Raw genomic sequence first — 109,858 nt, 5'->3', positions numbered from 1 at the left:
TGGTGACCGGGACCGCGAAACGCCGGAAGCCACGCTCGCCGATGCGCCGGCGAATGCGCGCGTCGTTTCAGTCGGCTATCTCGGTCTGACACCGGACCCGACCAAGCCGCCAGAGGCCCTCGATGCGCGCTGGCGCGGCTGGTACAGCCTCTTTCCGTGGGAGGATCACCGCAATGGCCGCCCGGCTATCATCGATGAGGTCATTGCCCCGCGCCTGTCGACCTGGGCGGCGGGCAATGAGCCGCGCCAGCTGCGCGCCAATCTCGCCTTCGGTCTCGACGGGCAGGACTGGATCGATGACCGCGTGCTGGAACGCTATGAACTGCTGTATGAGGCTGGGCTCGTCACGGAATGCGCGCGCGATGCGGGCCTGCCGCTGCCGGATGTGAAGCTCGGCGAGCCAATGGCGTCCGACCACCGGCGCATCCTCGCAACGGCCATGGGCCGCCTGCGCGGCAAGATTCGCTACCGCCCTGTGATCTTTGAGCTGATGCCGGAGCGTTTCACCCTCTCGGCACTGCAGATGACCTGCGAGGGCATACTCGGACTGAAACTGCACAAGCAGAATTTCCGCCGGGCGCTCGACCGGACGGACCTCGTCGAAGGCACCGGCGAGATGATGGACCGCACTGGCGGCCGGCCGGCCGAACTTTACCGCTTCCGGCGCGAGAAGCTGCGCCGCAGCGCGGCCCTCGGCATCACGACACCGGCCATCCGGCGCGACAGCTAGCGCAGCCGGTCAGCCACAGCTGGATTGAAGACGCGAAGCAGGATCGGGAACAGGATAAACCCGCCCGCCAGGCCGCCAAGGTGCGCGGCCCAGGCGATGCCTATCCCGAAGATCGAGCCGATGACGGCTGTCCCTGCAAAAGCGATCACGAGGTTGATGATCAGCCAAGGAATGGAGATCCTCACCGCCTGCCTGAACCCACCCATCAGCCAGCCAACCGCCGGCAGGAAGCCTGACAGGCCCGAAGACGCGCCGATCATCATTTGCGACTGGCCGCTGGAGACGGCCCAGACCGTTTCCGCGAGCGCGCCAGCAATCGAAGCGCCTGCGAAGAAGAGGAGAAAGCCGATCGCCCCCTTGGTGCCTCGCCCGAACGCCATGGCAATCGGGGGGCCGAAGGCGATCATGGCCGTCATGTTCATTGCCAGGTGAAAGAAATTACCGTGCAGCAGGACGTGGAGGATGTATGGCGCCAGCGGCCCGAACGGCCGGGGCAGACCCTCATATTGCGGCCCGGCGACCACGGCACCCGCCCTCAGCATCCAGTCTTCCAGATAGGGCTGCGCCATGAACAGGACGGTACTGGTCCCGATGATCACGGCGCTGAGAATCAGCACCACGGCCGGGAAGCGATTGAATATTGGTTCGCGCGGACGAAGGTCCTCAGAAGGGTCGTATCGGTACACCCGGGAGATATGGGGCCACCGGGCCTGCATTAAAGCCTGTGCCTGATGCGCCATCCCCCGACGTCACGAATTGATTTCGCCGCCCGCGCCGACATTCTCGGCGCATGAGCAAATATCGTGACATCACTTTCGACAGTCTCCGCCCGCCCGCGCCCTGGATGGACGAGACCCATTCCATCTGGCGCAACTCCGTCCGCGCGTTCGTGGACAAGGAACTGGTCCCCCATATCGAGGAGTGGGAGGCCGCAGGCGAAATCCCGCGCGATGTCTATCCCAAGGCAGCCGAGGCCGGCCTCATCGGCATGGGCTATCCTGAGAAGTATGGCGGTGCCGGCACAGACTTCGACCGCTTCCACGGCACCGTCACGTCAGAGGAACTGGCGCGCATGGGCGCTGGCGGCGTGTCCTCGGCGCTGATGATCCACGGCATCGGTCTGCCGCCCGTCATGGCGCTCGGCACGGAGGAGATGAAACAGGAGATCGCGCCGCAGGTCCTCTCCGGCAAGAAGCAGATCAGCCTCGGCATTACCGAACCGGGCGGCGGGTCCGACGTCGCACAGCTCAAGACGAATGCGAAACGCTCGGGCAATGGCTGGGTGGTGAACGGCTCGAAGACCTACATCACCGGCGGCTGCACCTCGAAGTGGCTCACGACAGCTGTGCGCACGGGTGGGCCAGGCATGGGCGGAATCTCGCTGATGCTGATCGACCTGGAAGCCGAAGGCGTCTCGCGCACATCCCTGCCCAAGATGGGCTGGTGGGCCTCCGACACCGCAACCATCCACTTTGACGACGTCTTCGTGCCCCCGGAAAACCTGATCGGCGAAGTCGACAGGGGCTTCTATGGCATCATGGCCAATTTCAATGGCGAACGCCTCGGCATGGCGGCGCAAGCCACGGCCTGTGCCCGCGTCTGCATCGAGGAGGCTGCCGCATGGGCGCAGCAGCGCGAGACCTTCGGCAAGCGCCTCGCCGACCACCAGGTCATCCGTCACAAGATATCCAGCATGTGCCAGCGCGTCTGGGCATCCACCGCGATGCTCGACCAGCTGACCTGGCGCGTCCAGAATGGCGAGCAGCCCGTGGCAGAGCTCGCCATGCTGAAGGTGCAGGCCACAGAGACGATGGAGTACTGCGCGCGCGAAGCCATGCAGATCCTTGGCGGCGCCGGTTTTATCCGTGGCCACCGGGTCGAGCGCATCTACCGCGAGGTCCGCGTCATGGCGATTGGCGGCGGCTCGGAAGAAATCATGCGGGACCTGACAGCCAGGCAGCTGGGGCTTTGACGCCCTTGAATTCAGGTGCGGCGCCGACCACTACACGGCCTTCCCTTCCGCAAAAGAATAAGGCGGGGGCCCCCAGCAACAAGGGCTCCCCGCCATCTCCAGCCTGTAGGGAGTGACAGGCTAGAATCTGTATCCGAGACCAACCCCGACAATCACCGGGTTGATATCGACGTCGGCCTGGACCTTCACGGTGTCGACACCGAGCGACGAGCCAAGCGCGCTGGACAGGTTCACTGTCACATCGGGCTCGATCCAGACTTTCTTGACGTCGGCATTGATCGCCCAGCCGCCGAATTCGCCGTCAAGGTCATAGTCGAAGCCAGCCTGCAGAGCGAAGCCGACCGTCGGGTCGTATTCGATCCCGTCCGCAACCGGGCCTTCATCCTCGTTGAAGAAGAAGGTGGCGTTCACGCCAGCCCCGACATAGGGCTTGAAGGACGAGCCGGTATCGAAGTGGTATTGCAGGGTGAGCGTCGGCGGCAGAAGCCAGACATCGCCCAGGTCCACGGTCGCATCATCCAGCACACCCGGCACCGTAACGCCGGTTGCCTTCACATCGTGCGGTGTCACGCCGAGGATCAGCTCGGCAGCGATGTTCTTCGTGAAGAAGTAGGTGATATCGAGTTCCGGCACATACTGGTCGGAAATGTCGACAGTGCCCGGCAGGGCGCCACCACCAACCCTTAGCGATGCGCCTTCATCCGGCAGGACGCCGATGACCCGGCCACGGACCATCCAGTCGCCTGGCTCAGCCACGGCCGTCGATGCTCCCCAGACAGCAGATGCCGCCATCAGAGCCGCTAGCAGACCACGTTTCATAAAAAGCCTCCTCAACAAGTGCTGAGGCGAGCTAACCTGCTGGAATAAAAAACGATATTGGCCCGTTTGCCGCGCGCCGAAGCACCGCGCGACATGTGCGCTCAACTAGGGATTAGCCCTTATCGACATGCCGCACCGCAGGCGCAATTGTGAGCACATGGCCGCCTCGTTTCTGGCCCCATCCAGGCCCCTTTCAACTGAAGGGGGCTGGAAATCCCGGCGAAATCGTCCGACATTGGCCTGATGGCGCACGCTCATCCTGATACGCACGCACACGTCAACACGCCCTGCAGCCCGCAGGACGTCGAAGCGTTCCTTGAACAGGCAGAGCTGCTCGCCGAGCGAAATGGCCAGCGGCTGACAAAGATCCGGCGCAAGGTCCTGCGCCTGCTGCTGGAAAGTTCCGAACCGTCGAAAGCCTACGACCTTCTGGCCAATCTCGATGGGGAAGGTTCGGCCAAGCCGCCGACGGTCTATCGCGCGCTCGACTTCCTCCAGGAGGTCGGCCTTGCCCACAAGATCGAGAGCCTCAACGCCTATGTCGCCTGCGGGCATGCCAGCCACAAGCACTCGGCGGTCTTCCTGATCTGCGATGAATGCGGCGCGGCTGAGGAACTTCACGCCGTTGCGACGACCGAAGCGTTGCGCTCGGAGACCGAAGGCGCCGGCTTTCGCATGCATCATGCCGTGATCGAGGTTCGCGGCATCTGCCGGGCCTGCACGTCATGAAACGGCTTTTCCTCGCCGGCCTTCTCTGGCTTGGCGGGTTGTCGGCCGCAGCGAGCGAGTCGGCCTTCGATGCCGCGGTCCAGGCCGGAAGCTGGCAGGGCTGCGTCTATGAAGAGGGCTACACGCCCTATCCCATCCGCCTGACGGTGCGCGGTGAGGATTTCTTCGTGTCCTACCCAGAGCTGGACTGCATTGGCGGCCACAATGCCGGACTGAAACCCGACGGGTTCGACGCCATGGAGGTGATCGTCGTGAACACCGCCCAGCGCTGCGCGACGAACCTGCCGCTTCGCTACACGCTGCGTCCTGACGGACTTCGGATCGACTACTTTGCCGGTGCGCGGGGAACTTATGCCTTGCTGCACCCGTCCCTGCCCGGAACGCCAGCGCCGGAATGTGACGAACCGGACGCGGTCTCCTGAACCCTGCCTGCCCTGGCCAAAGCTTTCGATTCGACTTGCCGACATCATCCGCTATGACGGGCGCAAAGTGGGCGACCTCCGATTCGCCCGACAGAAATCTGGACCGAAGCAGGAAAAGCCGCGGCTGACATGATCGATCTTTGGAAGGGAATCGCCAACACCTGGGACTGTGACGAGATGGGGCACATGAATGTGCGCGTCTATGTCGAGAAGGCCTTCGAAGGGCTGGGGACGCTGGCGGGCCATTGCCATCTCTCGCATGCCTATCAGGAGAATGCGCCCTCCACCCTCGTCCCGCTGGAACAGCACATCCGGTTCATGCGCGAAGTCCACCCCGGCCGCCCGCTGTCCATGACAGGCTGCGTCCTGGACGTGGATGAGACCACGGTGACTGTCTACCAGCAACTGAACCACGGCGACGGCTCGGTCGCGGCGGCCTTCCGCACCCGGCTGCAACACGCCGCCAGCCATGACGGCAAGGCGTTCGCGTGGAGCCAGCGGACCCGTGAGACGCTGGAAGCGCTCAAGGATACGCCGCCAAAGGAGACTGCGCCGCGTGGCCTCGATATTAACGCAGAACCGCTGGCCGACAGCGAAGTCTCGAAGGCGGTGGCCGATGCCCAAGGGGTCAAGACACCCGGTCTGGGCATGGTTCCTCGGCAGCATTGCGACATCTTCGGCCGCATGATCCCGTCATGGTTCATCGGCCGGGTGTCGGATGCGGTGCCCAACCTGCTTTACGACTGGCGCCTGAAAGTGGCCGGGGGCGAAGGCGGGCAACGGATGGGCGCCGCCGTGCTGGAGTACCGGCTGATCTATCGCCGCTGGCCGAGGCCCGGCGACGGGTTCGAGATCCGCACCGCCTTTGCCAGCGCGCAGGAAAAGACCCATTCACTCGTTCACTGGATGCTTGACCCGCAGAGCGGTCGGCCATGGATGACGAGCCAGGCGGTTGCCGTCACCTTCGATCTCGACACCCGAAAGGCGATGAAGACACCCAAGGATTTGATGGACGATCTCGAACGGATCGCACCGGGAAAGATCGCGCTCTAGCCGGTCCCGTGCAGGCTGCGCCGCATCGGGCCTTCATCGCCTGCCGAAAACCCTTCAATCAGACGCGCAATCGCCGTGGAAAGCTCGTCACGCACTTCATAGGGCGCTTCCATCGGATGGAAGTGTGACGTGTTCGGGCGGTCCTTGAGGACAAGGTTCGGATACTTGTCCAGTATCATGTCGGCGACCTTGTCAGTCATGACCGGCGCGATTTCAGGCCGAAGGATAACGACCGGCATGTTGAGCTTCTTGACCTTGGACAGCGCGCCCCAGGGCTGGTTGCGCTGGGCATTGAAGGTTGCCGCTTCCCAAGCCGGATCGCAGGTCAGGCGCCAGCGCTGGTCCTCGCTGCCATAGGGGTTCTCGTCGACGCGCTTGAGGCCGTCCATCAGATAGTCATCGAGAAACGGCTCGCGCCAGGATTTGAAGGCGCCCTTGCCCTTGTAGGATTCGCGGGCCGCTTCCATGCTCGGGAACTCTGCGCGGCGTTTCTTGGCTTGGCGCGCCATCTGGTTGCCGCCCCCGATGATCGGCGTCAGGAAAGGCAGCAAGTGCTTGATGAAATAATAGCGCCGCGTGAGGATCACCGGGTCGACGAGTACCAGACCCTTGACGAGGTCTGGCCGCTTGCCAGCGACCAGCAGGGCCACGCAACCGCCCATGGAATGACCGCCGAGGACCACAGGCCGCGTCGCATTGCGCTCAAGAAAGGCGATCACATCGTCGCGATATTTGTGCCAGGACTTCAGCTTTTTTGGCTCGGCCGCAAGCGTCGTGCGGCCATGGCCGCGCATGTCCAGCGCCGTCACCTTGGTACGAAGGCCGAGCGGCGCCAGAAGCGACTGGTAGGTCATCGCATTGAAGCCCGTCGCATGCAGCCAGAGCGCCGCCATTTCGAGCGCCGGGTTTCCGAAGTCGATGGCCTGCATTTCGCCGTCGGCAAATTCTGTCCGGTATCTGCGCATCAGCGGGCCCCAAATACCTTGCGCAGGAGTTCGGTCGTCCGCGCGACGGGGTTTTCCCGGATCTTCTGCTCTTCGACGGCGAGATAGTCGAACATGCCATCAAGGCCGAGACTGACGGCGTGATCGGTCAGGGACGTCTTGTAGTCGACCGCGGCCACAGCAAGTAGCGGCACGGACGATGTCACGGAATCGAGTGTCTGATAGGCGCCCGATGCCTCCAGCGCCTGCTCGACATAGGGCTTGAAGGTTGCGCGCAGCGAGGTCTCCGTCCGCCCGCGCAGGAAGTCGGTCGCGGCCGTATCGCCACCGTTCAGGATGGAAACTGCGTCCTGGATCGTGATGGACCTCACCGCGTCGATAACAATCTTCTTGCCGGCCGGCACAGCGTCTTCGGCGGCCCGGTTCATGCGCAGCTGCAAATCATCCAGCGGCGCCGACAGGCCAACTCTGGCCAGCTCGCGCTGGGCTTCCCCAAGCCGCCCGGGAAGTGGGATGCGGATTTTCGGGTCTGCCCAGTAGCCATCGGTCACACCGATCTGGCTGGCGACGCGTTCCGTGCCGATTTCGAGGGCCTGACGCAGGCCGGCTTCGATCTCCGCCCGGGTCAGTGCGCCCTGGCTCGTGCCGCTGGTCCCCGGATAGCCGGAAATGCCACCAAGGACGTCACCCAATCCACCGACAGACCCGTCGCTTTCACAAGCCGCCGGAAGGAAACATGCGAGAATGGCTCCCAGAATGACGCGCCGCATGTTTGTCCTCTCCTACTCTACCCGCCTGTCTTGAAACGATTTTCAACGTCCCGTTAAACCGGTCGGTCCTCGCTGGGCAGAGTCTGCACAGACCCCGTGAGACTTGTAAAGCGCTGTCGGGCTCAGGCCTGTTGTCGCAGCGCAGCCTCAGGCTTTGTCGGCCAGCCGGAATATGGCCGTGGCTTTCAGCAGGACCTTGCCGCCGCAGCTCAGGCTTCCATTCATGAAGGCAAGTGTGCGGGTCTGCCGGTCGACCTCGGTCTGGATGGCAACCTCGCCGCCCTGGAAGGCCGTGCCTGTCATGTCGAGGCTGACAGAGACGGTGTGGGCGGCTCGATCCCCGGCAATGCTCTCGGCCAGGGAACGCAGGCCCTGGATTATCAGCGCCGCCAGCAACTCGTCCGAAGCGTCGGGCAATGTCGCGGTGCCGTTACCGGGCGATGCGTAATTGATGGCGGGGAAGATGGATGCGGGCGCAGCGGTGTCTGTCATGACCGGTTGCTAGATCGCCCGCCGGAAAAAGAAAAGGCCTGCCGCACGGAGAGTGCAGGACAGGCCCTTCCATTGGAGCTTGTGTGGCGAGGCCGGTCAGGCGACGGCTGTGCGGCGCTCTTCGCCTGCGGACGGATCGGTAACGATCAGGTCGCCGAGATGGCCAATGCCGCTGACACTGTAGGTCTTTTCCATATGCTCGCCGACGCACTGCAGCAGCTGGGCGATCTGTGAGTGGCCGAGCCCGATCTTGTGCAGGCTGGCAAACATGGACAGCGAAACGTGCTGGCGCCCGCCCGGTGTCTGTTCAATGAGGCGAGCGATTGTGCCGGTCGCCGCGCCGCTCTGGGCGCCTGTGGTCGCAGAAAGGGTCCGCGCGCCGGGCATGCGGGAGAAGACTTTCTCGATCAGCGGCGCGCCTTGTCGTTCGGCGGTGTTGAAGAGTACGCCGAGCGCGTCGCGCGCCTGGCTTTCGTCCAGTCCTGTTTTCTCGGACGTGGTTCTGATCAGGTCGTTCAGCATGTCAGCCTCCTCAACACTTAGCCTCGCAGGCTTAAGAGGCTAGGCGCCGTCGGTTAGCCGACCGTAAAGAGCCGCCCCTGATTCGTTCACTTTTTCAGGGCGAATCCTTAAAACGCGTTAGGGCCGGGTAAAAATTTTCAGGGGTTCCGTTAACGAATCGCCGATCTACATCCGCTCCGGCGCTTCGATTCCGAGGATACCAAGGCCGGCTTCGAGCTGTTTCAGCACCGCCTCGCAAAGCCCAAGTCGGGAGGCGCGGACAGCCGCATCTGCCTCATTCGCGATCGGCGCATCGGCATAGAGCGCGCTGAAAGCCTGGGCGAGCGTGTAGACATGTTCGCACAGGATATGCGGCTGGCGTTTGGCATGCGACTGGGCGAGCGCATTGGCAAATCCATCCATGGCGAGCACGAGCGCACGTTCTGTATCGCGTTCGATGGTGACCGGCCCCGGCTCGTGACCGGCCTCTCTGGCCCGCCGCAGCAGAGATTTGATCCGCACCGCCGCATACAGCATGTACGGCCCCGTCTTGCCTTCGAAGCTGGTGAAGCGCTCAAGGTCGAAGACGTAATTGGTCGTTCTGACATTCTGAAGATCTGCAAACCGCAGCGCGGCACGCGCGACGAGCATGGCAATCCTGCCGCGTTCCTCATCGCCAATATCGCCGGAAAGCCCCGTCTCGCCGATCTTCTTCTCAGCCTCCTCAAGCGCCATGCGGTTGAGGTCCGACAGGCGGAGCACACCACCCTCGCGGGTCTTGAAGGGCTTTCCGTCGGTCCCGTTGACCGTGCCGAAGCCGATATGCTCCATCCGCTCCTCGGCCATCAGCCCGGCCATGTCGGCCGCACGGAAGACCTGTTCGAAGTGCAGCGCCTGACGCTGATCGACGACGTACAGCATCCGGTCGGGGTGAAGCGTCTCGATCCGGTCGACGATCGTCGCAAGATCGGTGGCGTGATAGCCGGTGCCACCGCGCGAGTTGATGAGCAAGAAGGGCGGCATCTCCTTCTTGTCGCTCTCGCGCGAGACATCGATGATCCAGGCCCCGTCATCAAGCTTCGCCAGCCCTTTTGCCTTGAGGTCCTCGACCATACCGGGGATCAGGTCATCGACATCGCTCTCACCCTTCCACAGGTCGAATTCGACCCCCAGGAAGCTGTAATCCACCTTCAGCGCCTCGACAGAGACATTGATGAAATGGCGCAGCAGTGCGCGATAACCCGGATGGCCAGCCTGCATCTCCGCGACGGCCAGCTGGCTCGCCTCATTGCGCTGGGGATCTTCCTTCGCCTTGGCCGAGGCCTGCGGATAAAGCCGGCCGAGGTCCTCGATCGTGACCGGCGGCTCGTCCGGATAGGGGCCTTTGAAGTCCGGATCGAAATAGACAAGGTCCGGCTGCTCAGCGAACAGTTCGGTGATGAGATGGCCCATCTGCAGGCCCCAATCGCCGAGGTGGGCATCGCCCGTCACATCATCGCCGAGGAAACGGAACAGCCGCACCAGCGTATCGCCGATCACGGCCGAGCGCAGGTGGCCGACATGCATCGGTTTGGCGACATTCGGCCCGCCAAAGTCGATCACGACCTTTTCGGTGGCCTCCAGCTTGCCGCCGCCAGCCTGCGCATCGGTGCGGATGAATTCGGTCTGCCGCGAGAGGGCCTCGCCGGAGACGCGGATGTTTAGGAAGCCCGGCCCCGCAACATCGACGCGCTCGATCGGTCCCTTCCCGCCGATCCGTTCTGCGATCTTTGCGGCCAGGTCACGCGGAACGAGGCCCTGCGACTTTGCCGCGCCCATGCAGCCATTGCACTGGAAGTCGGCCAGCTCCGGCCGGTCGGAACGGCGCACAGCGCCCCAGCGCGCTTCAAAACCTTCGGCTTCAAAGGCAGCGGCACACGCCGCCGAGAGTTCAGTGGCGAGATCGCTCATCCTGGTCCCCGGTTTTCTTCTTTAGGATCTACTGGCCCGCATCCAGGCGGAAACGGCGGCCTTGCCGGTTGAACGCCAGCTGGTCGTCGGTCAGGTCGAAACCGACGACGACCTCGAAGTTCGCGCCGGAAATCGTCGAATCGGCCCGTGGAATGATGATGTCTTCCACGGTAACCGTCTGCCCCGTGACCTTCTCGCCTGCGAAATTCGCATCCACGGAGAAGTACTGCTTGGCGAGCACTTTCGAGCTGCGGCGCGTCACCGCGACCCAGTAACGATATTCGTGACGATTGGCGTCCGCTTTCGGCCCCTTGCCGAAGGCAAAGTCCAGTTCGAGATTGGCGCGCAGCGGCTGGTCATCGACATAGCGGCAGAACAGGCGGATGCCATTCAGCTCACCTGTATAGGTGATGTTGCTGAAATTCGGCTCCTCGCCTTCCAGCTCGACAATGCGCGATGCATCATAAAGGACCGCAGCTGGCGGACAGGGTCCGGCATTGTTTCTGGTGTCGAATGCCCGGGTGACAGCGTTGCTCGAACACGAAGCAAGCATCAGTCCGGCTGCAATTCCCGCAAATACGCGCATGTTGAATGCCTTGTCACTCTTGGCCTGAGCCTTCAGGCTGTCCATCTGGAACGGGGAGTGTTACCGGGCACCTGAAGATGGCGCAACGTCCCATCTGCCTTACGGTGCAGCAAGGAGCGATATGCAAGGCCGCAAACTCGAAATCAGGCTCGCCGCACCGCGCGGATTCTGCGCTGGCGTCGACCGTGCCATCCAGATCGTCGAAGAGGCGCTCGGAAAATGGGGCGCCCCTGTCTATGTCCGCCATGAGATCGTGCACAACCAGCATGTCGTCTCACGGCTGGAGGGCATGGGCGCCGTCTTCGTCGAGGAGCTGGACGAATGCCCGCCGGACCGGCCCGTGGTCTTTTCTGCCCATGGTGTGCCGAAAGCGGTCCCTGCAGAAGCCGAGCGCCGCGAGATGGTTTATGTCGACGCGACCTGCCCGCTGGTGTCCAAGGTGCATGTCGAGGCCGAACGCCACCACAAGGCTGGCCGCGAGATCGTGCTCATCGGCCATGCCGGCCATCCGGAAGTCATCGGCACGATGGGGCAATTGCCCGACGGCGCGATCACGCTGATCGAGACAGAAGACGATGCCCGCGCCTTCGAGCCGAAGAACGCCGCGAATGTCGCTTTCGTCACCCAGACCACGCTTTCGGTCGATGACACCGCCGATATCGTCGCCATCCTGCAGGACCGCTTTCCGGACATCAGCGCGCCGCACAAGGAAGATATCTGCTACGCCACCACCAATCGCCAGGAAGCGGTGAAAGCCATGGCCGAAGGCTGTGACCTTTTCCTCGTTATCGGGGCTGAGACCTCTTCGAATTCCAAACGCCTTGTGGAAGTCGCGAAACGCGCCGGCGCGAAAGATTCCAGGCTGGTCGCGAGCGCATCGAATGTCGACTGGGACTGGTTCCAGGGCGTGGAAACGCTCGGCCTCACGGCTGGCGCCTCAGCCCCTGAAGACCTTGTCCAGGGCCTCATCGCCGCCTGCCGCGCACGCTTCGACATCGAGGTCGTGCCCGTGACGACAGCGCGGGAAACGGTGACGTTCAAATTGCCAAGGGTGCTGGCCGCGGAAGTCTAGGACTTGCCCCTTCTGCCCATCGGCGTAGAACGCGCGGCAAGAACGGAGAGGCCCGATGATTCCACGCTATGCCCGCCCTGAGATGACCGCGATCTGGTCGCCGGAAGAAAAGTACGGCATCTGGCTGGAAATCGAGACGCTGGCCGCCGAGGCGATGGAAGAGCTGGGCCAGATCCCGGCAGGCACCTCTGCCGCCGTGCGCGAGAAGGCAAGCTTCGAGGTCAACCGCATCGACGAGATCGAGGCCGAGGTGAAGCATGACGTCATCGCCTTCCTGACCAATGTCGCCGAACATGTCGGTGAGCCCGCGCGCTTCCTGCACAAGGGCATGACGTCGTCCGACGTGCTCGACACCTGCCTCAACGTGCAGCTGGTGCGCGCCGCTGACCTGCTTCTCGTCGGCATGGACCGCGTCCTCGCCGCCCTCAAGACACGCGCCAAGGAGCACAAATACACGCCCAAGATCGGCCGCAGCCATGGCATCCATGCCGAGCCGACAACCTTCGGCGTCACGCTCGCCACCTTCTATGCTGAGTTCGCGCGGGGCCGCGAGCGGCTTGTCGCCGCCCGCAAGGAAGTTGCCACCTGCGCCATCTCCGGCGCGGTCGGCACCTTCGCAAATATCGATCCGCGCATTGAGGAATATGTCGCCGAGAAGCTCGGTTTCGAGCCGGAGCCGGTCTCCACGCAGGTCATCCCGCGCGACCGCCACGCCATGTACTTTGCCACGCTGGGCGTGATTGCCTCATCGATCGAACGCCTTGCGACCGAAGTGCGCCACCTGCAGCGCACAGAAGTGCTGGAAGCCGAGGAGTTCTTCTCGAAGGGCCAGAAGGGCAGCTCGGCCATGCCACACAAGCGCAACCCGGTGCTGACCGAAAACCTGACCGGCCTTGCGCGTCTCGTCCGCTCGGCTGTGACCCCGGCGCTGGAGAATGTCGCCCTCTGGCATGAGCGCGACATCTCGCACTCTTCGGTCGAGCGTGGCATCGGACCGGACGCGACCATTCACCTTGATTTTGCCCTTCACCGCCTCGCGGGCGTGGTCGAGAACCTGCTTATCTATCCCGACCGGATGATCGGGAACATGGAGCGCCTCGGCGGGCTGCATAACTCCCAGCGCGTGCTTCTGGCCCTCGTCGAGGCCGGCGTCAGCCGCGAGGATTCCTATCGCCTCGTCCAGCGCAATGCGATGAAGACCTGGGCCGGCGAAGGCGCTTTCCTCGATTTCCTGAAGGCCGATGACGAAGTCTCTTCCAAGCTCAGCGATGAGCAGCTCGAAGCCCTGTTCGATCTCGACTATCACTTCAAGCGCGTCGACCTGATCTTCGACCGGGTCTTCGGCTAGATCGAATTTTCCTGAAATTCAAAATCGCGCGCACACGCCGCGCCAAGACTGATCGCCTCTAATGACCCTTCCTGACAAGGAGGGCTGATCATGAGTGCATCCTGGAACATGGCCGTTGGCGAGACCTCGCGCCTGACAGCCACCCATGAGGATAATCTCCACCAGCCATCCGGCATGGGCAGCCTCGCCAATCTGGCCGACACGTTCGCGCGCCAGCTCTTCTGCGCCGCATTCGAGTGGGATGTCAGCGCGCCGCCTGCGATCACCGGCTATGATGCCGTCGATGGCGAAGGCCGGCGCTTTCGCATCAAGGGGCGCAAGCTGACGCCGTTTGACGGCTCGTGCCAGCTATCGGCCATCCGGAACCTGTCGAATGCGCCCTTCGACTATCTCGCCGCCGTCCTGTTCGATGCCAGCAGCCAGGTCCTGCGCGCGGCCATTGTGCCCGTCGACCTGCTACCCGAGTTTGCCACCTACCGGCGCAGCGTGAACGCGCATTTCGTCCATCTCGGCGACGCGGTGTGGCAGAGCCCGCGCGTGCAGGATGTTACGGCACACCTGCAGGCGGCGCTGCTGCGCCACCGCTGACACCCCTCCCTCAGGACGGGTGCCGGCTCGGCCGCTCAGTGAGCTGCCAGGCGGACTTGTCGATATCCAGGTCGTCGAACTTTTCCGGGTCGAAAACCGGGATCTTCACGCCGGCTTTTCGCTGATCATCGAAGTCCTTCATGACACGCAAGCCGATCGGGAAGAGCATGGCCACCGCAATCAGGTTGACGATGGCAAGCAGGCCCATGGTGACATCGGCAAAGCCGAACACAGAAGACAGGTCCAGCACCGCGCCAACCAGCACGAAGCCGATGACGATGAACCGGTAGGTCATGAAAGCTGTCTGGTTGTCCGGGATGTAGTAATCGACCGCCGTCTCACCGAGATAGTAGGAATACATGATCGAGGAGAAGGCGAAGAGGAACAGCGCGACGGCGATGAAATACTCCGCCCACCCCCCGATATGGTCGGAAAGGGCAACCTGCGTCATCACGACCCCGTCCACATCCGCACCGTAATAGGTCTGATGCGACAGGATGATGATCAGCGCCGTCACTGTGCACATGACGATCGTGTCGATGAAGACCGACAGCGACTGCACCATGCCCTGCTGGGCCGGGTGCTCGACATAGGCCACCGCCGCGACGTTGGGCGCCGAACCGAGACCGGCCTCGTTCGAGAACAGGCCGCGCCGTACGCCCTGCATGATGGCCGCGCCTATACCGCCGCCAATCGCTTCGTTCAGTCCGAAGGCGCTGGTCACGATCGTGGTAAGCGCGGCGGGAATCTCGGTGATATGCAGGCTGAGGACGAGGATGCCGACCAGCGCATAGAACACCGCCATGACGGGCACGATGAACTCCACGACGCTGGCGATCCGGTGCAGGCCGCCGAGGATGACCACGCCGACCATCACAGCCAGGACCACGCCCGAGCCCATGCGCGGCAGCTCGAATGCGCTCTCGACCGAGCTCGTCATCGCAAAGCTCTGGAAGCAGATGAAGGCAAAACCGAAGGTCACAAGCAGCAGCAGCGAGTAGACAAAGCCCATGATCGGGGCTGCCGGGCCAAGCTTCTTTCCAAGGCCGTGCTTGATGTAATAGGCTGGCCCGCCGCGGAAATCGCCATTCGGTTCCTTCTGCTTGTAGAGCTGGGCCAGCGAGCATTCGAAATAACTCGTCGCCATGCCGACCAGGCCGACAATCCACATCCAGAAGATCGCCCCCGGCCCGCCAAGCGCAATGGCCACCGCCACGCCTGCTATGTTGCCGCCGCCGACGCGTCCGGCAACGGACAGGGCCAGCGCCTGGAAGGAAGAGGGCTGGTCCGTCTCATGCTGGAAGCCCTGCCCCAGCACGGAAAACATGGATCCGAACAGTCTGAACTGGACGCCCCTCGACCAGAGTGTGAAGATCAGGCCGATCGGGATGAGGGTGAAGATGAGGATTTTTCCCCAGATGAGATCGTTCAGGAAAGCGAGCATGACATCCTTGTTAAGTCTGGCTTGGACCCGTCTTAGAGGCCGGGCACGCGGGAGTAAAACCGCCCGCTGTATCGGGGCTGGTCTAATCATAGGCCTGCTTGCTCCGCAGGCGAGTTTTGCCGAAGCGAAACTGAAACTGATCACACTCACGGCCGACTGGTGCGCGAAATGCCACGTTCTCGAACCGGCCCTGTCCCGGGCGTTGCAGACGATACCATCCGGAACGGTCGACTATGTCGAAATCGACCTGACGCATATGCGCGACGGACCCGAGGCGCGGCAGGGTGTCAGCGCAGCAAGCGCGGCCCGCCTCGCCATTCACAAGGCTGGCTGGATCTGGGAGGCCTATGGCGAGCGAACTGGCTTCGCCTTTCTCATCGACGCTCGTTCGGGGGAGCCTTTCGCCTGCCTGACCAGCGCCATCCCGGCCGAAACCATGGCATCGCAGCTCAAGCTTGCCTCCCGGATGGCCGAAGACACAGAAAGCATACCTTACAGCAAGAGCGGCCCTGACTGCCCCGCCCTGATCGGCTAGGCATGAATTCGGCAGGTTATCGGACTGTGCGGCAGGTTCATCTCGCCTTCAGCCTGCCTCATTTAGAGCGCATAGCGCTGCCGGAATTTCAGGAAGATCCCGACTGGAAGGACCTACGTGGCCGCTAAACCGACGCAACGGACCGCAACACACCGTGCCCGCGCATCCGGCGGCGGCTGGTTTTCGGCGATCCTGCGCGGAAAGCCGATCCTGAAATGGAGCCTGATTACCAGCCTGGTCGCCATGATGATCGCAGGCGCTGCAGGCTGGATCTACTGGCAAAGCCTCTATCGCGGCATGCCGGAGCTGCCCTCCAATGAGGCCCTCTGGGCCAGCGGTCGCGAGCAGGCCATCGAATTTGTCGATGCCAATGGCCAGACCATCGCCATCCGTGGCCCGCGCTACGGCCGCGCCATCAAGCTGGAGGACCTGCCGCCGCACGTCCCGCAGGCGTTCATCGCGGCCGAGGACAAGCGCTTCTACGAACATGACGGCGCCGACACCCGCGCCATCATCCGCGCCGTGTGGGCCAATGTCACATCTGGCGAGACCGTGTCGGGTGCCTCGACCATCACCCAGCAGCTGATCAAGAACCTGGTGCTGACGCCGGAGCAGACGCTGAAACGCAAGGCGCAGGAAATCCGCCTCGCCCGCCGGCTTGAAGAACGGCTGAGCAAGGAGCAGATTCTCGAGCTTTATCTCAACCGCGTCTATTTTGGCGCCGGGTTCTACGGCCTCGGCGCCGCTTCACGCTTCTATTTCGGCAAGCAGCCAGAGGAATTGAGCATCGCAGAGGCCTCCCTGCTGGCGACGCTTCCGCAAGCACCCTCGCGCCTCGCGCTGACCAACAACATGACCGACGCAAAGACCCGCCAGCGCTATGTGCTGAAGGAAATGGTCGATGCTGGCTTCATCACCGCGCCGCAGGCCGCAGCCGCCGAGATCGAGGAAGTTTCGCTCGCCGAAGCGCCCGAACGCGACCCGCAATTCGGGTATGCCCTCGATGTCGCGACCGAGAAGATCGACGAGATCCTGCCCACCGTACCAGGCGACCTGATCGTCCAGCTGACCATCGATGCGGACCTGCAGTCGGCCATGGACGAAGCGTTCACCGCGCGCATGGAAGAGGAAGGCACCAAGGTGAATGCGAGTCAGGCAGCCGGCATTGTGCTCGATACCAAGGGCCGGATCCTCGCCATGTATGGCGGCGTCGATTACACCGAAAACCAGTTCAACCGCGCGACGCAGGCGCTGCGCCAGCCCGGCTCCTCCTTCAAGCCTTTCGTCTATGCCGCCGCCATCCAGATGGGCCTGTCGCCCTATGAGGTGCGCCGCGACGAAGAAATCACCATCGATGACTGGACGCCGGAGAATTACAGCCGCGTCTTCCACGGGCCGATGACGCTGTCGGAAGCCCTTAAGGACTCCGTCAACACGATTGCCGCCCAGCTTGCCCAGGAAGTCGGTGAAGAGACGATCATTGCGCTTGCGCGGCGTTTCGGCATGGCGAGCGCCGACAAGATGCGGCCCCTGCCCTCCATTGCGCTCGGCTCGCAGGAAGTCACCCTGCAGGACCTCGCGCGGGGCTATGGCGTGTTCATGACCGGCGGGAAGCGGATCGACCCGTACATCGTGGAGAAGATCTCGAACTCGCGCGGGGATGTCCTTTATGAGCGCCCGCAATACGATTTCGAACAGGTCTATGAGCGCGACAATGCCGAAACCATGGTCGCCATGATGGAACGGGTCATTACGGACGGCACCGGGACCCGCGCCCGTCTCGATGGCTGGCAGGTCGCAGGCAAGACCGGCACCAGCCAGGACTTCCGCGACGCCTGGTTCGCTGGCTTCTCAGCTGCCCGCGTCGGCGCAGTCTGGGTCGGCAATGACGATGACAGCCCGATGAAGGAAGTCACCGGCGGCGGCCTGCCCGCATCGCTCTGGCATGATATGATGGTGCTCGCCCATGACGGGCTGAAGCCGCAGCCGCTGGCCGGGGCCGGCACGCTGATCACCCTCTCCCCGCAGGTTCAGGAACGCATCGCCTTCTACCGCGACCTCAGCATGGCGTTCGAAGGCGCGTTGACCAACTAGCCTGTTTTGGCCGGACCGCCTCAGCGCACGGGGGCGAAGCTGCCCGCCTGGGCCATCGACCATTCGCGCCTCAGCGATGTGCTCTCGGGGTCTTCGAGCAGGACGCCCGGCTTGAGCAGCTTGTAGGCGATGTGGCCCGGCTCGGTGATGTCCTCGGTGACCCGGTGCATGATATGGCGCGGCGTCAACTCGCTCGGGTGGCTGCACCCAGCTGCACCGACCACTTCCATCAGAGCGCGCACCGTATTGCGATGGAAATTGTAGACCCGCTCGGCCTTGTCGGAAACGACAAGCCCGCTCTGACGGGATGGATTGGTCGTCGCAATGCCGGTTGGGCAGGTATTCTTGTGGCAGTTGAGCGACTGGATGCAGCCCAGCGAAAACATGAAACCACGCGCCGTGTTGATCCAGTCGGCACCGAGCGCCATGCTTGCTGCCATGGCGAAGGCCGATATCTGCTTGCCGCTGGCGGCCAGGCGGATCTCGTCCTTGAGGCCGCAGCCGACCAGTGCATTGCGCACCAGCACCAGGCCCTGGCGCAGCGGCGCGCCGATATGGTCCATGAATTCGGCCGGCGCCGCACCGGTGCCCCCCTCGGCGCCATCGACGACGATGAAGTCAGGTTTGATCTCCGTCTCGAGAATGGCCTTGCAGATGGCAAGGACTTCCCAGCGATTACCGACGCAGAGCTTCATGCCCACCGGCTTGCCACCGGACAGCTCGCGCAGTTCGCCCACCCATTCCATCAGGCCTGTCGGGGTGGAAAAGGCGGTATGGGCGGGCGGCGAAAAACAGGTCTCGCCAATCGGAATGCCGCGTGCCTCCGCAATTTCTGCAGTGACCTTGGAGCCGGGCAGCACGCCGCCATGACCGGGTTTGGCCCCCTGGCTGAGCTTGATCTCGATCATCTTGATCTGGTCGGAAGCGGCTACATCCGCAAAGCGCTCGCGGTCGAACCCGCCATCCCTCGCCCGGCAGCCGAAATAACCCGAGCCCAGCTCCCAGACGAGATCGCCGCCACCGGCCCGGTGATACTTTGAAACACCGCCCTCGCCGGTGTCGTGATAAAAGCCGCCTTTTGCCGCGCCCCGGTTGAGGGCCTCGATGGCATGGGCGCCGAGCGAGCCGAAGCTCATCGCAGATATGTTCAGCACGCTCGCCGAATAGGGCTTGGCTGTCCCAAGCGCGCCGACCATCACACGCGGGTCTTCGTCCTCATTGTGACGCGCGGCGATCGAGTGCGAGAGCCATTCATAGGGCGGCTTGTCGATATCGAGCTGGCTGCCGAACGGCTCCACCGAGGACACATCCTTGGACCGGCGGTACACCATCGTCCGCTCTTCATGGTTGAACGGTCGGCCTTCGGTCTCGCTCTCGACGATGTAGGACCGCAGGAAGGGCCGCAACTCTTCGGCAATCCACCTTATCCGGGCGAGGATCGGATAGTTGCGCCACAGCGTGTGGCTTGTCTGCAGGAGATCATAAAGGCCAAGCAGCGAGAGCGCGGCAAAAAAGACGACACCGATCGCGAACCAGGGGCTGATGGCCATGAGCGCGGCGAAGGCGCCGGTCAGCAGGATGACAATGGCGAGCGGCAGGAAGCGGTACATGACGAATCAAACCTCGCTGGATGGCCCGCGCAACTTAGCCCGGCGCTGCGAGTCTGCAATGCGGCATGCATGTGAAGCCGGCTCGCTGGCGAGTAATCCGCAGCCCCGATGGAACTGGCGCGTTCTGCACCTGTTGTTACTGTTCCAGACGCGATCTGGTGGCCGTGCGTGCGAAACCGGACCATTCTCATGCGCACGGCTGACGGGCTGGAGCTCTCGAATAGGGCTCCAGCCCGTTTGAATTCATGCCATTGCTTCGATGCTAGAAATCGTTCAGCCGCGCGAACCGGTCGCGGTGAAAACTCGCCGACCCCAGCAGCGCTTCCTGTACCCGAGCCCGCTTCATATAGAAGCCGGCATCGTGGTCGTCGGTCATCCCGATACCACCATGCAGCTGCACCGTATCGTTCGACACCAGATGGACCGTCTCACCGGCCCGCGCCTTGGCGAGGCTGGCCAGTTCGGCAAGGTCATTGCGCTGCTCATCCACTGCCGAAAGCGCTGCTGACACGCAGGACGTCGTCAGTTCGATCTCGGTGAACATCTTCGCCGCGCGATGCTGCAGGGCCTGGAAGGACCCGATCAACTGGCCGAACTGCTTGCGCGTCTGGAGGTACTCGTGGGTCATCTCAAACGCAGCGATTGACGAGCCGAGCATTTCTGCGGCCAACGCAATCCGTCCACGATCCAGCACCGGCTCCAGCAAGTCGTGGCCCTTGTCCGGGGCGCCGAGGACATGGCTGTCATCGACGTGCACGCCATCCAGCGTCAGGTGAGCGGCGCCATGGCTGTCCACCGTCTTCAGCGTCTGGACCGTCAGCCCTTTTGCGTCGCGCGGCACCAGGAACAGCGTCAGGCCGTGCGTATCGCCGGCTTCGCCAAAGGTGCGGGCGACCACGATGAACACGTCTGCGTGATGGCCGTCCTGGACGTATTTCTTCGCTCCGTTCAGCGTGTAGCCCTGCCCGTCGCGTTCCGCTTCAGTGGCAACGCCCGTCGGGTTGTGGTGGGTGCCCTCATCGAGGGCCAGCGCTGTCGTGATCTCACCGGAGGCGATCTTCGGCAGCCATTCCTTTTTCTGCGCCTCGGTGCCACCCAGCAGGATGGCTGATGCGCCGATGCAGGCAGTCTGCAGGAGCGGCGTCGAAGCCAGGGTGCGCCCCTGGGCTTCCATGACCTGGCCAAGCGCGACCATGCCCATGCCGACGCCGTCATACTCTTCCGGGATCAGCACACCGAAAAAGCCAAGCTCGGCGAGCTGGTTGCGCGCGTCGGGGTCGACGCCATTCTTGCCGCTGTCACGCAGGGTCCGCAGGTGTTTCACCGGCAGCTCGTCACGCGTGAAATTCATCGCAGTGTCGCGCAGCATCTCCTGGTCTTCAGTCAGGACAAATGTCATCTCGTATTTCCTCTTTCCTTTGAGGGCGCGCCATCTGTAGGCGCGCGCCGGAACCTTGCTTTGGGCGTCCTACTGGTGATCGCGCAGGCCAAGGACCCGCTTGGCCACGACGTTGAGATTGATCTCGCTCGTGCCGCCCTCGATGGAGTTGCCCTTCGAGCGCAGCCATCCACGGGTCGCCATCTTCGCGCCCTTGTCGAAGCCCTCGCCTTCCCAGCCGAGGCCTTCGGTGCCGAGCGCCTCGATCATCAGCTCGAACTTGTCCTGGTTCATCTTCGCCGCGGCATATTTGATGATGGAGGCCGTGTGACCGACTTCCTGACCGGCCTTGGCCTGCTCACCGGACCGCTTGACCGTCAGATTGAACGCCTTGGCATACATCATGTGGTCGGCGATGCGCCCGCGCAGGTCGCCATCGAGCACCTTGCCATCCTTGTCGGTGCCGACATGGATCTTGGCATACTCTTCCGGGCCCAGCATGCCCGAGCCGCGCGTGGAGCCAAAGCCGCCCGCGGAAATTGAGGAGCGCTCATGCTGCAGCAGGCGTTTGGCGATCTTCCAGCCGCCATTCACCTCGCCGACAAGCTGGTCCTTGGGCACTTTCACATCGTTGAAGAAGGTCTCGCAGAAGGGCGAGGAGCCGGAGATCAGTTTGATCGGACGGGTCTCGACGCCTTCGCTTTCCATGTCGAACAGGATGAAGCTGATGCCTTCATGCTTCTTGGACGTGTCAGTGCGCACCAGGCAGAAAATCCAGTCGGCCTGATCGGCATAGGAGGTCCAGACCTTCTGGCCGTTGATCAGGTAATGGTCGCCCTTGTCCTCGCACTTGGTCTGCAGACCGGCGAGGTCGGAGCCGGCGCCCGGCTCGGAATAGCCCTGGCACCAGCGCGTCCTGCCCATCACGATATCGGGCAGGAAACGTTTCTTCTGCTCTTCATTGCCGAATTCGATGAGGGCCGGGCCAAACATCCAGAGGCCAAAGGAAAAGAGCGGCGGGCGCGCATGAATCCGCGCCATTTCCTGCTCAAGCACCTTGGCCTGGTCGCGCGTCAGGCCGCCACCGCCATATTCCTTGGGCCATGTCGGTGCGGTCCAGCCTTTTTCACCCATCCGCTCCAGCCAGACTTTCGAGTCCGGATTCTTGAACTTTTCCCGGCGCCCGCCCCAGACAACCTCGTCTTCGGTCATCGGCGTTCGCATGGATGGCGGACAGTTTTTCTCAAGCCATTCGCGCACTTCCGCACGGAACGCTTCAAGTTCAGCAGGGCTATCATAGGCCATGTCAATTCTCCTCCGGACAGTCTTGTTTTCGCTTCTGTCGAATTATTAGCGCCCGACGTGTGAAAGCGCCACGATTTCCTCGACGTCACCATGCGACCAGATGTGCAGTCGCCCTAACTGTAGGGGCGTCTACATTAGTGCCTAGCGCCCACGGCCGAGCAGGCTGTGCTCCGGCCCGGTCTCGAGACCGACGAGGTTTATGCCGTGAACCATGGCGAGGAAGCCCACGAGGACACAGCCGACCATCACGAGGCCCCAGGGCACCTGGTTGGGACGGCCATCCTTGCGCACACCGCCCATCTTCTGGCTGGCGAAAAAGACGCCGCTGCCGGCGGCGACGAAAACGAGGATGGTGACGATAAGGGCGGCCATGCGTCGAGCGTGCGCTCCAGCTCCACTATTCAGGTTGGTGAGGCGTCTTTGCCCAGAAGTACGGCCTGACCGCAAGTCCGTATAGCGCGGCAAATGCAGCAAGTGTCTGAAGCGGCCAGTAGAGCGGGCGGGACAAGGTGGCGAGCAGACGTGAAAACCGCCAGCGGCCGGGCGCCAGCACATCGCCGAGCGTGCTGCAGGCCCAGCCAAAACCGAACAGGGCAAAACTGTAGGGGTCGACGAGGTCACCCGGGAAGGCCAGCGCGACAAGAATGAATACGGTTGTCGGCCCGTATAGCAGCGCGCTCAGTATGGATGCACCGAGCGTCATCTGAAGGCTGATCCAGGCGGACAGTCCTAGTTCCCGCAACAGGCGGAAGGGGTTCCGCATGCAGACCAGCCAAGTCTGGATATAGCCCTTGATCCAACGCGTGCGCTGCTTGAACCAGACCGGCAGCGTTTCCGGCGCAGTTTCAAGCGTTGGCGGCGATATTGTCATCGTCCGCCCGCCGAGCCGCGCAGCCCTCAGGCCAAGATCGGCATCCTCGGTCACGTTCCACGCATCCCAGCCGCCAAACGCAATCAGGTCGGCGCGACGGAAATGGTTGCTTGTCCCGCCCAGCATGATCGGGTGTCCCCAGCCAGCCAGTGCCGGCAGGTAGAGATTGAAGTGAACGGCATATTCGAGCGCCCATTGCGCCGCGACCCAACCGGCTGCGCCATTGGTGGCGGTCAGCGGCGCCTGCAGGCAAAGCACGTCAGCCGGCGCGCTGAGAAAGGTGGCATAGGCAGCCTTGAGCTGGCCGGAATGCGGCCGGTCCTCGGCATCATAGATGGTGACATAGGTCCCGGTCGCGTGCGCCAGACCATAGTTCAGCGCCCTCGGCTTGGTCAGCGGCTTGCCCGGTGGAACCGTCAAAACCATTGTGCCGAGCGGAAACGGCGCCTTTAGGGCCGCGTCCCGCGTCGCATCATCATCCGCCTCGACCAGGAGGATCACCTCGAGCTTGTCAGCCGGCCAGTCCAGACCACGCAGGCAGGCGGCGAGCTGGGGCATCATCGCCGCTTCATCCCGCAAGGCGATCAGCACCGAGTAGACGGGCCGCTGTACAACCGGGACGTCGCTCGGTAGCCGGGCCGGCTTTTCGCGGAATCGGTGGAAAAGTCCGGCCACGACGAAACAAAACCGCCAGAGCACGATCAGGAAGAATCCAAACCAGAACAGGAATCCGAGCGTGTACCCGGCAAGGTCTGGCCGTTCATGGAAAGCCCAACCCGCAAGGACCAGCATCAGAACGAACGACGCGAGCTGCATTAAGCTTGGCACGCTGCGCGCGCTCAGTTTCGGGGAAAGAGCCTTCGATTGCGCCAGCGCAGACAATGGGCCGGGAACACTGTTCCATTCACCCTCATGCCCGCCCTTTTTGCCGCGCCCGCCTGCAATAGCGGGGTCCGGTTCGCCCCTCATGCCCTCACCCATGGCGGAACCTAAGCGCGTTTTTTCTTACACTTCAAGTTGTTCCGAAACGTCTGCGAAGAAAGCGGCAAAGGCCTCGCCGCTGTTCCAGGCCGCCTCGACACGCGGTCCGCTGCGCCAGTCCCCGATTGTAGCGATCCGCTTTGCATCATCCCATCCAAAGGGAGACCGCGCCGCCCGGTCGACTTTGGCGTAAAGCCAGCGATGCGCTGCCGCGAAGACGGGCGCCCCAGCTCCGGTCATCTCCCGGAATTCACCGGCCAGGATATCGATGACCGCGTCTGGCGGAAGATCGACATGCTCGCGGCTCCAGTCTGGCGACGCGTGCAGGACCCAGCTCTCGACGTCGCCGCGGCCAGGCTTGCTGGAATTCCTGGCTATCCAGGAGAGCGCGCCTCCACTCACATTGGCACCATCCCACGATACTGGGATCGCGGCATCATAGGCCAGCATAACCGTCCAGCATGGCGCCGTCACAGCCTGTCCGGCTTCAAGTGCAAGCTCCGGACTAACCTCCTGCAACAAGGCTGCGGCCTGTTCAGCCGGCAAGGCGCTGACGACTGTGTCATAGGGGCCTTCCTGCGAGCCATCTTCGAATATCAGCACTTTCTGGCGACCGGTCATGGTGATGCCGGTGACACGACGCCCCCAATGGACCTGCTGGTCAGCTGCGAGCGCCTTGATGACCGCATTCATCGATGGCGTTCCGACAAAGACGGTTTCACGGCTCGGATCGGATGGGCGCACGCCGACCGTCCAGCCTGCCGCGCGCCGGCGTATATCAGCCAGGCCGGGATGCCAGGCGGCCAGGGCGCCAGCATCGCGAAGGGCGACGATCACGGATTGGAAACCGCTCGACCGCGCGGTGAAAAACTGCGCCCCATGGTCCCAGCGTACTTCGCCGAGCGGTGTCTCTGCCCTGCGGGTCGACATCCGCCCGCCCGGTCCGCGCCCCTTGTCGAACAGGGTGACGGGTTCACCGCTTGCCGCCAATGCCCGTGCCGCGCTCAAGCCGGCGATGCCCGCCCCGATAATTGCCGTCGTCATGTGAATTCCCAGACCTAGTTCAGCGCATGGAACTAGAATTCTCATGCAGATGGCAAGCCACCCGGCGCGGCAATTCACCCCGCCGGCTGCGCAAGGAGGGCAAAAGCGATGGCACGGCGCAGACACGGCAGGCCGGCAAAAGGCGTGGGGCGGGCGGGAAAGGGACAGTTACCCGAAAAGACATGCGCCGCCTGCGGGCGCCCCTTCGAATGGCGAAAGAAGTGGGAAAAGGTCTGGAATGAGGTGAAATTCTGCTCCGATCGGTGCCGAAAGCGGGGCGATTCTACCCCAAAGACCTGAGATTATCGAAAAACAATAAAAATAGTGCCTTGATTTTATTATATTTCACCGTTTTTCGGAAAAAAGTTATTGATTTTCGATAATTCCTATCCTAACTCTTCTTCATCGGCGGCAACGAAACAACAAATCGCCGACACAAAGAAAGAAACCAAACCAACCGGCATAAAGACCGGAACATTGCAACGAAGGAGAATACTAGATGTACCCGCTCGCCTCCCAGAGCTCCGCCGCTTCGGCCCACCCCGTTGAAGCGTCGTCCATGGCCCAGACCGTCCCGACGATCTCCCCCAAGGTCGAGTTCGCGGCCAACGACAACTCGGCAGCCTGGAAACCCAGCCTGCTGGTCCAGCGCCGCCGCAGGCTCAATCGCCGCGCGGTACGCTAGTCAAAGTCGGGGACCTGGCACGGAATACTCCTTGCGCCGCTCCTGCCAGTACCCGTTTCGAACCGCCCTGCCCCGCCTGGCAGGGCGGTTTTTGATTCAGGCGAGGTTTTTCGGTTTGACGAAATCGACCAGCTTGAACAGGACCGGCACATAAGGCCCGTCATCTTCCTGTTCGAAGAAGGCGGCCGCCGAGGTTGGCAGTTTCGCCGCAAGCTTCATCGCCGCGCGGTGGTTTTCGCTGCCGGCCTGGCGAAGGATCGATCCTGACAGCTCATGCAGCCCCGGATTGTGGCCGATCACGATCAGTGTCGAAGCCTCCGGCGCATGTTTCGAAATCAGCTTTTCTATGGCCGGAATGCCCGCCAGGTAGAGGTCGTCGGAGAGGATCTTGCGGCACTGGGGAAAGGCCAGCGCCAGATGCTGCCAAGTCTCGCGCGTACGCCGGGCGCTCGACACCAGCGCAAGGTCTGGGATCCAGCCTTCCTGCTGTAACGCCACACCCATGGCTTCTGCATCCCCATGTCCACGGGGCGTCAGGATGCGGTCACGGTCTTCAACGCCTTCATTCCAGGGTTCGGTTTTTGCGTGGCGCATCAGGATAAGGCGTTTCATACGCGGGCGGCTGCCTTTCGAAGCTTAGTAAAATTAAACACCGGAATCAGCACGCAAAGCTTGTTGCCCCGCCACCTCCGGACCATCTTCCGCGGCAAGATAAAGCAATTACTGGAGAATTCCATGAGCCTGCTGCTTGGCGACATCGCCCCTGACTTTGAAGCCGAAACCACCGAAGGCAAGATAAAATTCCATGACTGGATCGGCGACGACTGGGTTATCTTCTTCTCGCACCCCGCCGACTTCACGCCTGTCTGCACGACCGAGCTGGGCTATACGGCGAAGCTCAAGGACAAGCTGGCCGCGCGCGGCGCGAAGGCCATCGTGATTTCCGCCGACAGTCTCGAAGATCACAAGGCATGGATTGGCGACATCGAGGAAACGCAAGGGTGCACCGTCGACTTCCCGATCATTGCCGATCCCGACAAGAAAGTCGCAACGCTTTACAACATGATCCACCCGAACGCCGACCCGAAGGTCACGGTCCGGGCGGTCTATGTCATTGACCCGAACAAGAAGATCCGGGCCTCGATCATCTACCCGCCGAGTGCGGGCCGGAACTTCGATGAAATCCTGCGTCTTCTCGACTCGCTGCAGCTGACCGATGGCTACAAGGTCGCGACGCCTGTGAACTGGCAGCAGGGCGAGGATGTGATCATCGTTCCGAGCGTGTCCAATGAAGACGCCGACAAGCTCTTCCCGAAGGGCTACAAGACAATCAAGCCTTACCTGCGGACCACGCCGCAGCCCAACAAATAGGCATCGGCTCTTAAAAGAAGAAAGCCGCACCGGTCTGGACCGGTGCGGCTTTTTTATTGCGTCACGCCAAAGGCGCCGGGTCAGGCGACAGGATGTTTCACCCGGCCGTTTACCAGGTCGGAATAGTCCGTCACCAGGGCCTCGGTCACCGCGCCCGGCTTGTACTCGACTTCACCGATGGAGCGGACCGGCGTGATCTCGGCGGCGCTGCCCGTGATGAAGCATTCCGAGAAGGTAGGCAGCTCTTCCGGCAGGATGGTCCGTTCGACAATCTCGATGTTGCGGGCCTCGGCCAGCTTGATCGCCGTCTGGCGGGTGATGCCGTTCAGGAAGCAGTCGGGTGTCGGCGTGTGCAGCGCGCCGTCACGCAGGAAGAAGATGTTCGCGCCGGTCGCCTCGGCCACATGGCCGCGCCAGTCGAGCATCAGCGCATCAGCAAAGCCTTCACGCTCGGCGGCGTGCTTGGACAGGGTGCAGATCATGTAGAGACCCGCGGCCTTGGCTTCGCATGGCGCGGTTTTCGGATCGGGCCGGCGCCATTTTGCGTGGGTGAGCGCGATGCCTTTCATCTTGTCGGCAAAATAGTCGCCCCAGGCCCAGACAGCGACGGCCAGGTGGATCGTATTGTTCTGCGCAGAGACGCCCATCATCTCGCTGCCGCGCCAGGAAAAGGCGCGCACATAGGCATTCTCCAGGCCGGATTTGGCCAGCGCTTCCTTCTTGACGTCTTCCAGCTCATCGACCGTTCCTGGCACCTTGAAGTCCAGGATTTCACCGGAACGGTGGAGCCGCTGCGAGTGCCGGCGCGATTCGAAGATCTTGCCGCCATAGGCGCGCTCGCCTTCGAAGACGCTGGACGCGTAGTGGAGCCCATGTGTCAGGACGTGAATGTTCGCCTCGCGCCACGGGACAAACTCACCATCCATCCAGATGTATCCGTCGCGATCATGATACGGGATGGAAGTCATTTTTTTAGTCCTTGCTTGAACTTCTACAGGAAAACCGCTCCATTCTCAGATTGTGGCATCCGAAGTCAACCAGAAGCCGGGCGAAACGGGGCGGGTAGATCCGCGGCTCTTCCTCAGGGAGGAGGAGCTCGACAATGGTATTGCGCTTTTGCTTGCAAGCGAACGCATAATATCAGCGGCCCTTCGACGCAATCAGGAGCGTATCGGGCTCAACATGCCGGCGCTCCGCCTGATGGTGACGATTCGCTTCCAGCCCGGACTGACAGTCTCTGAATTGCGCGACGCGACCGGTGCAACGACCCCGACGCTTGCGCGCCTGCTCGGCGAGCTCGACAAGCGCCAGCTGATCCACAAGAAGACGGGCGGGCGCGATGCCAGACGGCGGCGCCTGTCCCTGTCGGAAGAAGGCAACAAGCTCATCGGACCCCTCATCCTGGACCTGCGCTCGGCCATGCGTGAGGCCTATCGCGAGGCGGGCGCGAGCGCCGTCGCCGGCACACGATCGGTGCTTGAGGCGCTGACGCGATGAGTGAGCCGCCGCACATCCTGGTCGTCGATGACGATGACCGCATCCGCTCGCTGCTGAAGCAGTATCTTGAAAAGCTGGACTACCGCGTCACGACGGCGGCGCAGCCGGCCAGCGCTCGCAAGCTGCTCGCAACGCTCGATTTCGACCTCGCGGTCTTCGACATCATGATGCCGGGTGAGACCGGCCTCGACCTGCTGCGTTCGATCCGCAGCGACGGACTGAAAACGCCGGTCCTCCTGCTGACCGCGCGCGGCGATACCTCCGACCGAATCGAGGGCCTGAAGGCTGGCGCCGATGACTACCTGGCCAAGCCTTTCGAGCCTGAGGAACTGTCCCTGCGCGTCGGCGCCATCTTGCGGCGCACCCATGTCGAGCCGGCGCCGGAGGAGATCGAGATGTCGGGCATGGTGTTCAACGCCAAGCGCGGCGAGCTCACGGAAGGTGACCGGCGGATCAAGCTCACCGAAGCCGAGCTTCAGTTGCTGACCATGCTGGCCGCGCATGCCGGCGAACCGGTCAGCCGCGAGGAGCTGGCCTCACGGTCGCCCGGAAGCACCGAACGCTCCATCGATGTCCAGGTGACGCGCCTGCGCCGCAAGATCGAGCCGGACCCGAAAATGCCGCTGCACATCCAGACCGTGCGTGGTATCGGCTACCGGCTGATGCCCGACTGACGACAGGATCGATGTCCAAACGCTTTCCTCTTCGCCTGAGAGACATCACGCCGCGCGGGCTCTATCCGAGGTCGGTTCTGATGGTCGTCCTGCCGGTCATCCTGCTGCTGACGGCCGTGACCTATATCTTCTATGACAGCCACTGGCGCCACACCTCGCGCAAGCTCAGCCAGACCATATCCAGCGAGATCGAATTCATGATCGCGCTGCGCCACCAATATCCCGATGAATTCGACTCGATCCGTGAAGACGCCCGCAGGGCGATGCAGATGGACGTGACCGTCCTTGAGGATACGCAGCTGCCGACCGAGCAAAAACAGCTCTTCTTCACGGCCCTGGATGACATTCTAAGCCGTGAACTCGACGTCTCGCTGGAGCAGCCCTACTGGTTCGACATTTCCGGTTATGGTGCGACGGTGGAAATCCAGGTCCAGGACGGGCCCGACGTGCTCCGGATCATGGCCGAGCGTGACCGGACCTTCTCGACCACCGGACATATCTTCATCGTCTGGGTAATCGGCGCGACCGGCATTCTCATTGCGCTCGCCCTCGGCTTCCTGCGCAATCAGGTCCGCTCCATCCTGAAGCTCACCGAGGCGGCAAAATCCTATGGGCGCGGGCGCGACGTGGAAAACTTCCGCCCGGCTGGCGCGACCGAAATCCGCGATGCGGCCCGTGCCGTCATGGATATGCGCACCCGGCTGACCACTTTCGCCGAAGAACGCACCACCATGCTCGCCGGGATCAGCCATGACCTGCGCACGCCGCTGACGCGCCTGAAACTGCAGCTCGCCATGATGGAGGACAGCGAGGACATCCGCGCCGCCAAGGCTGACCTCACCGAGATGTCGGCCATGCTGGAGGAATATCTCGCCTTCGCCAGCGGCAAGGAGGGCGAACAGCCCGAAACGCTGCGCTTTGACACGCTCGTCAGGGATGTCGCCGGCGGGCTTGAGGGCGAGATCACGCTTCGGCGGATGGACTCTGTCGAGATCATCGCGCGGCCGGGCTCGGTCCGCCGGGCCGTGTCGAACCTGTTGTCCAATGCGCTCGGTTTCGGCACGCATGTGGAGGTCGACGTCATCGACGGCCCGCACATGGCCGAACTGGTGGTCGATGATGACGGCCCGGGCATCCCGACAGAACAGCGCGAGGAAGCCTTCAAACCCTTCCACCGGCTCGACGCGTCCCGCAGCCAGAATGTGCCCGGCACCGGCCTCGGCCTTTCCATCGCTCGCGACACGGCCCGCCAGCATGGCGGCGACATCCGGCTTGAAGACGGCCCGCTGGGCGGCTTGCGGGTAAGGCTCCGGCTGCCGCGCTAGAAACCGACGGGCGCTGGCAGATCAGGGGCGCTGAGACAGATGACCTTGAACCGGCTGCCCATTTCCGCCGGGTCGACCAGCCGGCTGACACCTGCATGGATCGCCTCGGCCTTGTCCGGATTGGCCCGGATCAGCGCCTGCATACGCGCCTCAGCGCCCAGCGACAGGAGGAACGGCCCCTGCGCGACCGGTCCGCTGACATGCAAGCCGGCCGCCCCGGCCAGCCGCGACAGGCGCGCGAAATCGACATCGACAGTCAGATCGCTCTCACCCGGCATGGCGAGCGGATCGACTTGCCGGCCATCCTTGAAGGCACGCAGCGTATCGCCTGGCGCGCCCTGCACAGTGCCGTAGTCGATGAAGAGCGCCCGTCCGGGCGCGCTGGCGAAGGCTTCGCGCAGGACATCGACCAGGGTGTCCAGTGCCGGCTGCATATCCACCTGAACATGCGCTGCGCCGGGCACGCTGTCGGCGGGGGCGGCGTCCGCGGCAAGGCCAAAGGTGAGCTCGCCCGCCTCGTCGAGGCCGACAACCTGCTCGTGCCAGCGCTCACCTTTGGCAAGGAACTGGCGGGCTGGCAGGCAGTCCAGCCATTCATTCGCGAGGAGGATAAAGGGCGCATCGCCAAGCGTGTCGAAGCCGCCGAGAAAGTCCGGGTGGAAGGCCGCCAGCGCATTTGTCTGCCGCGCAGCATGGACGGGGCTCGCCTCATTCATCGCCAGCGTGAACGCTTCGCCGCCGCCCGCGGCGCGGATGGCGCGCATCATGTCGGCCATCATCGTGCCGCGCCCGCCGCCGACTTCGACAAGCCGCGCCGGGGCCGGGCTGCCCATGGCCTGCCACTCATACAGCGCCCAGACGCCGAGCAATTCGCCGAAGACCTGGCTGATTTCAGGGGCAGTAATGAAATCCCGGCCGATACCGGGCCGGGTCGCGTAATAGCCGTGCCGCGGGTCGTGCAGGCAGGCATTCATATAAGCCGAGACAGGCAGCGGCCCGCCCGCCTGGATAAGGGCTTTCAGCTCGTCCTTGAGGCTCAAGCCGAGACCTGTACCGGCGGTTTGCGAAGCGCATTCCAGACGAGGAAGGCCCCGCCAATCCACATCGGCAGCGACAGGAGCTGGCCCATGGTCAGCCAGTCCGGCATCACGCCCCAGGTAAAGCTGTCGGGCTCACGGAACTGTTCGGAGATCGACCGCCCGACGCCGTAGAACAGCAGGAACAGGCCTGCCGCCAGGCCCGGCCGTTTCAAAAGTCCGAAGCGCCAGACCAGGATCGAGATGATGATCGCCGGGACGAGGCCCTCCAACGTGGCCTCGTAGAGCTGGCTCGGATGGCGCGCGACCTCATTGCCGGTATAGACCCACTCATGGGTCTGCCAGTTATAGGCCGACGGCGTGCCGCCCGCGCGGCCTTCGGGAAACACCATGCCGATCGGCGCATCGGTCGGCCGGCCATAGAGTTCAGCATTGATGAAGTTCGCGCACCGCCCGAGGAACAGGCCGATCGGCGTCACGACACCTGCAATGTCGGCGATCGGCATCAGCTTGATGCCGCGCTGCTTGGCGATGATCAGGATCGCGATGGTTACACCCAGCAGGCCACCATGGAAGGACATGCCGCCCTCCCAGATGCGTAACAGGCTCATCGGGTCACGCTGGACAACGTCGAACTGGAAAGGCAGCTGGTAGAACAGGATATAGCCGATCCGTCCGCCAAGGATCACGCCGAGCGTCGCATAGAACAGCAGGTCGTCGATATCGTCTTTTGTCGCCGGGCTCTTGCCGCCCCAAAGCGCCGGGCGCCGGACGAGGGCCAGCGCATAGCGCCAGCCGATGACGAGGCCGGCGATATAGGCCAGCGCATACCAGCGGATCGGGAACTTGCCGAGCCCGAGAAAGCCGAGATCGATCTCTATCAGCGCCGGGCTGAAGCCGGGAAAACTCAGAGCGGCGGTTGTCAGTTCGTGCATGCGGCGTCTTTCCCCTGTCTGCCACCCGTCCTATCTGCTAGGCATTCCGGGTAAACAGTCCCTCTCAACGCGGCAAGGAGTAACCGCATGGCGAGCTCGAATCCACTACTCGATGATCTTGCAGGCCTGATGACAGGCGCCATGGGCGCGGCCCGCGCCGCCGGTGACGAAGCGCGCACCGCCATGCAGGCGCGTGTACGCTCCATGGTCGCTGACATGGATCTTGCCGAACGCGACGAGGTCGAGGCACTGAAAGCCATTGCCGTGAAGGCACTGGAGCGGGTTGAAGAGCTCGAAAAGCGCGTCGCGGCGCTGGAGAAGAAGAAGGGCTAGGCCCGCTTCAACCTAATCAGCAAAGCTCATCGTTTTCACGAGGGCGAAAACCTCCAAACCCTCCATAAGCCCAAGCTCTGCGAGTGATGCCCGTGTGATCCGCGCCCTGAGCTGGCCTTTACCAATGGCGACGACGATATCGGCATAGGGGCGGCTGGCGTTCTTCTCGATTGCCTTGATCTGCCCCGGCAGGATATTGCGGATGCTGATCCCTTCGGGCCGCGCCGTCGCCAGGGCGACATCGCTCGCATCCACGAAAAGACGCACCGTACGCCCCCTCTCAAGACGCTCATCCAGCGGCAGGCTAAGCGGCGTGCCGGCAAGGTCGAGCTGGGTGACGCCAAGCGCGGTATCATGCCCGGTAACGGTCGCTTCGATCAGGCTGCCGGTCGTGCCGTCGGCGAGCAGAGGCCCAAGATCCAGCGTCTGAAGGACATCGCCAAGCGCCCCGTGCGCGGTAACCTTGCCGTCATCCAAAACGAGGATCCGGTTCGCCAGTGCCGTCACTTCCTCAATGTCGTGACTGACGAAAAGCGCGGGAATGCCGAACCGCGCGGGCACATCGCGAAGGTAGGGCATGATCTCGCGCTTGGCCGCCCGGTCGAGCCCGGTGAGCGGCTCGTCCAGCAGGAGGAGACGCGGACGCGCCAGCAGGGTCCGGGCCAGCGCGACCCGCTGGCGTTCACCACCCGATAGCCCGCCAATATTGCGCGATAGCAGGTCTGACAGCCCCGTCGCGGCGACCACATCCTCAAAGGCAATGGCATCGCCCTGATGCCCGCTGCGCTTGTCGGCGAAGGCGAGATTACCCGCTACGGAAAGGTGGCCGAACAGACGCGCATCCTGGAAAAGATAACCTGCCCCGCGCCGATGCGGCTTAATGGACCGGCGCGTGTCGGTGTCGAACCAGACATCGTCACCAAAGACGATCCGCCCCTGCGCTGGACGGTCCAGCCCGGCAATCGCGCGCAGGAGGCTTGTCTTGCCGCTGCCGCTGCGCCCGAAAACGGCCGTGACCCCGTCGAGCGCGATCGTCTCGTCGAGACGCAGGCGGAAATCGCCCCGCTCCAGCAGGAGGCTGAACGTCAGGGAACTAACCGGTCCGGACACGCCAGCTCCTGTTCAGGACATAGACGGCGATCAGCACCAGAAAGGCAAAGACCAGCATGCCTGCCGACAGCCAGTGCGCCTCGGCATAGCTCTGCTCCTCGACATGTTCGAAAATGGCGATGGAGACGACGCGTGTGCGCTCGGGAATGTTGCCACCAATCATCAGCACGACGCCGAACTCACCGATCGTGTGCGCGAAAGTCAGCACGCAAGCCGTGATGAGCCCGCGCATGGACTGCGGCAGCACCACGTTGAAGAAGGCATCCAGTTTCGAGGCCCGTAGCATGGCAGCCGCTTCGACGGGGCCCTTTCCGACATTCTCAAAGGCGGACTGGAGCGGCTGCACCATGAAAGGCAGCGAATAGACAATCGAGCCGACAACGAGGCCCGCGAACGAGAAAGTCAGCGTGTCACCGGTCATCGACACCCAGAAGGCCCCGATGGGCGCCTGCGGGTTGAGCGCGATAAGGAGGTAGAAGCCGATCACGGTCGGCGGCAGGACAAGCGGCAGGGCCGTCACCGCCTCGGCCACCGGCTTGAAGACAGACCGGGTCGTCGCCAGCCACCAGGCCAGCGGCAGGGCCAGCACCAGCAGAAGAACCGTGGTCACGGCGGCAAGCTGCAGGCTGAGAAGGACGGGGCCGAGATCAGGCATGGCGGTCAGTCCGTCTCATAGCCGAATTGCGCGATGGTTGCGCGCCCCTTCTCGCTCCTGAGATAGGCAAGGAAGGCGCGAGCCGCTTCATTCGAACTTGCCCGCTCCAGCAGGACCGCATCCTGACGGATCGGACTGTAGAGGTCCGATGGCACCTGCCAGAACGACCCGCCGGCATTGTCCGCGAGCTGCACCGTCTGCGACAGGGCAACCAGCCCCAGCTCGGCATTGCCGCTGGAGACCATCGCGAAAGCCTGGCCGACCGTCTGGCCGCGCACCAGCTTGCCGGCGAGCGCGTCAGACAGGCCGAGACCGGTAAGCACCTCCATGGCGGCCGTGCCATAGGGGGCCAGATCCGGGTTCGCGATGGCCAGCCTTCGGAAGGCGCCCGACCGAAGAACGGCCTCGCCCGAGACGCCGCTCAGCAAGGCCTCATCGGCGCTCCACAGGACCAGTTTGCCGGTCGCGTAGGTAAACAGGCTGTCGGCACCTGCCAGCCCATCCTCGACCAGCATTTGCGGGCGGCGCCGGTCGGCTGACAGCATGACGTCATAGGGCGCACCGTTCTGGATCTGGGCGTAGAGCTGCCCTGTCGCGCCAGCGGCCAGCGAAATTTCATAGCCCGACTCCGCTTCGAAATCGGCCTCCAGGCGCATGGCTGCTTCGCGGAAATTGGTGGCCACGGCAATGAGCGCGTCGCCGGAGGGGCGCCCGTCATGACAGGCTGCCATGCCAGCCAAAAGCAGGAGCGCAAGACTGCGCAGGATTTTCCCGGCCATGACGTCGCCTAGCACCCTGATTTTGCAACGGCAACTACGGGCCTTGCGCATTCGCGCCGATACGAAGGCTGCGGTTATGGATTGAAGACTGGCCCGATGCATGCAAAGCGGGTCTGGGGGCTTCCACAACCCATAGGAGAAGGCCGGTTGCAGCCGCACCGCCTCGTGTTACCGTCCCCTCTAATGGCGCTGTCGCCATGTTGATTCGGAAGGACCAAGCGCATGAGCCTCGACCTTCATTCCCATGATATTTCCGCCGATCCGCTCGATCTTGTTGAAGCGTGTCTCGAAAACGCAGGCTGGGAACACCAGCGCGAGGATGACACTGCCATCCAGTGCATCGCGCAAAGCCGCTGGGGTGAGATGGGCGCGCTGTTCGCGGCCCGTCAGCAACCGCCAGCCCTGCACTTTACCCTGACACTCGACCTCAAGCCGACCGCCGCCCGCCAGACCGCGATTTCAAAACTGATCCTGATGGCAAATGAACGCCTGTGGCTCGGCCACTTCGATTACTGGATCGAGGACCAGGTCGTCCTGTTCCGTCATACCCTTCCGATGCTCGACCGGGTCGAGCCTGATCCCGGTGAAATCCGCGCCGTCCTCGCGGCTGCAACCGATGCGGTGAACATGTTCGTGCCCGCGTTCAACTTTGTGATCTGGGCCGGCAAGTCGCCTGAAGAAGCGATCGACGCAGCGCTATTCGAGACCGATGGCGAAGCCTGAGCCGGGTATTACCCTTATCGGCGGCGGGCGTATGGGCTCGGCGCTGGCTGGTGGCTGGATAAAGGCCGGCCAGTCGGGTCCCATTGCGATCCACGATCCCGGCCCGTCCGACCTGCTGAAGGGCTGGCAAGCCGATGGCAAGATCGCGCTGAACCCGGCACCGGAACCCGCCTCGACCCTGGTCGTCGCGGTCAAGCCTCAGGTCTTCGGCTCCATCGCCGATGATATCCGCAAACATGTCGGACCCGACACGCTTGTCCTGTCGATCATGGCAGGCATCACGCTGGATGGCCTGTCGCGAACGCTTCAGACCAAACGGGTGGCCCGCGCCATGCCGAACACGCCCGGCCTTGTCGGCAAAGGCATGACGCTGCTTTGCCTGCCGGACGACGCCTCTTCGGAAGATGCAGCCTATCTGAAAGAGCTGCTTACGCCGCTGGGCGATGTCGAAGGCCCGATTGGCGAGGACAAGATTTCAGCAGCCACGGCCATATCCGGCTGCGGGCCGGCCTACGCCTTTCTGCTCGCAGAAGTCATGGCAGCCGCCGGCAAGGCCCACGGCCTCGACGAGGCGCTTGCCCTCCGCCTTGCCAAAAAGACGGTCGAAGGCGCTGGCGCGCTGATGATGGATGCCGCCGAGCCTCCTTCCAAGCTTCGCGAGAACGTCACCTCACCGGGCGGCGTCACGAAAGCCGCGCTCGACGTCTTGATGCGCGAGGGCGCGATGCCATCTCTCATGGAAGAAGCTGTCGGGGCGGCGATCAAACGGGATCGCGAACTCTCAGGAGACTGAGCCTTGGTCGAAGACCGCAGGAGTATTCTCGAAATGGGCGTCCGCGCGGCGCTCAAGCTGGCGGCTGAAACGCCGTGGGGCGAGCTGACCCTGGCCGAGATCGCAGACGAAGCCGGGATCCCGCTCGAACAATTCCACGGCGTTGCCGACAAGGACACCATCGCCGACTCGGTGGAGCGCTATTTCGACCGCGCGATGAGCGAAGGCTCCTTCGACGAGGAAGAAACCCCGCGCACCCGCCTGTTCGATGTGATCATGCTGCGCTTCGAGGCGATGGAAGACTATCGCACCGGCCTGCTCTCCCTGATGAAATGGCGCCAGACCCAGCCTGCGCGCCTGCTGGCGCTGGTGGCTGCGCGTCACGCCTCGGCCAGCTGGGCCCTGGTCTGCGCCGGGCTCGACAAATCCGAGACCCTGCCAAAACCGCTTCGTGCTACCGCCATCGCCTGGTGCATCGCGCAGGCCGAACTTGCCTGGCGCAAGGAAGAGTCTGCCGATCTCTCACGCACCATGGCCAAGCTCGACGGCGAACTGCGCAAGATGGAAGAGCGCGCTGGCTGGTTTACCGGCCGCCGCCGGAAGAAACAGCGGGCCGAAGACGAGGTTGAGCCCGCAGCCGATGCGTCCACGGACCAGGCTGAGTGATCGCGGCGTTTGCATTTTTAGTATTTGGCCCTAGGCCCTCTGCATGACCGTCATTCCGCACACCCTCGCCCCGCACCTTGCCAGCATGAAAGGCATACGCCACGGCTTCTTCGGCCGTCAGGGCGGCACGTCCGAGGGCATTTATGAAAGCCTCAATCTGGGTATCGGCTCGGATGACAAGCCCAAAGCGGTGATGCGCAACCGGCGGCGCGTGGCCGACACGATTGGCGTGAAGGAGGTCGACCTTCTCCTCTCCTGCCACCAGATCCATTCCGACCGCGCCATCCTTGCCACCATGCCTTGGGGAAAGGACCGCCCGCAGGCCGACGGCATGGTAACGGACCTGCCCGGCATTGCCCTCTGCATCCTCACGGCTGACTGCGTCCCCGTCCTCTTTGCCGACCGCAAGGCCGGGGTGATCGGCGCCTGCCATGCCGGCTGGAAGGGCGCGCTTGGCGGCATTTGCGAAGCGACCATCGCCAAGATGGAAGAGATCGGCGCCCACCGTAAAGATATCCACGCCGCCATCGGCCCCTGCATCGGCCAGGAAAGCTACGAAGTCGGCCCGGAATTTCGCGACGAGTTCCTCAAGCAGGCCCCGTGGAGCGGCAACCTCTTCCATGCCGGACAAGGCGACCGGTTCCACTTCAATATCGAGACCTTCGTGAAGAACCGGCTACTTCAAACCAAGATCGCCTGGGTCGACGTCATCGGCCACGACACCTGCGCCATGGACGAGATGTACTTCTCCAACCGCCGCCGCAATCACCTGGGCGAACCCGACTATGGCCGCCAGGGCTCGGTGATCATGCTGGAAGGGTGAGGCCCCTGCGCCCCACCTGCACCCTTTTCCTTGCGACTCGGCGCGCCTTGTTCCAAAAGCACCGCAAACGGACTAACGGGAAGGGCTGACCTGAGCGATGAAACTGATTTCCTGCAATGCCAACCGGCCGCTCGCAGAAGCCATCGCCGACCATCTCGACTGCCCGCTCTCGAATGCCGAGATCAAGAATTTCGCAGACAATGAGATCTTCGTGCGCATCAACGAGAATGTGCGCGGCGAGGACGTCTTCGTCATACAGTCGACCTCCAAGCCGGCCAATGACAACCTCATGGAACTGCTGATCTGCATTGATGCGCTGGTGCGGGCATCAGCCAGCCGCATCACGGCCGTCATCCCCTATTTCGGTTATGCCCGGCAGGATCGCAAAACCGACGGCCGCACGCCGATTTCAGCCAAGCTGGTCGCCAATCTTATCGCCAAGGCCGGCGCCGACCGCGTCCTGACCATGGACCTGCATGCTGGCCAGATCCAGGGCTTCTTCGACGTTCCGACGGACAACCTCGTCGCCATGCCGGTGATCGAAAAGGATATCCGCACCAGCCATGCGAGCGATGATGTCATGGTCGTCTCACCCGATGTCGGCGGCGTGGTGCGGGCGCGCAACCTCGCCAACCGGCTGGGTGTCGATCTTGCCATCGTCGACAAGCGCCGCCCGGAAGCCGGCAAGTCGGAAGTGATGAACATTATCGGCGATGTCTCGGGCCGCCACTGCATCATGGTCGACGATATCTGCGATTCCGGTGGCACGCTGGTCAACGCGGCAGCCGCGCTCAAGGACAAGGGCGCCAGCGGCGTCAGCGCCTATGTCACCCACGGCGTGCTGTCGAACAATGCGGTCAAGCGGATCGAGAAGTCCGTCATGGACGAGATCGTGATCTGCGACACGATCCGCCCGACCGAAGAGGACTTCAAGTCCAAGAGCCTGCGCGTGCTGTCGGTCGCGCCGCTGCTCGGCGAAGCGATCCGCCGCATCGCCAATAATGAGAGCGTCTCGAAACTCTTCGACTGATGTAAAGTCACCCCTGCGGCATTATCGCGGGAACAGGCCCCTCCTCCTGGTGTTGGTTTCGTAACGAACCAGCAACAAGGAAGGGCCAAGAAATGGCTGACAGTCAAAGACTGGGCGACATGCTCACCACCATCAATCCCGCAACCGGCGAAGAGCTGGAACGCTATCCGCTCATGGGCGACAGCGATGTGGAGAACACGATCCGGAAGTGCCATGAGGCATTCCTGGACTGGCGCCATGAAAGCCCGGAAAAGCGCGCCGAGATCATCAAGGCCATCGGGGACGGGCTGCGCTCGAAGAAGAAAGACCTTTCGCGCCTGATGACCAACGAGATGGGAAAGCTCGTCAAACAGGGCGAGCAGGAAGTCGATCTCTGCGCCGGCATCTGCGACTGGACGGCGGCCAACGGCCCGAAGGAACTCGCTTCCGAGGAGCGAGAGTTGCCGAATGGCGGCAAGGGCCGGATCGCCTATTCGCCGATCGGCGTGGTCTACGGCATCCAGCCCTGGAACTTCCCGACCTATCAGGTCATCCGCTATGCCATCGCAAACCTCATGGCGGGCAATGGCGTCCTGCTGAAGCATGCGGAGTCGGTGACCGGCTCCGGCCTGATGCTGGAGAAAATCTTCCGCGAGGCCGGCCTGCCGGACAACCTCTTTTCGGTCCTGCGCATCAGCCATGACCAGTCCGACGCCGTCATCGCGCACAAGCTGGTGCGCGGCGTGACGTTGACGGGCAGCGCGTCTGCGGGCCGGATCATTGCCAAACAGGCGGGCGAGAAGCTGAAGAAGACCGTCCTCGAGCTCGGCTCGAACGACGCCTACATCGTGCTCGCCGATGCCGATCTTGAGAAGGCCGTGCGCCAGTGCGTCATGGGCCGCGTCTACAATAATGGCGAGACCTGCGTGGCCGCCAAGCGCTTTATCGTCGTCGACGAGATCTTCGATGCCTTCCGCCATGAATTCGTGAAGGCGATGAAGGACGTCAAAATGGGCGACCCGCTTACCAATGAGGGTGATATCGGCCCGATGGCGCGTAAAGACCTGCGCGATGACCTGCATGAGCAGGTCGGCAAGAGCGTGGAAAAGGGCGCGCGCATCCAGTGTGGCGGCGAAGTGCCTGATGAGGATGGCTGGTGGTATCCGGCAACCGTCCTCGACAATGTCCAGCCCGGCCAGCCGGCCTATGACGATGAGCTGTTCGGGCCCGTCGCTTCGCTCATCCGCGCGAAGGATGCCGAGGAAGCCATGCGCATTGCCAATGACAGCCGGTTCGGCCTCGGCGGCGGCATCTTCACCGAAGACACCGACAGGGCGATCGAACTGGCCGAGAAGCATTTCGACACCGGCATGGTGTTCATCAACGGCTTCGGCCTCGCCCAACCCAACATGCCCTTCGGCGGCGTGAAGGATTCAGGCTATGGCCGCGAGCATGGCGGCTTCGGCCTGAAGGAGTTCGTCAACGTGAAAGCCATCAATGTGATGGGCTGAGGCATTCAAAAGGAAAGGCTCTCTTGCCATCGGGGCAAGAGAGCCTTTCACCTGATAGAAATCTAATCTAACCGTTCGTATAGAGCACGAGGCCAGCGGTCTTTCGCGGGTCGACCGGGCTCATCTTCACATCGCCTGTCTCAGGGTCGAGCGTCGGTTCCCAATGCTCGAGATGCAGGTGCGGCCCCGTCGCGCGGCCAGACATGCCGACATGACCGATGACCGATCCGGCCGTCACCTCTTCGCCATGATGCACGAAACGTTCGGACAGCTGCGCAAACCGCATCTTGCTGCCATCGCCATAAGCGACCTCGATGGTTTCGCCATAGCCATCCTTGTAGCCGGAGAAAATGACCTTGCCGCAGGCCGGCGCGTGGACCGGGGTACCCAGCGGCGCGCCGATATCGGTGCCATTGTGGAAGGCAATCTTCTTCTTGATCGGATCCTTGCGCTCGCCAAAGTCTGAGGTGACGCGCGCCTCCGGGCTGAGCAGGACAGCGAAGTCGAACGAGGCTTTCTTGCCCTTTTCAGACGATGCGATGACGTCATCCCCGCCGGCCTGGGCGAGAGCGAGCGGCGAGAGCGCCAGCGCGACCAGGCTGGCGCCGAGCGCCATGATCGGACGCGACTGCGCGGGGCTTGGCTCCAGCAGGCGGCTGAGGCGCCGGGGAAGACTCTTGCGGCGCGGCAGGATAAAGGCGGCCACTGGCAGGGCACGCAGGGGCGCGGCAATCCGTGCGGCCTGAGCCAGCGTCCGGGCATAGCCGATGCGGTCACCGCTGAGGTCTGATGCAATCTCGTCGCAGACAGCCTCGCGCCAGAAATCCAGCTGGCGGCGCATCATCCAGGAAAATGGTGAGAACCAGAACACATCCGCCACGATCCGCTCGAGCGGCCGGGTGATAAGGTCACCGCGCTTGAGGTGAACACATTCATGGATCGCGATCTGGCGCAGGTCCCGCGGCTCGGTGAGCGCTTCCGGAACGTAGATTTCCCGCCGCAGAAAGCCCGCGATGAAGGGCGAGCCGCCGGGGATGCTGCGGATAGCGGGGACCCGCTCAAGGCCCAGCTCTGTCAGGGGCAAGGCGTCGATAAGGTGCCGTTTGGGCGTCGAGCGGGATTTCAGCCGCTGCAGGTGGGCCTGCGCGAGGAGGGCTGCGCCGAACCGTACCGTCCAGCCTGCCGCCAGCACGATCATCAGGGCTGGCACGGTCCAGGACCATTCAGGGCCTGACACGGCGGTCTTCAGGCTTGTGGTGGCGCTGGTCATCAGACCAGCGGCCGGTTCGACATAGGGAATGTCCGGCAAGGCTGCCGGCAGCCTGGCGGGTATCAGCTTCGACAATCCGATCACAGCCAGCGGCGCAACCGACAGCAGGGCCGCGCCGCGCCAGACCAGCTGGGCAAACCGCGCCTGCACGCGCCCGGATGTCACCAGGCTGGCGATACCGGCCAGGAAGCCGGTCCAGAGGATAATGAAGATAACCAGCCAGGCGATGCTCATTTTTTCTCGTCCCCTTTGGCGTTTTCCTTGTCTTCGGCGGCGTTGATGATCGCGTCGAGTTCGTCGAGTTCCTCTTCCGACAGGTGCGGGCTATCGGCGAACAGCGCAGCGGGCACCGGTCCTTTCAGGTCCAGCACCTGGCGGGCAAGCTGGCGGACCAGACCGCCCAGCGTTTCGACCCGGTCCAACACGGCAACATAAAAGGCAGCCGCTTCCGGCGACTCGCCGTCGCGCTTCACCCAGCCTTTGGTTTCCATGCGATTGATAACGGTACGCGTCGTCGAGAGCTGCCAGTCGCGCGCCGGACCGACGGCATCGTGGATCTCACGTGCCGTGCGCCGTCCTGCCGACCACAGATATTTCAGGATGACGAGTTCTGATGAGTTTGGTTTGGACATTGTGTGGTGACCCTTCCACGTTACAGCTGTCACTTTACTGATTTATGTGTGACAGCTGTAACGTATTGCGTCAAGCCCGATTCAGTGGGCCGGTTGTCAGGTCCGGCTGCTTCGTGTAATGGCCCACGCTTCAGAAAGGGCGGCGCAAGGCCGTTCCTGTCAGGCTGTCACCGGCGGAAGGTTCCGCAGGCGGACTTCAGGGCGAAAGGAAAGAACATGTCCAGCAAGATCAGTCTCAATGTGACCGTGCGCGAGCGCACCGGCAAGGGCGGCGCACGCGAAGCCCGCCGCAATGGCTACGTCCCCGGCGTCCTTTATGGCGGCGGCGAAGACCCGGTCGCGATCAATCTGAAACTCAACGAAGTGATCCGCGCCGTGAATTCCGGCCAGTTCCTGACCTCGACGGCCAACCTGGTCCATGACGGCAAGAAACAGCTGGTCATCCCGCAAGCGATCCAGATGCACCCGGTCACCGACATGCCGCAGCACGTTGATCTCTATCGCGTGAAGGCGAGCCAGGTCATCTCCGTTGAAGTGCCCGTCCACTTCCACAATGAAGAGAAGTCGCCGGGCCTCAAGCGCGGCGGTGCGCTCAACATCGTTCGCCACGCGGTCGAACTGCATGTGCGCGCCGACAGCATTCCGGAACAACTCGATGCCGACCTGACCGGCCTGGATATCGGCGACAACGTCAAGATTTCCGACATCACCCTGCCGGAAGGCGCCGAGCCGACCATCACCGATCGTGACTTCACCATCGCAACGATTGCTGGCCGCATGGCTCAGCCGGCAACCGAGGATGAAGAGGCACCGGAAGCCGACGAAGTCGAGGCCATCAAGCAGGACGAAGAAGAAGGCGGCGAAGAAGAGAGCGGCGAATCCGAGGAATAGTCACCCGGATACTGGGCTGGCTGACTGGCCAGCCCAGGCCCACAGGGCCTGACACGGGTGCGAGCGCGGAGCCTGTCATGCAGATTCTTGCAGGCCAGGGAAATCCCGGCGCGAAGTATGCCGGAAACCGGCACAATCTCGGTTTCATGGTACTTGACCGTATCGCATCCGACCATGGCTTCGGCCCATGGAAGCAGCGTTTCCAGAGTGAGGCCGCTGAAGGCACCATCCAGACCGCGAACGGTCCGGTGAAGCTGCTCCTGCTGAAACCGCAGACCTTCTACAATGAAAGCGGCCGCGCCGCTGGCGAAGCTGCGCGTTTCTACAAGCTGCCGGCAGAGGCCGTCACTGTCTTCCATGACGAGATCGATCTAGCGCCCGGCCGTGTGCGCGTGAAGCGCGGCGGCGGGCATTCCGGCAATAATGGTATCCGCTCCATGCTGGCGCATCTTGGCCCGGACGTGCGCCGCATCCGGCTCGGTGTCGGCCATCCTGGCGACAAGACCAAGGTGATGCCCTATGTGCTCGCCGATTTCGCGAAGGCAGAGAAGGAATGGGTCGAGGCCCTGCTGGACGCCTGCTCCCGCGCACTGCCCTATCTCGTCGAGGGCAATGACGAGCGTTATCAGACGGAAGTCCTGAGACTGGCGCCGGCGCCCAAGTCCGATCCGCGCAAGGACGCGCGCGAAAGCTAGCGGCCGCGGCCTATTCGGCCGGTTCTGCCTCTTCGGTATCGTCGATGATCGGCCCAGTGCGCAGCGGCGGAATCTCAATGAGTGAGCGCGGCACCTGGCCGGGCGGACAGACATCCATCACGACAGGCCGCGCATTGGCGATCGCCGGCATGCCGGCCGCCGGCGCACTCGCCGTCGTTGTCGAGCGGAAAGCGTAGGCCAGCAGCATCATCAGGACGATGCCGGCGATGATCGGGCCAAGCATGACCCAGCCGATCTCCTGACGGTCTTCATCGCGCAGCGACGGTTCGGCCGGGCGCCGATACGGCATCGCGGACGGCGAGACAGGCGGGTTCAGCTTGATCTTCGGAACGAGGTTGTCGGTATTCGGCGTTTCCGGCGCGGCCGTATCCTTGGCTGGCGCCGCGTCGGACGCTGCCGGTGTGCTGGCACCCGCCGCTTTGGTCGCAGTCTTGCTGGCCGTGGTCTTCTTCGCAGCCGGCTTCTTGGTCGCCGCTTTCTTCTTCGCCGCAGCAGCCTTGCCTGCAAGCGAAATCGGGTCGCGCGGATGCGCCTTCTTCCACGCATCCTTGGCTTCGGTGTCGCCCGCGGCGATCTTCAGAAAGTCCGACAGGTCCTTGCGGCGCTGCTTCTTGCCCAGCGCGTCGGCCAGGTCGAACAGCCCGTTCGGGATTCGCTTCGGGCCCATGCCTGTCAGCTTGAACCGCTCATCCTTGTCGAATGGCTCGTCTGGAGTCGTCGCGTCGAGATCGGCCTGGAACAGGGCGTTCCTGCGCGAGCGCGCAAGGTGCGCAATCGAATGCACCCAGTCGCTGTCGCCTGTGCTCGTGTCACACGCCGCCTTCGACCACAGCACCAGCACGGCGCCGGACCTGTTCGCATCGTTCAGGTCGCGCGTGGTCGGCGTGGTGTGCTCACGCTTGGCGTCGTAGCGGACCCTGAATTTCAGCGACCGCAAGCGCTTTGCGACCAGTTCAGCTTTCGCCTTGTCCGCCATGGCAGACGCGATCATCACGTCATAAGCCATCGATAGTCCTCCGGGTTTTACCCACACCTGATGCAAGCTTTGCGCCTGTCTTCAGCCCTGAATACCAGTTTCTACACACAAAACACCCTGTCCTGCTGCGCAAAATGCGCTATGCCGCTCGCCGCAAGACCAGCCGGAGGAGTGTTCCATGGGATTCAAGTGCGGCATCGTCGGCCTGCCGAATGTTGGCAAGTCCACCCTGTTCAATGCGCTGACCCAGACGGCGGCCGCCCAGGCGGCGAACTATCCGTTCTGCACGATCGAGCCGAATGTTGGCGAGGTCGCCGTGCCTGAACCGCGCCTTGCCGAGCTGGCCAAAATTGCCGGATCCAAGGAAATCATTCCGGCGCGGATGAACTTTGTCGATATTGCCGGCCTCGTCGAAGGTGCCTCCAAGGGCGAAGGCCTCGGCAACCAGTTCCTTGCCAATATCCGCGAAACCGACGCGATCATCTACGTCCTGCGCTGCTTCGAGGATGACGACATCACGCATGTCGCCGGCCGCGTCGATCCCATCGCCGACCTCGATATCGTCGAGACCGAGCTGATGATCGCCGACATGGAGAGCCTGGAGAAGCGCCGCGCAGGCGTCGAGAAGAAAGCCAAGTCCGGCGAGAAGGAAGCGAAGGAAACCCTGGCCCTGCTCGACCTTGCGCTCGCCGAACTCAATGAAGGCCGCCCGGCGCGCATGGCCGATGTGCCGAAGGAAGACCGCAAGGCGTGGCGGATGCTGCAGCTGCTGACCGCCAAGCCGGTCCTGCTGGTCGCCAATGTCGATGAGGAGAGCGCGGCCACAGGCAACAAGTATTCAGAGGCCGTCATGGAACGCGCTGCAAAGGAAGGCGCCGAGGCCGTTGTCATATCGGCCCAGATCGAGGCCGAGATGGCCGTTCTGGACCCAGCCGAGCGGGCCGAGTTCCTGGAAATGCAGGGCCTCGAAGAGCCGGGCCTCAACCGTCTCATCCACGCCGGCTACAAGCTGCTCGGCCTGCAGACCTATTTCACGGTCGGCCCGAAGGAGGCCCGCGCCTGGACCATTCGCAAGGGCTGGACGGCCCCGCAGGCCGCTGGCGTCATCCATGGCGACTTCGAGAAAGGCTTCATCCGCGCCGAGACCATCGCCTATGACGATTTCATCGCCTGTGGCGGTGAAACGGCGGCCAAGGAAGCGGGCAAGATGCGCGCGGAAGGCAAGGAATACGTCGTCCAGGAAGGCGACGTGATGCACTTCCGATTCAACGTCTGAGGCGGTTTGGACCACCCCCTCAGATTGATCTGAAATTCACTGGAACACGCTCCGGTTGCCCTCCGTTGGTTGGGCATCAAAGAAAGGAGCCAACCATGACACTCAGCAAACATTTCTTTTCCGCCCTTCTCGCCTCAACCGCCCTTGGCGCAGCCATCACGATTGCGCCGGCACCGGCATCAGCCGAATCCGAAGCGACCGACGACACCTATCAGTGGCGCACCTTCGAAGATGTCGATGTTGACCGCAGCGGTTTTGTCGAAGACGGCGAGTACTATGCCTATGCATTCGGCATGGCCGACTGGGACAATGACGGCTATCTCGAAGACACCGAATGGGTCTCCTTCACCGAAACCTTCCATGACGACTGGGACCTCGATGAGGAGGCTTACATCGAATACGACTCCGATGGTGATGGCATGATCGACTTCGTCGAATATGCCGATGCCACGAACGATGCCGACCTGTTCGACGACTGGGACTTCAATGATGACGACGCCGTCGACACTCAGGACTGGGATCAGGTCCGCGTCAAATATTACGATGACGAGTAAATCGGTCCGATGACCCAGACGCCATTCGAGCCGAATGGCGCGCCGCCCGCCTGCCCGACCCTGTGCAGGCGGGCTTTTTGTGATCTGCAGGAGTCCCGCTAGACAGCGAGAACCAAACACAATGCGGTTGCCACGCCATGCCCAAACTCCTCATCATCTACTTCTCCCGCACCGGCGGCGCCAAGCAGATGGCCAAAGCCGCCTTCGAGGCCGCGCAGTCCGAAGACGGCACCGAGGCTATCCTGAAATGGGCTGAAGACGCCGGGCCGGACGACCTGCTCGCCGCCGACGGCTATATCTTCTGCGCACCGGAGAACCTCGCCGCCATTGCCGGCGGCATGAAGGAGTTCTTCGACCGCTCCTATTATAGCGTCCTCGGCAAGATCGAAGGCCGGCCCTACGCCCAGATGATCTGCGCCGGCTCCGATGGCGAAAACGCGATGAAACAGACCGCCCGGATCGCGACCGGCTGGCGGCTAAAAGTAGCGCAGGAGCCGTTCATCATCTGCACCCACGCCCAGACAACCGAGCAGATCCTCGCCGACAAGACCATCGGCGAGGAAGACCTGCAAAAGTGCCGCGAGCTCGGCGAAGCGATGGCCGCCGGGCTCGCCATGGGCGTCTTCTAGCGCGGCTTGTCCGGCGCCTGGTACATGGACAGGGTGTGGCCGTCGGGGTCGGCGAAATCAGCCGTCAGGCCGCCGTCCGGGGCGTGCGAGACCGGGGTCACAATCGTCACCCCCTTTGACGCCAACCCCTCAACGATCGCCTCGATCCCGCCCTCCGCGAGCTCGAAGACGGGGACCGGACTGTCGCCCTGCTTGCCCGGCATCTGGAAGAAGATGAGGCTGACACCATTGGCCATGCCGGCCATCAGCCAGTCAGCCCCGCCGCTTTCGCCCGGTTCGCCGGGCATGCGGTTCAGGTCCAGGCCGAGGGTCTCCCTGTAGAACGCCTCCGTCCGGTCGATGTCCGAGACATAGAAAACGATGGCGCCGATATTCATTTTTGCGAGCATGGATGTCTCCCCTTTTCTGGTGGCTCACCCTGCTGTTGCCGCGTGGCCGGCTTTTGTGAGCTGGCAATGACAAATAAATGCCCGTCCGGGTCATGGCTGGCGAGGAAACCGCCGCGCGCCTTCAGCCGCTCGACCATGCTGCGCCGGAGCGCACCAAAGGGTAGCGCACCCTGCAGCGCCGGGCCGCCCTCGCCTTCCGGCAAACCGTCCAGGGCGCGTTTCAGCTGCGATATCCGCTGGCGCAGCGCGGTATCCGACAGGCCGAGAAGCCAGGCGATTTCCGGCCGCGTCGCCCCGGCAAAGGCAAGCAAGGCGACCAGCCGCAGCGAACGCGGCAGCGCGGACACATCCGGCAGGCCAGCGGTGCTGCGTTCAATGGTCAGAGCTGCCCCGTCCTGCCAGGCTGTCTCGCGGGCCTTGCGGCGCACCGCTCCGCGAGCCGCCATGCGAGCCTTGTTGCGGATCACGCCTTTCAGCCAGGCCCGTGTCTGTCCGGATGTAAAATCCGTTCGCCCGGCCTCGATCGCGGCCAGCAGCGCCTGCTGGACAAGATCGTCCGCCTCATCCGCCGACCGGGCATGCCGGCGCGCCACAGCCTTCAATGACGGGTCCATACTCGCGATCATGCCCCACCCTGCCTGCCGCTCCACACTGGACGGCGCCATTTGTTCCTTGTATGTTCTGAGCGCTTGCGGACAAGAGAGTCAAGCCGAATCGGACTAGGAATAATGCCATGGACGCTTTCATCACCATCGGCTCGGTCGGCCTCGACCTTATCCACCTCATCCTTTTCGTCACAGCGGCCGCGCTGGCCGGCGTCCTGATCTGGATGCGCGGCGAGCTGCAGACGCGCGCGGGCGACGTTGAGCGGGACCTCGCCCACACACAGGACTTGCTCGAAACGGCCAAGGCCGAGCGCGAGGATTTGCGTCAGCAGCTGAAGACACAGGCAGCGGTGGCCGAAGAGGCAAAGATCGCTCTCGCCCGCGCCGAAGCGCGCAGTGAGGAAGACGAGAAGAAGTTCGCCGACCTCGCCCAGCGCGTGCTCGACCAGTCGAGCCGGCGCTTCCTGACTCAGGCCGATGAGCATTTCAAACGCCACAAGGAAGGCGCGCAGTCCAACCTCAAGGAGCTGATGAGCCCGATCAACAAGAACCTTGAGGACTTTGCGAAAAAGGTCGCTGACCTCGAAAAGGTCCGGGCTCAGGACAAGTCCGCCATTCAGGAACAGGTCAAGGCCATTGGCGAGAGCCTGAAGATGCACACGACCGAGACCAACAAGCTCGTCACCGCGCTGTCTGCCCCGAAAGGCGGCGGTCGCTGGGGCGAGACGACGCTGCGCAATGTCATGGAGCATGCCGGCCTGTCGGCCCATTGCGACTTCTCCGAACAGGTGCATGACCGCGTCGACGACAAGTCGATCCGCCCGGACGTGATCATCAAGCTGCCCGGCGGACGCGAGATCGTGGTCGACTCAAAGGTCTCCATTGAGGACTATCTGAAAGCGCTCGACGAGACCGACCCGGCTCGTCGCGCGGCCTATCTCAAGGCGCATGGCCAGAAGGTTCGAGAACACATCAAGCGCCTTGGCTCGAAGGACTATCAGAGCGCCTTTTCCAAGCGCGTGGACTTCGTCGCCCTCTTCATCCCGGGCGAGAATTTCTACGTCGCCGCCCTCGAGCACGAGCCGGACCTGTTCGACTTTGCCGCCGCACGCCAGGTCATCGTGGTGACGCCCTCCACCCTGCTCGCCCTCGCCAAGGCGGTCGCCTATGGCTGGCGCCAGGAACAGGCAACCGAGAATGCCCGCCAGGCCGCGGAGCTAGGCCGTGATCTCTATGCCCGTCTCACCACGCTGGGCGGCCATGTCGAGAAGGTCGGCAAGTCGCTGAATGGCGCCGTGGACGCCTATAACAAGCTCGGCTCCAGCCTGACCTCTCGCGTCCTGCCAGCGGCCCGCAAGTTCGAGGATTTGCAGATCGCCCCCCCGGAAAAATCGGTCCCGGAGATCGAGACCATCGAGAAACGCGCCATGCTGCCGGACCGCACCGGCGAGCTCGATTTCTCCAGCGCCGACAATGAGGATGAGGAGGATGCGGCGTAGTCAGCCACCAGCGTTGATTTTCCGCCGCCCGCCACCTATTTTCTCCGCATGGCCATTCGTGAAATCATCACCGTCCCGGACCCGCGTCTGAAGGAAGTCTCCAAGCCCGTCGAAGGCGGCGTCACGGATGAAATCCGCGCGCTGATGGATGACATGCTGGAGACCATGTACGACGCCCCCGGCATCGGCCTTGCGGCGATCCAGATCGGCGTGCCCCAGCGCGTCATCGTGATGGACCTTGCCGGCGAAGGCGAGGAGCCCAATCCGCGCTATTTCGTGAACCCGGAAATCCTGCCGCTGACCGAAGACCTGGCGCCTTATGAAGAAGGCTGCCTGTCGGTGCCGGACGTGTTCGACGAGGTTGAGCGCCCGACGCGCTGCCGTGTCAGGTACCTCGATTACAATGGCAAGGAAGTCGAGGAGATTGCCGAGGGCATGTATGCGGTCTGCATCCAGCACGAGATGGACCACCTCGAAGGCACGCTCTTCATCGACCACCTGTCGCGGCTGAAACGCCAGCGCGCCATCGACAAGGTGAAGAAGGCGAACCGCCTGAACGCCAAGGCCTCGAAGTCGCGTGCTCGTTCCACACCGGCCACGGTGGCCTAGGACAGATTATTGCTGGGCAATTGACATTTGACGCCTCACCACGGCTGGACCGTGGTGCCCATCTCCAATGGTCGATTTTCCTGAGAACTCCGGGGATGGACCGAACGGTCAAGCCGCAGGGCCGCGTCGGTTTTCACCGAGCCGCTTGCACTTCCCCGCCGCTTCGCTAGACCCCGCCACATGACGACACCCCTGCGCATCGCCTTCATGGGCAGCCCTGATTTCTCCGTGCCGGTCCTCGCCGCCCTCGTCGAGGCGGGTCACGAGATTGCCTGCGTCTATTCCCAACCGCCCCGCCCGGCAGGCCGTGGCAAGAAGCTGCGCCCGACCCCCGTGCATGCCTGGGCAGAAGACCATGGGTTTGAGGTGCGCACGCCCAAATCCCTCAAACCCGCCGAGGAGAAAGCCCGCTTTGCCGCCCTCGACCTCGATGCCGCCGTCGTCGTCGCCTATGGCCTGATCCTGCCACAGGCGGTGCTCGATGCGCCGCGCCTTGGCTGCCTGAACATGCACGCCTCGCTGCTGCCGCGATGGCGCGGCGCCGCGCCGATCCAGCGCGCCATCATGGCCGGGGACGAGATGACCGGCGTGCAGGCAATGATGATGGAAGCCGGCCTCGATACCGGCCCCGTGCTCGCCAGCGAGGAGACGCGCATCTTTCCCTTCGACACGGCCGGCAGCCTGCACGACAAGCTCGCCGACCTCGCCGCCGACCTCGCCCCGCGCGCGCTGGAAGGCCTGGCCGATGGCAGCCTGAAACCGGTTCCTCAGGCCGAGGACGGCGTCACCTATGCTTCGAAGATCACCGCCGCCGACCAGCGCATCGACTGGTCGCAGCCGGCCCACGCGGTCGACTGTCAGATCCGGGGGCTTTCGCCCTTCCCCGGCGCCTGGTTTCACTGGACGCCTGCGGGCGAGACCGAACCGCTGCGGATCAAGGCCCTGTCCAGCCGCCTCACAGACGAAACCCATGACCAGCCGCCAGGCACCGTGCTGGACGACACGCTGCACGTGGCCTGCGGCGATGGCGGCGCGGTGCGCCTGCACGCCTTGCAGAAACCCGGTTCGCGCGCCATGGAGGCAGACGACTTCCTGCGCGGTAACAAGGTGGCGAAAGGCACCCGCTTCGAATGAGAGACATCTGGACCCGCCTCGCCCGCCCGGAAGACGCCGACGCCATCGCCGCGCTCAATACCGAGGCCTTCGGCTCACCGGCCGAGGCCAACATCGTCGCCCGCCTCGCTGAAGACGGCGACAGCCTCGCCTCGCTGGTTGCCCATGACGACCGCGACATTCTCGGCCACATCCAGTTCTTCCGCATCCTCGTCGATGGCAATGACATCGCCGCCGGGCTCGGCCCGATGAGCGTGAAGCCGGGCCGGCAGGCATCGGGGATCGGACGCGGGCTCATCAAGCTTGGCATGACGATGATGGAAGGCCAGGGCCGCGGGCTGGTCTTCGTGCTCGGCCATGCCGACTATTATCCGAAATTCGGCTTCTCGCCCGCCGTCGCCGCCCGCTACCAGGCGCCATGGTCGGGCCCGGCCTTCATGGGCATCGAACTGCGCGAGGACGCCCCGCGCGAAGGTGAGCTCACCTATCCGAAAGCCTTCACGGCACCCGCATGAGCCAGCGTGTCCGCCTCCTGATCGAATATGACGGCCGGCCCTTCTATGGCTGGCAGCGTCAGGACGACCAGCCGACCGTACAGGGCGCGCTGGAAGACGCCTGCGCCATGCTCGACGGCGCGCCGGTCCTGGTGCAGGGCGCCGGGCGCACCGATGCTGGCGTCCACGCCACAGGTCAGGTCGCGCATATCGACCTCCTAAAGCCGAGGCCGATCCGCAAGATCGCCGACGCGCTGAACTTCCACCTGCGGCCCAAACCGGTCGCCGTGCTGAAGGCCGAGGAAGTCGACCAGAATTTCCATGCCCGTTTCTCCGCAACGGGGCGGGCCTATCGCTATATCATCGTCAACCGGCGCGCGGACCTCACCGTCGACAAGGGCCTTGTCTGGCGCGTGCCCCAGCAGCTCGACACCGATGCCATGCAGGCCGCCGCCCGCCACCTGATCGGCGAACATGACTTCTCAACCTTCCGCGATGCCGAGTGCCAGGCAGCCAGCCCCGTCAAGACGCTCGACACGCTCGAGGTTCACCGGATGGCGGGCCGGGTGGAGATCACAGCCACGGCCCGCAGCTTCCTGCACCGGCAGGTCCGCTCCATTGTCGGCAGCCTGGTCGAGGTCGGCCGGGGCGTGCGAGATCCGGGCTGGATGAAGGAGATCCTGGAAGCATGTGAGCGCTCAGCCTGCGGGCCGGTCGCTCCGCCGGACGGGCTCTATCTTGAGCGGGTGATGTATGAAGACCATCCCTGGGGTCAGGCGACAGGAAAGTGAGGCCAGGTGAGAGACCGGCGCCGGATCGTGATCTCGGGCTGCTCTTCGGGCGGCAAGTCCTCCCTGCTGGGCGAACTGTCAGCGCGCGGGTATCACACCGTCGAGGAGCCTGGCCGGAATATTGTGCGCGAGGCGCTGGCGACGGGCGGGGACGCGTTGCCATGGATCAACCCCGAAGCCTTTGTGCGCAAGGCGATCGAGTATGCGCACGAGACCCTGCATGCTGTTGCGAACCTCGACGCGCCCGTTTTCTTCGACCGGTCCGCCGTCGACGCACTGGCGCATTTCGAGCGGCTGTCGATTTCCGCGCCGCCTGAGCTGAAGGCGATCGGAGAGGCCTGCCTTTATTCCAACCCTGTCTTCTTCGCTCCGCCCTGGGAAGCACTCTACGAACAGGATGACGAGCGCCCGCTACCCTTCGACATCGCCGTGCTCGAATATCAGTGGCTGCGCCATGCCTATCCGAAACGCGGCTATGCCATCATTGACCTGCCAAAAGCAAGCGTGGCGACACGGGCGGACTTCATGCTACGAGCACTCGGCCTGACACTCACGAAAAAGACCTGAGCCATGCCCAAGATCGACCTTGCCGCTGTGCCCGAAAAGAGCGGTACGAATTATCCCGATCCACATGCCATGAAGGTAAAGGCGCGGCGCTGGAAGCCCGTCGGCGATGCGGGCGGTCTCAGCCTGATCGGCGTAAACTATTGCACCATCCCGCCGGGCACATGGTCGAGCCAGATGCATGACCACAGCCATGAGGATGAATTCGTGATCATCCTTTCAGGCGAAGGCCGGCTCGTCACCAGCAAGGGCGAGGACATTTTGAAACCGGGGGAGATGGCGGCCTTCCCGGCCGGGGGCGAGGCCCATCATATTCGGAATGAAGGCAGCGAAGACCTTGTCTTTCTCGTTGTCAGCAACCGGAACGAGATGGATGGCTGCACCTATCCCGGCCTCGACATGAAGGTCGGCCCGGACGGCATCTACCGCCATGAGGACGGAACGCCCTACTGATCAGGCCAGCCGCTTCTCCATCGCCCAGTTGTGGATCGAGACGCCGTCGACATTCAGCTCCCGGCGGCGAAGAATGAGAAAGCCCGCCTTCCGGAAGACAGGCTTTGCCGCTTCGCTGGCCTCCGTGAATAGCCGGTCGATCCCGACAGAGCGCGCATTGCTTTCCACTGCTTCCAGCAAAGCCGTCGCAACGCCTTGCCGGGCAAAGGCCGGATCGCAATAGAGCATGTCGATATGACCGTCGGCGGCATGGTCGCTGAAGGCGATGGCCCGGTCCTCGCGGTCCGTCGCGATGAAGGTTACCCGGCCGTCGGAATAGAGCCCATCGAGGCGTTCGGCACTGACGCGCGGGCCCGACCAGGCCGCGACCTGCTCGGCTGAATAGAATTCCCGGCCGATCTTGCGGACCGCTCGCAGGAAGATGTCTTCCATGCGGCCGGCATCCTCAGGCTGGTAGGGGCGGATCTTCATGTCTTTCTCAGAAATCCGGCAAGAACCAGCGCTGTCCCCGCCAGCATGGCCAGCGTCAGCGAGAGCAGCATAACCGAGACAATCGCTTCCTGCCATCCCGGCGCCGTGGGATCCGGCGAAATAATCGGCGTCAGCTGTCCCGTGCCCCAGAAAGCCGCAAGACTTGTCGCCAGCCAGTTGGCGACCGTCCCGAAAGCCAGGAGCCAGAAGCAGAGCGGTTCGAGCTTTTCGCCCAGCGAAACATGCGGCCAGGCTGCGCCCAGTGCGATCAGGAACATGCCATTGGTGAGCCCCTGCATGTGCGCCGACAGGCCCATTCGGGGATTGGCCATGATCCCCGGAAGCAGGCCGGAGACCAGTCCGAGCAGGAACAGCGCCGCCCCCAGCACCAGAAACCGCTTTTGAATTGTCATGTCTTCCTCCCTGTTATTCGTCACGCGGAGGCAAGCAGGGGGCTCACTCATCCCTTCTTGCGACGCATCAGCTTGAGGCCCGACCAGTCGGCATCGACCGCACAGACCTTCACATCGACCAGACCCATAGGCAGCGCCACACGGCGCACATCGTCCTCGGTCATGTCGCGCCACAGCTTCGAGGATTTCTTTGGCCACGACACCCAGATCATTCCGCCTTCCGCCAGATGCGCGAAAACCGGCGCCAGTCCGGCTTCGAGGTCGGCGGTCTCGCGGCAGAAGAGATGAAGGAACGCCCAGTCCCCCTCCAGCCTGTCGGAGGCCGGCACATGGGTGACCGGAAAGGCGTCGATCAGCGCGTCATACTGTTCGGGCGCGGCAATCACGGCGGCCTGCATACCGTCTTTCAGGCCCAGCTTCTGTGCCAGAGGCTTTCCTGAATATCCGGCGGTCTGGGCCATTCGTCCTGCCTCCTACTCGGTGTTGAGAGCTGCCTCAAAATCCTCGAGCGGGAACTGCGCCCGGTCGCACATCGAGGTGCGGTAGACGCCATTGCTGCCCTGCGCCAGCAACAGCACCTGCGCCCCCGGGCGATAGCGCACGCCGCAGGCCGGCATGCCGGGGTCCATCGATTTCACGACCACGTGACGCGACATCTCACCCTTCAGCACACTCTGCACATGCATCATGGTAAGGTGCGACCCGATCACATAAGGCGCCGGCCGGTAGGTGGACTGGCTGTAGAAATTGTCCATGAAGTCCGCCAGCGGCGGCACATCCTCGCCCGCCGCCAGCGCCTCTGCATAGGTCCGTAGCGCCTCGGCCTTCTCGTCCTGGTACGACTTGTACGCCTCGGCCTCCGCCGTCTCGCTCTCGGATTCCAGCGCCCAGCTTTCGCCGACTGTGACCACGGCGACGAGGTCATACCCGGCCGCCTGGGCCTCGGCGCTTTCGGCCGGTGCGCAGGAGCAGGCCAGCGCTGGCCCGGCGCCGAGGGCCAGCACGGCGGCGGCGATCAGGCCGGCACGTCGAATATTCCGGATAATTTTCACGCCTGCCCCCTCATCTCAGCCTGCCGGCCAGTAAGGTCCGTCGCGGCGCCGGGGTCAAGGCGGCGTTCAATTCAGGCGCGCGCGCAGCCAGCCGAGCACCGTCTCCATCGCCCGCTTGCGGTCGGTGTCGTCGAGCAGCTCATGATAGCCGCCCTTGAATTCCTCAAGCGTCTTGTCGCTGGCCGGCACCGTCTCGACAAAGCGGCGGCTGCCGCTGATCGGAACGAGCCGGTCCGCATCGCCGTGGATGACGAGCACTGGCAGCTGCCAGCCCTCAAATTCGCGCCAGGCCCGATCGAGTACCTTGAAGGCCGTCGCTCCCGTCCGGGCAGCCGGTGCGCGCTTTATGACCATCGGATCGTCGCGATAGGCGTTGACGACAGCGGCGTCGCGGGAGATGGCATCGGCGTCCAGCGGCGGGGTCAGACGGGCTGTCGGCGCGATGGCCGCGACGGCCCCGGCAATCGCACGGAGCACTGGATTGACGTCGATCTCCAAGGCGGGCGCGCTCAGCACGACGCCGGCTGTTCCGTCAGGATCGTGCGCAGCGCTGGCCGCCGTCACCAGGCCGCCGAGCGAGTGGCCGAACAGGAAGAGCGGGCGGCGATCGCCTGCCAGGGTCTTGCGCGCGGCCAGATGGTGCGAGACGGCCCGTTTCAGGTCGATCATCCCGCGCGGACCGGGTGTGCGGCCATGGCCGATGGCGTCATAGGCATAGACGCTGATCCCGGCCGCGTTCAGCGCCGGAATAAGGCCGCCATGGCCCGTAACGAACCGCTCGGCATATTCGCCATAGCCATGATGCAGCAACAGGTTGGCTTTCGGCTGGTCTGCTGGCCAGGCATAGCCGACAACCGGCGCTCCGGAGGTCCATCTTTCAGTCGCGGCCATGGGCGTTCTCCTTGTTCAGCTCAAGGCGTTGTGCAGCAGTTGCAGCGCCTCATAGGCAAACCGGCGCATATTCTCTTCGCGATCGGACAAGCCCGTCTCCAGCGTGCGGGACAGTTCGAGCGGGCCGGTCTCGTCTTCGCCGATCAGCGCGACGCAGGTATGACCAGCGGCATCGCCATATGGATTGCCGGACGGCCCGGATGCACCGGTCTCACAAAGGCCCCAGCTGGCGTCCAGCTTGCCGCGAATGGTACGCGCCAGGACGCGGGCATAGGGCTCGGTCGATGAGCGCATGCCCTCGATGTCGGCCCGGCCAAGCCCCATCAGTCCGCGAAAGGCCTGCGGCGTATAGATGACACCGCCGCCGCGATAGAACGCCGATGCGCCCGGCTGTGCCAGCAGCGCCGCCGAAATCAGGCCGCCAGACGACGATTCGGATATGGCGACGGTCTCGCCACGCGCTTTCAGCCGCTCGCCGATCTCGGCTGCGATGGGAAGAAGTGTATTCATCCACCGCTTGAAGCAGCCGCCCCGCGCCTTGGCAAGCCGGACTGCCGTACCGTCAGGCTTGGCGGAAGGCGGGCGCTTCGTCATTTAGGGCCTTCAGGAAACCATCGAGGACAGGGAATGAAGTATTTCGAGGATCTGGAAATCGGTACCATCACGCGCTCGCCGCGCAGCTATGAGGTGACGCGCGAGGAAGTCATCGAATTTGCGGGCAAGTACGATCCCCAGCCCTTCCACCTCGATGACGAGGCTGCAAAGCAGACCTTTTTCGGGCGGCTGTCCGCATCGGGCTGGCATACGGCGGCGATGACGATGCGCCTGATGGTCGAGACCTTCCAGGCCGGCGAGCCGCAGGCCGGCCTTGGCTCACCCGGCATTGACGAGCTGAAATGGATCAAGCCGGTCTATCCGGGCGACACGCTGCGCACTGAGTCGGAGCTGATTTCCAAACGGCGGATGAAGAGCCGGCCCGATATGGGGCTTACCAAATCCGAAACACGTGTCTTCAACCAGGATGACGAGCTGGTCATGAGCATGATCGGCAATGGCCTCATCCGGGTGCGCGACCCGGACGCGCCTGTCGAGGACTAGTCGGCCGGCGCCCCGGCCCGGCTGATCCCGCACTCGAAGCGCTTGCGATAGGCGTGCGGGGTGATGCCCGCAATTTCTCGGAAAGCGGCGCGGAAGGTCTCGAAGGAACCGAACCCGCACTGGTGCGAAACATCAGACAGCGGAAGCTGCGTCTTTTCCAGCAGGCTCATTGCCCGCAGGACGCGCTCGCGGCGTAGCCATTTTAGCGGCGTTGTACCCGTCCCCTCTCGGAAGCGGCGCAGGAAGGTGCGCTCGCTCATGCCGGAGAAGGCCGCCATCTCGCCAATCTCGATGACCTGATCGAGGCGCTCGCGGGCCCAGTCGAGGACAACAGCGACAGACTGGCCAGCCCGCTCCTGGTAAGGCGCTTCGATGTATTGGGCCTGACTGCCTTCGCGATGGGGCGGCGTGACAAGGCTGCGCGCAATGCGATTGGCGATCTCACTGCCAAAGTCAGTGCGAATGATATGAAGGCTGGCATCGAGGGCCGCGCTGCTGCCTGCTGACGTAATGATCTCACCATCATCGACGTAGAGCACGTCCTCGGTCGCCTTGGTGTCGGGAAAGGCCTGTTTGAAGCCCTGCATGTAGCGCCAGTGCGTGGTTGCCCGTCGCCCTTTCAGCAGGCCGGCATGCCCGAGCACGAAACTACCTGTACAGTAGGAAACGATCCGTGCGCCCGCCTTGTGCGCGCGGCGAACCGCCTCGAGGACGTCGTCCGGCGGGATTTCATCGACCTCCCGCCAGGCCGGGACGATGAGCGTGTCGGCCTCAGCCGCAATGTCATAGCAATGATCCGGCGTCAGCGAGAAAGCGCCGAGGCTTCGCACAGGCCCGCCCGGACCGGCGACCTTGAAGTCATACCAGGGGATGCCGAGGATTTCCGGCCGCGACCAGCCGAATACCTCGACCGCGATCCCGAACTCGAACGGCCAGAACCGGTCATAGACGAGGGTCACGATGCGGTGCGGCTTTGCGGCGCCGTCAGCCATGGCTTCCTCCTCGTGTCGGGCCTCACTTTGGCGAAAATCCACCAACTGTTGGCATTATTGCCAATACAGGCGCCGGCTTCAACCCCCTAGTTTCGATGCAGACAAGGACGGAACCTGCAGAGGAGACGAGAGATGACCCAGGTGAACACGAGCCGCTTGGCTGGGCTGGGAAGAGAACTGGTCCTCGCGGTCCTCACCGCCTCGATCCTTGCGCCCGTGATCATCGGCGCGGCCAGCATCATCTCGGACGAACCCGGGCTTCACACCGGCGAAGCGGTAGACGCGGTGCAATGCTACCGCCTGGCCGGTGGGGTCCTTGAGCAACACGCAACCACTCTGGAGCTGCAGGAACAGCGCCGCGCCGTTCGCAACCCCATCGCGAAATAGGCCGCGGCCGCTGGGCTGCCCGGCTGGCCTGTAACGAGGGGCCATGCCGGGCAGCCGCTCTTGGCGCTCTCGTCCGGGCGGAACCTTCGTGCCCTGAAGACATTGCCCTTGCGTGTCCGGTTCGCCAGGAGAGGTCCGTCCATTTCGCTCGAAATCGCCATTGCAATCCTGATCGCCGCCGCCGGTGTGGTGACGCTGGCCGGTGTCGCGATCACCGGTGAAGCCGACCGGCTGGCCGACCGGACAGGCCTTGGCGAAGCGGTGTTTGGCGGGGTCCTGCTGGGGGGGAGCACATCGCTCTCCGGCATCGTGACGTCGGTAACCGCCGCGCTGGATGGACAGGCGTCGCTCGCCCTCTCCAATGCGGTTGGCGGGATCACCGCGCAGACGACCTTCCTCGTCCTCGCTGACATGCTGCACCGGCGGGCCAATCTTGAGCATGCCGCCGCTGACGCGAACAACCTCCTGATGGCGGCGATGCTCGTCCTGATGGTGGCGCTGCCGCTTGGCGCGGCCTATGCTCCGCCGGTCACGCTGTTCGCGATCCACCCGGTCTCCATCCTGCTCTTCGTGATCTACCTGTTCGGGGCGCGTGCCGCCGTGTCATTGAACAACACGCCGATGTGGCGCCCGCAAAGCACGCCCGAAACCCGCGCCGATGCCCCTGATGAAGCCGCCGCCCATGCCCGCCCGCTCTGGCTGATGGCCGCGACATTTGCCGGGCTCAGCCTGATCCTTGCCGTCAGCGGCTTCGCCATTGCGCGGGCCGGCGAGACGATCTCGGTGGAACTCGGCATTTCGCAGACCGTGGTCGGCGCGTTGATGACCGCGGTTGCCACCTCCCTGCCCGAACTCGTCACGACGATGGCGGCCGTGCGGCGCGGTGCGCTGCAGCTGGCAGTCGGCGGGATCATCGGCGGCAACACCTTCGACGTCCTCTTCCTGTCCCTGTCGGATGCGGCCTATCGCGATGGCTCGATCTATCATGCGATGTCGCAGGCCGACGGACTGATGATGATGGGTGCGATCATCATCACCGCCATCCTCCTGATGGGCCTGATCATGCGCGAGCGCCGCGGCATTGGCTTCGAGGGTGCGGCCATCCTGGTCACCTATTTCGGTCTCGCGGCGGTGCAGGTCAGCCTGGGCTGATCGAAAGCGCCCCCTGTCAGGGGCGTGCATCCTCCAGCTCGCCGCGCAGGAAGGCGCGCATGTCTTCGCTGATCGCTTCGAGAGACGGCTCGTGCAGGTACATCATGTGGCCGGCCGGATAGTAGCTCATCGTCACCCGGTCCTGCGGAATACCATAGCGCGCAAAGGTCATCTCGGCATCGAAGAAGGGCGTGATCATGTCGTAATAGCCATTCGCCACCCAGACCTGCATCGCCGTGTTACGGCGCATGGCCGTGGTCAGCTGCCGGGCGGAATTCACATAGTGCGGTTCCCAGGCGCCATCCTCCGGGCCGTATTTCCAGCCGCTGCCGACCTCACCGCTGGAGGCGATATAGGGCCGGTCCATCTCAACCTTGAGATCACCGAGAAGGTACTGGTTCATCAGCGCCGAATAGGCCGAGGACACGAAATAGCTCGCCGCGTCGCCGGACGGGGTTTCGGCGGCGTCATCGGCTTCATCGCCTGCATAGCGACCGTCGAGGCGCCCGATGGCGAGGCCCTCATCGCGCAGCAGCTCTTTCTGGAAGCGCGGCATCAGGATGCGCAGGTCGGAGGTCTCGATATAGGCCGGATCAAGGCCGGTGAAGTAGGCAAGCCGGTCGCGGATGCGCGCATGCTCGGTCTCCGTCAGCCGCGCACCTTTCAGCAGGGCCGGGCCATAGTCGTCACGCGCGAACGTGCGGGCTTCGGCCAGGAACTGGTCCTGAGGCACGCCCTGCCCGGCCTTGCCGTGATACTGCGCGGCCGCCGCCATGCTCGGCAGGTAGGTGATGTAGGAATAGACATTGTCGTGGACCGAGGTCGAGCCCTGATAGTCCAGCGCCTGCGAGATCAGCAGCAGGCCATTGAGGGCGATATCGACATCCCCGGTCGACAATTCTTCGGCCAGATAGGCCGCGCGCGTCGTGCCGAAGCTTTCCCCAATGATGTATTTCGGCGCATTCCAGCGCTTGTGCTTGTTCAGCCAGAGGCGGATGAACTCGGCAATCGAGCCCTTGTCGCCATCCTCGTTCCAGTAATCCTTGCCTTCACCCTCACCGATGGCCCGGCTGAAGCCGGTGCCGACCGGGTCGATGAAGACAAGGTCGGAGACATCGAGCAGGCTTTCTGGATTGTCGACCATGCGATAGGGCGCTGCGCCATCATCGGCGTCGGCATTGCTCGCAACGACGGCGCGCTTTGGCCCGAGCAGTCCAAGATGCAGCAAGACCGAGGCCGAGCCCGGCCCGCCATTGAACACGAAGGCCACAGGCCGCTGCGGGCCCGCACCCTCTTTCACATAGGAGATGGTGAAGAGGCTTGCGGCCGGCTCGCCATCTTCATTGTCGATATAGGTTTCGCCGGCCTCGACCGTGTAGTTGACCCGCGTGCCGTTGAACGTGCCGCGATGGGCCGTCTCGAACATCACCGGTTCGGGGATGGGCTCTGCCGCCGCTTCGGCCTTGTCTGCTCCAGCCTCATCGGCCCAGGCAAGACCCGCCGCCGACGTCGCCACCAGGCAGGCCACCAGAAATCTGCGCATGATCGATCCCCTCAACTCAAATTCGGATGGCTCCATTCACACGCTAATCAGCAGGCGGGCAAGGGCGCTATCCGACGCGGGTCAGCGAGAAGTAGCCGTCGTCACCCTCACAGCCGCACGTATCCGGCTTGAGGCAGGGCATATGCCATTTGCCCTCATAGCGCTCGCCCTCGGTCTTCGCTTCGCCGGTACAGAAAAAGGGGGAAACGCTGAGCGTGCCCTCATGCATATGCAGGTCGAGCAGGACGAGATTGCCGGTCAGCTCACCCTCGACATCGGCCTCGACGCTGTATTTTGTGACATCCCCGATCTGGAAATCCACGGTGGTCTGTCCGCTGAAAGCACTGTCGATCTGGACGAAATCCGCGATGGCCCGGAGGTCGACGACGGAGTTCGACGAGACCAGCCGGTATGCCAGGTGCACCTCCCACCGACCGGCCTCTTCCGGCGCAGGATCACCGATCATGGCGAGTGCCGATGGCCGGGTGAGGGTGTCAGGGTTGCCTGCCATAGGACATCCATAGGCAGATCGCTCACCGAGCTCCAGCCCCGGTTCATTCCTGCGACCTATGGCAGGCCGACCCGGCCCTCGAGCCCGTCTGTCAGCCGCTTCGGATCGTATGCGCGTCCGGCCTTGAACACGATTTCGATGTTGCGAATGGCCGCCGGGTCCGCCTCAATGTCTCCAACGACCAGGACCAGGTCAGCCCGATAGCCCGGCTCGATCCGCCCGATCTCATCATCGAGGCCCAGCGCCCGCGCACCATTGAGCGACATGATGGCAATCGTCTGCGAGGTCGAGAATCCTGCTTCCCGCAGGAGCTCGAAGTTTCGCTGATCGCCAAGGCCCGGCAAGACGTGGCGCCCGGTATCCGGCCCCGCCAGCAGCCGCCCGCCCGCCTCCACAAAGCGGCGCTCGAACGCCGTCAGGAGGCTCCAATAGGCCGGGTCAGTCGATGGCGTTGCTGCGCTCTCATTCATCGCCTTCGTCCGCGCGCGGGCGGCGTCGGCCAGTTGTGGCGCAAGCAGCTTTAGTGCGCGCTCATCTGCCTGCGGACGATGCGGAAAACGCGACTCCAGGATGGCCAGTGTCGACGTCAATTCGACACCCTTGCTGACCAGCGTCTCGATCAGGGAGCGGATCTGCGGATCGTCAATGTCCATCGCTGCCTTTGCGTCGAGACTGGGCACACAGACGCCACGGGGTTTGTCCGGCACCATGTCGCTCGCCGGGTGCAAGCCGTGCTCCAGGCCATCGATGCCCATTTCGGCAGCCTCTGCATAGGTGATCGAACAGAGATGGCCCGTCACACGCAGACCGCGCTTGTGCGCCTGGTCGATGATGATGGCTGCGATGTCGGAGTCGGTATGCCGGTAGAGCTTGATTGTGCTGACCCCGCGATCAGCCCATTCGTCCACGAAGCGGCGCGCGGCCTCCGCATCGGCGGGCTTGTCCATCGGCGCATTGCCGCCTGGCCCGGTGATGTACGGCGCTGAGGCCAGGATTCGGGGGCCGGGGACAGTTCCCCGCTCAATCTCCCGGGCAAGCCTCAACTCCCCAATCGGATCAGCGCTGCCGGCCGTCTGGATCGTCGTCACGCCCGAGGCAAGGTAGAGGCGGGCCGCAACATCGCCCATGGATGGCGCGCCGGGCATATGCAGATGATTATGCATGCCGACAAGGCCGGGCAGCAGCGACTTGCCGCGCCCGTCTATGCGCAAGACGTGGTCGGGTGCCGCGAGCGTTCCGGCAGCGCCCAGTCCGGCTATCCGACCGTTCAGGAACAGAATGTCCCGGGGGACGCGGCCAGTATCGTCCTCAAAACCGGGGATCATCACGCCATTGATCAGGAAGTCGTCGCCCGGTGCGACCAGATAAGGCGCGAGAAGGTTCTCTCTGGTTTGCGCAACGACTTGCCCCTGAACGCCTGCTGCTACGAATGACAGCGCCACGGCGGCCCGACGGACAAATCCGAAAATCGTGATCAGGATGGACACTCTCGCTGATTCGCTACACTTGTAACAAACCTCTTGTCTCCTGCTTCGATCTGCCCGTCAAGACGCCAGAACAACGTCAAGGCCGAAGGAGTTCGTTGATGCCGGTCTTGCTGCGCGTGCGCTCATCCACGGTCTTGATGATCACCGCGCAATAAAGGCTCGGGCCCTTATTGTCGCCGGACGGCATGGTGCCCGGCACGATCACCGAATAAGGCGGAACCTCGCCCATGAAAACCTCACCGGTCTGGCGGTGCACGATCTTGGTCGATTGCGACAGGAACGTCCCCATCGCCAGCACCGAGCCCTCACGCACGATGACGCCCTCGGCGACCTCGGCACGCGCGCCGATGAAGCAATTGTCCTCGATGATCGTTGGATTGGCCTGCAGCGGCTCCAGCACGCCGCCAATGCCCGCGCCGCCCGACAGGTGCACGCCCTTGCCGATCTGCGCGCACGAGCCGACCGTCGCCCAGGTATCGACCATGGTGCCCTCATCGACATAGGCGCCAATGTTCACGAAGCTCGGCATCAGCACGACGCCGGAGGCAATGTAGGAGCCGCGGCGCGCAACGGCGCTCGGCACGGCGCGCAGGCCGGAGGCTGCGAAGTCATCCGCGCTCCAGCCGTCGAACTTGCTCGGCACCTTGTCCCACCAGGTCGAACCGTCCGGCCCGCCCTTGATCGGGCCATTGGCGTTGAGGCGGAAGGAGAGGAGCACAGCCTTCTTGAGCCACTGGTTCACAACCCAGTCGCCATCAGCGCCCTTCTCGGCCACACGCGCCTTGCCGGAATCCAGCATCGCCAGCGCTTCCTCGACGCTGTCGCGCACCTCGCCTTTGGTGTCGGTAGAGACATTGGCCCGCTCGTCCCAGGCTTTTTCGATAATGCTTTCAAGCTTCGCGGTCATGGCGCGCTCTCCGTCTTGGTCTTTTCAGGTGCTGGCGTGTTCAATCGCGATTGAGGCCATGCCACAAGGTCGCCGGTGACATAGTCCATCTGGCCGGGGGCGTCATCCCCTTCTCTCGCGAATGGCCCATTCGGCGAGACCGCCTTCCCTCTTCTAACGAAACCGTAATGACAAGGCGCCGCGATCGGCTTGATCGCCGCGATGCGAAATCTAGTTCGCTGGATCGAGGGAGAGCAAAACAACGGTTAACAGGAGAAACCGATGACCTTTGGAAGAAGCCTTCTTTTCGCATCTGCCGCCTTCATGCTTGCCGGAACCGCCCATGCCGATGGCTGGTATATTGGCGGCTCCATCGGCCTGAACAATCAGTCCGATTCCGACAATTCAGGCTCCACAGGCGCCTTCACCACGGGCAATCTCGGCGACGGGACGACCCTCGATGTCGCCTCCGGCACATCCTATGGCTGGACGACGGAGTTCGACAGCGGCATGGCCTATTCGCTGGAAGCGGGGCTGCGCTATGATACAGGCTGGCGCTCGGGCATCGAGATCACCCGCACCGACGCCGATGTGGACACCCACAAGAATGTCGCCCTGGGCGGCTCACCGATCGGCACGCTGGACGCCGCCGCAATCGCCGGCTCGCCGACACCGCTGGGTGTCAGCATCGCCGATGTCGTAGCCGATGGCCGGGGCGACATCACCAATACCGGCCTCTTCGTGAACGTCTATTATGACTTCAATCGCGGCAATGCGTTCGAGCCCTATCTCGGTGCCGGTCTCGGCTATGCCGACGTCGAAGTGACCTACAACCCGTCGGGCATCGGCGTCATCAATGGCAGCGAAAGCAAGTTCGCCTACCAGGCCAAGGCCGGCGCAACCTATGCGATCAACCCCGACTGGGGCGTCTATGCCGAATATGCCTACCGGGCGACCGAGGATATCGAGCTGCAGAACCAGCTCTTCCCGGGCAGTCTCGAAATCGAGAACACCCAGCACATCCTCTCCATCGGGGCCCGCTACCGCTTCGGCGGCCTCTAGACTGAGGAAACGACAGGACGCCCCGGCCTCAAGCGCCGGGGCGTTCCTGCTTTTAGGACGACTTCCGGCCGGTAATCATGGCCCGCACCAGGTTCTCGCCATGCGCGAGGCTTGAGGCGATCACACCAATCACATGCAGGCCAACAAGGACGAGTGTCAGATAGACAAAGGTGGAGTGCAGGCCCTCGATCACTTCGCCCGCTTCACTCTCGCCATATTCGCCGTGCTCTTCATGTTCGTCATGATCATCGTCCTCATACACGCTTCGACCTGCCTCAGAATCCGTAGCAGCACCGGGCGCATCGACCGCGATGATGCCGGCGAGCGGACCTTCCCCCTTTTCCACGGCCAGCAGCGCCATGCCGGTGCCGGCTGTGCCGGCCAGTGAAATCAGGAGAGCGACAATCATCGCAGCGCCGGCCGGGTTGTGGCCGAGATGCCGCTCGGCCTTTCCCGACAGAAGCCCGCGCAGATAGCCAAGGACAGCCGCGGGCCCACGCACGAAAGAGGCGAACCGGGCATGCCTTGTCCCGACAACACCCCAGGCAAGGCGGACCACCACCAGCACAGCGACCGTATACCCCGCCCAGGTGTGAAGGCCCGGCAGTTCGTCACCCGTCAAATAGGCGGTAAAAAACGCGATCACGACGCCCCAGTGGACAAGCCGGACGATGGGGTCCCAGACCCTGATGGTTTTTCTTTCCGGCTCGGTGCCGGTTGCTGATGTCGCTGCCATGGCATTCACCTTTCCTCATTAGGTGAATTCTCTGATGGGACCGCCAGCCGTGTTGCGCCATACGTCATTCGACAGGCCATCCGGCCCTGGTGCATTGGAGGGACAGCCATGTCAGATGACAGGGGCAGCCATTTCATCCGTCTGATCTCGGCAACCGTGTTTGGCGTGATCGCCGTCCTGATCGCGTTGGACCTGCTGCTGGACAGCCGCGACGGCGTTGGCTGGCTGCACGTGATCCTCGAAGGCAGCGTGCTGGTTGCCGCGCTCATCGGCATGCTGGCCATGCTGCACCGTTTCGGTCGGGTGAGTGTGGATCTCGACACGGCCCGGATCGATGCCGAGCGCTGGCGTGCGGAACATCAGGCCATCCTGCAGGGACTGGCCGCCGCGATCACACGCCAGTTCGAAGCCTGGCAGCTGACAGAAGCGGAAGCCGAGATCGGCTTCCTGCTGCTCAAGGGGCTGAGCCATCAGGAGATTGCGCAGGTCCGGGGCACGAGCGAACGAACCGTGCGCGAACAGGCCCGCAGCCTGTACCGCAAATCAGGCCTCACCGGGCGAAGCCAACTCTCGGCCTTCTTCCTGGAAGACCTGCTGCAACCGGCTTGAACACGGAACCCGCCTAACCCGCGCGCGCCTCGCGGTGCTGGACCAGATCGCGATAGGCATGCCAGCTGGCCAAGCCGATCCATGGAAACACGATGACGAGGCCGACCAGCGCCAGCGCCATGCCGAGCGCCGTCAGCGCTGCAATGAGGAACGCCCAGAACAGCATCACCGGCAGGTTGGCAAGGACGCTGCGCGCGCTGGTGATCACCGAAATGAAGACGTCGCTGTCGCGCGCGAGCAGCATCGGCGCGGAGACGACGACCAGCGTAAAGGCGAAGAAGGCGATCACCCCGCCCACCGCGCTGCCGATCAGGCCCATGCGAAGTCCTTCGGGCGTGGTCAGCAGGAAGGCCAGGAAGTCGGCTACGGATGTGTGCACCGAATAGGTCGACAGCCCGTAGATGATGTAGGCCGCCTCCGCCCAGATCCCGAACAGCACGAACAGCGCGACACCCAGCAGGACCGTGTCGGCCCGCAGCACGCCCTTCGGAAAAACCATGTCACCCAGCCCTGGCGCCTCACCCTCCCCCAGCATGGCCGCCGCCCTGTAAAGGCCCATGCCGAGCAGCGGCGCCACAATCAGAAAGCCGCCCGCCATGACAAGGAACCATGTGAACTGGCCCGTGAGATACAGCGTCGCCGTCACGGCAAAGCTGATGAGGGCGAGCCCCACGCCATAAGCGAGGCACACGCCCGGCGCGCGCCACAAATCCTGCCATCCGCGCGCCAGCCAGGTCATCGGCGCGTTCATCGGGACACGGTTGATCCCCGGCAGCTGAAACGGTTCAGACATGCCCCCTCCCTTGCTTTTTGAGAAGGTTAGCGGGCGATTCCACAAACGCCAATCAGGAAGGGTCCGTATGAGCTAGTCTCGTTCCAGCGCCGCCAGCGCCCGCGGCGAAACAGGTGCCGATATCCCGGCGGCAATCATGTCGATCAGCGTCTCGACCTCGAATTCGAAATCCGCCGACGCGCCAATATCGCGTGCCTCGAAAGAGGCCAGCGCGGAGACGCACTGCTCGCTGGCCAGCAATAGGCGGGCCTCTGCAATCGCTTCAGGAAAATAACGCATGGTCTCCGACAGGTGGGTGATCGTTTCCATCCAGGCTGTCATCAGGTCTGGCGGCGCAAGCTCAATCGCCAGCAGACGCTCGCGGGCTGCCCGAGTCAGGAACTGGAGATAATGATTACCTTCCGGGCGCGGGCGCAGCTCCTCGGCCATTGGCCAGACCATCACCTCCACCAGGGCACGGACATCATGGATTCGGCCTGCCTTGCGGACCTCGTCCAGCGCTGCCTGCCGGCGGGGATTGATGACAGCCATGCGCAGCGCAAACACCGCCTCGACCAGGCGGTCGCGCGAGCCGAAATGATATTGAATGGCGGAGGTATTCTTCTGGCCGGCCGCCTCGCTGATCTGGCGCAGCGACGCACCATGGAGGCCATAGTCCGCAAACATCTTTTCCGCCGCCACGAGGATTGTGTGACGGCTATCCCGCTGTTCTGTCTTTGTATTCGGCATTAACGCGATCACCTTAAATGATGACGATCAAGTCATGAATTTACCCTATATTGTTTCTTTTCATTTGCCAAATTAATGCGGGTGAATTAATTTGGTTGTGTTGGATTGCCGAAAGAAGGGAGACACGGCCATGCCCGAAGACACGTTCACGCTTGCTGATGCGGGGTGGATCTATATCGCCACGCTGGTCATCCTCGTCCTCGAGGCGGTCACGGGGCAGCTGAAGGGCTGCACCCGGCGCGACTTTGGGCTGACGGCGTTGTGTTTCGTGGTCAATTCGGTGGTGACCCGCCCCCTTGTCGGGCTAGGCATGGGCGTCTTGGCCGCCTGGCTCGTCCCGGCCTTTGCAGGCGCAGGCGCCACCGTACCGCTCTGGCAGGCCGTTCTGATCAGCTTCGTATCGCTGGAATTTGTCTTCTACTGGGTTCACCGCTGGTCGCATGAAGGCCAGAAAAAGGGCCACTGGCTGGAGTGGCTATGGAAGATTCATCGCACCCATCATTCGGCGACAGAGATCAATGTCACCGTTGTCCAGCGCCAGAACATCTTCTGGGCCCTGTTCAGCCCGCATATCTGGATGGTCGCGCTTTTCACCTATTTTGGCATGGTCTCAGGCGTGGCGATCTCAATGGTTGTTCTCTATGTCTGGAATCTGCTGACCCACACCCACTGGCGCTTTGATCAGGCCCTTTTGAAGTATCCTGCCTTCCGCGCCATCATGCACATTGTCATCACGCCGAGCATGCATCACGCCCATCACGGCTTTGGCAAGAACGGCAAGATGTACCGCAATTACGGCCTCTGCCTGTCCGTATTCGACTGGATGTTCGGCACGCTTTTCGTTCCGGATGGCAAGCCCTCGCGCTACGGCGTGCCCGGCGAACAGCCCCACTGGGCGGAGGAAGCCTTTTACCCGCTCAACCTGCTCACACCGACGCAGAAAAAGGAGGCTCCCGCAAAGGCCTGAGGCGCGCTGCCCTATTTCTTCCGGCCGCCGAGCACGGCGACGAGTTCGTCGACCTTGGCCTGGCGGTCTTCGAGATCGCTGGCGCTCAGCGCATGATCGACGCAGGTGTCGATATGGTCGGCGAGGATGACCTGTTCGAGGCCGGACAGGGCCGCCTTCACGGCCTGCACCTGGCGGACAATGTCGATGCAGTACTTGTCCTCCTGCACCATTTTCGAAATGCCGCGCACCTGGCCCTCAATCCGGGCGAGGCGCCGGACGGCCGATTGCTGGGTATCAGGTTTCATCTTGCATCCTCGCGAGGGTCAAAGCTTCAGGGTTCTCAGCCGCAGCGCATTGCCGATCACGGAGACCGAGCTGAGGCTCATCGCGCCGGCCGCAATCATCGGGCTGAGCAGCAGGCCGAAAAACGGATAGAGAATACCCGCCGCGATGGGAACGCCAAGTGCGTTGTAGACGAAGGCGAAGAACAGGTTCTGGCGGATATTACGCATGGTCGCGTGGCTGAGCTCGCGCGCCTTGGCAACGCCGATCAGATCGCCCTTGACCAGCGTCACGCCCGCACTTTCCATGGCGACGTCGGTGCCGGTGCCCATGGCAATGCCGACATCGGCCTGGGCGAGCGCTGGCGCATCATTGATCCCGTCGCCGCACATCGCGACGCGCGCGCCGCCCGTCTGCAACTCCGACACGATGCGGTGCTTGTCTTCGGGCGACACATCGGCGTGGACCTCGTCGATGCCGACCTTGTCTGCGACAGCGCGGGCCGTCTTCTCATTGTCGCCGGTCAGCATGACGATCTTCAGCCCCTCGGCGTGAAGCCGCTTGATGGCTTCCGGCGTCTTCTCCTTGATCGGGTCAGCCACGGAGACGAGGCCGGCGGGCTTTGCGTCGACAGCGACGAACATCACGGTCTGGCCTTCGGCGCGGTACTGGTCAGCGCTGGAGCCAAGCGCGTCCGACCAGCCGCCGATGCGCTCCATCATTTTACGATTGCCGATGGCGACGGTCTGTCCGTCGACGCTGGCCTGTGCGCCTTCGCCGGTAACCGATTCAAAGCCGCTTGCGTCCTTGCGGGGCGCGCCTTTGGCGTCTGCGCCGCGGACAATGGCTTCGGCCAGCGGGTGCTCGCTCGAGCGTTCGACGGCGGCAACGAGACTGAGCAGCCCAGCCTCGTCAAAGCCTTCAGCGGGTTCGACATGGATTAGCTCCGGGCGGCCGAGCGTCAGCGTCCCGGTCTTGTCGACCACCACCGTGTCCACCTTCTCGAAGGTTTCGAGCGCTTCGGCATTCTTGATCAGGATACCGTTCGAGGCGCCCTTGCCGGTGCCCACCATGATCGACATCGGCGTGGCAAGGCCGAGCGCACAGGGACAGGCGATGATCAGAACCGCGACCGCATTGACGATAGCAAAGGCCATGGCCGGGTCCGGTCCGAAGGCAGCCCAGAGAATGAAGGTGAGGATGGCCACACCGATCACTGTCGGCACGAAGATCGAGGAGACGACATCGGCGAGCCGCTGGATCGGCGCACGCGAGCGCTGGGCGGCGGCGACCATCTGAACGATCTGCGAGAGCAACGTGTCCTCACCGACATGCGTCGCCGTCATCACCAGAGATCCGGTGCCGTTCACCGTGCCGCCGGTTACCCGGTCGCCGGCCGATTTCTCGACTGGAACGGGCTCGCCCGTCACCATGGATTCATCCACGCTGCCATGGCCTTCAAGAACCTCGCCGTCGACGGGGACCTTCTCGCCCGGGCGCACGCGCAGCCGGTCGCCGGCCTGGACATGGGCCAGGTCGACCTCTTCCTCGCTGCCATCTTCGGCAATCCGCCGCGCCATTGGCGGCGCGAGTTCGAGCAAGGCGCGGATGGCTCCGGAGGTCGCGTTGCGGGCGCGCAGCTCAAGCACCTGGCCGAGCAGGACAAGCGTCACGATAACGGCCGCAGCCTCGTAATAGACAGCCACACTGCCACCATGCCCCCGGAACGACCCCGGGAAGATGCCGGGCGCAACGGTGGCCACCAGCGAATAGATGTAGGCCACGCCCACGCCCATCGCGATCAGCGTGAACATGTTGAGGCTACCCCGTTTTACCGATTGCCAGCCGCGCTGGAAGAAAGGCAGCCCTGCCCAGAGCACGACCGGCGTTGCGAGCGCGAATTGCAGCCACGCGCCCCAGCTCGGATCCACCCAGTCCTTCAGCGGGCTGCCGGGGATCATCTCGCCCATGGTCAGGATGAGGAGCGGTGCCGACAGCGCCAGCCCCACCCAGAAGCGGCGCGTCATGTCATCGAGTTCGCTCGTATCCTGCTCGGCGGTGACCGTTTCCGGCTCCAGCGCCATGCCGCAGATCGGGCAGCCCGTATTCGACGTCTCGCGCACCTGCGGGTGCATCGGACAGGTCCAGACCGTGCCGGAATAGTCCTCTGGGATATTGTCATAGGCATCATCCGGCTTGTCCGGCGCGGCGTGCGCATGATGGTGGCAGCTATGGCCGTGATCATGTTGGTGGTGTGTGTGCTCTTGCGCCATGGCATAGGCCTCCTGACCGGATGTCCGGTGTTCGCAAGCAGCAGACATAATACCCCCTAGGGGTATATTCAAGCACACGCACTTTTCCCCTGCGGCACTGGCTGAGCGGCGGCCGCCTGCAATGCCTGATCAAGCGAGAGGACTAGCCGCCCGCTGGTTCGTCCTGGATCGAGATGAGATAGGCGAGCACGGAATCGGTGCCGATCGGGCCGAAATCGAAGTCCGGCATGTCCTTGTGGCCGACATGGATCCCTTCACGGAAATCGTCGGCGAGGGCGTCGGGATCATAATCGGCAAGCACCGATCTCAGCGGCGGGGCATCGGTGCGCGGGCTTTCGCCTTCGGCGCCAATGGCATGGCAGAACGCGCATTGCATCTCCGCGATCTCGCGGCCGTTCTCGATCATCGCGGGATCGTCATAGACAGCATCCACAGGCGCGCTTTCCGCCGATTCTTCCGGCGCGGTTTCAGGCGGCGGGCTGCAGGCGGCAAGGCCTAGCAGTGTCAGCCCGGCCAGCAAAACCAGCCCCTGACCGGCTGAGCGCATTTTCGGAAACTGCTTCATGATGTGCGGTCCTTTTTCGCGCGCCCGCGGAAGCGGGACACCGTCACTCTCCTTATGGATGAGGGACCGCCTCCGGTGCAAGGACGTGGTGTTTACAGCTAGTGCCAGCGGCCTGGGCTCCAGTACCAGCCATTGCGGGTCTCGACCCAGTGGCCGGCCGTCCAGCGCTTTCCGCGCGGCGGGTTACGTTCCCAGTAGCCATCGACCCAGCGGAACTCGACCCCGCTCCATTCCCAGTAGCCGCTGATCCAGATCGCCCCGCTCACCGGGCGCGGCGGAATGGTGACTCGGCGCGACGGCGGCGGCGCTTTCTGGATGTAGACGACATGCGTCCCGGGCCCCGGCCCCGGTGGGCCATAGCCATGATGCCCCCAGGCACAGCCCCCCAGCACAACCAGGCAAGCGCCCGCGACCAGAAGGCTCAAGCGACCTCGCTTCATGTCTCATTCCTCCAGCAGACGTGTCACTGGATGATCCGATAGGCACCGCTCGTTCGCCTGCCTTGATTTGGGTCAATTCATGGTCCGGCGGACGCATCAGCCGCCGGTGTCACCACCTGCAGCACGTCCTGCAGGAAGCCTGTCAGGTCGGCGGTGAGGTAGTCGACATGCGGGTGGTCGGCGTCTTCCGGGCCGGCGGGGCGGGCCTCGACCGGCTCATGGCTCCAGTCCTTGCTCGAATGGACCAGCACGGTGGCAAAGCCCATCGCATGCGCCGGGGCGAGGTTGCGCTCCAGGTCCTCGAACAGGATGGCGCGCGCCGGGTCGACATCATGGGCCGCGCAGAAGGCGTCATAGGCATCCTGCGAGGGCTTCGGATGAAAGCCTGCATCCTCGATCCCGAACATCCCGTCAAAGGCGGTGTGGACCTGCATGTATTTGGTCACCCGCTCGGCATGGCGGCGCGAGCCATTTGTGTAGACCAGCTTGCGGCCCGGCAGCGCGGCGATGGCGGTGCAGAGGTCCGGCTTGATGGGCAGCGGCGAGAGGTCGATCTCGTGGACATGCGCGAGGAACTCGTCCGGCGACATGCCGTGCATCGTCATCAGGCCCTTCAGCGTCGTGCCATGCTCGGCATAATACTTCTTCTGCAGCGCCCGCGCCTCTGCCCGCTCCAGCCTCAGGAAACGCGCGACGAAATCGGTCATGCGCTGGTCGATCTGGGCGAAGAGGTCGCACTCGGCCGGGTAAAGCGTGTTGTCGAGATCGAAGACCCAGACATCACGGCTTGTCAGTGGCGAGAGGTCAGCTCCGTTGGCGCTCACGACTCCGGCTCTTTGAAATCGCGGTCGAAGAATTCGAACAGCAGGCGGCGGTTCTCGGCTGGCGGGGTCGCCTCGAACAGCGCCTCGCGATAGGCGGCCGCGGTGCAGTCCTTGCGCCCCATTATGGCAAACTGGGTGCGCGAGACACAGAACGGGTCAGTCGCGTTTTTCAGCGTGCGCGTGCCGTTCTCGGTCTCCATCTCGGCGAAGACGAAATGTTCCGCTGTCAGCAGCGGCTCATCGATCACGCGGGCACAGCCGCCGCTTTCCAGCAGCCACCACCCGCGGCTCTCCCAGCCCTCGCCCTTGCGACGGGCAATCGCCGACCAGATGCGGTTGCGCGTGCGGTTGCAGAGCGTCAGGCCGATATTGCGCCCACGCTCCTGCGCGATCTGCTCGAGCACGTCGATCAGGTCCGCGTCGGAAGTGTCGGCGTCGAGGCTGTTCTGGCTAAGGAACTCGCCGATCGCCGCGCGTGTCTTGCGGCCGATATAGCCGTCGATATTGCCATTGTAGATGCCGGCATCGGCCAACAGGCGCTGTACGCCGGCCGCGCCGGCCTTCTCCATGTCGAATTCCTCGGTCTCGGTCAGCGAGGTTTTCCAGCCATTGCGGTTCTCGATCAGCACCGGGCGGAAGTCGCGGCTTTCAAGCCCCATCGTGGTGCATTCCTTCGGGCTTTCGACCGAGAAGCTGCCTGTCGTATCGATGCAGAGCGGGAAGTCTCCGCCCCAGATACGCCGCCCGCCGCGATGGGCATTGGACGAGCGCGCGAAGAGATAGTGGATGCCGGGCCGCAGCGGGCCTTCCAGCGCCGTCTCGCAGGAGCCCGGCCGTAACCGGCGCCAGCCCTCGACGACGACACCCTGGCCTTCATAGCGCCCGACGGATGCCTCGATCACATAGCTTGTCTTGTTGCAGAGCTGCCAGCCCTTGGCTGCCTGCGCATCCGCCGCGCCAGCGCCAAGGCCGGTCAGCCACAGCGCACCCAGCGCCGCAGCAGCAGCGCAAACCTTAGAGAACAATCGTGCCGGCACCATGTTCGGTAAACAGCTCCATGAGCAGGGCGTGTTTCGCGCGGCCATCGAGTATGACTGCGCCTCCGACACCATTCTTGACGGCGTTTGTGGCGGTTTCAAGTTTGGGAATCATCCCACCTGAAACAGTCCCGTCCGCGATCAGCCCATCAAGGTCATCGGCGCGGATTTCGCGGATCAGCTGCTTGTCCTTGTCGAGCACGCCGGCGACATCGGTCAGCAGCAGCAGGCGCGAGGCGCCCAGCGCGCTGGCAATCGCCCCGGCAGCCGTGTCGGCATTGACATTGTAGCGCTTGCCCTCGCCATCGAAGCCGACCGGCGCGATGACGGGGATGAAGTCGTAATCATAGTCGGTGAGCAGCTTCAGCACCGAGACATCGACCCGTTCCGGCTCACCGACAAAGCCGAGATCGATCAGCTGCTCGACCTGGCTGTCCGGGTCCTTCTTGGTGCGCGAGGCGCGCCTGACCTTCATCAGGTCGGCGTCCGAGCCCGACAGGCCGACCGCCTTGCCGCCCGCCTTGTTGATCGCCCGCACGATGGATTTGTTGATCGGGCCGGAGAGGACCATCTCGACCACTTCCATGGTCGCATCATCGGTGACGCGCAGGCCGTCGCGGAATTCCGACTTGATGCCGAGGCGCTCCAGCAAGCTGGCGATCTGCGGGCCGCCGCCATGCACGATGACCGGGTTCACGCCGAGATGCTTCAGCAGCACCACATCGCGTGCGAACGCCTCCGACAGCGCCTCGTCCACCATGGCATGCCCGCCATATTTGATGACCACGGTCTGGCGGTCATAGCGCTGGATGAAAGGCAGCGCCTCCGACAGGGTCGAGGCGGCATAATGGGCTGGGGTCTTGGTCTCGTCGTTCATGGAAGCGGCGTGTAGCGGGTTTCGGGGGACACGTTAAGTGGCTTCCCCCGAAATGCAGGGCGTGTCTGCGTCCCGCCCGTCAATTGTCCATCCAGAAGCGGACATCCCGGCTGCAGGCCAGGATGGCATCGTCCATTTCGGAAAAGAAAAAGCTCGGATCGGTCACAAGCGAAAGAAGGCCGCTCGATTTCTGCGAGCTCAGCAGCTTGACCGGGACAGACATGCCGAGGTCGCTCCACTGGTCCCGACAGCGCATATCAATCGTCTGAAGCGCCCCGAGTATGCTGTCGCCCCATCGGTATTCCAGGTCCCGGAAATCCATCACGACGCACAGGGCATCGATACAGGTCATCCAGTAAACCGTCTGCGCGGCGATGTACCGGCCGTGATCCTTGCCTTTCGATCCGTCAGGCATCTTGCCGTGAAAGCTTACCACCGCGATCATGTCATGCAGGTCGACGGACTTGTGCACGCGGTAGAATTTCGCGCGAACCCCTTTGGGCGCACGCGGCTTTTTCGCAGGCTTGAGCAATGACATGGGCAATCATCCGTTTGCCGGGGATTTAAAGACTATCGCCGAAGGATCAATCGGAGCCATTGCCCCCGTGAGCGGCCACGCACACCTGTCCGGGAAACCCGCAAGGCGGGCAGGCGAACGGCTTTAAACCCTGTCGCGGCCCCAGCTGGACAGTATCTTCGCCCGGATATCGTCGATTTCGCCTTGCGGGACGGCGGCGGTGGCGGCCTGCTCCAGCGCATCGAAATGGAAGATGTAGAGCCGCGAGGCGAAGTCCGCGATCGACACCGAGGATTCCCCGTAATTCTCACCATTGCCGGCCGTCGAGACGACAATGCCATCGCCCCAGTCCTGACCGCTGTCATTATTGGGGTTGAAGAAGTAGACACGCACCTCGCCGGACGGATCGCGCGCCACACGGATAATCGCAATGGCATGCCAGCCAACAAAACGCGCGGCGCTGTCCGTCACGGCAATACCGGCCGGGCTTGGATGGATGACGGGCTGATTGCCATTATAGTGGGGATGGAAGGCGGTGTAGAAACGGCGAACAAAGCCATCCACATCGACGAGCTTGCCGGTCGGCACATCCACGACGATGTCGAAATCGCGCGCCACCCACCAGCCGTGCATCTCCGGATTGATCCAGCGATGCGGGTCGCCTTCACGGCCCGCACACAGCCGGCCCATCTCCATGTAGATGCGGTCAAGGTGGGGCACGAGGATGGCCGAGACCGGATCAACCTCCACAAGCGGTCCTTTCGCCAGGGCCGTTGTCAGGTCGCGCGAGGAGACCGGCTGGCCCTCGAAGGGCATGCGGATTTCATTGTCGCGCGCCGCCCAGGTGACCAGCTGCAGCAGGTAGTCGGGATCGACATAGGACCACATCGCAATCGCGCGCGCGGCCTGGCAGGTCGGATTGTTGCCCTGCCCCACACCAAGCGGCTGGCCGAGGACGCTGATCACGCCCGCGAGTAGCCATGCCTCTGCATCCGGGGCCGGTCCGAAACTCGCGGCTATGCGCTGGCGCGTCTCCGGTGAAAGGTTGAGCTTCAGCTGGCGCCACAGGGCCGGGGCCGTGGGCGGCAGGTGCAGGATACCGCGCTCAAGCATGAGCGAGAGGCCATAGATAGCCTGCGCGGTCTCGACATGGATGGCTTTCTCGGCCAGCGCCTGAATGAGCGGGGCAAAGGAGCCGTAATTCTCACGCCCCGTTGCCGACAGGCCGAGACAGTCGGGGATCAGCTCCCGGCGATGCTGGAGCAGGTGGCGCAGCAAGACGGCGTGATAGGCCGATACCAGCCCCGTATCGTGCATCGCCCGCGCCATCGCCGTGGCTTCCTGCGACAGCGCTTTGTCATCGATGGCAGCAAGGCGCTCGGCATAGCGCTCGATGCCCGGATCCTCTCGGCACTCATTGGTCGGGCCGAACAGCGCACTGACGAGCCGGTCAGCGCCCCAGCCCGAAGGCGGCTGTTCGCTGGACGCCTCGCCGGACCAGGTCGCAAGCTGGGCGATCATGGCCTTGATCCGGTCTGTCTGGATCGGACGCTGCGCGAGGATGCGCCAGATCTCGGTGATGACGGCATCGAAAATCCGGCTGTAGCCGATCTCTTCCGCGATCAGCTTGAACAGGCCGTTGATCGCCTGCGCCCAGTCATCCCCGATCTGCCGCGAGACTTCCGTGCCACCGCCAAACAGCCGCTCGAGATTGAGGCCGAGAACCTGGGCCAGGAAATGGTGCGCCTCCTCGGCCGAAAGCGTTTCCAGCGCATAGTCGCCACGCGCGACCGCAAGGAAACGAAGCTCGCTCAGCGTCTCAAGGGTGAGAGCATCGGGCGCGCCTGCCTCGAAGGTGTGACGCACCAGGACCGGCTTGAGGTGGGCCGGATCATTCCAGTCCGTGCCCGCGAAGATACCGGCTTGATCGAGCGCCTGGATACGGTCCAGGCAATCGCCAAGCCCGCCCGCCGAGCGCAGCACCTTGCCGGCCTGGTCGATCGCGCCCGGCTGGTAGGTCGCTTTCAGCAAGTCGCTTGCATTCGCAAGCCGGGCGATGGCGCTGTCCAGACGCTTCAGGTGCATCGCATCAGTGCCCGGAGCGGGCTGGTTTCCGTCTGCCTGGCTCACCGTATCTGGCCCTTCGAATCCATGCAGGGAGGCTAGCGAAGGCACATCGGCCTGACTACAGGCCGTGAGCGCCTACACATAGAAGTCGACCTCTTCCTGGCGTTTCAGCAGGTCGCGCATCTCGGTGGCGTCCTCACCATGGAAGTAGACGAGACCCCAATGGGTTCCGAAGGCGGAGCGCTTGGACACTTTGGTCTCCATCGGCTCGCCCAGCTCGTGCCAGTCGAAATAGGCATGGTCCTCGGTCTCCTTCGGGATTTCCAGCCGCGAAACGACCCGGTTGCGCGGATAGACGCCGAAACAGCCGGCATAGCCATTCGCATCCTCGACCGGCGTCGGCAGGAAATTCTCGATCTCCTCCTCGGTAGTCTTCGGATCGAACATCATGACCATCGCCTGATAGGCATTGAAACCATAGACGCGCTCAAGCAGCTCGAACACCTTGAAGCCCGGCGGGCGGTAGGCGACCTCGCCGAAATACATGACATCGTCCGGCCCGATGAAATATTCCGGGTGGATGAAGCCGAACTTGATGTCGAACGTCTTGATCAGTTTCTCGATCTCGGCCTTCACCTTGTCGCGCATGGCTTCCAGCTCGGGGCTGGCCGGCACGAAGACCGAATAGCCGAGGCGCACATATTCGGAGATGTTGAGGAAGCGCACCTTGCCATCGTGGATCCACGCCTCGGCGGCGAACTCCCAGCCATCGAGGTGGCTTTCCATGAGGACGGGAAAGTCGCTGTCGGGGATTTCATCGACATCCTCAACCGTGCGCACGACCCGGTGACCCATGCAGCCGGCCAGGTCGAACGCCTTGATGTGGATCGGATCATTATCGTCGCCTTCCTGCTTCAGAAGGGTCTGGTTTACGCGGCGCAGGAAGCGGGCGACGTCGTCGCGGTCATGCGCTTCCTCGAAAATGCCGACCCGGATGCCGCCAAGCTGCGCGCGGCGCTTCATCAGCGACTTGTCGCGAAACAGCATGGACTGGCCGAGCAGGCGCGGATTGTCGAGCAGGACGGCATTGACCGCGCCGGCCCATTCCACCGTCTCCTCATAGAGCGGGACGGCGACATCGACGCCCTCATCCTTCAGCATCTGCGCGATCTCGAAGGAGTTCTCGTTCAGGCGCTCGAAATTCCAGGACATGAAGGGAATGTCGTTCTTCTCGGCATATTCCTTCGCCCAGCTCGGCGCGACGACGATGTAGCGCCGGTCGAATTTCTTCATCGCGTCGATGGCGTTGATGCTCCAGCCAAGGAGCGCGATATAGCCTTTGTCGGGATTGTAATCAGTCATTTGACCTCCAGGGGTCTTTAAAATAATCGGTTTGCGAATAGTCGGGCTGCATGGCGCTGGAATGGCCAGCTCGCGCCTGTGTCATGCACCCAGCCGGACGGTTGGAGCGCTGTATGTCATGCAGTTCATGGATGCCCTGAACCTAGGCATTGACGCCGCAGTGTCAAACCGGCGGACACCGCGGGGTGAACAATTTGCGGGCAAAGCCAGCGTCATCGGCCCGGACCGCTCTTGCCTGCCACTGCGGCGCGCCGCATGCTGACGGCCTGCGCGAGAGAGATGAGAGAGGGCGCCATGACCAACAGGACCATCATTCGGGGGGCGATGCTTGCTTCAGGGCTCGGCCTTGCCGCCGCCTGCACGACGGCGCCCGCCGGCCCGGCCTTTGACGGCGAAGCCGAAGCTGCGGAGATCGACCAGCTGCGCGCCGACTTTATGGCCGCGATGGCGGCGCAGGATTTTGCCGCCCTCGGCGCGCTCAGCCATCCGGACTTCCAGCAGACCGTGCCCGGTGGCCCGGCGCATCTGGAGATGCTCGCGGCAGCCGGCAACGCGCCCTTCCCGCCTGGCTACCAGCTCGACATCACGCCGAAGGAGCTCGTCATCATCAATGAGGACTGGGCCTACGAATACGGCACCACCGTGCAGTCATACCTGCCCGAAGGCGCGAGCGAGCGGGTCGAGATCCCGAACACCTATCTCCTGATCCTAAAGAAGCACAAGGGACAATGGACCCCCTACCGAGAGGTCGCCAGCGCCCTGCCGCCGCCCGGCGGCTGGCCAACGGCAGACTAGCCTGATCCGCGAGGCCCCTCCTGCCGTAGACAGTCCAACATCTCGCAGCAGACGGACCCTCCCATGAAATATGCCCTGACGACCGCCGCCCTTCTTTTGGGCAGCGTCGCCCTCGCCTTCCCTTCCCAGGCCCAGGAACGAGAGCCACTCAAAGGCTGGCAAGTCAGCGTCGGCGCGGGCGTCCTCACCTCGCCCACCTATGAGGGCGACGATGACTATGACCTGAAAGTTCTCCCCAATCTCCAGTTCCGTTATGGCGAGCGCTTCTTCGCGTCAGTCCAGGAAGGCGTCGGTTACCGGTTGTTCAACTCGGAGACTTTTTCCGCCGGCCCGATCGCGAAGATCCGCTTCTCGCGCGATGAGGATGGCGACCAGACCTTCTCCGTCACAGGTGGCGAGACCGATGACCTGCGCGGCCTCGGCGATATCGACACCACGATTGAGGCGGGCGGCTTTGCCGAATGGACGGTGGGCGACATCACCCTCTCTGGCGAAGTCCGACAGGGCATTGGTGGCCATGAAGGCCTCGTCGCAGACCTCGGCGCCTCATATGGCGGACGGCTTACTGGCTTTGGCCCTCCCGTCTTCTGGTCCGCCGGTCCGAATATCCGGCTTGCAGACAGCGACTACACCTCCGCCTATTTCGGCGTGACGCCGCTCCAGTCGGCCCGCTCCGGCCTGCCGCAATATGAGGCCGATGGCGGGCTCTACTCCTATGGGCTCAGCGCCAGCGCCTTCGTCCCGCTCGACCGGGACAATCGCTGGTCGCTCGTCATGATTGCTGGCTATGACCAGCTCGCAGGTGATGCCGGCGACGCCCCGCTGGTCGACCTGCGCGGCTCACGCGACCAATTTACCTTTGGTGCGTTTCTCTCCCGCACCTTCCAGTAAACAGGAGCCGCCCGCATGAAACTCGCTCTCCGCGCCGTCGCCCTCGCCTCGCTCATCCCCTTCGCCGCCGGCTGCGCCAGTCTCAGCCAGCCTGACTATCGCGAAGAAAGCGCCCCGCCGCCCACCGTCGAAAGTGTCGACCTTGAGCGCTATGCCGGCCTCTGGCACGAAATCGCCCGCTACCCCAACAGCTTCGAGGAAGGCTGCACCGATACCACCGCCGACTATGCCCTACGCGATGACGGCCGCATCTCGGTAACCAATGCCTGCACCAAGGAAAAGACCGGCAAGCGCGATGTCGCCGAAGGTGTCGCGAAAGCCGTAGACGGCTCGAACAACTCAAAACTGAAGGTAAAATTCGCCCCCGAATGGGTCCCCTTCGCCTGGGGAGACTACTGGATCCTCCACCTCGAAGCCGACTACTCCGCCGCGCTCGTCGGCTCACCCGATGGTAGGTACCTCTGGATACTGGCGCGGGAAAAACAGCCGGACGAGGCGGTAATCGAAAAGATCGTGAACCGGGCACAAGAGCTGGGATACGAAACCTCGCCGCTAAAGTTTGCGAGGTGAGACGAGGCAGGCGACAAATACCCATCCCGCTCATCAGCGTCACACCTGACCACTCGTGAGCAGCAAGACAGCCGAAGCCATGTAAACCACCGCCGTCGCGACACTGCCGAGCGTGCGGACGTGGTTCAGCCGCGTCCAGTCGCGGCCATAGCGTGCCCAGTAGGCCTGCGCATCCGGCGAGGTGTGGTCGAGCCGGTCGAGCCGGTTGTTCATGGGCACATTGCCAATGATCGTCATCAGGAACACGCTCGGCACATAGACCAGCGGCGCAGCGATCAACGCGGCGAGGGCGGCGCCTTCGAAGACGGTCAGGCTGTACAGCGCGAACAGTATGGAAGCCGGCGCGATCAACAGGATGCCGGCGACGAACTGGGTTCTGATCACGGTCTTGTTGATCTGCTGCATCGACTCGATGCCGCCGGCCGGTTCGGCCCTGAGAAGCGCGGCCATGATGAATTCGGAAAAGGCAGAGAACACGCCGCCGATCACAGCGCTCCACAGGGCGAGGAATAGGCAGAGATAAAGCGTCCATTCATAGGTCATGAGCCTGGGTCCTTGGTTCGGTTTGAGAAAGGTGAAGCGTGGTCCGGGAGCGGGCAGCCCGCTCCCGGACAGTGGCGGGCTAGACGGCGATGTTGTGGTAGCGGCCTCCGGCCGGCTGCTGCCGGGATGCGGTATTCATCCACAGGACGGCCAGCACGGCTGCAATGCCGAGTTCGACCAGCATTGCCACGATCAGGGACTGCGACGGCACGCCGTGCAGCGCCATGCTGACAAGACGGCCGGCGCCATATGTGCCGTACGCGATCACGCCAGCGGCAAGCCCTGCATTGGCGAAACGCAGCCTGACCGCGCCGAGGATCATCAGTGCGCCGGTGACGAGCAAGATGCCGGCGGGCGCCGACAGTTCCGACATCAGGCCGGGGTCATGGTCGACCAATATGCCGCTCGTCTCGAGGAACGCCCGCGGCGACGCCAGGAGCGCGCTGCCGATCAGGCCGAGGATCGTCCCGGACCCGGCCAGGGCTAGGCGCGTCAGAACGCGGCTCATGCTGCTGTCCTCCAAACGCCGGTTGCCGCGACATCGCGGGCATAGTCGGCGAAGTCCTTTGGCGGGCGGCCGAGTGCGCGCTGGATGCCATCGGTCAGGTGGGCGTTGCGCCCATCGAGCACGGTGGAAAACAGATAATCCAGCATCCAGACGACATCCTTCGGTGCGCCGGAGGCGGCGACCTCGGCGACGAATCCATCGTGTGGCACGTCCACATAGGTGATCTCGCGGCCTGTGGCCCGCGAGAGGTCGGCGGCCACATCGGCGAGCGTCATCAGGCGCGGCCCGGTTACTTCATAGACCTGGCCATGGTGGTGGTCTTCGGTGAGCGCGGCGGCGGCGACATCGGCGATGTCGTCAACGTCGACAAAGGGCTCGGCCTGATCACCAGCCGGCAGGGTGATCACGCCGCTGAGGACCATGTCGACAAAGGCGCCTTCGGAGAAATTCTGGTTGAACCAGCTTGCCCGCACGATCGTCCATTCGAGGCCGGCCGCGATCACGATTCGCTCGCAGGCCTGGGCTTCCTCTTCGCCGCGGCCGGACAGGAGGACCAGCCGCTTGACGCCGCGCCGCTTCGCCAGGTCGACAAAGGCCTGGATCGCATCCTTCGCGCCCGGCATGGCAAGGTCGGGTGCGTAGGTGATGTAGACCGCCGTGACACCCTTGAGGCTCGCCTCCCAGCTTTTCTCATTGTCCCAGTCAAAGGACGGGACACGCGAGCGTGAGCCGATACGGACGTCGCGGCCCATGGCTTTCAGGCGCTCGGCGACGCGGCGGCCGGTCTTGCCCGTCCCGCCCAGCACGAGGGTAAGGGGTTTCTTTCTGTTGAGGAAATTCATTGGGTCGCTCCTTTCTTTGAATAAGCGAGCCAATGAATAGGGCAGGCACAGCGCCGCGTTCTTGCCACAGCGCGACGGAGTTTTGTCAGATCACGACAAATGACGCCTCTGGCGGACTATTGGGCGGTGAGGCGGTAGGATCTCGGCGTCTGGCCGGACCAGCGCTTGAAGGCGCGCGTGAAGCCGCTCTGTTCGGCAAAGCCCGTCAGGAAGGCGATTTCGGCCAGGCTGTAATCGGTCTCGCGCAGCAGCTGGCGGGAGAGTTCGCGGCGTGCCGCATCGACCGCGGACTGGAAAGACTGCCCTTCATCGGCCAGCCGCCGCTGCAGCGTGCGCGCGCCCATGCCGAGGGCCTCGGCGACGCCCGACAGCGTGGGCACGCCGTCACTCAGCTGCTGCGCCACGACCTGACGCACCTGCTCATCGAGGGCCTCCTCGCGGGCCTTGCCGGCCAGCTCCTCCTTCAGGCGGCGGTCGAAATAGGCCGACAGGCCCTTGTCGCTCAGCCGGTTCTTCGCCTTGAGGCGTTCGGCTGAAACGAGCAGCGCGTCGCGGTCGGCGCCGAAATGAACCGCGCAGCCGAAATGGGATTCGTGAGCGTCGGTCCGTCCGGGGGCGTCATGCCTGAAATACACCGCACGCGGCACGAACGGGGTTTCCGACACTTCATGGCTGATGGCCGCGACACTGGCGATGGTCGCCTCATTCGACAGCCTGAGGCCGAGATGACGGTCACCGGCGCGATGGAGGTGAAGGAAGGCGCCGTCCTGCACATGTTCCACCGTATAGGAGGAGACAGTGGTGAGCCTGCGTCCGAATTGCTCGGCCCGCTCATAGGAGCCGGCCAGCGTCGTCGCCGTCTTCCACGCAAAGCCGAACGCGCCATAATCATCGCACCGCATCGACGCCCCGACGCGAAGCGGCAGGGTCAGGCCGTCCGGGTCCCTTCGCGCGAGGTCTGCGAAGAAATCGTAATAGGCATGCGACGCGACCATCTGTGAGGAGTCGACCGGTTCATCCGGCTGCAGGCCGAGGGATTTCAGCGCGTCGCCCGTCTCAACGCCCGGACTGACCTGCCGGGCAACCTTGTGCGCAAAGAGTGACGTGATCTCCCCCATCGCCCGAGTTTACGGCCGCAGGCGCGGTATTCAAGCGCGCCTTCCGTAATCCCTACGCCGTGATCCGCCGGAAAAGCCTGGAGGTGTCGACACTCCGAAGACCGGCTCCTCCGCCCGTCCTGAACGCCCCTCGCCTGACAACCCCTCTTACTGACCGCGCCGCCCCTGACCCGGCGCCGCGCGCGGTTGTGCTGGCGGACAGAAAAAAGCGGCGCCCCGGAGAGCGCCGCTTCCTGTCATGGTTTCGGGCTTGCCCGCTTATTTGTGAAGGTCGAAGCGATCCGCTTCCATGACCTTCGTCCAGGCCTTCACAAAGTCCTTCACGAACTTCGCGCCATTGTCGGACTGGGCATAGACCTCGGCCAGCGCCCGCAGCTGCGAGTTGGAACCGAAGACAAGGTCAACCCGGCTGGCGGTCCATTTCAGGTCGCCGGTCTTGCGGTCATGGCCTTCATAGAGCTGCTCGGCATTGGCCATCGGCTTCCACTCGGTGCCCATGTCGAGCAGGTTGACGAACCAGTCATTCGTCAGCTGGCCGACACGGTTGGTGAAGACGCCGTGCTTGCTGCCCTTGTAGTTGGCACCGAGCACCCGCATGCCGCCGACCAGCACCGTCATTTCCGGTGCCGACAGGGTCAGCAGCTGGGCACGGTCGACCATCAGCTCTTCCGTCGGGACCTTGATGCCGTCGCGCATATAGTTGCGGAACGCGTCAGCATGCGGCTCCAGCGGGCCGAAGCTCTCGGCATCGGTCATCTCGTCGGACGCATCGGTGCGACCCGGCGTGAACGGCACCGTGACTGCGTGGCCGGCATCCTTGGCGGCCTTCTCGACACCCGCCGAACCAGCGAGCACGATCAGGTCGGCCAGCGAGATCTTCTTGCCGCCCGAGGCGGAGCTGTTGAAGTCCTTCTGGATGCCTTCCAGCGTCGAGAGGACGCGCGACAGCTCGCCCGGCTCGTTGACCGTCCAGTTCTTCATCGGCTCAAGGCGGATACGGGCACCATTGGCGCCGCCGCGCTTGTCGGAACCACGGAAGGTCGAGGCCGAGGCCCAGGCCGTCTTGACGAGGTCAGAGACGGACAGGCCGGAGGCAAGCACCTTGTCCTTGAGGGCGGCGATGTCGCTGTCATCGACCAGCTTGTGGTCGACCGGCGGCACCGGGTCCTGCCAGATCAGGTCTTCTTCCGGCACTTCAGGGCCGAGATAGCGGGTCTTCGGACCCATGTCGCGGTGGAGCAGCTTGAACCAGGCCTTGGCGAAAGCCTCCTGGAACTCTTCCGGGTTTTCCTGGAAGTGCTTGGAGATCTTGCGGTATTCCGGGTCCTCGCGCATCGCCATGTCGGCGGTCGACATGAAGATCGGGACCTTCTTGTTCGGGTCCGCCGCATCCGGGGCCATGTCCTCTTCCTTGAGGTTCTTCGGCGTCCAGACATTTGCGCCGGCCGGGCTCTTGGTCAGCTCCCACTCATACTTGAACAGCACGTCGAAGTAGGAATAGTCCCACTTGATCGGGTTCGGCGTCCACGCACCTTCGAGGCCGGAGGTGATCGTGTCAGCGCCCTTGCCCGACTTGTATGTCGACATCCAGCCGAAGCCCTGCGCCTCGATCGGTGCGCCTTCCGGCTCCGGGCCGACCAGGGAAGCATCGCCAGCGCCGTGCATCTTGCCGAAGGTGTGGCCACCAGCGGTCAGGGCGACGGTTTCATAGTCGTTCATCGCCATGCGGGCGAAGGTCTCACGGATGTCCTGGCCAGAGGCTTTCGGATCGGGATTGCCGTCCGGGCCTTCCGGGTTGACGTAGATGAGGCCCATCTGGACCGCGGCGAGCGGGTTCTCCAGCGCGACAGCGTCGGCGCCGCCCTTGTCGAGGTCGCGGCGACCGCCATAGCGGCTTTCCGGATTGTCGGAGATGGCGAGCCACTCGCTTTCGGAGCCCCAGTAGGTGTCCTCTTCCGGTTCCCAGACGTCGGCGCGGCCACCGGCAAAGCCGAACGTCTTGCCGCCCATCGACTCGATGGCGACATTGCCGGCGAGCACGAGCAGGTCAGCCCAGGAAATCGAATTGCCGTATTTCTGCTTGATCGGCCAGAGCAGGCGGCGGGCCTTGTCGAGGTTGCCATTGTCCGGCCAGGAGTTGAGCGGCGCGAAGCGCTGCATGCCGGTACCGGCACCGCCGCGGCCATCGCCGATCCGGTAGGTACCGGCCGCGTGCCAGGTCATGCGGATGAAGAGACCGCCATAGTGGCCATAGTCAGCCGGCCACCACTCCTGGCTGTCGGTCATCAGGTCCGTCAGGTCCTTCTTGAGCGCCTTGAGGTCGAGCTTCTTGAACGCCTCGGCATAATCGAAATCGGGGTCCATCGGATCCGCTGCAGGCGGGTTCTGATGGAGGATTTTCAGATTGAGCTGGCTCGGCCACCAGTCCTCGTTCTGGGTGCCCCGGAATACCCAGTGCCGGTCACCTCCGCCGGTAAACGGACACTTCATATCGTCAGCCATGGTCGCTCCCTTTCATGTCGGATTTAGGACTGATGCCGGGATAGCACCGAGGTTTCCATCGAACAAATCGATTTCATGGGAATGAGTTATTGAATAAAGTTATGGTTAGCGAGTCTCGCGCTCTGCGCCCCGCCCTGCCTAGGCGAAAGTGTATACCATGAACACTGAATTGGGATCGTCGCGATAGCCTTCGAATGGCCCGCAATAGGCAAAGCCTGCCGACTCATAAAGCTTGCGCGCAGGATAGAAGGCATCCTGGCTGCCGGTCTCAAGGTAGACGCGGGCGTAATAGCGTGAGCGCGCCTCCGCGAGCAGGTGGTTCAGCATGCGCCGGCCAAGGCCCCCTTTTCGGAACTGGGCGACCGTGTGCATCGCCTTGATCTCGCCCGAGCGGCCATCCGAGAGTCGCTTCAGCGCCCCGCAGCCGATCAGCATGCCATTCTCGCGCATATCCCAGACGGTGATACCGGGCGCCTTGAGCCCGTCGATCAGCAGGGCATGCGAACTTTCCGGCGGCGTTGTCTCAAGCATGAGCGCCTTGTGGGCCTGGATCAGGCTCCTGAAATCCTCCGCATCGAGGTTTGCAAGGTCAATGACGACGCTCATGAGACAAGTGTCGTACAGCTGCAATCTGCGTCAAGACGGGATTCGCCCCGGCCTCTGCGGGCCGGGGCATTCCGGGTCAAAGGGCCGCCGGCCTAAAAGGACTTGCGGATGCGCGCGCCGTAGAAGATCGGCTGGCCGGCAATGAAGGTGGGGATGCCGAAGCCATCGCCAGTATTGCCCGCATCGATGATGTAATCCTCGCCCAGCAGGTTCGTCGCATAGGCTTCGATGCCGAAACCGTTTTCCAGGTTGAGCTGGACGTTGAGGTTCATCAGGCCATAGGCGTCCTGGCTGATGGCTTCGCGCTCGGTGTTGTCGAAATAGACATCCGACTGCCAGGTATAGCTCGGCACGAGGACGAGTTCGCCAAAGCCGCCGTCCGCCAGGATGATCCGGGCCGACACCGCCGCCTTGTGGTCGGGTGACAGCCGCAGCTTGTTGCCGTCGAACGAGCCGGTCTCGAAGCGGGCCTTGTTGTAGCCGTAGGAGGCGACGAGGTTCAGCATGTCATTGACGAACCAGTTGGCCTGCGCCTCGAAGCCTTCGGCCGTCGCGTCGCCGGCATTGATCGGCTCGATCAGGCCTTCATCGGTGATCCGCGTCGACTGGAAGTTGGTGTAGTCATAGTAGAAGACAGACGCATCCAGGTTCAGGTCCCCGCCGAGGAAGGCACCCTTGAGGCCGGCCTCGTAGGCATCGACGATCTCGGCATCGAGCACCGCGAAGCCAGCCGCTGGCGCCGAGGCCGAGGCGGTGATGACTTCCGGGCGGCGCCCGCGCGCATAGTTGGCGAAGAGATTGACGGTATCGGTCAGCTCATACTTCGCCGCGGCCCGCCAGGTCAGGTCGTCAAAGGTCTCGCTGCGGGAGATGGTGCCATTGGTCGGCTGCACGAACAGGCCGGCGCCGGTCACCGCGCTCGGGCCGTTCAGCAGCTGGACATTGAGGCCGCTGGTCTTGTCTTCTGTCGTGTAACGAAGACCGGCGGTCAGCTGCAGGCGATCGGTGACATCGACCGTACCGTCGGCAAAGACTTCCGCCGCCTGGGTGTCACCGTAATTGGTGAACTTCTCATTGTGGATCGGCTTCAGCGGGATGATGGTGCCGTCGGTCAGGAAGGCCGTCAGGTTGATGGCCGGGAAAGCGCTGGCCGGCGGCGCGTCGGGAGCCGGGATCAGGCCGCCGAGCAGGGCCTGGACAGACCGCTCATCAAAGGTCAGCGGCACGCCCTGCTCGCCTTCCTCGTCGAAATAGCTCGCGCCGACAAAGCCGCGCACGCGCCCGCCATTGTCATAGTTTAGGCGCAGTTCCTGGCTCAGCTGTTCGCCCTTGGCATCTTCCGCGAAGATCAGGAGGTCGAGGCCGAATCCGTCCGGGTCGAACACTTCCAGGCTGTCAAAGTCGCGCCAGCCGGTGATCGAGGACAGCGACAGGGCGTCCGAGATCTGCCAGTTGCCGAGCAGGGTGACGCTTCTCACTTCCCGATCCAGGCCGAGCTTCTTGCCGCCAAGAAAGTCACCGAACGTATTCAGATTGGCCGGCTCCCATGGGTCGGAGGACCGGCCCGGCAGCGGATCGAAGGCCTTCGACTTGAAGCTCGTGCCTGACGGGGTGTCTTCCTGGTAGTTGGCGATGAGGTCGAAGCGCAGATCAGCCGACGGCTCAAAGGCGAGCGATGCGCGCACCGCCTTCATGTCCTGGCTGTTGAAGTCTTCCTCGGCCGGGTTGAGGCTCTCGACATAGCCGTCGCGCTCACGCAGGCGGCCGGCGAGGCGGAAGGCGACCTTGTCGCCCAGCAGAGGGCCCGTGACGTGGCCGTCGAGATAGCGCTCGTCATAATTGCCGACCCCGGCCGTTGCCTGGCCAGAGAACTCGAATTCCGGTTTGGCCTGGATGACGTTCACCCCGCCGATCAGCGCGCCGCGGCCGAACAGGGTTGGCTGCGGGCCCTTGGCCACCTCGACGCGCTCAAGATCGAACAGTTCGACGATCGACCCGCGTGACCGCGACAGGGACACACCGTCCTGGAAGATCGCGATGCGCGGCTCGATATTCGCCTCGCCGCTGTCGGAGGTGATGCCACGGATCACGAAGCCTGGATTGTTCGGGCTCTGCTCCTGCACTTCGAAGCCCGGAACATAGCGGGCGAGTTCGCTGAACTCATCGAGGCCGAGATCGTCCATCAGCGTCTCGTCGATCGCCGACACGGCCACCGGCACATCGCGCAGATTCTCGGCGCGTTTCTGCACGGTGACCGTAACCGTGGTCTGGCGTAACTCGCCATCGGTGCTGCCGTCCTGGGCGGCGGCGGGCATTGTCAGTGCACCGATCAATATCAGGGAGGTGGATGCAAGGAGAACAGGTTTCATTGGGAGGCTCCGCTATCTTGTTTGCGGCGCTCATAGGCGGATCGTGCGACAATCAGACGACGGATGGACGACAGTGCTGTGACGGTCTGGCTGTGTGTCCTGCCGGGCACAGCGCGTGCACCGCAAATCGAGCATTCTGTTCATGATGCGCTCATCGCCGGCCCGCTAGTCTCTTGCGATTATGAGGAAAACGGGCAAAAGTCGGGGAATGCAGATCATGCGGAAACATGTTGGATGGGCAGTTGGCGCAGTGGCGCTGGGCGCCCTTGGCGGCTGTACGACAGCTGAACTTGAGGCGATATCGGCCGGGCTGAGCGCAGGCATGGCGGACGCCGCCTACACCTCCAGCCAGTATGGCTATGGCGCGCAGCCGGCCTATGGCGGGCGCTACTGGTCCCCCAATACGTTCGGTAGCTATGGCGGCTGGCCGGCGAACTATTCCTATGGCGACTGGGTTGGTTACAACCAGTGCCGCAATACCGGAAGCTTCTACACCTGCGACAGTAATGGCGACGGTTATGCCGACATGTACGGCAATACCGATGATGGCTCCTATGCCTCATCCTCGCTGCGCGTGAACGGGCGGGGCGAGGCCTTCACCTGGGGCAGCGACTGTGGCTGCTGGGAACGCAATCGTGCCTATGATGGCCCGCGACAGCCCGATGAGATCATCATCTATGATGGCGACTAGGTTGATCCGGACCTCCTACCCAGAGCGCTGCGTTTGAACCGCTGGATCACCTTCCTTCGCGGTGTGAATGTCGGCTCCGGCAAGCGGCTTCCGATGAAGGCGCTTGCCGCCGCTCTCGAAGAAGCCGGCTACACTAATGTCGCGACCTATATCCAGAGCGGGAACATCGTCTTTGATTCCGAGCACGACAATTACTGGGATGTCTCTGCAGACCTGACCGACCTGCTGCGCGAAAACTTCGACATCACCCCGCGCAGCCAGGTCTATGCCCCACAGGACCTTGTGCGCATCATCACACTTAATCCGTATAAGGATGAAGGCCTGGAAGAACCGAAGTCGGTTCATTTCTTCCTGCTGGCCGAGCCGGCGGAAGAAGCACGCCTTGATGACCTTCAGGAGATCAAGGCGCATAACGAAGCCTTCGAGCTGACCGATGAGGCCTTCTACCTCCTTGCCCCTGATGGCATTGGGCGCTCGAAACTGGTCGAGAAGCTGGACCGGCTGCTCGGCGTCCCGATGACCGGTCGCAACATGCGCACCATCTACAAGGTCGCCGAACTGGCCGGACTGGATGTCGAGGCGCTCTAGGCCGCCTCCAGCTTCTGCTTCATCTCGCGATTTTCCTGAAACATCTGCGTCATCGCCTTGAAGACACCCGCTTCATAATACGCCAGCAGCGGAAGAGCCTTGCGGTCCACGCTGAAGGCTTTGGCATAGTGGTCGATCAGGGTGTCACTGTCGGCCATATAGGTGCCGGGCGAGGTCTCGACGGCCGGGAAGGTCGCCTCCGGCGCGCACTTCTCCAGGGTGGCTTTGGCTTCGTCATAGGCCCGTGTGCCCTCTTCGAAGACGTCGAAGACAAACTGGTCTGCGATCCCGGCTTCGGTCACGAAAATCCTGAATTTCAGGGAGAACGGGCAATCCAGCTTGAGCACGGCCCGGATGGGTGTGTTGTCAGTTTTCGTCATGGTCTTGCTCCTTGTATCTGACATAAGGAGCGTCCTCAGCGGCCTCGGTGTTCCGAGCGTCCGCAGTCGTCAGCGAGGCCAGCGGGCCCGATGCCCGGCTGAACGCGCATTCATGCGCCAGTCAGGTGGCTTGTCTTAACCTTCGGACAAACAGGACAGATCCGAAAGGCCCATGATGAGCGAACGACACACACGCAGATGGACCCGTCCGGCGCTTGCCCTGGGCGTAATGTCCATGGGGCTGCTGGCGACGGGCTGCGTCGCCTATGACTATTACGACCCGTATTATGGCGACGGCTATTACGATGATGGCTATTATGGCGACGGGTACTATTACACCCCCGGCTATTATTACGGCGAGACCTATTACTACTACCCGTCCTATCCGCGAAACAGCGGTCATCACGGACATTATCGCGGCGGCCATGACGGCAAGGACGGCCACCACAACCGGGACCAGCGCGGAGGTCATCAAGGCCATCATGGCAATCGCGACCAGCGCGACCATCATGGCGACAGGGGTGATCGCGGGCACCGTGGCGACAGGGACCGGGGCGATCGCGGACACAGGGGTGATCGCGGCCAGAGGGGCGACCGGGGCCATGGCCCGCGGGCCGAGAATCCAGCGCCCAAGGCCCCGCCGCAGGCGCGCCCGCCGCGCGACCGCTCACAATCGGCCGCCCGGCAGAACCGCTCTCGGGACGACCGCCCGGCCTATAGGGGATCACGCCAGGAGCTGCTCGGCGACCGCGAGGACCGCTAGGCGGAAAGGCCGAGGATTTCGGCCCGCAATTCCGGCAGGCCCCATCCCTTCTCGGCTGAGGTCAGCCGGATGACCGGATGGGCGGCGGCGCGTTTGGCCAGCGCCTTCTCGATCTTGGCGCGGGTCGCCTCGGCTTCGGTCTTCTTGATCTTGTCGGCCTTGGTCATGACGACCTGATAGGTCACCGCGGCCGTATCGAGCATGTCCATGACCTCAAGGTCTGTGTCCATCAGCCCACGCCGGCTGTCGACCAGCAGGAAGACACGGCGAAGGTTCACCCGGCCCTGCAGGTAGCGAAGGGTCAGGCGCTGCCACTCCTGCGCCTGGCTGCGCGAGACCTTGGCATAGCCAAAGCCCGGCAGGTCAACCAGCCACAGGCGCCCTTCACCGAGGTCGAAATAATTGAGCTCGCGCGTGCGGCCCGGCTCTGAGGAAGCGCGCGCCAGATTCTTGCGGTTGAGCAGCGCATTGATGAGGCTGGACTTGCCGACATTGGAGCGCCCGGCAAAGGCGATCTCCGGCCGGTCGGCCGCCGGCAGCTGGGTCAGGGACGCGGCGCCGAGGACAAAATCACACGGCCCGGCGCACAGGATACGCGCCGCTTCCAGTGTGTCTTCATCAAACTCGGGCGTCTCGCTCACGCCTCTTCCTTCTGCCGGCCCAGCAGGCGGGCAATCAGCTTGTCGAGCTCGGTCTCAACGCCATTACGCCGCATGATGAAGTATTGCTGGATCAGCGACAGCGTGTTCGACCAGACCCAGTACATGACGAGGCCCGCGGCGAAGCCGGCGAAGACGAACATGAAGATCAGCGGCAGGAAGCGCATGATCATCTTCTGCGTCGCATCGGTCGGCGGCGGCGACAGCGCCTGGATGGCCGACATCGTCACGCCGTAGAGGATCGGCAGGATACCAATGCCGATCACCAGGCCGATGATCGGGATCGACTTCACGTCAGCCGCCGCCCAGGGCAAGAGGCCGAACAGATTGCCAATGGCCGTCGGATCCGGCGCCGAGAGGTCGCTGATGAAGGCAAAGGACGAGTGGCGCATCTCGATGGTGACGTAGAGCACCTTGTAGAGCGCGAAGAAGACCGGGATGGTCAGCAGGATCGGGATACAGCCGGCAATCGGGTTGGCCTTTTCCCGCTGGTAGAGCTTCATGATCTCCTGCTGGCGGCGCTGCGGATCGGCGGCAAAGCGCTCCTGGATTTCCTTCATCGGCTCGGCGAGCTTCTTCATCTTCGCCATCGACTTGTAGGACTGGTTGTAGAGCGGCACGAGCGGCAGGCGCACGAGGACCGTCAGCGCCAGGATGGCCCAGCCAAAGGTGCCGAGATTGTGCTCAAGCCAGTAAAGTAGCGAGAAGAGCGGCTTGGTGACGTAGTAGAGAATGTTGCCCCAGTCGATCGCATCCTCGAAACGCGGGATGCCGGCATCCTCATAGTCGCGCAGGACGGCATATTCCTTGGCGCCAGAGAAAATGCGGTTCTTGGAGGTGATGGTCTCGCCCGGCTGAATGACGCGTCCTGCACTGGTTGCCGTAATCTGCAGGATCGGCCCGTTTGCGCGCGACAGGCGTTCGTAGCGGCCGGCAAATTCATATTGCTGTTCGGGAATAAGGCTGGTGAGCCAGTATTTGTCGGTAAAGCCGAGCCAGCCGCCTTCAGAGGCGCGGCGGATACCCTGATCGTCAGCCTTCTTCAGCCCCTTGCCCTTGTCGAGGTTCTTGTAGTTGCGCCAGGTCAGCTCGCTGTCGAACACGCCGAGCAGGCCCTGAAGCGCCATGCCGGATGTGCGCGAGGAGCCGGGATCGGTGGCTTCCAGGAAGCCTTTCCATTCGCCATGGCGCCGGATCGAGCCAAGCGGCGAGAGGGTCCGCGCTTCGCTTCCTGTATTGGTGATGCGGTCGGCGAAGGTGAACATGTAGTTCTCATCGACGCTGATCGTACGCTCGATGGCAATGCCGTCCGAGGTGTAGGTCATGGTCACCGGCGAGCCGGTGGTGAGGGTGTCATTGCCCTCGACCTGCCACCGCGCAGACGGGCCGGCGACAGGCTGGCTGCCGTCGAACCAGTACCAGCCGGCATAATAGCCATACTCGGCATTTGTCGGGCGCAGGAGACGCAGCTCATTGACCTTCTCCACCGTGGTGTAGTGGTCCTTCAGCCGCAGATCATCAAGAATGCCGCCCGTCAGGCGGATCGATCCATCGACCCGCTCGCCATCGATGGTCAGGCGTTGGTTGGCCTGCAGGGCTTCCTCGACGGATGGCGCGATCTCGATGGACGGCTGCCCGCTTTCAACGCTTGCACTCGTATCGACCCCGGCGCTTTCCTGTTGCTGTTCGGCCAGCTCCTGGGCGGCCTGGCGCTTTTCCTGCTGGGGCTGGACGACCAGCGCCTGATAGCCAAACACGAAGGCAATCATCAGCACCATGGCGATGATGAAGTTGCGCTGGTCCTGCGGGTCCATCCCCTGATTCATGTCGAGTTCCGCGGTCTTTACATAATAAAAGGGGGTCAGGCCGTGCCCGACCCCTGTTTCAAGGTTGCGGCGAGGCTTATCAGCGCGCTTTCCATATCGTCAAGCAAGCGCTGCCAGCCAATGCCAGCGGTGTCCATCCGGGCGATGAAGACGTAATCGGCTCCGGGCACGCCCAGCCGGGGCAGCAACTCGCGTGCGGCGGCCTTGAGACGGCGCCGTGCCCTGTTGCGGATAACGGCGTTTCCGGTCTTCTTGGTGGCAGTGAACCCTTCCCCGATATGGCTGCTCGGATCGCCGCGCATCCGGGCCTGGATCACCAGGCTCTTGCGGCGCTCGGACAATCCGCCGCGCACAAAAAGAAACTGAGGCCGCACGGCAAGCCGTACGACCTCAGTGACCTGTTCATCTGTCCGTGCCATGGGGATACCCCCATCAGGCGCGCCGGAGCGCTCAGGCAGAAAGCGTCTTGCGGCCCTTGGCGCGGCGGCGAGCCAGCACCTTGCGGCCATTCTTGGTGGCCATGCGGGAGCGGAAGCCGTGGCGGCGGGCGCGCTTCAGGCGGCTGGGCTGAAATGTACGTTTCATGGGCTTGCGCCTTGATCTTGTGATTGACCGAAATCGGAAACCGCGGCTGATACAGCCACAGGGCGGCATGGTCAAGGCTGCGATGTGCGTGAGATGCGGCTCACGCGACTGTGATGGCGCTTTCGCGGGTCGTGACGTGTAAGACTGCCCGCTTAGGGCTATATCGCGGCCATGAACACAGTCCTCCCCCGCGCATCAAGCCTTGTCCGCACAATCCTGTCCGCCATCGTCCTCCTGGCAGGCGCACCCTTGGCCATGGCCAAATCGACCAGCATCTCCCACGCGCCATGGGGCGCGCTGCTGGAGACCTATGTCGAGCCTGGCGCCGACGGCGTGAACCGGGTGGATTACGCCGCCCTAAAGGCCAACCAGGCCGACCGTGACGCCCTCGACACCTATATCGCGCAATATGCCGATCTCGATTTCGATGCCCTGACGCGCGACGAACAGTTCGCCGCCTGGGCCAATCTCTACAATGCGGTCACGGTTCGCTACATCGTCGAGGAATATCCCCTCTCCACGATCAAGCCCTGGTACTCGCGCGGGCCATGGAAGAAGATCAAGGTGATCGCGGATGGCGAGGAGATCTCCCTCGACGGGATCGAACATGGCGTCCTGCGCCAGCAATGGGCCGACGATCCGCGCCTGCACTATGCGATCAATTGCGCCTCCTATGGCTGCCCGAATTTGCGCGTTGAACCGTGGCAGGCCGAAACGCTGAACGCAGACCTCGATGAGGCCGCCCGCGACTACATCAACCATCCGCGCGGCGTGAGCGTCCTCAAGAATGGCCTGCGCGTTTCGTCCATCTATGACTGGTTCGAAGCCGATTTCGGCGGCAGCGAAGAGGCCGTGATCGCGCATCTGCTGAGCTATGCAGGCCCGGCACTGGCGGAAAAGATCCGGGCAAACCCAGACATCCGCGACCATGACTATGACTGGTCGCTCAACGACACCTCGAAATAAGACGGCCGCAAGCAACACGGCCACTGGCGACAGGAAGGAACGGGCCCAAATGCCCTCAGAAACAAACAACTCCGAATCGGCAGACGTCACCACGCAGGCGGACAAGAAACCCTCGACCTCGATCTGGATCCGCCTCTGGCCGGTCTATGTCATCGCGCTCGGCCTCGTCGCAGCCTGGCAGTTCGGCCTGTTCAGCTACCTGTCGATCGACACGCTGCGCGAACAGAACGAGACGCTACAGGCCTTCGTCGCCGACAACCTGATCATTGCCGTGCTGGCCTATATCCTCATCTATGCCGCCGCGACCGTGTTCATGCTGCCCGGCGCGCTCTGGATCACCATTTCGGGCGGGCTGCTGTTCGGCCTCATTGGCGGCTCGGCGGTCACCGTCGCAGGTGCGACTCTCGGCGCGAGCACGCTGTTCTTCGCTGCGCGAACCTCAATCGGTGCCGCCTTCCGCGAACGCGCCGGCCGGTTCGTGAAGCGGATGGAAGCTGGCTTCCGGGAGAATGCCATCTCCTACATGTTCGCCCTGCGCCTGATGCCGGTCGTCCCCTTCCCCGTGGCGAACATCGCCCCGGCCCTGCTCGGCGCGCGCTACAGGGATTATGCAGTCACCACGGCACTTGGGATCATTCCGGGCGTTGTGGCCTATACATGGATCGGGGCGAGCCTCGGTGCGACCTTCGATGCCGGCGAGACAGAGAACCTGTTCGATGTGGTGAAGAATTTCTTCCCCGCGCTTCTCGCCCTTGGCGTCGTGGCCCTTTTGCCGGTCGCCTACAAGAAAATAGCTGGCCGCAAGGCGGCCCGGCTTGAGGAAGCAGCACAATGAAAGAGGACATCGCAGGAATCCCAGCTGTACCGGGCAGCGCCGGGCAACCACCGGAGAAGCGCAAGGCAGACCTGGTCGTCATCGGCGCCGGGTCCGGCGGTCTTTCGGCGGCAGCCGGTGCTGCGATGCTGGGCCTCGATGTGGTGCTCTTTGAAAAGGGCGAGATGGGCGGGGATTGCCTGAACAGCGGATGCGTGCCGTCCAAGGCGCTCCTGTCGGCGGCCAAGTACGCCGCGGCCGCCCGCGAAAGCAGCGCCTACGGCGTCATGTCCGGCGAACCGGTCACCGACTGGGAGGCGGTCAAGGCGCATATCCGCAAGACGATCGACACGATTGCCCCCGTCGACAGCCGGGAGCGGTTCGAAGGCCTCGGTGTGACCGTGATCCGCGAGCACGCCCATTTCACCAATCCGAACACGGTTGCCTCGGCCAGCGTCGCCGTCTCGGCCAAACGGATCGTGATCGCGACCGGCTCGCGCGCGGCCATCCCGCCCGTGCCCGGCCTTGCCGATGTGAACTACCTCACGAACGAGACCATCTTCACCGTCCCGTCCCTGCCCTCACATTTGATCATCCTCGGCGGCGGCCCGATCGGCATGGAAATGGCGCAGGCCTTCCGCCGGCTGGGCTCGGAGGTCACGGTCATAGAGATGGACCGCGTGCTCGCCCGCGCCGACCAGGCGCATGCAGAGATCGCGTCCGAGGCCCTGCGCAAGGAAGGCGTCTCCATCCTCGACAGGCACCGTGCCGTGAAAGTCTGGAAGGACGCCGGCAAGGTCAGTGTCGATGCCGAGGGCGAAGACGGCACGAAAACCATCAGCGGCACTCACCTGCTCGTCGCGACCGGCCGCAAGCCGGTGACCGACGGTCTTGCCCTGGAGGCTGGCGACGTCGATTTCGACCAGCATGGCATCAGGGTGTCGGACAAGCTGCGATCGATTTCCAACAAGCATGTCTGGGCCGTGGGCGATGTGGCCGGCAAAGGCCAGTTCACCCACCTTGCCGGCTGGCACGCTTCGGTGCTCGTCCGCCGCGCCTTCTTCAAACAGGGCTCGACGTCATCCTCGCTGCCGCTCCCGGCGGTCACCTACACGGCTCCGGAAGTCGCCCAGGTCGGCCTCACCGAACACGAAGCGCGCGAGCGGTTCGGCGACAAGGTCCAGGTCACGCGCTTTGCGTTCGACGAGAATGACCGCGCCATCGCAGAGGGCAAGACCGAGGGCGAATGCAAGCTCATCCTGAAGAAAGGCAAGCTGGTCGGCGCGTCCATCGTTGGCGAGGGCGCAGGCGATATCATCCAGCTTGTCGGCTATGCGATGTCGAACAAGATGAAGCTCACTTCGCTGACCAATTTCATCTCGCCCTATCCGACCCGGACCGAGGTGGTGAAGCGGGCGGCCAGCGCGCATTTCTCCGATGCTGTGTTCGGCAAACCGGCCCGCCTGCTGGTAAGCTTGCTTCAGCGCATTCTCTGACCTATTCCGGCTGGCGTGTCTGACGCCCCGTCATCTTCCGTGCGAAACGGCCGATCCAGCTGGTTTGAAAGCCTGTCGGCACGGCTGTTCGTTGTCACCATCTTCGCCATCCTCGTCGTCGAATTCGTCGTCTTCCTGCCAAGCGCGGCGAGCTACCGTCAGAACTGGCTGAACGAGCGCATCCAGGCCGCCCGCATCGCCGCCCTCTCACTGGAAGCGGCCCCCAGCCGGATGGTATCGGAAGAGCTGTCCAACGAGCTGCTGGAGCGCGCCGAAGTGCTGGCCGTTGCCGAGCTCAGCGACGATATGCGCGAGCAGATCCTGCCGCCGACCATGCCGCTCGATGGGCCGACCAAGCAGATCGACCTGATGGAAGAAGGCATGCTGGGCGCGATCGGCGAGACGATTGCGACATGGGGCGCGCCGGATGACCGGATGCTGATCATCCGCGCCATGGGGTCGGCGCCGGGGCGTGTGCTGGAAATCGTCGTCCCGGAATCCCCGCTGAAGCATGGCCTCATCGCCTTCGGCTGGCGCATCCTCGGCCTGTCGCTACTCATCTCGCTGACCGCCGGCGGGATCATCTACCTCCTGCTCTTCTTCCTGGTCGTGCGGCCGATGCAGCGGGTCACCGCGTCTGTCATCCAGTTCCAGAAGGACCCGGCCTCCTGGACCAAACGCCTCTCGCCCACCCCGCGGCGCGACGAGATCGGCCTGGCACAGAACGCCCTTGCCGACATGGAGAGCGCCGTCTCCGACACGCTGCGCCAGCGCGAACGCCTCGCCCTGCTCGGCGAGGCGGTAGCAAAGATCAACCACGACCTGCGCAACACGCTAGCGACCGCGCAGCTGGCCTCCGATGCGCTCTCAACCTCGGACGACCCGCGCGTACAGCGCTCGGTTCCCCGGCTCGAGCGGGCGCTGGAGCGGGCGATCAAGCTCGCCAGCGAGACGCTGAAATATGGCCGGTCCAATACGCCGGAGCCGCGGCTGCAGACGGTGAACCTGCATCAGGCCACGACAGAAGCGGCGCAGGAAGCGCTCAGCCAGCAGCCCGATACACGGTTCGAAAATACTGTGCCGGACCATACCGACGCGACTGCCGATCCGGACCATCTTCACCGCATCCTCGCCAACCTGATCCGCAATGCCGCCGAAGCCCAGGACGGTCATGGGGAGGTCATGGTCCGCCAATGCGAGAAGGGCCTCGAAATCTGCGACAGGGGGCCTGGCCTGCCGGCCAAGACGCTGGAAAACCTGTTCAAGCCTTTCGCCGCCTCGTCCCGCCGCGACGGCTCAGGCCTCGGCCTTGCACTCTCGCGCGATCTCGCTCGGTCCATGGGCGGCGATCTCGAACTGATCGAGACCGGCCCGGAAGGCACCTGTTTCCGGCTGGTCCTGCCCTAGGGCCTGAAGCCTCTTGCAACGCCCTCGCGGCGCCGGTCGGAGCCGCCTTCGAGGCCGTCATCGCGCACAAGGATGGTGTTGAGCCCGGAATTCTCGCCTTCGCGCTCCTGCACCTCATAGCCCATCGCCGACAGCGTATCGGCCCATTCCTGGCCCTTCGGCACGCCGGTCTCGACCCGCACCTCCTTGCCGCGCGCGATCACGTTCGGCAGGTCGATCGCCTCCTGGACGGAGAGGTTCCATTCGAGGATGCCGATGATGGTCTTCGACACATAGGCGACGATGGAATTGCCGCCCGGCGAACCGGTAACGAGCAGGAGGTCGCCATTCTCGTCGAAGACAATGCTCGGCGAGAGCGATGAGCGCGGGCGCTTGCCAGCGTCCGGCGCATTGGCGACGAGCTTACCATTGATGCGCGGCTGGCGGGAGAAGTCCGTCAGCTCATTGTTGAGCAGGTAGCCGTTCACCATGCGCGAATTGCCGAAGGGCGCCTCGACGGTGGCGGTGAAAGAGACGGCGTTGCCATACTGGTCGACGATGGAGATGTGCGTCGTGCCGCCCTTCTCCTCGGTCATGTCGCGGCCCCACATCCCGATCATCGGGCCGCGGCCCAGCACTTCGCCGGGATCGCCGGGCTGCTGGGTGGCATCCATCGGGGCCATCTGGCCCACGCGAGCATCGAGATAGTCCGGATTGATCAGGTCCTCGGCCGGCACTTTCACGAAGTCGGCATCGGCGACGTAATGGTCGCGGTCGGCATAGGCGAGCCGCTGGGCCTCGACCCAGGCGAGCAGGACGTCCTCTTCAGCGAGGTCCATATTGTTCGGCAGGGCCCGGTTGTAGAGCCCGTAGATCATGTTCTGGGTAACACCGCCCGAGGCCGGCGGCGGCGCCGAACAGATGCGGATCCGGTCATGGTCGCCGCACAAGGCCGGGCGGACCTTGGCTTCATAGCTGGCAATATCCTCCACCGTCATTTCGCCGGGCAGCGGCTCCTCGGCCACGGTCGCGACAATCGCTTCTGCGTTGGCGCCCTTGTAGAAGGCGTCCGGGCCCTCTTTCGCCACCGCCGTCAATATGTCGGCATAGGGCTGGTTGGTGCGCACCGCGCCCGTCGCAAGCGGCTCGCCATCCGGATAGAAATAGGCGGCGCTCGCCTCATGATCATCAAGGCGCGTCGCCGCGCGGATCTGCGGATTGGCCAGGAAGCCCGCCAGCCGGGGCGAGACTTCGAAGCCCTGCGTCGCCAGGTCGATGGCCGGCTGGAACACGCTTGCCCAGTCGGCCTGCCCTTCGGCGTCATGCGCGGTCTTGTAGAGGGAGACGATGCCCGGCACGCCCGGCGAGCGGCCCGATTGCCAGGCCGGGACGAAATCCAGCACCTCTCCGTCAATGACAAACAGGTTTTCATCGGCGGCCGCCGGCGCCGTCTCGCGCCCGTCATAGACGCTCAGCCGGTCATCCTGGAAATCGTAATAGACAAGGAAACCGCCCCCGCCGAGGCCCGAGCTCTGCGGCTCGACAAGGCCGAGGACAGTATGAACGGCGATGGCCGCATCGATCGCGTTGCCGCCCGCCTGCAGGATCTCGAGGCCAGCTTCCACCGCGCGCGGATCGGCTGCCGCCACCATCGCGCCCCTGGTCCAGCTGCGCGTCTCCTCTGCCGGTTCGACCGGGGCATCGGCAACCGTGTTCTCGGCCGGTGGCGGTGCCTCAGGCGCGGGCTGGCACGCGGCGGCCGCTGCAAGAGAAATCACTGCGGAGAGGAAAAAAGGCTGTTTCATGCTTGGGCGCCGTTCCTGTTCTGTGGTTCAAGGCTACCGACCGGATTCAATCCTCAAAGTAAAGGTGGTTTACTGCACATGTCACGACCCGGACCGCGAAACCTGATTACCGATGTCCCCGGCCTGACCGTGGGCAATGCCGAGGACAGGGACGTCCTCACCGGAACAACGGTCATCGTGGCGGATGAGCCCTCCACGGCGGCCTGTTCGGTGGCTGGCGGCGGGCCCGGCACCCGAGAGACAGACCTCCTGCGCGCCGACACCATGGTCGAGCAGGTCGACGCGATCGTCCTGTCGGGCGGCAGCGCCTACGGCCTCGCCGCCGCTGACGGGGTCACGGCAAAGCTTGGCGCGATGGGGCGCGGCTATGGCCTGAAGGACCTGCCGGGCGTGCCCAAGACGCCGATCGTGCCGTCTGCGATCCTCTATGACCTCGCCAATGGCGGCAACAAGGCCTGGGGCGAGGCCCCGCCCTATCGCGCGCTCGGCGAGGAAGCCTTCGAGAATCGCGCGGCGAGTTTCCCGCTCGGCAATGTCGGCTGCGGCCTCGGCGCCAATGCCGGCGCGCATGCCGGCGGGCTCGGCTCGGCCTCGCTGCGCACGAATGACGGCTTTACCGTCGGGGCGATTGCGGGGGTCAACTGCTTCGGTTCTGTCTTCATGCCCGGCACGACCAGCTTCTGGGCCTGGCCCTACGAACTCAATGGCGAATTTGGCGGGCACCGTCCGGGCGCCGACTATGAGTGCGATCCGGAGGAATGGGGCGACGCCAAGATGAACCCGCAGCCCGGCCAGAACACCACCATTGCCTGTATTGCAACCGATGTCGCCCTGACGCCGGCGCAGGCGCAGCGGGTCTCGCAGATCGCGCTGGCCGGCTTTGCGCGCGCCATCCGCCCCGTCTTCGCTCCCTTCGATGGCGACGCCCTGTTCGTGCTCTCCACCGGCCGCGTCGCGCTGGAGGAACCAACACCGATACAGCTCACGCGGATCGGTGAACTTGCCGCCTCGACCCTTGCCCGGGCCATTGCGCGCGGGGTATATGAGGCAGATCAGAAGAGTGCAGCATAAGCGCTTGCATCGGGCGCGGCGCGCCGCTATGTGTCCGCCCTCGAAACGGAGCACCCGTAGCTCAGCTGGATAGAGCACCAGACTACGAATCTGGGGGTCAGAGGTTCGAATCCTCTCGGGTGTGCCATTTCGCTTCCATGACAATCCACCGCAGCGTCAATGATTAACGCCGCGCTCCGCCAGCGCAGTCGCGCCTGTGCTTGAATTCTGTGCGCGGGGCCCGGATTTCCAATCGGACTGGCCGGAATATTCGACAATTCTCAAGGGGCTTTCCCTGATCGAATTAGACCGCTTAACTGCTGTAATCACAGCAGTTTCAGGCTACAGAGAAGCAACCCTTCCGAGCCCTCACGCGACAAAATGCGATCATTGCGGCTTGGTAACGTCTTTACCTGCGGACGATCCGCCCGTTACAACCATTATGGTTAATAGTCAGGGGTGACGCTTTTGATCAGGGTTCGATTTCCAACAAGGTCCGGGTTCCTGGGACTGGTTATGGCGGGGTCTGCGATTGCACTTTCGGCATGCGAGAGCGCGCCGGTCCAGGCACAGACGCAGACTGCATCAGCAGGATGCACGGAATGGGTGGCACCGTCAGGGACGGCGGAAGACGTTGCGCGGCGGTGCCGTGACCGCGCCGACGATTCAGACATTTTGGGCCGGGAAGCCGGGCTGTCCTATTATCACGCCGCCAACGCCTATGACGTGCTCGGCGACAGCGCCGCGGCTGCCGACATGGTCGAGCGTTCCTTCAACGAACTGGCAACGTCCGACCGCTGGCTGACCACGCCGCCGAACGGCCTGTCCGAGGAAGACCAGCGCGACTGGCTGGCCCAGCGCCGGCAGTTCCAGCTGGAGCGGCTGATGCTGGCTGCAGATGCCTATCGGGGCCTGGCGGAGGCCTACACCCAGTCACCGACATCATCCTTCTCGAACCGTTGCGCGAGCCGGCTCGACTGCCTGTCGAAGGCGATCGGCCACCTGGCCGATGGTGAGGCGATTGCCGCCCGGCTAGCGAGTGTCAGCCGCGAGCCGCTTTATGACCGCTATCACCTGGCGCTGGGAGACCTCTATGAAGCGCGCAACCGGCCGGGCGACAGCGAAGCGGCGATCCGAGCCTATCAGACGGTCGCCAGCAGCCCGCTCGCCGGGCCGGCCCCGGCCACGGCGCGCGCCAACCTGGCAGGCCTGACGACACGGCTTGCCCATGACGCGCTTGAGCGTGGCGGCGCGGCGGATGTCGTGCAGGCGATCCGCTACTTCAACCTCGCGCGCGATGCCGATCCGACGAATGCCGAGGCCCCCCTCGGGCTTGGCCAGATCTATCTCGACGGCGGCACGGCGGCGAACGACCTCGCACAGCTCGGCCGGGCCGAAAATGCCTTTTCCGACGCCCTCGCGCTCAGCACGCAGGCCAGCCAGAAAGCAGCGGCCTATATGGGCCGCGGTGCCGCGCGCAGCCGCATCGCCAGCCTCAACGGCACATCCGCCCAGGCTGCGATTGCCGACTATCAGGCGGCCGCCCAGCTCGCCGATTCCGCCGAGACGTTCCTTGTGCTCGCCCGCTCGTGCAAGGCGAGCCGCGACTGGCAATGTGCCGACGAGAATTTCGCGCGCGGTATCTCCCGCCTGCAATCGGAGAATGCCTCCGGCGAGGCGCTGTCTGCGGCCCTGCTCGAACAGGCCGATGTCCGCGAGCGCATGTCGATTTACGGGCCGGGCGATGTCCGGGCGCTGCTGCAGCAGGCCGTGAATGCCGCGCCTGCTTCTGGCGAAGCCAATATGGAGCTGGCGCGTCACGACATGGCGCACGAGAACTGGAACGGCGCCGAGACCGGCTTCAAGCGCGTCGTGCAACCCTCGACCACAGGCAGCGACCTGCTGAAAGCCGAAGCCTATGGCGCCCTGGCGCGTCTCGGTGCGTCGCGTCCCGGCGGGAACCTCGAACAGGCGATCGGCTATATCGAACGGGCCGCCGACCTCGACAAGGCCAATCCGGACTATCCGCGCGAGCTTTGCATTGCCCGGATCTATCGCGGCGGGTCCAGCGTGACGGCCAGCCGCAACGCCCGCACCTGCGACCTCGGGGCCAGCACGGGCAGCCTTCTCCTGCAGGCCATGTTCGACATGCGCCGCGCGCAGTATGCCGGCGCGAGCACGGCCGCCCAGATCCGCCGCACGGCGCGCGACCATATCAACCGCGCGCTCGACGTGACCGGTCCTGATCACATCACCGATTATGACTGGCCGCTTGAGGACAGCCTGCCGCCGGTGAAGACCCGCGCCATCCTCCTTTACCTGAAGGAGGCGACGCTAGCCTGCGGCGGCAACTACACATTCTACCTGCCCGAAGCCAATGGCATCACGTCCACCGACTATTCGGCCGCGCGTGACTTCCTCGATTTCTACAGGTCACGACTATGCACCTGAGGCGCCGGTTGAAACCCATTTACGCGACGATCAGAATGCAGAGAGTCACAGCTTCAGGCTCAGCAGGAGGGGACCATGTCTAATCAGCCGCCCGGACACACGCCGGCGCTTTACGAAGACCGCACACTGTTTCCAACACCCGTTCAGGAACCGCCCGGTCATCACAATAATGGCGGGCCATCCGGCGGAGGGATTTCCGCGATCGGTGTGATCATCGTCGCCTTCATCGCCGCCGCGGTGGCCGGCGGCATCGTCTGGTTCGCATCCTCGTCGAGCGGCGGTGGCGGCGGGGGCACGACGAATTCGCAGATCGCCGCGCTGCAGGAAGAAAATGCCCGGCTGGCCGGCATGATCAAGGAGTTCGAAGAGAACCAGGAGCAGGAGCAGATCGCCAGCTATGAGGAAAAGATCGCCGCGCTCGAAGCCCAGGTCGCGAATTTCGGGTCTTATGGTAGACTGGCCGAACTGGAACAGCAGATTGCCGAGCAGAAGGCCGAGATAGAACGCCTGATCGCCCAGCCGGAACGCCAGCGCATGCCGGCGAGCGCCCGCGAAATCCCGGAGCCGGAAAACGATACCGACTGGGTGTCCCGCGTGGAAGACGAACTCGAAGCCTATCTCAAGGTCCTTGAAGACCGGGTGGAATGGGTCGCCTCCTGGCCAGCCCGCAATCCGCCACCGCCTTGTTCGGACCCGGAAAATTGCTGAGGAAACAGAGCCATGAGTGATGTCAAAATGCTCTTCGACAAAGCCGAAGAGATCGAGTCCGGCAGCAATGCCTTTCCCGATATCGAAAAGCTCGAGCAGGAGTTCAACGAGAGCGGCGAGTCCGACTGGACGATCCCCGAGGCGTTCTTGTGCCTGCTGCTGGAAGCGGCCTTCTCCGACGGCAGCATCGCCCCGGAGGAACGCGAGGAGATCGCTGCGCTGGTCAAACGCTCACGCACGATGAAGCGGCTGAGCCCACAGCAGATGGCCGCGGTGAACCAGACGGTGAACGAGCGCATGGGCGAGCGGAACGAAGGCCTGCGAGAAGCCTGTCTCACCCTGCCGGCCGACATGCGCCTGTCGGTCTATGCCCACTGCGTCGACATCGTCCTGGCCGACCGCCAGCTGCGCGAGGGCGAGGAAACCTTCCTCAAGCAGATCGAGGAATACATGCACCTCGAGCCGGAAATGGTGAAGGCAATCCGCGCGGTGATGCTGATCAAGAACCGCTACTAGGTTTCGTATCCACCAGTTGATGTTGCAACCTAAGAGTGTAGGCTGATCGAAAGGTCAGGAGTTCTCAATGGTTCGTTTTGTGCGAAGAGCCTCAGCTTTGGTTATATCCTCAGCATTGCTAATTTGTTCACCGGCTTCGGGACAGAGTTTTCCATCTGATCCGAACGAACAACAAAAAATAATTGGCGCATTTGTTGAAATAAATGATGTTTGGAATGAACTAATTCCAACTGTTAACGAGTTGGAGGAGCTGCTTCCGCTTCTTGTGTCGCTTGACCAAGGAGAGATTACCAAGTCCACCTACCTCAGCGAAGTAACTAGAAAGCGCGATAAACTTAAGAGCAATCTGCGCTTCGCAAAAAGCCAAGTACGTGAAATCGTCAATCGAGAATATGGCGAATCTAGTTGGGCAACAAGAATTGAACAGTATGAAACTGAACTCGATGGCATGTTTCGCCAGCTGGAGGCGCTGTTCGATACGACCAATGATTTCTTCATAAGTGCTCCGTCTCTCGATGCTGAAACTGAGGCGTACTATTCGGAGATCATGGTCGACAAGATTAGGATTGTGACCCAACTCTCAAACCTATCCCTGCGAGGGGATATTGCGATGTTGGGTGAAGAACATCCGAATGTTTTTATTCTTCGTTCTTGGGAGCACCAGAGTAACGTGTTCGCAAACTTGTTTGAACTCGATCACATATTTTACTACGGCTCCGACGATGATGTAGACCGCTACTTTCAGCTGATTGATCGATCTAAGGCTGAACTGGACAACTTTCAGAATACTAAAGCCGCTGGCTTGGCCGCAAACGAAGAAATGAAATCCGAATACAGCCACCTGAGCCTTGGTGCTACGGCTCAAGAACGAGAGCTGATTGATCTGGTTTTGCAACTGAACGATTCATTTTCGCAGGCTTGGTCAACTGAACAGGATATCGCCGACAAATATCGACGCCAACTAACACTTTACGAAACAATGCCGGATCCTTTTCCCAGCGATGAAATTGAGAAATTGGATCAGAAAATAGTGGTATTGGAAGACACTAGGTGGGCGCTTTTCGACGAAAGACTGGAATTGGCCCAAGATTTGGTGAATAGGGCAGCTGATTAGTCGAGAGCACGCGCCCTCTTGCGCCGCGTCAGCCCTTGGACATAGGGCTGACGCGCGCTACTGTCTGACACAGAGAATGGAGAGCCGCCGCCCATGTTCATGAAATTCTTCAACGAGCTGCGTCAGCAGAAAGTGCCCGTCACGCTCAAGGAATACCTCACACTGCTCGAGGCGATGGACAAGGATGTCATCGGCATGGACGTCGAGGACTTCTACTATCTCTCCCGCGCCGCGCTGGTGAAGGATGAGCGCAACCTCGACAAGTTCGACCGCGTCTTCTCCCACGTCTTCAAGGGCCTCGACACCATGCAGGACGCCGTCGACGTGCAGGACCTGCCGGAAGAGTGGCTGCGCAAGATGTCGGAGAAATTCCTCACCAAGGAGGAGATGGACGAGATCGAGGCGATGGGCGGCTTCGAGAAGCTGATGGAGACGCTGAAAGAGCGCCTCGAAGAGCAGAAGAAGCGCCATGAGGGCGGCAACAAATGGATCGGTACGGGCGGCACCTCGCCCTTCGGCGCGAATGGCTACAATCCCGAAGGCGTGCGCATCGGGCAGGAAAAGTCCCGCCACCGCCGGGCCGTAAAAGTCTGGGACAAGCGCGAATTCAAGAATTACGATGACAGCGTCGAGCTGGGCACGCGCAACATCAAGGTCGCGATGAAGCGGCTGCGCAAATGGGCGCGCGAGGGCGCCGACGAGGAACT

At 63.3% G+C, this 109,858-nt stretch carries 121 protein-coding genes and 1 tRNA gene (2 of these 122 running past the window's edge); 58 read left to right on the top strand and 64 right to left on the bottom strand.

Going from position 1 to position 109,858, the window contains the following annotated elements; all coding sequences use genetic code 11:
- A protein-coding gene (locus tag D1227_RS09970; RefSeq protein ID WP_119377549.1) for an NUDIX hydrolase crosses the window boundary here: on the top strand, positions 1 to 730 show its 3' portion. Its footprint begins 218 nt before the window's first position; only the last 730 of its 948 coding nucleotides appear in the window; the start codon falls outside the window, past its left edge; its stop codon occupies positions 728 to 730.
- On the opposite strand, the gene D1227_RS09965 is transcribed toward D1227_RS09970, so the two are convergent.
- Positions 727 to 1,446 (bottom strand): rhomboid family intramembrane serine protease, encoded by a 720-nt coding sequence (locus D1227_RS09965; RefSeq protein ID WP_158586623.1) that lies wholly within the window; start codon positions 1,444 to 1,446, stop codon positions 727 to 729. The two genes, D1227_RS09970 and D1227_RS09965, sit on opposite strands and share 4 nt — an antisense overlap.
- Before the next feature lie 74 nt (positions 1,447 to 1,520).
- Between D1227_RS09965 and D1227_RS09960 the strand changes: the two genes are divergently transcribed.
- Positions 1,521 to 2,702, top strand: a complete 1,182-nt coding sequence (locus D1227_RS09960; RefSeq protein WP_119377551.1) for an acyl-CoA dehydrogenase family protein — start codon at positions 1,521 to 1,523, stop codon at positions 2,700 to 2,702.
- A gap of 120 nt (positions 2,703 to 2,822) precedes the next feature.
- Here the strand turns inward: D1227_RS09960 and D1227_RS09955 are convergent, their stop codons facing one another.
- The gene (locus D1227_RS09955) at positions 2,823 to 3,521 is read right to left on the bottom strand and encodes an OmpW/AlkL family protein (RefSeq protein ID WP_119404605.1); all 699 of its coding nucleotides are present in this window, start codon (positions 3,519 to 3,521) and stop codon (positions 2,823 to 2,825) included.
- A 243-nt stretch (positions 3,522 to 3,764) separates the two neighbouring features.
- Between D1227_RS09955 and D1227_RS09950 the strand changes: the two genes are divergently transcribed.
- The 3 genes from D1227_RS09950 (at position 3,765) to D1227_RS09940 (ending at position 5,725) form a co-directional block, all read left to right on the top strand.
- A complete protein-coding gene (locus D1227_RS09950; RefSeq protein ID WP_119404604.1) occupies positions 3,765 to 4,250 on the top strand; it encodes a transcriptional repressor in 486 nt (161 codons plus the stop codon).
- On the top strand, positions 4,247 to 4,672 hold the full coding sequence (locus D1227_RS09945) for a hypothetical protein (protein ID WP_119404603.1): 426 nt from the start codon (positions 4,247 to 4,249) through the stop codon (positions 4,670 to 4,672). The genes D1227_RS09950 and D1227_RS09945 overlap by 4 nt, the downstream gene beginning before the upstream one ends.
- A 129-nt stretch (positions 4,673 to 4,801) precedes the next feature.
- On the top strand, positions 4,802 to 5,725 hold the full coding sequence (locus D1227_RS09940; protein WP_233350035.1) for a thioesterase family protein: 924 nt from the start codon (positions 4,802 to 4,804) through the stop codon (positions 5,723 to 5,725).
- Here D1227_RS09940 and D1227_RS09935 read toward each other — a convergent pair.
- The 6 genes from D1227_RS09935 to D1227_RS09910 all read right to left on the bottom strand — a co-directional run bounded on the left by D1227_RS09935 (position 5,722) and on the right by D1227_RS09910 (position 10,968).
- Positions 5,722 to 6,690, bottom strand: coding sequence for an alpha/beta fold hydrolase (locus D1227_RS09935; RefSeq protein WP_233350033.1), 969 nt, complete (start codon positions 6,688 to 6,690; stop codon positions 5,722 to 5,724). The two genes, D1227_RS09940 and D1227_RS09935, sit on opposite strands and share 4 nt — an antisense overlap.
- The gene (locus D1227_RS09930; protein WP_119404602.1) at positions 6,690 to 7,439 is read right to left on the bottom strand and encodes a DUF4197 domain-containing protein; all 750 of its coding nucleotides are present in this window, start codon (positions 7,437 to 7,439) and stop codon (positions 6,690 to 6,692) included. The genes D1227_RS09935 and D1227_RS09930 overlap by 1 nt, the downstream gene beginning before the upstream one ends.
- A 147-nt stretch (positions 7,440 to 7,586) precedes the next feature.
- Positions 7,587 to 7,931 (bottom strand): hypothetical protein, encoded by a 345-nt coding sequence (locus D1227_RS09925; protein ID WP_119404601.1) that lies wholly within the window; start codon positions 7,929 to 7,931, stop codon positions 7,587 to 7,589.
- A gap of 96 nt (positions 7,932 to 8,027) precedes the next feature.
- Positions 8,028 to 8,453: a hypothetical protein gene (locus tag D1227_RS09920; protein ID WP_119377558.1), complete on the bottom strand. Its 426-nt coding sequence runs from the start codon at positions 8,451 to 8,453 to the stop codon at positions 8,028 to 8,030.
- A 165-nt stretch (positions 8,454 to 8,618) separates the two neighbouring features.
- Positions 8,619 to 10,382 carry an arginine--tRNA ligase gene (argS, locus tag D1227_RS09915; protein ID WP_119404600.1) on the bottom strand — a complete coding sequence of 588 codons (1,764 nt, stop codon included), beginning with the start codon at positions 10,380 to 10,382 and terminating at the stop codon, positions 8,619 to 8,621.
- A gap of 28 nt (positions 10,383 to 10,410) precedes the next feature.
- Positions 10,411 to 10,968, bottom strand: a complete 558-nt coding sequence (locus tag D1227_RS09910) for a hypothetical protein (protein WP_233350031.1) — start codon at positions 10,966 to 10,968, stop codon at positions 10,411 to 10,413.
- A gap of 121 nt (positions 10,969 to 11,089) precedes the next feature.
- On the opposite strand from D1227_RS09910, the gene ispH reads away from it, so the two are divergent.
- From ispH to D1227_RS09895, 3 genes are all read left to right on the top strand, one after another.
- Positions 11,090 to 12,040 carry a 4-hydroxy-3-methylbut-2-enyl diphosphate reductase gene (ispH, locus tag D1227_RS09905; protein ID WP_119404599.1) on the top strand — a complete coding sequence of 317 codons (951 nt, stop codon included), beginning with the start codon at positions 11,090 to 11,092 and terminating at the stop codon, positions 12,038 to 12,040.
- 55 nt (positions 12,041 to 12,095) lie between these two features.
- Positions 12,096 to 13,388 carry an adenylosuccinate lyase gene (purB, locus tag D1227_RS09900; RefSeq protein WP_119404598.1) on the top strand — a complete coding sequence of 431 codons (1,293 nt, stop codon included), beginning with the start codon at positions 12,096 to 12,098 and terminating at the stop codon, positions 13,386 to 13,388.
- Positions 13,389 to 13,478: 90 nt separating this feature from the next.
- On the top strand, positions 13,479 to 13,976 hold the full coding sequence (locus D1227_RS09895; RefSeq protein WP_119404597.1) for a hypothetical protein: 498 nt from the start codon (positions 13,479 to 13,481) through the stop codon (positions 13,974 to 13,976).
- Between the two features lie 10 nt (positions 13,977 to 13,986).
- Here D1227_RS09895 and D1227_RS09890 read toward each other — a convergent pair whose 3' ends face one another.
- Positions 13,987 to 15,420 (bottom strand): alanine/glycine:cation symporter family protein, encoded by a 1,434-nt coding sequence (locus D1227_RS09890; RefSeq protein WP_119404596.1) that lies wholly within the window; start codon positions 15,418 to 15,420, stop codon positions 13,987 to 13,989.
- Here D1227_RS09890 and D1227_RS09885 point away from each other — a divergent pair.
- Both D1227_RS09885 and D1227_RS09880 read left to right on the top strand, forming a co-directional pair.
- Positions 15,419 to 15,955: a thioredoxin domain-containing protein gene (locus D1227_RS09885; protein ID WP_158586622.1), complete on the top strand. Its 537-nt coding sequence runs from the start codon at positions 15,419 to 15,421 to the stop codon at positions 15,953 to 15,955. The two genes, D1227_RS09890 and D1227_RS09885, sit on opposite strands and share 2 nt — an antisense overlap.
- A gap of 117 nt (positions 15,956 to 16,072) precedes the next feature.
- A complete protein-coding gene (locus tag D1227_RS09880) occupies positions 16,073 to 18,049 on the top strand; it encodes a transglycosylase domain-containing protein (protein ID WP_233350029.1) in 1,977 nt (658 codons plus the stop codon).
- A gap of 20 nt (positions 18,050 to 18,069) precedes the next feature.
- Here the strand turns inward: D1227_RS09880 and D1227_RS09875 are convergent, their stop codons facing one another.
- The 6 genes from D1227_RS09875 to D1227_RS09850 all read right to left on the bottom strand — a co-directional run bounded on the left by D1227_RS09875 (position 18,070) and on the right by D1227_RS09850 (position 25,238).
- Positions 18,070 to 19,659, bottom strand: coding sequence for an FMN-binding glutamate synthase family protein (locus D1227_RS09875; RefSeq protein WP_119377565.1), 1,590 nt, complete (start codon positions 19,657 to 19,659; stop codon positions 18,070 to 18,072).
- A gap of 262 nt (positions 19,660 to 19,921) precedes the next feature.
- A complete protein-coding gene (locus D1227_RS09870) occupies positions 19,922 to 21,058 on the bottom strand; it encodes an acyl-CoA dehydrogenase family protein (RefSeq protein WP_119377566.1) in 1,137 nt (378 codons plus the stop codon).
- 69 nt (positions 21,059 to 21,127) lie between these two features.
- Positions 21,128 to 22,342: an acyl-CoA dehydrogenase family protein gene (locus tag D1227_RS09865; RefSeq protein WP_119377567.1), complete on the bottom strand. Its 1,215-nt coding sequence runs from the start codon at positions 22,340 to 22,342 to the stop codon at positions 21,128 to 21,130.
- A gap of 141 nt (positions 22,343 to 22,483) precedes the next feature.
- Positions 22,484 to 22,714 carry a hypothetical protein gene (locus tag D1227_RS09860; RefSeq protein WP_119377568.1) on the bottom strand — a complete coding sequence of 77 codons (231 nt, stop codon included), beginning with the start codon at positions 22,712 to 22,714 and terminating at the stop codon, positions 22,484 to 22,486.
- Positions 22,715 to 22,739: 25 nt separating this feature from the next.
- Positions 22,740 to 24,182 carry a glycosyltransferase gene (locus D1227_RS09855; RefSeq protein WP_158586621.1) on the bottom strand — a complete coding sequence of 481 codons (1,443 nt, stop codon included), beginning with the start codon at positions 24,180 to 24,182 and terminating at the stop codon, positions 22,740 to 22,742.
- 36 nt (positions 24,183 to 24,218) lie between these two features.
- Positions 24,219 to 25,238: an NAD(P)/FAD-dependent oxidoreductase gene (locus D1227_RS09850; RefSeq protein ID WP_158586620.1), complete on the bottom strand. Its 1,020-nt coding sequence runs from the start codon at positions 25,236 to 25,238 to the stop codon at positions 24,219 to 24,221.
- Between the two features lie 144 nt (positions 25,239 to 25,382).
- On the opposite strand from D1227_RS09850, the gene D1227_RS09845 reads away from it, so the two are divergent.
- The gene (locus D1227_RS09845) at positions 25,383 to 25,538 is read left to right on the top strand and encodes a DUF2256 domain-containing protein (protein WP_411710424.1); all 156 of its coding nucleotides are present in this window, start codon (positions 25,383 to 25,385) and stop codon (positions 25,536 to 25,538) included.
- A gap of 199 nt (positions 25,539 to 25,737) precedes the next feature.
- Positions 25,738 to 25,923, top strand: coding sequence for a hypothetical protein (locus tag D1227_RS09840; protein ID WP_119377572.1), 186 nt, complete (start codon positions 25,738 to 25,740; stop codon positions 25,921 to 25,923).
- 96 nt (positions 25,924 to 26,019) lie between these two features.
- Here D1227_RS09840 and D1227_RS09835 read toward each other — a convergent pair whose 3' ends face one another.
- Positions 26,020 to 26,535: a SixA phosphatase family protein gene (locus D1227_RS09835; protein ID WP_119377573.1), complete on the bottom strand. Its 516-nt coding sequence runs from the start codon at positions 26,533 to 26,535 to the stop codon at positions 26,020 to 26,022.
- Between the two features lie 123 nt (positions 26,536 to 26,658).
- On the opposite strand from D1227_RS09835, the gene D1227_RS09830 reads away from it, so the two are divergent.
- A complete protein-coding gene (locus D1227_RS09830) occupies positions 26,659 to 27,294 on the top strand; it encodes a peroxiredoxin (protein ID WP_119404591.1) in 636 nt (211 codons plus the stop codon).
- Positions 27,295 to 27,374: 80 nt separating this feature from the next.
- Here the strand turns inward: D1227_RS09830 and D1227_RS09825 are convergent, their stop codons facing one another.
- Positions 27,375 to 28,262 carry a branched-chain amino acid aminotransferase gene (locus tag D1227_RS09825; RefSeq protein WP_119377575.1) on the bottom strand — a complete coding sequence of 296 codons (888 nt, stop codon included), beginning with the start codon at positions 28,260 to 28,262 and terminating at the stop codon, positions 27,375 to 27,377.
- 52 nt (positions 28,263 to 28,314) lie between these two features.
- On the opposite strand from D1227_RS09825, the gene D1227_RS09820 reads away from it, so the two are divergent.
- From D1227_RS09820 to D1227_RS09810, 3 genes are read left to right on the top strand one after another with little or no spacing between them, the layout of a single operon-like run.
- Positions 28,315 to 28,791, top strand: a complete 477-nt coding sequence (locus tag D1227_RS09820; RefSeq protein ID WP_119377576.1) for a MarR family winged helix-turn-helix transcriptional regulator — start codon at positions 28,315 to 28,317, stop codon at positions 28,789 to 28,791.
- Positions 28,788 to 29,465 (top strand): response regulator, encoded by a 678-nt coding sequence (locus D1227_RS09815; protein WP_119404590.1) that lies wholly within the window; start codon positions 28,788 to 28,790, stop codon positions 29,463 to 29,465. The genes D1227_RS09820 and D1227_RS09815 overlap by 4 nt, the downstream gene beginning before the upstream one ends.
- 11 nt (positions 29,466 to 29,476) lie before the next feature.
- Positions 29,477 to 30,790 carry an ATP-binding protein gene (locus D1227_RS09810; protein ID WP_119404589.1) on the top strand — a complete coding sequence of 438 codons (1,314 nt, stop codon included), beginning with the start codon at positions 29,477 to 29,479 and terminating at the stop codon, positions 30,788 to 30,790.
- Here the strand turns inward: D1227_RS09810 and D1227_RS09805 are convergent.
- Together D1227_RS09805 and lgt are read right to left on the bottom strand one after the other, a co-directional pair.
- Positions 30,787 to 31,830 (bottom strand): class I SAM-dependent methyltransferase, encoded by a 1,044-nt coding sequence (locus D1227_RS09805; protein ID WP_233350027.1) that lies wholly within the window; start codon positions 31,828 to 31,830, stop codon positions 30,787 to 30,789. The genes D1227_RS09810 and D1227_RS09805 overlap by 4 nt on opposite strands.
- Positions 31,827 to 32,762, bottom strand: coding sequence for a prolipoprotein diacylglyceryl transferase (gene lgt, locus D1227_RS09800; protein WP_119404588.1), 936 nt, complete (start codon positions 32,760 to 32,762; stop codon positions 31,827 to 31,829). The genes D1227_RS09805 and lgt overlap by 4 nt, the downstream gene beginning before the upstream one ends.
- Positions 32,763 to 32,849: 87 nt before the next feature.
- On the opposite strand from lgt, the gene D1227_RS09795 reads away from it, so the two are divergent.
- Positions 32,850 to 33,095 (top strand): accessory factor UbiK family protein, encoded by a 246-nt coding sequence (locus D1227_RS09795; RefSeq protein ID WP_119404587.1) that lies wholly within the window; start codon positions 32,850 to 32,852, stop codon positions 33,093 to 33,095.
- 12 nt (positions 33,096 to 33,107) lie between these two features.
- Here the strand turns inward: D1227_RS09795 and modC are convergent, their stop codons facing one another.
- The 3 genes from modC to modA are packed head-to-tail and all read right to left on the bottom strand — an operon-like array spanning position 33,108 to position 35,639.
- Positions 33,108 to 34,205, bottom strand: coding sequence for a molybdenum ABC transporter ATP-binding protein (modC, locus tag D1227_RS09790; RefSeq protein WP_119404586.1), 1,098 nt, complete (start codon positions 34,203 to 34,205; stop codon positions 33,108 to 33,110).
- Positions 34,189 to 34,860 (bottom strand): molybdate ABC transporter permease subunit, encoded by a 672-nt coding sequence (gene modB, locus D1227_RS09785; protein WP_119404585.1) that lies wholly within the window; start codon positions 34,858 to 34,860, stop codon positions 34,189 to 34,191. Before modB ends, modC begins: the two co-directional genes overlap by 17 nt.
- Before the next feature lie 5 nt (positions 34,861 to 34,865).
- On the bottom strand, positions 34,866 to 35,639 hold the full coding sequence (gene modA / locus D1227_RS09780) for a molybdate ABC transporter substrate-binding protein (protein WP_119404584.1): 774 nt from the start codon (positions 35,637 to 35,639) through the stop codon (positions 34,866 to 34,868).
- A gap of 222 nt (positions 35,640 to 35,861) precedes the next feature.
- Between modA and D1227_RS09775 the strand changes: the two genes are divergently transcribed.
- From D1227_RS09775 to D1227_RS09750, 6 genes are all read left to right on the top strand, one after another.
- Positions 35,862 to 36,362: a type III secretion system chaperone family protein gene (locus D1227_RS09775; RefSeq protein ID WP_119377584.1), complete on the top strand. Its 501-nt coding sequence runs from the start codon at positions 35,862 to 35,864 to the stop codon at positions 36,360 to 36,362.
- Positions 36,349 to 37,155, top strand: coding sequence for a pyrroline-5-carboxylate reductase (gene proC, locus D1227_RS09770; RefSeq protein WP_119377585.1), 807 nt, complete (start codon positions 36,349 to 36,351; stop codon positions 37,153 to 37,155). Before D1227_RS09775 ends, proC begins: the two co-directional genes overlap by 14 nt.
- 3 nt (positions 37,156 to 37,158) lie before the next feature.
- Entirely contained in the window at positions 37,159 to 37,800 is a 642-nt protein-coding gene (locus D1227_RS09765; protein ID WP_119455268.1) for a hypothetical protein, read from the top strand.
- Between the two features lie 43 nt (positions 37,801 to 37,843).
- Entirely contained in the window at positions 37,844 to 38,623 is a 780-nt protein-coding gene (pgeF, locus tag D1227_RS09760; protein ID WP_233350019.1) for a peptidoglycan editing factor PgeF, read from the top strand.
- Between the two features lie 97 nt (positions 38,624 to 38,720).
- A complete protein-coding gene (locus D1227_RS09755) occupies positions 38,721 to 39,653 on the top strand; it encodes a ribose-phosphate pyrophosphokinase (protein ID WP_119377587.1) in 933 nt (310 codons plus the stop codon).
- A 92-nt stretch (positions 39,654 to 39,745) separates the two neighbouring features.
- Positions 39,746 to 41,143 (top strand): NAD-dependent succinate-semialdehyde dehydrogenase, encoded by a 1,398-nt coding sequence (locus D1227_RS09750; RefSeq protein ID WP_119404583.1) that lies wholly within the window; start codon positions 39,746 to 39,748, stop codon positions 41,141 to 41,143.
- Between the two features lie 67 nt (positions 41,144 to 41,210).
- Here D1227_RS09750 and D1227_RS09745 read toward each other — a convergent pair whose 3' ends face one another.
- Both D1227_RS09745 and D1227_RS09740 read right to left on the bottom strand, forming a co-directional pair.
- Entirely contained in the window at positions 41,211 to 42,647 is a 1,437-nt protein-coding gene (locus tag D1227_RS09745; protein ID WP_119404582.1) for a M23/M56 family metallopeptidase, read from the bottom strand.
- On the bottom strand, positions 42,644 to 43,045 hold the full coding sequence (locus D1227_RS09740) for a BlaI/MecI/CopY family transcriptional regulator (protein ID WP_119377590.1): 402 nt from the start codon (positions 43,043 to 43,045) through the stop codon (positions 42,644 to 42,646). The genes D1227_RS09745 and D1227_RS09740 overlap by 4 nt, the downstream gene beginning before the upstream one ends.
- 216 nt (positions 43,046 to 43,261) lie before the next feature.
- Between D1227_RS09740 and D1227_RS09735 the strand changes: the two genes are divergently transcribed.
- Both D1227_RS09735 and pth read left to right on the top strand, forming a co-directional pair.
- Positions 43,262 to 43,936 carry a 50S ribosomal protein L25/general stress protein Ctc gene (locus tag D1227_RS09735; RefSeq protein WP_119377591.1) on the top strand — a complete coding sequence of 225 codons (675 nt, stop codon included), beginning with the start codon at positions 43,262 to 43,264 and terminating at the stop codon, positions 43,934 to 43,936.
- Between the two features lie 77 nt (positions 43,937 to 44,013).
- Positions 44,014 to 44,631, top strand: a complete 618-nt coding sequence (gene pth, locus D1227_RS09730) for an aminoacyl-tRNA hydrolase (RefSeq protein ID WP_119377592.1) — start codon at positions 44,014 to 44,016, stop codon at positions 44,629 to 44,631.
- A gap of 10 nt (positions 44,632 to 44,641) precedes the next feature.
- Here pth and D1227_RS09725 read toward each other — a convergent pair whose 3' ends face one another.
- Positions 44,642 to 45,658, bottom strand: coding sequence for a TIR domain-containing protein (locus tag D1227_RS09725; RefSeq protein WP_119377593.1), 1,017 nt, complete (start codon positions 45,656 to 45,658; stop codon positions 44,642 to 44,644).
- Between the two features lie 148 nt (positions 45,659 to 45,806).
- Here D1227_RS09725 and ychF point away from each other — a divergent pair, with 148 nt between their 5' ends.
- From ychF to D1227_RS09710, 3 genes are all read left to right on the top strand, one after another.
- On the top strand, positions 45,807 to 46,904 hold the full coding sequence (gene ychF / locus D1227_RS09720; protein ID WP_119404581.1) for a redox-regulated ATPase YchF: 1,098 nt from the start codon (positions 45,807 to 45,809) through the stop codon (positions 46,902 to 46,904).
- A 95-nt stretch (positions 46,905 to 46,999) separates the two neighbouring features.
- Positions 47,000 to 47,458 carry an EF-hand domain-containing protein gene (locus D1227_RS09715; RefSeq protein WP_119404580.1) on the top strand — a complete coding sequence of 153 codons (459 nt, stop codon included), beginning with the start codon at positions 47,000 to 47,002 and terminating at the stop codon, positions 47,456 to 47,458.
- Between the two features lie 137 nt (positions 47,459 to 47,595).
- A complete protein-coding gene (locus D1227_RS09710) occupies positions 47,596 to 48,087 on the top strand; it encodes a flavodoxin family protein (RefSeq protein ID WP_119404579.1) in 492 nt (163 codons plus the stop codon).
- Here D1227_RS09710 and D1227_RS09705 read toward each other — a convergent pair.
- Both D1227_RS09705 and D1227_RS09700 read right to left on the bottom strand, forming a co-directional pair.
- A complete protein-coding gene (locus tag D1227_RS09705) occupies positions 48,084 to 48,476 on the bottom strand; it encodes a VOC family protein (RefSeq protein WP_119404578.1) in 393 nt (130 codons plus the stop codon). The genes D1227_RS09710 and D1227_RS09705 overlap by 4 nt on opposite strands.
- Entirely contained in the window at positions 48,461 to 49,102 is a 642-nt protein-coding gene (locus tag D1227_RS09700; protein ID WP_119404577.1) for an RNA polymerase sigma factor, read from the bottom strand. Before D1227_RS09700 ends, D1227_RS09705 begins: the two co-directional genes overlap by 16 nt.
- 107 nt (positions 49,103 to 49,209) lie before the next feature.
- Here D1227_RS09700 and D1227_RS09695 point away from each other — a divergent pair, with 107 nt between their 5' ends.
- The 7 genes from D1227_RS09695 (at position 49,210) to D1227_RS09665 (ending at position 54,604) form a co-directional block, all read left to right on the top strand.
- On the top strand, positions 49,210 to 50,580 hold the full coding sequence (locus D1227_RS09695; protein ID WP_119404576.1) for a DNA recombination protein RmuC: 1,371 nt from the start codon (positions 49,210 to 49,212) through the stop codon (positions 50,578 to 50,580).
- A gap of 48 nt (positions 50,581 to 50,628) precedes the next feature.
- Positions 50,629 to 51,189 (top strand): peptide deformylase, encoded by a 561-nt coding sequence (def, locus tag D1227_RS09690; RefSeq protein ID WP_119404575.1) that lies wholly within the window; start codon positions 50,629 to 50,631, stop codon positions 51,187 to 51,189.
- A gap of 180 nt (positions 51,190 to 51,369) precedes the next feature.
- Positions 51,370 to 52,323: a methionyl-tRNA formyltransferase gene (gene fmt / locus D1227_RS09685; protein WP_233350017.1), complete on the top strand. Its 954-nt coding sequence runs from the start codon at positions 51,370 to 51,372 to the stop codon at positions 52,321 to 52,323.
- A complete protein-coding gene (locus tag D1227_RS09680; protein ID WP_119377601.1) occupies positions 52,320 to 52,817 on the top strand; it encodes a GNAT family N-acetyltransferase in 498 nt (165 codons plus the stop codon). The genes fmt and D1227_RS09680 overlap by 4 nt, the downstream gene beginning before the upstream one ends.
- Entirely contained in the window at positions 52,814 to 53,587 is a 774-nt protein-coding gene (gene truA, locus D1227_RS09675; protein ID WP_119377602.1) for a tRNA pseudouridine(38-40) synthase TruA, read from the top strand. Before D1227_RS09680 ends, truA begins: the two co-directional genes overlap by 4 nt.
- Positions 53,588 to 53,593: 6 nt before the next feature.
- Positions 53,594 to 54,154 carry an AAA family ATPase gene (locus D1227_RS09670; protein WP_119377603.1) on the top strand — a complete coding sequence of 187 codons (561 nt, stop codon included), beginning with the start codon at positions 53,594 to 53,596 and terminating at the stop codon, positions 54,152 to 54,154.
- Between the two features lie 3 nt (positions 54,155 to 54,157).
- A complete protein-coding gene (locus D1227_RS09665; RefSeq protein WP_119377604.1) occupies positions 54,158 to 54,604 on the top strand; it encodes a cupin domain-containing protein in 447 nt (148 codons plus the stop codon).
- On the opposite strand, the gene D1227_RS09660 is transcribed toward D1227_RS09665, so the two are convergent.
- The 6 genes from D1227_RS09660 to D1227_RS09635 form a co-directional block, all read right to left on the bottom strand.
- Entirely contained in the window at positions 54,605 to 55,075 is a 471-nt protein-coding gene (locus D1227_RS09660; protein WP_119377605.1) for a GNAT family N-acetyltransferase, read from the bottom strand.
- A complete protein-coding gene (locus D1227_RS09655) occupies positions 55,072 to 55,488 on the bottom strand; it encodes a hydrogenase (RefSeq protein WP_119377606.1) in 417 nt (138 codons plus the stop codon). Before D1227_RS09655 ends, D1227_RS09660 begins: the two co-directional genes overlap by 4 nt.
- Positions 55,489 to 55,535: 47 nt before the next feature.
- Complete coding sequence (locus D1227_RS09650) at positions 55,536 to 55,949, bottom strand: DUF3052 family protein (protein WP_119377607.1); 414 nt, start codon at positions 55,947 to 55,949, stop codon at positions 55,536 to 55,538.
- 12 nt (positions 55,950 to 55,961) lie between these two features.
- Positions 55,962 to 56,540 (bottom strand): hypothetical protein, encoded by a 579-nt coding sequence (locus D1227_RS09645; RefSeq protein ID WP_119377608.1) that lies wholly within the window; start codon positions 56,538 to 56,540, stop codon positions 55,962 to 55,964.
- A gap of 66 nt (positions 56,541 to 56,606) precedes the next feature.
- Complete coding sequence (locus D1227_RS09640; RefSeq protein ID WP_119377609.1) at positions 56,607 to 57,431, bottom strand: alpha/beta hydrolase; 825 nt, start codon at positions 57,429 to 57,431, stop codon at positions 56,607 to 56,609.
- 15 nt (positions 57,432 to 57,446) lie between these two features.
- Positions 57,447 to 57,941: a CinA family protein gene (locus D1227_RS09635; RefSeq protein WP_119377873.1), complete on the bottom strand. Its 495-nt coding sequence runs from the start codon at positions 57,939 to 57,941 to the stop codon at positions 57,447 to 57,449.
- Between the two features lie 117 nt (positions 57,942 to 58,058).
- Here D1227_RS09635 and D1227_RS09630 point away from each other — a divergent pair, with 117 nt between their 5' ends.
- The gene (locus tag D1227_RS09630) at positions 58,059 to 58,529 is read left to right on the top strand and encodes a MaoC family dehydratase (protein WP_119377610.1); all 471 of its coding nucleotides are present in this window, start codon (positions 58,059 to 58,061) and stop codon (positions 58,527 to 58,529) included.
- On the opposite strand, the gene D1227_RS09625 is transcribed toward D1227_RS09630, so the two are convergent.
- Positions 58,526 to 59,521, bottom strand: coding sequence for a helix-turn-helix domain-containing protein (locus tag D1227_RS09625; protein ID WP_119377611.1), 996 nt, complete (start codon positions 59,519 to 59,521; stop codon positions 58,526 to 58,528). The genes D1227_RS09630 and D1227_RS09625 overlap by 4 nt on opposite strands.
- A gap of 132 nt (positions 59,522 to 59,653) precedes the next feature.
- Here D1227_RS09625 and D1227_RS09620 point away from each other — a divergent pair, with 132 nt between their 5' ends.
- On the top strand, positions 59,654 to 59,908 hold the full coding sequence (locus D1227_RS09620) for a hypothetical protein (protein WP_119377612.1): 255 nt from the start codon (positions 59,654 to 59,656) through the stop codon (positions 59,906 to 59,908).
- A 108-nt stretch (positions 59,909 to 60,016) separates the two neighbouring features.
- Entirely contained in the window at positions 60,017 to 61,060 is a 1,044-nt protein-coding gene (locus D1227_RS09615; RefSeq protein WP_199288229.1) for a sodium:calcium antiporter, read from the top strand.
- A gap of 16 nt (positions 61,061 to 61,076) precedes the next feature.
- Here the strand turns inward: D1227_RS09615 and D1227_RS09610 are convergent, their stop codons facing one another.
- From D1227_RS09610 to dapD, 4 genes are all read right to left on the bottom strand, one after another.
- Positions 61,077 to 62,603 (bottom strand): S10 family peptidase, encoded by a 1,527-nt coding sequence (locus tag D1227_RS09610; RefSeq protein ID WP_119377613.1) that lies wholly within the window; start codon positions 62,601 to 62,603, stop codon positions 61,077 to 61,079.
- 67 nt (positions 62,604 to 62,670) lie between these two features.
- The gene (locus tag D1227_RS09605; protein WP_119377614.1) at positions 62,671 to 63,114 is read right to left on the bottom strand and encodes a hypothetical protein; all 444 of its coding nucleotides are present in this window, start codon (positions 63,112 to 63,114) and stop codon (positions 62,671 to 62,673) included.
- Positions 63,115 to 63,170: 56 nt separating this feature from the next.
- Positions 63,171 to 64,601, bottom strand: a complete 1,431-nt coding sequence (locus D1227_RS09600) for an amidohydrolase family protein (RefSeq protein WP_119377615.1) — start codon at positions 64,599 to 64,601, stop codon at positions 63,171 to 63,173.
- Between the two features lie 76 nt (positions 64,602 to 64,677).
- Complete coding sequence (dapD, locus tag D1227_RS09595) at positions 64,678 to 65,508, bottom strand: 2,3,4,5-tetrahydropyridine-2,6-dicarboxylate N-succinyltransferase (RefSeq protein ID WP_119377616.1); 831 nt, start codon at positions 65,506 to 65,508, stop codon at positions 64,678 to 64,680.
- Positions 65,509 to 65,769: 261 nt separating this feature from the next.
- Here dapD and D1227_RS09590 point away from each other — a divergent pair, with 261 nt between their 5' ends.
- Complete coding sequence (locus D1227_RS09590) at positions 65,770 to 66,549, top strand: outer membrane protein (RefSeq protein WP_119377617.1); 780 nt, start codon at positions 65,770 to 65,772, stop codon at positions 66,547 to 66,549.
- A gap of 52 nt (positions 66,550 to 66,601) precedes the next feature.
- Here D1227_RS09590 and D1227_RS09585 read toward each other — a convergent pair whose 3' ends face one another.
- On the bottom strand, positions 66,602 to 67,285 hold the full coding sequence (locus tag D1227_RS09585) for a cytochrome b/b6 domain-containing protein (protein ID WP_119377618.1): 684 nt from the start codon (positions 67,283 to 67,285) through the stop codon (positions 66,602 to 66,604).
- A gap of 108 nt (positions 67,286 to 67,393) precedes the next feature.
- Between D1227_RS09585 and D1227_RS09580 the strand changes: the two genes are divergently transcribed.
- Positions 67,394 to 67,894 carry a helix-turn-helix transcriptional regulator gene (locus D1227_RS09580; RefSeq protein ID WP_119377619.1) on the top strand — a complete coding sequence of 167 codons (501 nt, stop codon included), beginning with the start codon at positions 67,394 to 67,396 and terminating at the stop codon, positions 67,892 to 67,894.
- A gap of 13 nt (positions 67,895 to 67,907) precedes the next feature.
- On the opposite strand, the gene D1227_RS09575 is transcribed toward D1227_RS09580, so the two are convergent.
- Positions 67,908 to 68,687, bottom strand: coding sequence for a DUF2189 domain-containing protein (locus D1227_RS09575; protein ID WP_119377620.1), 780 nt, complete (start codon positions 68,685 to 68,687; stop codon positions 67,908 to 67,910).
- Positions 68,688 to 68,759: 72 nt separating this feature from the next.
- Positions 68,760 to 69,416: a TetR/AcrR family transcriptional regulator gene (locus D1227_RS09570; protein ID WP_119377621.1), complete on the bottom strand. Its 657-nt coding sequence runs from the start codon at positions 69,414 to 69,416 to the stop codon at positions 68,760 to 68,762.
- Between the two features lie 130 nt (positions 69,417 to 69,546).
- Between D1227_RS09570 and D1227_RS09565 the strand changes: the two genes are divergently transcribed.
- Positions 69,547 to 70,383, top strand: coding sequence for a sterol desaturase family protein (locus tag D1227_RS09565; protein ID WP_119377622.1), 837 nt, complete (start codon positions 69,547 to 69,549; stop codon positions 70,381 to 70,383).
- 11 nt (positions 70,384 to 70,394) lie between these two features.
- Here the strand turns inward: D1227_RS09565 and D1227_RS09560 are convergent, their stop codons facing one another.
- From D1227_RS09560 to D1227_RS09515, 10 genes are all read right to left on the bottom strand, one after another.
- Positions 70,395 to 70,670, bottom strand: coding sequence for a metal-sensitive transcriptional regulator (locus tag D1227_RS09560; protein ID WP_119377623.1), 276 nt, complete (start codon positions 70,668 to 70,670; stop codon positions 70,395 to 70,397).
- 18 nt (positions 70,671 to 70,688) lie between these two features.
- Positions 70,689 to 72,920, bottom strand: coding sequence for a copper-transporting P-type ATPase (locus D1227_RS09555; RefSeq protein ID WP_119377875.1), 2,232 nt, complete (start codon positions 72,918 to 72,920; stop codon positions 70,689 to 70,691).
- 142 nt (positions 72,921 to 73,062) lie between these two features.
- Complete coding sequence (locus D1227_RS09550) at positions 73,063 to 73,485, bottom strand: c-type cytochrome (RefSeq protein WP_119377624.1); 423 nt, start codon at positions 73,483 to 73,485, stop codon at positions 73,063 to 73,065.
- Between the two features lie 98 nt (positions 73,486 to 73,583).
- On the bottom strand, positions 73,584 to 73,925 hold the full coding sequence (locus D1227_RS09545) for a YXWGXW repeat-containing protein (RefSeq protein WP_119377876.1): 342 nt from the start codon (positions 73,923 to 73,925) through the stop codon (positions 73,584 to 73,586).
- Between the two features lie 77 nt (positions 73,926 to 74,002).
- On the bottom strand, positions 74,003 to 74,749 hold the full coding sequence (locus D1227_RS09540; protein ID WP_119377625.1) for a pyrimidine 5'-nucleotidase: 747 nt from the start codon (positions 74,747 to 74,749) through the stop codon (positions 74,003 to 74,005).
- Positions 74,746 to 75,774 carry a DUF1036 domain-containing protein gene (locus D1227_RS09535; RefSeq protein ID WP_233350013.1) on the bottom strand — a complete coding sequence of 343 codons (1,029 nt, stop codon included), beginning with the start codon at positions 75,772 to 75,774 and terminating at the stop codon, positions 74,746 to 74,748. Before D1227_RS09535 ends, D1227_RS09540 begins: the two co-directional genes overlap by 4 nt.
- Positions 75,764 to 76,663, bottom strand: a complete 900-nt coding sequence (gene argB / locus D1227_RS09530) for an acetylglutamate kinase (RefSeq protein WP_119377627.1) — start codon at positions 76,661 to 76,663, stop codon at positions 75,764 to 75,766. Before argB ends, D1227_RS09535 begins: the two co-directional genes overlap by 11 nt.
- A gap of 79 nt (positions 76,664 to 76,742) precedes the next feature.
- Positions 76,743 to 77,201, bottom strand: coding sequence for a hypothetical protein (locus D1227_RS09525; protein ID WP_119377628.1), 459 nt, complete (start codon positions 77,199 to 77,201; stop codon positions 76,743 to 76,745).
- A 123-nt stretch (positions 77,202 to 77,324) separates the two neighbouring features.
- On the bottom strand, positions 77,325 to 79,310 hold the full coding sequence (locus D1227_RS09520) for a hypothetical protein (RefSeq protein WP_119377629.1): 1,986 nt from the start codon (positions 79,308 to 79,310) through the stop codon (positions 77,325 to 77,327).
- 72 nt (positions 79,311 to 79,382) lie between these two features.
- Positions 79,383 to 80,609: an ATP-grasp domain-containing protein gene (locus D1227_RS09515; RefSeq protein ID WP_119377630.1), complete on the bottom strand. Its 1,227-nt coding sequence runs from the start codon at positions 80,607 to 80,609 to the stop codon at positions 79,383 to 79,385.
- A 294-nt stretch (positions 80,610 to 80,903) separates the two neighbouring features.
- On the opposite strand from D1227_RS09515, the gene D1227_RS09510 reads away from it, so the two are divergent.
- The 3 genes from D1227_RS09510 to D1227_RS09500 all read left to right on the top strand — a co-directional run bounded on the left by D1227_RS09510 (position 80,904) and on the right by D1227_RS09500 (position 82,865).
- Positions 80,904 to 81,404: a DUF4440 domain-containing protein gene (locus D1227_RS09510; protein ID WP_158586619.1), complete on the top strand. Its 501-nt coding sequence runs from the start codon at positions 80,904 to 80,906 to the stop codon at positions 81,402 to 81,404.
- A gap of 63 nt (positions 81,405 to 81,467) precedes the next feature.
- Complete coding sequence (locus D1227_RS09505; protein WP_119377632.1) at positions 81,468 to 82,295, top strand: MipA/OmpV family protein; 828 nt, start codon at positions 81,468 to 81,470, stop codon at positions 82,293 to 82,295.
- A 15-nt stretch (positions 82,296 to 82,310) separates the two neighbouring features.
- Complete coding sequence (locus tag D1227_RS09500) at positions 82,311 to 82,865, top strand: lipocalin family protein (protein ID WP_119377633.1); 555 nt, start codon at positions 82,311 to 82,313, stop codon at positions 82,863 to 82,865.
- A 39-nt stretch (positions 82,866 to 82,904) separates the two neighbouring features.
- On the opposite strand, the gene D1227_RS09495 is transcribed toward D1227_RS09500, so the two are convergent.
- The 7 genes from D1227_RS09495 to D1227_RS09460 form a co-directional block, all read right to left on the bottom strand.
- Positions 82,905 to 83,408, bottom strand: a complete 504-nt coding sequence (locus D1227_RS09495; protein ID WP_119377634.1) for an anthrone oxygenase family protein — start codon at positions 83,406 to 83,408, stop codon at positions 82,905 to 82,907.
- 79 nt (positions 83,409 to 83,487) lie between these two features.
- Entirely contained in the window at positions 83,488 to 83,916 is a 429-nt protein-coding gene (locus tag D1227_RS09490; RefSeq protein ID WP_119377635.1) for a DUF4345 domain-containing protein, read from the bottom strand.
- Positions 83,913 to 84,758, bottom strand: coding sequence for an NAD(P)H-binding protein (locus tag D1227_RS09485; RefSeq protein WP_119377636.1), 846 nt, complete (start codon positions 84,756 to 84,758; stop codon positions 83,913 to 83,915). The genes D1227_RS09490 and D1227_RS09485 overlap by 4 nt, the downstream gene beginning before the upstream one ends.
- Before the next feature lie 116 nt (positions 84,759 to 84,874).
- Positions 84,875 to 85,876 carry an AraC family transcriptional regulator gene (locus tag D1227_RS09480; protein ID WP_119377637.1) on the bottom strand — a complete coding sequence of 334 codons (1,002 nt, stop codon included), beginning with the start codon at positions 85,874 to 85,876 and terminating at the stop codon, positions 84,875 to 84,877.
- Positions 85,877 to 86,134: 258 nt separating this feature from the next.
- A complete protein-coding gene (gene katG, locus D1227_RS09475) occupies positions 86,135 to 88,378 on the bottom strand; it encodes a catalase/peroxidase HPI (protein WP_119377638.1) in 2,244 nt (747 codons plus the stop codon).
- A gap of 138 nt (positions 88,379 to 88,516) precedes the next feature.
- Positions 88,517 to 88,984 (bottom strand): GNAT family N-acetyltransferase, encoded by a 468-nt coding sequence (locus D1227_RS09470; protein ID WP_119377639.1) that lies wholly within the window; start codon positions 88,982 to 88,984, stop codon positions 88,517 to 88,519.
- Positions 88,985 to 89,076: 92 nt separating this feature from the next.
- The gene (locus D1227_RS09460; protein ID WP_119404574.1) at positions 89,077 to 91,353 is read right to left on the bottom strand and encodes a TonB-dependent receptor; all 2,277 of its coding nucleotides are present in this window, start codon (positions 91,351 to 91,353) and stop codon (positions 89,077 to 89,079) included.
- A 217-nt stretch (positions 91,354 to 91,570) separates the two neighbouring features.
- Between D1227_RS09460 and D1227_RS09455 the strand changes: the two genes are divergently transcribed.
- Both D1227_RS09455 and D1227_RS09450 read left to right on the top strand, forming a co-directional pair.
- Positions 91,571 to 92,044, top strand: a complete 474-nt coding sequence (locus D1227_RS09455; RefSeq protein WP_147372892.1) for a hypothetical protein — start codon at positions 91,571 to 91,573, stop codon at positions 92,042 to 92,044.
- A 33-nt stretch (positions 92,045 to 92,077) separates the two neighbouring features.
- Complete coding sequence (locus D1227_RS09450; protein WP_158586617.1) at positions 92,078 to 92,632, top strand: DUF1697 domain-containing protein; 555 nt, start codon at positions 92,078 to 92,080, stop codon at positions 92,630 to 92,632.
- Here the strand turns inward: D1227_RS09450 and D1227_RS09445 are convergent.
- Positions 92,629 to 93,012 (bottom strand): glutathione S-transferase N-terminal domain-containing protein, encoded by a 384-nt coding sequence (locus D1227_RS09445; RefSeq protein ID WP_158586616.1) that lies wholly within the window; start codon positions 93,010 to 93,012, stop codon positions 92,629 to 92,631. The two genes, D1227_RS09450 and D1227_RS09445, sit on opposite strands and share 4 nt — an antisense overlap.
- Positions 93,013 to 93,187: 175 nt before the next feature.
- On the opposite strand from D1227_RS09445, the gene D1227_RS09440 reads away from it, so the two are divergent.
- Positions 93,188 to 93,775 (top strand): hypothetical protein, encoded by a 588-nt coding sequence (locus tag D1227_RS09440; protein WP_147372894.1) that lies wholly within the window; start codon positions 93,188 to 93,190, stop codon positions 93,773 to 93,775.
- Here the strand turns inward: D1227_RS09440 and yihA are convergent.
- Genes yihA through rpmH form a run of 4 tightly spaced genes read right to left on the bottom strand, consistent with a single transcriptional unit; the run spans position 93,772 to position 96,845 of the window.
- Positions 93,772 to 94,416 carry a ribosome biogenesis GTP-binding protein YihA/YsxC gene (gene yihA, locus D1227_RS09435; protein WP_119377646.1) on the bottom strand — a complete coding sequence of 215 codons (645 nt, stop codon included), beginning with the start codon at positions 94,414 to 94,416 and terminating at the stop codon, positions 93,772 to 93,774. The genes D1227_RS09440 and yihA overlap by 4 nt on opposite strands.
- Positions 94,413 to 96,260 (bottom strand): membrane protein insertase YidC, encoded by a 1,848-nt coding sequence (gene yidC / locus D1227_RS09430; RefSeq protein ID WP_233350011.1) that lies wholly within the window; start codon positions 96,258 to 96,260, stop codon positions 94,413 to 94,415. The genes yihA and yidC overlap by 4 nt, the downstream gene beginning before the upstream one ends.
- Before the next feature lie 35 nt (positions 96,261 to 96,295).
- On the bottom strand, positions 96,296 to 96,679 hold the full coding sequence (gene rnpA / locus D1227_RS09425; RefSeq protein ID WP_119377648.1) for a ribonuclease P protein component: 384 nt from the start codon (positions 96,677 to 96,679) through the stop codon (positions 96,296 to 96,298).
- Between the two features lie 31 nt (positions 96,680 to 96,710).
- The gene (gene rpmH, locus D1227_RS09420; RefSeq protein ID WP_119377649.1) at positions 96,711 to 96,845 is read right to left on the bottom strand and encodes a 50S ribosomal protein L34; all 135 of its coding nucleotides are present in this window, start codon (positions 96,843 to 96,845) and stop codon (positions 96,711 to 96,713) included.
- Between the two features lie 171 nt (positions 96,846 to 97,016).
- Here rpmH and D1227_RS09415 point away from each other — a divergent pair, with 171 nt between their 5' ends.
- The 4 genes from D1227_RS09415 to D1227_RS09400 are packed head-to-tail and all read left to right on the top strand — an operon-like array spanning position 97,017 to position 101,528.
- Positions 97,017 to 97,811: a DUF547 domain-containing protein gene (locus D1227_RS09415; protein ID WP_119377650.1), complete on the top strand. Its 795-nt coding sequence runs from the start codon at positions 97,017 to 97,019 to the stop codon at positions 97,809 to 97,811.
- Positions 97,812 to 97,860: 49 nt separating this feature from the next.
- Positions 97,861 to 98,646, top strand: coding sequence for a TVP38/TMEM64 family protein (locus tag D1227_RS09410; RefSeq protein WP_119377651.1), 786 nt, complete (start codon positions 97,861 to 97,863; stop codon positions 98,644 to 98,646).
- The gene (locus D1227_RS09405; RefSeq protein ID WP_119377652.1) at positions 98,643 to 100,121 is read left to right on the top strand and encodes a dihydrolipoyl dehydrogenase family protein; all 1,479 of its coding nucleotides are present in this window, start codon (positions 98,643 to 98,645) and stop codon (positions 100,119 to 100,121) included. The genes D1227_RS09410 and D1227_RS09405 overlap by 4 nt, the downstream gene beginning before the upstream one ends.
- A gap of 39 nt (positions 100,122 to 100,160) precedes the next feature.
- The gene (locus D1227_RS09400) at positions 100,161 to 101,528 is read left to right on the top strand and encodes a sensor histidine kinase (RefSeq protein WP_199288230.1); all 1,368 of its coding nucleotides are present in this window, start codon (positions 100,161 to 100,163) and stop codon (positions 101,526 to 101,528) included.
- Here the strand turns inward: D1227_RS09400 and ggt are convergent.
- Positions 101,525 to 103,312: a gamma-glutamyltransferase gene (ggt, locus tag D1227_RS09395; protein WP_119377653.1), complete on the bottom strand. Its 1,788-nt coding sequence runs from the start codon at positions 103,310 to 103,312 to the stop codon at positions 101,525 to 101,527. The two genes, D1227_RS09400 and ggt, sit on opposite strands and share 4 nt — an antisense overlap.
- Positions 103,313 to 103,390: 78 nt before the next feature.
- On the opposite strand from ggt, the gene D1227_RS09390 reads away from it, so the two are divergent.
- From D1227_RS09390 to D1227_RS09360, 7 genes are all read left to right on the top strand, one after another.
- The gene (locus tag D1227_RS09390) at positions 103,391 to 104,383 is read left to right on the top strand and encodes a P1 family peptidase (RefSeq protein ID WP_119377654.1); all 993 of its coding nucleotides are present in this window, start codon (positions 103,391 to 103,393) and stop codon (positions 104,381 to 104,383) included.
- A 50-nt stretch (positions 104,384 to 104,433) separates the two neighbouring features.
- Positions 104,434 to 104,510: transfer RNA gene (locus D1227_RS09385), tRNA-Arg, on the top strand.
- Between the two features lie 458 nt (positions 104,511 to 104,968).
- Complete coding sequence (locus tag D1227_RS09380) at positions 104,969 to 106,813, top strand: tetratricopeptide repeat protein (RefSeq protein WP_119377655.1); 1,845 nt, start codon at positions 104,969 to 104,971, stop codon at positions 106,811 to 106,813.
- A gap of 75 nt (positions 106,814 to 106,888) precedes the next feature.
- A complete protein-coding gene (locus tag D1227_RS09375) occupies positions 106,889 to 107,521 on the top strand; it encodes an ABC transporter C-terminal domain-containing protein (RefSeq protein ID WP_119377656.1) in 633 nt (210 codons plus the stop codon).
- 12 nt (positions 107,522 to 107,533) lie between these two features.
- Entirely contained in the window at positions 107,534 to 108,037 is a 504-nt protein-coding gene (locus D1227_RS09370; RefSeq protein ID WP_119377657.1) for a tellurite resistance TerB family protein, read from the top strand.
- Positions 108,038 to 108,104: 67 nt separating this feature from the next.
- Positions 108,105 to 109,151: a hypothetical protein gene (locus tag D1227_RS09365; RefSeq protein ID WP_147372895.1), complete on the top strand. Its 1,047-nt coding sequence runs from the start codon at positions 108,105 to 108,107 to the stop codon at positions 109,149 to 109,151.
- A gap of 93 nt (positions 109,152 to 109,244) precedes the next feature.
- Positions 109,245 to 109,858, top strand: the 5' portion of a protein-coding gene (locus D1227_RS09360; RefSeq protein WP_119377659.1) for a vWA domain-containing protein. Its footprint extends 568 nt past the window's final position; 614 of the gene's 1,182 nt are visible here — the first part of the coding sequence; it begins with the start codon at positions 109,245 to 109,247; its stop codon lies beyond the right edge, outside the window.

The sequence above is a fragment of the Henriciella mobilis genome (genome assembly GCF_003576315.1).
Taxonomy (GTDB): Bacteria; Pseudomonadota; Alphaproteobacteria; order Caulobacterales; family Hyphomonadaceae; genus Henriciella; species Henriciella mobilis.
The sequence above is the reverse complement of the archived record's forward strand: the minus strand, read 5'-3'. Positions and strand labels throughout refer to the sequence as shown.

Bases quoted from the DNA above. Each gene is read 5' to 3' on its own strand.
- D1227_RS09965 (WP_158586623.1), bottom strand. From the start codon at position 1,446: ATGCAGGCCCGGTGGCCCCATATCTCCCGGGTGTACCGATACGACCCT.
- D1227_RS09960 (WP_119377551.1), top strand. From the start codon at position 1,521: ATGAGCAAATATCGTGACATCACTTTCGACAGTCTCCGCCCGCCCGCG.
- D1227_RS09955 (WP_119404605.1), bottom strand. From the start codon at position 3,521: ATGAAACGTGGTCTGCTAGCGGCTCTGATGGCGGCATCTGCTGTCTGG.
- D1227_RS09950 (WP_119404604.1), top strand. From the start codon at position 3,765: ATGGCGCACGCTCATCCTGATACGCACGCACACGTCAACACGCCCTGC.
- D1227_RS09945 (WP_119404603.1), top strand. From the start codon at position 4,247: ATGAAACGGCTTTTCCTCGCCGGCCTTCTCTGGCTTGGCGGGTTGTCG.
- D1227_RS09940 (WP_233350035.1), top strand. From the start codon at position 4,802: ATGATCGATCTTTGGAAGGGAATCGCCAACACCTGGGACTGTGACGAG.
- D1227_RS09935 (WP_233350033.1), bottom strand. From the start codon at position 6,690: ATGCGCAGATACCGGACAGAATTTGCCGACGGCGAAATGCAGGCCATC.
- D1227_RS09930 (WP_119404602.1), bottom strand. From the start codon at position 7,439: ATGCGGCGCGTCATTCTGGGAGCCATTCTCGCATGTTTCCTTCCGGCG.
- D1227_RS09925 (WP_119404601.1), bottom strand. From the start codon at position 7,931: ATGACAGACACCGCTGCGCCCGCATCCATCTTCCCCGCCATCAATTAC.
- D1227_RS09920 (WP_119377558.1), bottom strand. From the start codon at position 8,453: ATGCTGAACGACCTGATCAGAACCACGTCCGAGAAAACAGGACTGGAC.
- argS (WP_119404600.1), bottom strand. From the start codon at position 10,382: ATGAGCGATCTCGCCACTGAACTCTCGGCGGCGTGTGCCGCTGCCTTT.
- D1227_RS09910 (WP_233350031.1), bottom strand. From the start codon at position 10,968: ATGCGCGTATTTGCGGGAATTGCAGCCGGACTGATGCTTGCTTCGTGT.
- ispH (WP_119404599.1), top strand. From the start codon at position 11,090: ATGCAAGGCCGCAAACTCGAAATCAGGCTCGCCGCACCGCGCGGATTC.
- purB (WP_119404598.1), top strand. From the start codon at position 12,096: ATGATTCCACGCTATGCCCGCCCTGAGATGACCGCGATCTGGTCGCCG.
- D1227_RS09895 (WP_119404597.1), top strand. From the start codon at position 13,479: ATGAGTGCATCCTGGAACATGGCCGTTGGCGAGACCTCGCGCCTGACA.
- D1227_RS09885 (WP_158586622.1), top strand. From the start codon at position 15,419: ATGACATCCTTGTTAAGTCTGGCTTGGACCCGTCTTAGAGGCCGGGCA.
- D1227_RS09890 (WP_119404596.1), bottom strand. From the start codon at position 15,420: ATGCTCGCTTTCCTGAACGATCTCATCTGGGGAAAAATCCTCATCTTC.
- D1227_RS09875 (WP_119377565.1), bottom strand. From the start codon at position 19,659: ATGTACCGCTTCCTGCCGCTCGCCATTGTCATCCTGCTGACCGGCGCC.
- D1227_RS09870 (WP_119377566.1), bottom strand. From the start codon at position 21,058: ATGACATTTGTCCTGACTGAAGACCAGGAGATGCTGCGCGACACTGCG.
- D1227_RS09865 (WP_119377567.1), bottom strand. From the start codon at position 22,342: ATGGCCTATGATAGCCCTGCTGAACTTGAAGCGTTCCGTGCGGAAGTG.
- D1227_RS09860 (WP_119377568.1), bottom strand. From the start codon at position 22,714: ATGGCCGCCCTTATCGTCACCATCCTCGTTTTCGTCGCCGCCGGCAGC.
- D1227_RS09855 (WP_158586621.1), bottom strand. From the start codon at position 24,182: ATGAGGGGCGAACCGGACCCCGCTATTGCAGGCGGGCGCGGCAAAAAG.
- D1227_RS09850 (WP_158586620.1), bottom strand. From the start codon at position 25,238: ATGACGACGGCAATTATCGGGGCGGGCATCGCCGGCTTGAGCGCGGCA.
- D1227_RS09840 (WP_119377572.1), top strand. From the start codon at position 25,738: ATGTACCCGCTCGCCTCCCAGAGCTCCGCCGCTTCGGCCCACCCCGTT.
- D1227_RS09835 (WP_119377573.1), bottom strand. From the start codon at position 26,535: ATGAAACGCCTTATCCTGATGCGCCACGCAAAAACCGAACCCTGGAAT.
- D1227_RS09830 (WP_119404591.1), top strand. From the start codon at position 26,659: ATGAGCCTGCTGCTTGGCGACATCGCCCCTGACTTTGAAGCCGAAACC.
- D1227_RS09825 (WP_119377575.1), bottom strand. From the start codon at position 28,262: ATGACTTCCATCCCGTATCATGATCGCGACGGATACATCTGGATGGAT.
- D1227_RS09815 (WP_119404590.1), top strand. From the start codon at position 28,788: ATGAGTGAGCCGCCGCACATCCTGGTCGTCGATGACGATGACCGCATC.
- D1227_RS09810 (WP_119404589.1), top strand. From the start codon at position 29,477: ATGTCCAAACGCTTTCCTCTTCGCCTGAGAGACATCACGCCGCGCGGG.
- lgt (WP_119404588.1), bottom strand. From the start codon at position 32,762: ATGCACGAACTGACAACCGCCGCTCTGAGTTTTCCCGGCTTCAGCCCG.
- D1227_RS09795 (WP_119404587.1), top strand. From the start codon at position 32,850: ATGGCGAGCTCGAATCCACTACTCGATGATCTTGCAGGCCTGATGACA.
- modB (WP_119404585.1), bottom strand. From the start codon at position 34,860: ATGCCTGATCTCGGCCCCGTCCTTCTCAGCCTGCAGCTTGCCGCCGTG.
- modA (WP_119404584.1), bottom strand. From the start codon at position 35,639: ATGGCCGGGAAAATCCTGCGCAGTCTTGCGCTCCTGCTTTTGGCTGGC.
- D1227_RS09775 (WP_119377584.1), top strand. From the start codon at position 35,862: ATGAGCCTCGACCTTCATTCCCATGATATTTCCGCCGATCCGCTCGAT.
- proC (WP_119377585.1), top strand. From the start codon at position 36,349: ATGGCGAAGCCTGAGCCGGGTATTACCCTTATCGGCGGCGGGCGTATG.
- pgeF (WP_233350019.1), top strand. From the start codon at position 37,844: ATGACCGTCATTCCGCACACCCTCGCCCCGCACCTTGCCAGCATGAAA.
- D1227_RS09755 (WP_119377587.1), top strand. From the start codon at position 38,721: ATGAAACTGATTTCCTGCAATGCCAACCGGCCGCTCGCAGAAGCCATC.
- D1227_RS09750 (WP_119404583.1), top strand. From the start codon at position 39,746: ATGGCTGACAGTCAAAGACTGGGCGACATGCTCACCACCATCAATCCC.
- D1227_RS09745 (WP_119404582.1), bottom strand. From the start codon at position 42,647: ATGAGCATCGCCTGGCTGGTTATCTTCATTATCCTCTGGACCGGCTTC.
- D1227_RS09740 (WP_119377590.1), bottom strand. From the start codon at position 43,045: ATGTCCAAACCAAACTCATCAGAACTCGTCATCCTGAAATATCTGTGG.
- D1227_RS09735 (WP_119377591.1), top strand. From the start codon at position 43,262: ATGTCCAGCAAGATCAGTCTCAATGTGACCGTGCGCGAGCGCACCGGC.
- pth (WP_119377592.1), top strand. From the start codon at position 44,014: ATGCAGATTCTTGCAGGCCAGGGAAATCCCGGCGCGAAGTATGCCGGA.
- D1227_RS09725 (WP_119377593.1), bottom strand. From the start codon at position 45,658: ATGGCTTATGACGTGATGATCGCGTCTGCCATGGCGGACAAGGCGAAA.
- ychF (WP_119404581.1), top strand. From the start codon at position 45,807: ATGGGATTCAAGTGCGGCATCGTCGGCCTGCCGAATGTTGGCAAGTCC.
- D1227_RS09715 (WP_119404580.1), top strand. From the start codon at position 47,000: ATGACACTCAGCAAACATTTCTTTTCCGCCCTTCTCGCCTCAACCGCC.
- D1227_RS09710 (WP_119404579.1), top strand. From the start codon at position 47,596: ATGCCCAAACTCCTCATCATCTACTTCTCCCGCACCGGCGGCGCCAAG.
- D1227_RS09705 (WP_119404578.1), bottom strand. From the start codon at position 48,476: ATGCTCGCAAAAATGAATATCGGCGCCATCGTTTTCTATGTCTCGGAC.
- D1227_RS09700 (WP_119404577.1), bottom strand. From the start codon at position 49,102: ATGATCGCGAGTATGGACCCGTCATTGAAGGCTGTGGCGCGCCGGCAT.
- D1227_RS09695 (WP_119404576.1), top strand. From the start codon at position 49,210: ATGGACGCTTTCATCACCATCGGCTCGGTCGGCCTCGACCTTATCCAC.
- def (WP_119404575.1), top strand. From the start codon at position 50,629: ATGGCCATTCGTGAAATCATCACCGTCCCGGACCCGCGTCTGAAGGAA.
- fmt (WP_233350017.1), top strand. From the start codon at position 51,370: ATGACGACACCCCTGCGCATCGCCTTCATGGGCAGCCCTGATTTCTCC.
- D1227_RS09680 (WP_119377601.1), top strand. From the start codon at position 52,320: ATGAGAGACATCTGGACCCGCCTCGCCCGCCCGGAAGACGCCGACGCC.
- truA (WP_119377602.1), top strand. From the start codon at position 52,814: ATGAGCCAGCGTGTCCGCCTCCTGATCGAATATGACGGCCGGCCCTTC.
- D1227_RS09665 (WP_119377604.1), top strand. From the start codon at position 54,158: ATGCCCAAGATCGACCTTGCCGCTGTGCCCGAAAAGAGCGGTACGAAT.
- D1227_RS09660 (WP_119377605.1), bottom strand. From the start codon at position 55,075: ATGAAGATCCGCCCCTACCAGCCTGAGGATGCCGGCCGCATGGAAGAC.
- D1227_RS09655 (WP_119377606.1), bottom strand. From the start codon at position 55,488: ATGACAATTCAAAAGCGGTTTCTGGTGCTGGGGGCGGCGCTGTTCCTG.
- D1227_RS09650 (WP_119377607.1), bottom strand. From the start codon at position 55,949: ATGGCCCAGACCGCCGGATATTCAGGAAAGCCTCTGGCACAGAAGCTG.
- D1227_RS09640 (WP_119377609.1), bottom strand. From the start codon at position 57,431: ATGGCCGCGACTGAAAGATGGACCTCCGGAGCGCCGGTTGTCGGCTAT.
- D1227_RS09635 (WP_119377873.1), bottom strand. From the start codon at position 57,941: ATGAATACACTTCTTCCCATCGCAGCCGAGATCGGCGAGCGGCTGAAA.
- D1227_RS09630 (WP_119377610.1), top strand. From the start codon at position 58,059: ATGAAGTATTTCGAGGATCTGGAAATCGGTACCATCACGCGCTCGCCG.
- D1227_RS09625 (WP_119377611.1), bottom strand. From the start codon at position 59,521: ATGGCTGACGGCGCCGCAAAGCCGCACCGCATCGTGACCCTCGTCTAT.
- D1227_RS09620 (WP_119377612.1), top strand. From the start codon at position 59,654: ATGACCCAGGTGAACACGAGCCGCTTGGCTGGGCTGGGAAGAGAACTG.
- D1227_RS09610 (WP_119377613.1), bottom strand. From the start codon at position 62,603: ATGCGCAGATTTCTGGTGGCCTGCCTGGTGGCGACGTCGGCGGCGGGT.
- D1227_RS09605 (WP_119377614.1), bottom strand. From the start codon at position 63,114: ATGGCAGGCAACCCTGACACCCTCACCCGGCCATCGGCACTCGCCATG.
- dapD (WP_119377616.1), bottom strand. From the start codon at position 65,508: ATGACCGCGAAGCTTGAAAGCATTATCGAAAAAGCCTGGGACGAGCGG.
- D1227_RS09590 (WP_119377617.1), top strand. From the start codon at position 65,770: ATGACCTTTGGAAGAAGCCTTCTTTTCGCATCTGCCGCCTTCATGCTT.
- D1227_RS09585 (WP_119377618.1), bottom strand. From the start codon at position 67,285: ATGGCAGCGACATCAGCAACCGGCACCGAGCCGGAAAGAAAAACCATC.
- D1227_RS09580 (WP_119377619.1), top strand. From the start codon at position 67,394: ATGTCAGATGACAGGGGCAGCCATTTCATCCGTCTGATCTCGGCAACC.
- D1227_RS09575 (WP_119377620.1), bottom strand. From the start codon at position 68,687: ATGTCTGAACCGTTTCAGCTGCCGGGGATCAACCGTGTCCCGATGAAC.
- D1227_RS09570 (WP_119377621.1), bottom strand. From the start codon at position 69,416: ATGCCGAATACAAAGACAGAACAGCGGGATAGCCGTCACACAATCCTC.
- D1227_RS09565 (WP_119377622.1), top strand. From the start codon at position 69,547: ATGCCCGAAGACACGTTCACGCTTGCTGATGCGGGGTGGATCTATATC.
- D1227_RS09560 (WP_119377623.1), bottom strand. From the start codon at position 70,670: ATGAAACCTGATACCCAGCAATCGGCCGTCCGGCGCCTCGCCCGGATT.
- D1227_RS09555 (WP_119377875.1), bottom strand. From the start codon at position 72,920: ATGGCGCAAGAGCACACACACCACCAACATGATCACGGCCATAGCTGC.
- D1227_RS09550 (WP_119377624.1), bottom strand. From the start codon at position 73,485: ATGAAGCAGTTTCCGAAAATGCGCTCAGCCGGTCAGGGGCTGGTTTTG.
- D1227_RS09545 (WP_119377876.1), bottom strand. From the start codon at position 73,925: ATGAAGCGAGGTCGCTTGAGCCTTCTGGTCGCGGGCGCTTGCCTGGTT.
- argB (WP_119377627.1), bottom strand. From the start codon at position 76,663: ATGAACGACGAGACCAAGACCCCAGCCCATTATGCCGCCTCGACCCTG.
- D1227_RS09525 (WP_119377628.1), bottom strand. From the start codon at position 77,201: ATGTCATTGCTCAAGCCTGCGAAAAAGCCGCGTGCGCCCAAAGGGGTT.
- D1227_RS09515 (WP_119377630.1), bottom strand. From the start codon at position 80,609: ATGACTGATTACAATCCCGACAAAGGCTATATCGCGCTCCTTGGCTGG.
- D1227_RS09510 (WP_158586619.1), top strand. From the start codon at position 80,904: ATGACCAACAGGACCATCATTCGGGGGGCGATGCTTGCTTCAGGGCTC.
- D1227_RS09505 (WP_119377632.1), top strand. From the start codon at position 81,468: ATGAAATATGCCCTGACGACCGCCGCCCTTCTTTTGGGCAGCGTCGCC.
- D1227_RS09500 (WP_119377633.1), top strand. From the start codon at position 82,311: ATGAAACTCGCTCTCCGCGCCGTCGCCCTCGCCTCGCTCATCCCCTTC.
- D1227_RS09495 (WP_119377634.1), bottom strand. From the start codon at position 83,408: ATGACCTATGAATGGACGCTTTATCTCTGCCTATTCCTCGCCCTGTGG.
- D1227_RS09490 (WP_119377635.1), bottom strand. From the start codon at position 83,916: ATGAGCCGCGTTCTGACGCGCCTAGCCCTGGCCGGGTCCGGGACGATC.
- D1227_RS09485 (WP_119377636.1), bottom strand. From the start codon at position 84,758: ATGAATTTCCTCAACAGAAAGAAACCCCTTACCCTCGTGCTGGGCGGG.
- D1227_RS09480 (WP_119377637.1), bottom strand. From the start codon at position 85,876: ATGGGGGAGATCACGTCACTCTTTGCGCACAAGGTTGCCCGGCAGGTC.
- katG (WP_119377638.1), bottom strand. From the start codon at position 88,378: ATGGCTGACGATATGAAGTGTCCGTTTACCGGCGGAGGTGACCGGCAC.
- D1227_RS09470 (WP_119377639.1), bottom strand. From the start codon at position 88,984: ATGAGCGTCGTCATTGACCTTGCAAACCTCGATGCGGAGGATTTCAGG.
- D1227_RS09460 (WP_119404574.1), bottom strand. From the start codon at position 91,353: ATGAAACCTGTTCTCCTTGCATCCACCTCCCTGATATTGATCGGTGCA.
- D1227_RS09455 (WP_147372892.1), top strand. From the start codon at position 91,571: ATGCGGAAACATGTTGGATGGGCAGTTGGCGCAGTGGCGCTGGGCGCC.
- D1227_RS09445 (WP_158586616.1), bottom strand. From the start codon at position 93,012: ATGACGAAAACTGACAACACACCCATCCGGGCCGTGCTCAAGCTGGAT.
- D1227_RS09440 (WP_147372894.1), top strand. From the start codon at position 93,188: ATGAGCGAACGACACACACGCAGATGGACCCGTCCGGCGCTTGCCCTG.
- yidC (WP_233350011.1), bottom strand. From the start codon at position 96,260: ATGAATCAGGGGATGGACCCGCAGGACCAGCGCAACTTCATCATCGCC.
- rnpA (WP_119377648.1), bottom strand. From the start codon at position 96,679: ATGGCACGGACAGATGAACAGGTCACTGAGGTCGTACGGCTTGCCGTG.
- rpmH (WP_119377649.1), bottom strand. From the start codon at position 96,845: ATGAAACGTACATTTCAGCCCAGCCGCCTGAAGCGCGCCCGCCGCCAC.
- D1227_RS09415 (WP_119377650.1), top strand. From the start codon at position 97,017: ATGAACACAGTCCTCCCCCGCGCATCAAGCCTTGTCCGCACAATCCTG.
- D1227_RS09410 (WP_119377651.1), top strand. From the start codon at position 97,861: ATGCCCTCAGAAACAAACAACTCCGAATCGGCAGACGTCACCACGCAG.
- D1227_RS09405 (WP_119377652.1), top strand. From the start codon at position 98,643: ATGAAAGAGGACATCGCAGGAATCCCAGCTGTACCGGGCAGCGCCGGG.
- ggt (WP_119377653.1), bottom strand. From the start codon at position 103,312: ATGAAACAGCCTTTTTTCCTCTCCGCAGTGATTTCTCTTGCAGCGGCC.
- D1227_RS09390 (WP_119377654.1), top strand. From the start codon at position 103,391: ATGTCACGACCCGGACCGCGAAACCTGATTACCGATGTCCCCGGCCTG.
- D1227_RS09375 (WP_119377656.1), top strand. From the start codon at position 106,889: ATGTCTAATCAGCCGCCCGGACACACGCCGGCGCTTTACGAAGACCGC.
- D1227_RS09370 (WP_119377657.1), top strand. From the start codon at position 107,534: ATGAGTGATGTCAAAATGCTCTTCGACAAAGCCGAAGAGATCGAGTCC.
- D1227_RS09365 (WP_147372895.1), top strand. From the start codon at position 108,105: ATGGTTCGTTTTGTGCGAAGAGCCTCAGCTTTGGTTATATCCTCAGCA.